Origin of the sequence: Pectobacterium aroidearum (genome assembly GCF_041228105.1) — a bacterium.
GTDB classification, from domain to species: Bacteria; Pseudomonadota; Gammaproteobacteria; order Enterobacterales; family Enterobacteriaceae; genus Pectobacterium; species Pectobacterium aroidearum.
The window spans coordinates 2,421,447-2,536,789 of record NZ_CP166097.1 but is presented as its reverse complement, the minus strand read 5'-3'; the positions used below and the strand labels follow the sequence as shown (position 1 = coordinate 2,536,789).

Annotated in this window: 87 protein-coding genes and 6 pseudogenes (1 of these 93 only partly in view); 31 read left to right on the top strand and 62 right to left on the bottom strand. The window is 54.1% G+C overall.

The features are described from left to right. Positions 1–9 carry the start of a flavin reductase gene (locus AB8809_RS11610; RefSeq protein ID WP_349856453.1) on the bottom strand. It extends 537 nt beyond the left edge of the window, so the window shows 9 of its 546 coding nt (coding positions 1–9); its start codon is at positions 7–9; its stop codon lies beyond the left edge, outside the window. 320 nt (positions 10–329) lie between these two features. On the opposite strand from AB8809_RS11610, the gene AB8809_RS11605 reads away from it, so the two are divergent. The 6 genes from AB8809_RS11605 (at position 330) to AB8809_RS11580 (ending at position 6,179) form a co-directional block, all read left to right on the top strand. Next, a complete protein-coding gene (locus tag AB8809_RS11605) occupies positions 330–1,658 on the top strand; it encodes an LLM class flavin-dependent oxidoreductase (protein ID WP_181844928.1) in 1,329 nt (442 codons plus the stop codon). Positions 1,659–1,680: 22 nt separating this feature from the next. Then, positions 1,681–2,616: an ABC transporter substrate-binding protein gene (locus AB8809_RS11600; protein ID WP_349856454.1), complete on the top strand. Its 936-nt coding sequence runs from the start codon at positions 1,681–1,683 to the stop codon at positions 2,614–2,616. A gap of 68 nt (positions 2,617–2,684) precedes the next feature. After that, positions 2,685–3,665, top strand: coding sequence for an ABC transporter substrate-binding protein (locus AB8809_RS11595; protein ID WP_225182533.1), 981 nt, complete (start codon positions 2,685–2,687; stop codon positions 3,663–3,665). An 85-nt stretch (positions 3,666–3,750) separates the two neighbouring features. Next, complete coding sequence (locus tag AB8809_RS11590; RefSeq protein ID WP_181844925.1) at positions 3,751–4,305, top strand: GNAT family N-acetyltransferase; 555 nt, start codon at positions 3,751–3,753, stop codon at positions 4,303–4,305. A gap of 80 nt (positions 4,306–4,385) precedes the next feature. Beyond that, a complete protein-coding gene (locus AB8809_RS11585) occupies positions 4,386–5,330 on the top strand; it encodes an amino acid ABC transporter permease (RefSeq protein ID WP_205946544.1) in 945 nt (314 codons plus the stop codon). 24 nt (positions 5,331–5,354) lie between these two features. Beyond that, positions 5,355–6,179 (top strand): amino acid ABC transporter ATP-binding protein, encoded by an 825-nt coding sequence (locus AB8809_RS11580; RefSeq protein WP_256553364.1) that lies wholly within the window; start codon positions 5,355–5,357, stop codon positions 6,177–6,179. 78 nt (positions 6,180–6,257) lie between these two features. On the opposite strand, the gene AB8809_RS11575 is transcribed toward AB8809_RS11580, so the two are convergent. Continuing rightward, complete coding sequence (locus tag AB8809_RS11575) at positions 6,258–6,470, bottom strand: hypothetical protein (protein WP_349856455.1); 213 nt, start codon at positions 6,468–6,470, stop codon at positions 6,258–6,260. 268 nt (positions 6,471–6,738) lie between these two features. On the opposite strand from AB8809_RS11575, the gene AB8809_RS11570 reads away from it, so the two are divergent. Further along, positions 6,739–7,134, top strand: a complete 396-nt coding sequence (locus AB8809_RS11570) for a hypothetical protein (RefSeq protein ID WP_180779009.1) — start codon at positions 6,739–6,741, stop codon at positions 7,132–7,134. A gap of 249 nt (positions 7,135–7,383) precedes the next feature. Here the strand turns inward: AB8809_RS11570 and urtE are convergent, their stop codons facing one another. From urtE to AB8809_RS11525, 9 genes are all read right to left on the bottom strand, one after another. After that, positions 7,384–8,082, bottom strand: coding sequence for an urea ABC transporter ATP-binding subunit UrtE (gene urtE / locus AB8809_RS11565; protein WP_015840386.1), 699 nt, complete (start codon positions 8,080–8,082; stop codon positions 7,384–7,386). 1 nt (position 8,083) lies between these two features. Further along, positions 8,084–8,920: an urea ABC transporter ATP-binding protein UrtD gene (gene urtD, locus AB8809_RS11560; protein WP_349856456.1), complete on the bottom strand. Its 837-nt coding sequence runs from the start codon at positions 8,918–8,920 to the stop codon at positions 8,084–8,086. Continuing rightward, positions 8,913–9,989 (bottom strand): urea ABC transporter permease subunit UrtC, encoded by a 1,077-nt coding sequence (gene urtC / locus AB8809_RS11555; RefSeq protein ID WP_181828596.1) that lies wholly within the window; start codon positions 9,987–9,989, stop codon positions 8,913–8,915. The genes urtD and urtC overlap by 8 nt, the downstream gene beginning before the upstream one ends. Continuing rightward, a complete protein-coding gene (gene urtB, locus AB8809_RS11550) occupies positions 9,989–11,578 on the bottom strand; it encodes an urea ABC transporter permease subunit UrtB (protein WP_349856473.1) in 1,590 nt (529 codons plus the stop codon). Before urtB ends, urtC begins: the two co-directional genes overlap by 1 nt. Positions 11,579–11,946: 368 nt before the next feature. Further along, the gene (urtA, locus tag AB8809_RS11545) at positions 11,947–13,215 is read right to left on the bottom strand and encodes an urea ABC transporter substrate-binding protein (RefSeq protein WP_039512108.1); all 1,269 of its coding nucleotides are present in this window, start codon (positions 13,213–13,215) and stop codon (positions 11,947–11,949) included. Further along, the gene (locus AB8809_RS11540) at positions 13,212–14,030 is read right to left on the bottom strand and encodes a GntR family transcriptional regulator (protein WP_349856457.1); all 819 of its coding nucleotides are present in this window, start codon (positions 14,028–14,030) and stop codon (positions 13,212–13,214) included. The genes urtA and AB8809_RS11540 overlap by 4 nt, the downstream gene beginning before the upstream one ends. An 89-nt stretch (positions 14,031–14,119) precedes the next feature. Continuing rightward, on the bottom strand, positions 14,120–17,734 hold the full coding sequence (gene uca / locus AB8809_RS11535; protein WP_349856458.1) for an urea carboxylase: 3,615 nt from the start codon (positions 17,732–17,734) through the stop codon (positions 14,120–14,122). Beyond that, positions 17,727–19,529, bottom strand: a complete 1,803-nt coding sequence (atzF, locus tag AB8809_RS11530; protein WP_349856459.1) for an allophanate hydrolase — start codon at positions 19,527–19,529, stop codon at positions 17,727–17,729. The genes uca and atzF overlap by 8 nt, the downstream gene beginning before the upstream one ends. Before the next feature lie 181 nt (positions 19,530–19,710). Continuing rightward, a complete protein-coding gene (locus tag AB8809_RS11525; protein WP_349856460.1) occupies positions 19,711–20,718 on the bottom strand; it encodes a Gfo/Idh/MocA family oxidoreductase in 1,008 nt (335 codons plus the stop codon). A gap of 148 nt (positions 20,719–20,866) precedes the next feature. Here AB8809_RS11525 and AB8809_RS11520 point away from each other — a divergent pair, with 148 nt between their 5' ends. Further along, positions 20,867–21,043 carry a hypothetical protein gene (locus AB8809_RS11520; RefSeq protein ID WP_015840395.1) on the top strand — a complete coding sequence of 59 codons (177 nt, stop codon included), beginning with the start codon at positions 20,867–20,869 and terminating at the stop codon, positions 21,041–21,043. 9 nt (positions 21,044–21,052) lie between these two features. On the opposite strand, the gene AB8809_RS11515 is transcribed toward AB8809_RS11520, so the two are convergent. After that, positions 21,053–22,813, bottom strand: coding sequence for a type III effector HrpK domain-containing protein (locus AB8809_RS11515; protein WP_349856461.1), 1,761 nt, complete (start codon positions 22,811–22,813; stop codon positions 21,053–21,055). Between the two features lie 760 nt (positions 22,814–23,573). Between AB8809_RS11515 and AB8809_RS11510 the strand changes: the two genes are divergently transcribed. From AB8809_RS11510 to AB8809_RS11500, 3 genes are all read left to right on the top strand, one after another. Continuing rightward, positions 23,574–24,392, top strand: coding sequence for an oligogalacturonate-specific porin KdgM family protein (locus AB8809_RS11510; RefSeq protein ID WP_181844915.1), 819 nt, complete (start codon positions 23,574–23,576; stop codon positions 24,390–24,392). 131 nt (positions 24,393–24,523) lie between these two features. Further along, entirely contained in the window at positions 24,524–25,276 is a 753-nt protein-coding gene (locus AB8809_RS11505) for an oligogalacturonate-specific porin KdgM family protein (protein WP_015840398.1), read from the top strand. Between the two features lie 107 nt (positions 25,277–25,383). Beyond that, complete coding sequence (locus tag AB8809_RS11500; RefSeq protein ID WP_349856462.1) at positions 25,384–27,090, top strand: pectate lyase; 1,707 nt, start codon at positions 25,384–25,386, stop codon at positions 27,088–27,090. A gap of 217 nt (positions 27,091–27,307) precedes the next feature. Here AB8809_RS11500 and AB8809_RS11495 read toward each other — a convergent pair whose 3' ends face one another. The 3 genes from AB8809_RS11495 to AB8809_RS11485 form a co-directional block, all read right to left on the bottom strand. Beyond that, positions 27,308–28,429, bottom strand: a complete 1,122-nt coding sequence (locus AB8809_RS11495; protein WP_015840400.1) for an ABC transporter substrate-binding protein — start codon at positions 28,427–28,429, stop codon at positions 27,308–27,310. A gap of 578 nt (positions 28,430–29,007) precedes the next feature. After that, entirely contained in the window at positions 29,008–29,613 is a 606-nt protein-coding gene (locus AB8809_RS11490; protein WP_349856463.1) for a LysE family translocator, read from the bottom strand. Positions 29,614–29,689: 76 nt separating this feature from the next. After that, positions 29,690–30,616 carry a LysR substrate-binding domain-containing protein gene (locus AB8809_RS11485; protein WP_349856464.1) on the bottom strand — a complete coding sequence of 309 codons (927 nt, stop codon included), beginning with the start codon at positions 30,614–30,616 and terminating at the stop codon, positions 29,690–29,692. A gap of 116 nt (positions 30,617–30,732) precedes the next feature. Here AB8809_RS11485 and AB8809_RS11480 point away from each other — a divergent pair, with 116 nt between their 5' ends. Further along, complete coding sequence (locus AB8809_RS11480; protein WP_349856465.1) at positions 30,733–31,596, top strand: alpha/beta hydrolase; 864 nt, start codon at positions 30,733–30,735, stop codon at positions 31,594–31,596. Between the two features lie 56 nt (positions 31,597–31,652). Here the strand turns inward: AB8809_RS11480 and AB8809_RS11475 are convergent, their stop codons facing one another. The 6 genes and pseudogenes from AB8809_RS11475 to AB8809_RS11450 all read right to left on the bottom strand — a co-directional run. Next, positions 31,653–31,910 (bottom strand): hypothetical protein, encoded by a 258-nt coding sequence (locus tag AB8809_RS11475; protein ID WP_349856466.1) that lies wholly within the window; start codon positions 31,908–31,910, stop codon positions 31,653–31,655. Positions 31,911–32,318: 408 nt separating this feature from the next. Next, the gene (locus AB8809_RS11470; RefSeq protein WP_349856467.1) at positions 32,319–32,639 is read right to left on the bottom strand and encodes a hypothetical protein; all 321 of its coding nucleotides are present in this window, start codon (positions 32,637–32,639) and stop codon (positions 32,319–32,321) included. A gap of 111 nt (positions 32,640–32,750) precedes the next feature. Further along, positions 32,751–32,861 (bottom strand): annotated as a pseudogene (locus AB8809_RS11465) (hemolysin); the annotation flags it as partial. Positions 32,862–33,161: 300 nt separating this feature from the next. After that, positions 33,162–34,007 (bottom strand): VENN motif pre-toxin domain-containing protein, encoded by an 846-nt coding sequence (locus tag AB8809_RS11460; RefSeq protein WP_349856474.1) that lies wholly within the window; start codon positions 34,005–34,007, stop codon positions 33,162–33,164. A 145-nt stretch (positions 34,008–34,152) separates the two neighbouring features. Next, on the bottom strand, positions 34,153–34,506 hold the full coding sequence (locus AB8809_RS11455) for a hypothetical protein (RefSeq protein WP_320702171.1): 354 nt from the start codon (positions 34,504–34,506) through the stop codon (positions 34,153–34,155). 46 nt (positions 34,507–34,552) lie between these two features. Beyond that, positions 34,553–34,684 (bottom strand): annotated as a pseudogene (locus tag AB8809_RS11450) (hemolysin); the annotation flags it as partial. Positions 34,685–34,781: 97 nt separating this feature from the next. On the opposite strand from AB8809_RS11450, the pseudogene AB8809_RS11445 reads away from it, so the two are divergent. Next, a pseudogene (locus AB8809_RS11445) lies at positions 34,782–34,889 on the top strand (SymE family type I addiction module toxin); the annotation flags it as partial. A 45-nt stretch (positions 34,890–34,934) separates the two neighbouring features. On the opposite strand, the gene AB8809_RS11440 reads toward AB8809_RS11445, so the two are convergent. From AB8809_RS11440 to AB8809_RS11420, 5 genes and pseudogenes are all read right to left on the bottom strand, one after another. Beyond that, positions 34,935–35,240, bottom strand: a complete 306-nt coding sequence (locus AB8809_RS11440) for a hypothetical protein (protein ID WP_320702170.1) — start codon at positions 35,238–35,240, stop codon at positions 34,935–34,937. 860 nt (positions 35,241–36,100) lie between these two features. Then, positions 36,101–36,295: pseudogene (locus AB8809_RS11435) on the bottom strand (VENN motif pre-toxin domain-containing protein); the annotation flags it as partial. 120 nt (positions 36,296–36,415) lie between these two features. Further along, a complete protein-coding gene (locus AB8809_RS11430; RefSeq protein WP_320702168.1) occupies positions 36,416–36,775 on the bottom strand; it encodes a hypothetical protein in 360 nt (119 codons plus the stop codon). A 4-nt stretch (positions 36,776–36,779) separates the two neighbouring features. After that, positions 36,780–54,305, bottom strand: coding sequence for a hemagglutinin repeat-containing protein (locus AB8809_RS11425; RefSeq protein ID WP_369987511.1), 17,526 nt, complete (start codon positions 54,303–54,305; stop codon positions 36,780–36,782). Positions 54,306–54,362: 57 nt separating this feature from the next. Next, positions 54,363–56,027: a ShlB/FhaC/HecB family hemolysin secretion/activation protein gene (locus tag AB8809_RS11420; protein ID WP_349855966.1), complete on the bottom strand. Its 1,665-nt coding sequence runs from the start codon at positions 56,025–56,027 to the stop codon at positions 54,363–54,365. A 335-nt stretch (positions 56,028–56,362) separates the two neighbouring features. On the opposite strand from AB8809_RS11420, the gene AB8809_RS11415 reads away from it, so the two are divergent. Beyond that, complete coding sequence (locus AB8809_RS11415; protein WP_349855967.1) at positions 56,363–57,028, top strand: GntR family transcriptional regulator; 666 nt, start codon at positions 56,363–56,365, stop codon at positions 57,026–57,028. Between the two features lie 9 nt (positions 57,029–57,037). Here AB8809_RS11415 and AB8809_RS11410 read toward each other — a convergent pair whose 3' ends face one another. Both AB8809_RS11410 and AB8809_RS11405 read right to left on the bottom strand, forming a co-directional pair. Continuing rightward, a complete protein-coding gene (locus tag AB8809_RS11410; protein ID WP_015840409.1) occupies positions 57,038–57,460 on the bottom strand; it encodes a type III secretion system chaperone in 423 nt (140 codons plus the stop codon). 35 nt (positions 57,461–57,495) lie between these two features. After that, a complete protein-coding gene (locus tag AB8809_RS11405) occupies positions 57,496–62,379 on the bottom strand; it encodes an AvrE-family type 3 secretion system effector (RefSeq protein WP_349855968.1) in 4,884 nt (1,627 codons plus the stop codon). A 175-nt stretch (positions 62,380–62,554) separates the two neighbouring features. On the opposite strand from AB8809_RS11405, the pseudogene AB8809_RS11400 reads away from it, so the two are divergent. Together AB8809_RS11400 and AB8809_RS11395 are read left to right on the top strand one after the other, a co-directional pair. Beyond that, positions 62,555–63,561 (top strand): annotated as a pseudogene (locus AB8809_RS11400) (pectate lyase). Position 63,562: 1 nt separating this feature from the next. Next, positions 63,563–63,886 carry a DNA-binding protein gene (locus AB8809_RS11395; protein ID WP_181828617.1) on the top strand — a complete coding sequence of 108 codons (324 nt, stop codon included), beginning with the start codon at positions 63,563–63,565 and terminating at the stop codon, positions 63,884–63,886. A 101-nt stretch (positions 63,887–63,987) separates the two neighbouring features. On the opposite strand, the gene AB8809_RS11390 is transcribed toward AB8809_RS11395, so the two are convergent. The 16 genes from AB8809_RS11390 to AB8809_RS11315 all read right to left on the bottom strand — a co-directional run bounded on the left by AB8809_RS11390 (position 63,988) and on the right by AB8809_RS11315 (position 77,544). Further along, the gene (locus tag AB8809_RS11390; protein WP_039280524.1) at positions 63,988–64,254 is read right to left on the bottom strand and encodes a type VI secretion system PAAR protein; all 267 of its coding nucleotides are present in this window, start codon (positions 64,252–64,254) and stop codon (positions 63,988–63,990) included. Positions 64,255–64,316: 62 nt separating this feature from the next. After that, positions 64,317–65,255, bottom strand: coding sequence for an IdsF (locus tag AB8809_RS11385; RefSeq protein WP_349855969.1), 939 nt, complete (start codon positions 65,253–65,255; stop codon positions 64,317–64,319). Then, entirely contained in the window at positions 65,206–66,813 is a 1,608-nt protein-coding gene (locus AB8809_RS11380; RefSeq protein WP_349855970.1) for a hypothetical protein, read from the bottom strand. The genes AB8809_RS11385 and AB8809_RS11380 overlap by 50 nt, the downstream gene beginning before the upstream one ends. Positions 66,814–66,822: 9 nt before the next feature. After that, on the bottom strand, positions 66,823–67,635 hold the full coding sequence (locus AB8809_RS11375) for a DUF4123 domain-containing protein (RefSeq protein ID WP_180779692.1): 813 nt from the start codon (positions 67,633–67,635) through the stop codon (positions 66,823–66,825). After that, positions 67,628–69,598 (bottom strand): type VI secretion system tip protein TssI/VgrG, encoded by a 1,971-nt coding sequence (tssI, locus tag AB8809_RS11370; protein ID WP_349855971.1) that lies wholly within the window; start codon positions 69,596–69,598, stop codon positions 67,628–67,630. Before tssI ends, AB8809_RS11375 begins: the two co-directional genes overlap by 8 nt. 504 nt (positions 69,599–70,102) lie before the next feature. After that, positions 70,103–71,185 (bottom strand): harpin HrpZ family protein, encoded by a 1,083-nt coding sequence (locus AB8809_RS11365; RefSeq protein ID WP_220273741.1) that lies wholly within the window; start codon positions 71,183–71,185, stop codon positions 70,103–70,105. Between the two features lie 145 nt (positions 71,186–71,330). Continuing rightward, entirely contained in the window at positions 71,331–71,678 is a 348-nt protein-coding gene (locus tag AB8809_RS11360; protein ID WP_015840419.1) for a hypothetical protein, read from the bottom strand. Continuing rightward, the gene (gene hrpT, locus AB8809_RS11355; RefSeq protein WP_015840420.1) at positions 71,671–71,862 is read right to left on the bottom strand and encodes an HrpT family type III secretion system protein; all 192 of its coding nucleotides are present in this window, start codon (positions 71,860–71,862) and stop codon (positions 71,671–71,673) included. Before hrpT ends, AB8809_RS11360 begins: the two co-directional genes overlap by 8 nt. A gap of 150 nt (positions 71,863–72,012) precedes the next feature. Further along, positions 72,013–74,082, bottom strand: coding sequence for a type III secretion system outer membrane ring subunit SctC (gene sctC / locus AB8809_RS11350; protein WP_349855972.1), 2,070 nt, complete (start codon positions 74,080–74,082; stop codon positions 72,013–72,015). Then, entirely contained in the window at positions 74,075–74,509 is a 435-nt protein-coding gene (locus tag AB8809_RS11345) for a type III secretion system chaperone (RefSeq protein WP_349855973.1), read from the bottom strand. Before AB8809_RS11345 ends, sctC begins: the two co-directional genes overlap by 8 nt. Then, positions 74,496–74,720 (bottom strand): type III secretion protein HrpF, encoded by a 225-nt coding sequence (locus AB8809_RS11340; protein ID WP_015840423.1) that lies wholly within the window; start codon positions 74,718–74,720, stop codon positions 74,496–74,498. Before AB8809_RS11340 ends, AB8809_RS11345 begins: the two co-directional genes overlap by 14 nt. 140 nt (positions 74,721–74,860) lie before the next feature. After that, positions 74,861–75,460 carry a type III secretion system stator protein SctL gene (gene sctL, locus AB8809_RS11335; RefSeq protein ID WP_180779644.1) on the bottom strand — a complete coding sequence of 200 codons (600 nt, stop codon included), beginning with the start codon at positions 75,458–75,460 and terminating at the stop codon, positions 74,861–74,863. Between the two features lie 36 nt (positions 75,461–75,496). Continuing rightward, entirely contained in the window at positions 75,497–76,129 is a 633-nt protein-coding gene (locus AB8809_RS11330; protein WP_349855974.1) for a type III secretion protein, read from the bottom strand. Next, entirely contained in the window at positions 76,129–76,893 is a 765-nt protein-coding gene (sctJ, locus tag AB8809_RS11325; protein ID WP_181844898.1) for a type III secretion system inner membrane ring lipoprotein SctJ, read from the bottom strand. Before sctJ ends, AB8809_RS11330 begins: the two co-directional genes overlap by 1 nt. A gap of 6 nt (positions 76,894–76,899) precedes the next feature. After that, positions 76,900–77,271: an EscI/YscI/HrpB family type III secretion system inner rod protein gene (locus AB8809_RS11320; protein WP_015840427.1), complete on the bottom strand. Its 372-nt coding sequence runs from the start codon at positions 77,269–77,271 to the stop codon at positions 76,900–76,902. A gap of 66 nt (positions 77,272–77,337) precedes the next feature. Beyond that, positions 77,338–77,544 carry an Hrp pili protein HrpA gene (locus tag AB8809_RS11315; protein WP_009112561.1) on the bottom strand — a complete coding sequence of 69 codons (207 nt, stop codon included), beginning with the start codon at positions 77,542–77,544 and terminating at the stop codon, positions 77,338–77,340. A gap of 365 nt (positions 77,545–77,909) precedes the next feature. On the opposite strand from AB8809_RS11315, the gene AB8809_RS11310 reads away from it, so the two are divergent. After that, positions 77,910–79,490 (top strand): EAL domain-containing protein, encoded by a 1,581-nt coding sequence (locus AB8809_RS11310; RefSeq protein ID WP_349855975.1) that lies wholly within the window; start codon positions 77,910–77,912, stop codon positions 79,488–79,490. A gap of 82 nt (positions 79,491–79,572) precedes the next feature. Here AB8809_RS11310 and AB8809_RS11305 read toward each other — a convergent pair whose 3' ends face one another. The 4 genes from AB8809_RS11305 to AB8809_RS11290 all read right to left on the bottom strand — a co-directional run bounded on the left by AB8809_RS11305 (position 79,573) and on the right by AB8809_RS11290 (position 83,934). Continuing rightward, on the bottom strand, positions 79,573–80,631 hold the full coding sequence (locus tag AB8809_RS11305) for a sigma 54-interacting transcriptional regulator (protein WP_015840429.1): 1,059 nt from the start codon (positions 80,629–80,631) through the stop codon (positions 79,573–79,575). A gap of 367 nt (positions 80,632–80,998) precedes the next feature. After that, the gene (locus AB8809_RS11300; RefSeq protein ID WP_015840430.1) at positions 80,999–81,640 is read right to left on the bottom strand and encodes a response regulator transcription factor; all 642 of its coding nucleotides are present in this window, start codon (positions 81,638–81,640) and stop codon (positions 80,999–81,001) included. 36 nt (positions 81,641–81,676) lie between these two features. Further along, positions 81,677–83,146 carry a PAS domain S-box protein gene (locus AB8809_RS11295; protein ID WP_181846855.1) on the bottom strand — a complete coding sequence of 490 codons (1,470 nt, stop codon included), beginning with the start codon at positions 83,144–83,146 and terminating at the stop codon, positions 81,677–81,679. 242 nt (positions 83,147–83,388) lie between these two features. Next, positions 83,389–83,934, bottom strand: coding sequence for an RNA polymerase sigma factor (locus AB8809_RS11290; RefSeq protein WP_015840432.1), 546 nt, complete (start codon positions 83,932–83,934; stop codon positions 83,389–83,391). A gap of 327 nt (positions 83,935–84,261) precedes the next feature. On the opposite strand from AB8809_RS11290, the gene sctW reads away from it, so the two are divergent. From sctW to sctU, 11 genes are read left to right on the top strand one after another with little or no spacing between them, the layout of a single operon-like run. Then, a complete protein-coding gene (sctW, locus tag AB8809_RS11285; RefSeq protein ID WP_349855976.1) occupies positions 84,262–85,470 on the top strand; it encodes a type III secretion system gatekeeper subunit SctW in 1,209 nt (402 codons plus the stop codon). Then, on the top strand, positions 85,467–87,569 hold the full coding sequence (gene sctV, locus AB8809_RS11280) for a type III secretion system export apparatus subunit SctV (protein ID WP_181828631.1): 2,103 nt from the start codon (positions 85,467–85,469) through the stop codon (positions 87,567–87,569). The genes sctW and sctV overlap by 4 nt, the downstream gene beginning before the upstream one ends. Before the next feature lie 9 nt (positions 87,570–87,578). After that, positions 87,579–88,508: an FHA domain-containing protein gene (locus AB8809_RS11275; RefSeq protein ID WP_300991760.1), complete on the top strand. Its 930-nt coding sequence runs from the start codon at positions 87,579–87,581 to the stop codon at positions 88,506–88,508. After that, a complete protein-coding gene (gene sctN / locus AB8809_RS11270) occupies positions 88,508–89,875 on the top strand; it encodes a type III secretion system ATPase SctN (protein WP_349855977.1) in 1,368 nt (455 codons plus the stop codon). Before AB8809_RS11275 ends, sctN begins: the two co-directional genes overlap by 1 nt. Beyond that, entirely contained in the window at positions 89,865–90,302 is a 438-nt protein-coding gene (locus AB8809_RS11265) for a type III secretion protein (RefSeq protein ID WP_349855978.1), read from the top strand. Before sctN ends, AB8809_RS11265 begins: the two co-directional genes overlap by 11 nt. Continuing rightward, positions 90,299–90,844: a type III secretion system HrpP C-terminal domain-containing protein gene (locus AB8809_RS11260; protein ID WP_349855979.1), complete on the top strand. Its 546-nt coding sequence runs from the start codon at positions 90,299–90,301 to the stop codon at positions 90,842–90,844. Before AB8809_RS11265 ends, AB8809_RS11260 begins: the two co-directional genes overlap by 4 nt. Next, positions 90,841–92,001: a type III secretion system cytoplasmic ring protein SctQ gene (gene sctQ / locus AB8809_RS11255; RefSeq protein WP_349855980.1), complete on the top strand. Its 1,161-nt coding sequence runs from the start codon at positions 90,841–90,843 to the stop codon at positions 91,999–92,001. Before AB8809_RS11260 ends, sctQ begins: the two co-directional genes overlap by 4 nt. Continuing rightward, positions 91,998–92,651 (top strand): type III secretion system export apparatus subunit SctR, encoded by a 654-nt coding sequence (gene sctR / locus AB8809_RS11250; protein ID WP_010681683.1) that lies wholly within the window; start codon positions 91,998–92,000, stop codon positions 92,649–92,651. Before sctQ ends, sctR begins: the two co-directional genes overlap by 4 nt. A gap of 7 nt (positions 92,652–92,658) precedes the next feature. Beyond that, positions 92,659–92,919: a type III secretion system export apparatus subunit SctS gene (sctS, locus tag AB8809_RS11245; RefSeq protein ID WP_015840440.1), complete on the top strand. Its 261-nt coding sequence runs from the start codon at positions 92,659–92,661 to the stop codon at positions 92,917–92,919. A 6-nt stretch (positions 92,920–92,925) separates the two neighbouring features. Next, the gene (gene sctT / locus AB8809_RS11240) at positions 92,926–93,729 is read left to right on the top strand and encodes a type III secretion system export apparatus subunit SctT (protein ID WP_181846861.1); all 804 of its coding nucleotides are present in this window, start codon (positions 92,926–92,928) and stop codon (positions 93,727–93,729) included. A gap of 12 nt (positions 93,730–93,741) precedes the next feature. Further along, the gene (sctU, locus tag AB8809_RS11235; protein WP_015840442.1) at positions 93,742–94,821 is read left to right on the top strand and encodes a type III secretion system export apparatus subunit SctU; all 1,080 of its coding nucleotides are present in this window, start codon (positions 93,742–93,744) and stop codon (positions 94,819–94,821) included. Positions 94,822–94,831: 10 nt separating this feature from the next. Here sctU and AB8809_RS11230 read toward each other — a convergent pair whose 3' ends face one another. Then, positions 94,832–95,758 carry a LysR family transcriptional regulator gene (locus tag AB8809_RS11230; protein WP_256553389.1) on the bottom strand — a complete coding sequence of 309 codons (927 nt, stop codon included), beginning with the start codon at positions 95,756–95,758 and terminating at the stop codon, positions 94,832–94,834. Positions 95,759–95,901: 143 nt separating this feature from the next. Between AB8809_RS11230 and AB8809_RS11225 the strand changes: the two are divergent. Then, positions 95,902–97,319 (top strand): annotated as a pseudogene (locus AB8809_RS11225) (M20 family metallopeptidase). 144 nt (positions 97,320–97,463) lie between these two features. Here AB8809_RS11225 and AB8809_RS11220 read toward each other — a convergent pair. From AB8809_RS11220 to AB8809_RS11200, 5 genes are all read right to left on the bottom strand, one after another. Next, positions 97,464–98,273, bottom strand: a complete 810-nt coding sequence (locus AB8809_RS11220; RefSeq protein WP_015840445.1) for a MetQ/NlpA family ABC transporter substrate-binding protein — start codon at positions 98,271–98,273, stop codon at positions 97,464–97,466. A gap of 305 nt (positions 98,274–98,578) precedes the next feature. After that, positions 98,579–99,691, bottom strand: a complete 1,113-nt coding sequence (gene menC, locus AB8809_RS11215; protein ID WP_015840446.1) for an o-succinylbenzoate synthase — start codon at positions 99,689–99,691, stop codon at positions 98,579–98,581. Positions 99,692–99,732: 41 nt separating this feature from the next. Beyond that, complete coding sequence (locus AB8809_RS11210) at positions 99,733–100,392, bottom strand: methionine ABC transporter permease (protein WP_015840447.1); 660 nt, start codon at positions 100,390–100,392, stop codon at positions 99,733–99,735. Then, positions 100,385–101,407 carry a methionine ABC transporter ATP-binding protein gene (locus tag AB8809_RS11205; protein WP_180779657.1) on the bottom strand — a complete coding sequence of 341 codons (1,023 nt, stop codon included), beginning with the start codon at positions 101,405–101,407 and terminating at the stop codon, positions 100,385–100,387. Before AB8809_RS11205 ends, AB8809_RS11210 begins: the two co-directional genes overlap by 8 nt. A 237-nt stretch (positions 101,408–101,644) precedes the next feature. Next, positions 101,645–101,842 (bottom strand): hypothetical protein, encoded by a 198-nt coding sequence (locus tag AB8809_RS11200; RefSeq protein ID WP_196385506.1) that lies wholly within the window; start codon positions 101,840–101,842, stop codon positions 101,645–101,647. Positions 101,843–101,964: 122 nt separating this feature from the next. Between AB8809_RS11200 and AB8809_RS11195 the strand changes: the two genes are divergently transcribed. Together AB8809_RS11195 and AB8809_RS11190 are read left to right on the top strand one after the other, a co-directional pair. Beyond that, a complete protein-coding gene (locus AB8809_RS11195) occupies positions 101,965–103,308 on the top strand; it encodes a phosphatase PAP2 family protein (protein ID WP_349855981.1) in 1,344 nt (447 codons plus the stop codon). Positions 103,309–103,745: 437 nt separating this feature from the next. Beyond that, the gene (locus AB8809_RS11190) at positions 103,746–105,272 is read left to right on the top strand and encodes a methyl-accepting chemotaxis protein (RefSeq protein ID WP_369987498.1); all 1,527 of its coding nucleotides are present in this window, start codon (positions 103,746–103,748) and stop codon (positions 105,270–105,272) included. A gap of 33 nt (positions 105,273–105,305) precedes the next feature. On the opposite strand, the gene AB8809_RS11185 is transcribed toward AB8809_RS11190, so the two are convergent. The 8 genes from AB8809_RS11185 to AB8809_RS11150 form a co-directional block, all read right to left on the bottom strand. Further along, complete coding sequence (locus AB8809_RS11185; RefSeq protein ID WP_349855982.1) at positions 105,306–106,610, bottom strand: aminotransferase class III-fold pyridoxal phosphate-dependent enzyme; 1,305 nt, start codon at positions 106,608–106,610, stop codon at positions 105,306–105,308. Beyond that, on the bottom strand, positions 106,607–107,731 hold the full coding sequence (locus AB8809_RS11180; protein WP_349855983.1) for a phosphotransferase: 1,125 nt from the start codon (positions 107,729–107,731) through the stop codon (positions 106,607–106,609). The genes AB8809_RS11185 and AB8809_RS11180 overlap by 4 nt, the downstream gene beginning before the upstream one ends. Next, complete coding sequence (locus AB8809_RS11175; RefSeq protein WP_015840453.1) at positions 107,724–108,458, bottom strand: SDR family NAD(P)-dependent oxidoreductase; 735 nt, start codon at positions 108,456–108,458, stop codon at positions 107,724–107,726. Before AB8809_RS11175 ends, AB8809_RS11180 begins: the two co-directional genes overlap by 8 nt. 397 nt (positions 108,459–108,855) lie before the next feature. Beyond that, the gene (locus AB8809_RS11170) at positions 108,856–109,674 is read right to left on the bottom strand and encodes an ABC transporter permease (protein WP_015840455.1); all 819 of its coding nucleotides are present in this window, start codon (positions 109,672–109,674) and stop codon (positions 108,856–108,858) included. A gap of 36 nt (positions 109,675–109,710) precedes the next feature. Beyond that, a complete protein-coding gene (locus AB8809_RS11165) occupies positions 109,711–110,979 on the bottom strand; it encodes an ABC transporter permease (protein ID WP_349855984.1) in 1,269 nt (422 codons plus the stop codon). 42 nt (positions 110,980–111,021) lie between these two features. Beyond that, positions 111,022–112,110, bottom strand: coding sequence for an ABC transporter substrate-binding protein (locus AB8809_RS11160; protein ID WP_015840457.1), 1,089 nt, complete (start codon positions 112,108–112,110; stop codon positions 111,022–111,024). A 364-nt stretch (positions 112,111–112,474) separates the two neighbouring features. Beyond that, a complete protein-coding gene (locus AB8809_RS11155; protein ID WP_349855985.1) occupies positions 112,475–113,947 on the bottom strand; it encodes an NAD-dependent succinate-semialdehyde dehydrogenase in 1,473 nt (490 codons plus the stop codon). A 10-nt stretch (positions 113,948–113,957) separates the two neighbouring features. Beyond that, entirely contained in the window at positions 113,958–115,223 is a 1,266-nt protein-coding gene (locus AB8809_RS11150) for a 4-aminobutyrate--2-oxoglutarate transaminase (RefSeq protein ID WP_349855986.1), read from the bottom strand. Between the last annotated feature and the right edge of the window lie 120 nt (positions 115,224–115,343).

The following is a 115,343-nucleotide window of genomic DNA, read 5'->3' as shown; positions in this document are numbered from 1 at the left end:
ATCAGACATGGATATTTTCCTTTAAATACGGCGAGAGACATGATCGTTAACATTATACTAACAAAATAAGCCGCGTCATCATCTGAAATTTTTGAATTTTATTATCCATTTTTGTTGTTTTACATCATGCCCCGTCTCATCAATAGTGAAAACACGCTATTAACGTCTAATTAACCTTTCATTGAATACGTGAATCCCTAGTGATGGCTTGTTTATTGATAGCCGACTTAGTGATGGATTATTTTCACTTTCATGAAGGTTAATTCAACTAAAAATATGTTCGCTCAATTAATAACAAACACATTCAATTAATAAAAAGGTTCCTGATAATGAGTGAAAAGCAACTCTCCACCAAGCGACAATTAAGACTGGGTTTAATATTACAGGGCGCTGCGGGAAATATGTCCGCATGGCGACATAAAAACGTCGTACCCGATGCCAGTATTAATTTTGGTTTTGTTCTGGATGCGGTAAAAAAAGCCGAACAAGGAAAATTTGATTTCGTCTTCGTGGCTGACGGTCTGTATATCAACGAAAAATCCATCCCACATTTTCTCAATCGCTTTGAACCGTTAACGCTACTGTCCGCACTGGCCACCGTCACCACCCATATTGGTCTGGTTGGCACGCTCTCGACATCCTATTCGGAACCCTTTACTACCGCTCGGCAGTTTGCCAGCCTCGATCATCTGAGCAACGGCCGTGCAGGCTGGAACGTGGTGACCTCACCGCTGGAAGGGTCGGCGAAAAACTTTTCCCGCGCGCAACACCCAGAACATGCACTGCGTTACCGCATTGCCGATGAATTCCTTCAGGTGGCGAAAGGCTTGTGGGACTCCTGGGAAGACGACGCCTTTATCCGTGACAAAACCAGCGGACAGTTCTTCGATCCAGAGAAGCTGCACACGCTGAACCATAAAGGGGAATTCTTCTCGGTACAGGGGCCGCTGAATATTGGCCGATCCGCGCAGGGTCGCCCTATTGTATTCCAGGCTGGCGCGTCTGAAGACGGCCAAAAACTGGCCGCCAAACACGCCGATGCCATCTTCACCCACCAACACACATTGGAAGAGTCGCAGCGTTATTACCGCGAGGTAAAACAGAAACTGGAAGAAAACGGTCGCCGAGCCGATCAGCTACACGTCTTTCAGGGCGTCAGCGTGATTGTCGGCAACGATGCGGAAGACGTGGAACGTCAGTATCAGGAAACCGCACAACTGGTGACAATTGAGGACGCCCTCAATTATCTAGGACGCTACTTTGAGCACTACGACTTCTCACAACATCCGCTGGATGCGCCCTTCCCTGATATCGGCGATCTGGGGAAAAACAGCTTTCGCAGCACCACCGACGAAATCAAGCGCAACGCGCAGGAAAAAGGCTTAACGCTGCGACAGGTCGCGCTGGAAGCGGCCTCACCACGCCCGATCTTCAGCGGCACGCCCGAACAGGTAGCAGATGGCTTGCAGCTCTGGTTTGAAAACGGTGCCGCCGACGGCTTCATCATTCAGGGCGGTACGCCAGATACGCTCAATCATTTTGTCGATCGTGTCGTGCCTCTGCTGCAACAGCGCGGCCTGTTCCGTCAGGAGTATCCCGGCTATACGCTGCGGGAAAATCTGGCGCTGGATTATCCGGTGAATCAATTCACACGCTAATTCGCGCAACAGGAGATTCACCGTGAAGCGTTCCTCTTTTATCACCGCGACGGGCATGGCGACATTATTAAGCACCGCGCTGGTCACTCACGTGCAGGCGCAAGATGCGGGATTCGTCAGCCGTATTGATCTGAAGGCCAACCAGATTCCCATTCGTATCGTGAAAAATGACGAGGCCATCGCGCAGATCCCGGCTCATTTCAAATTCGTGACGCCGGGTAAGCTAACGATTGCCGTCTCGGCGCTCAGCTCACCGCCGCTGTCGCTGCTGGCTGACGACAACAAAACGATTGTTGGCAGTGATGCGGATATCGCACGACTGGTGGCTGACGGACTCGGGCTGGAACTGAAACTGGTTCCCGCCTCCTGGGAAGACTGGCCATTGGGGATCACGACGGGAAAATACGACGCTGCCATTTTTAATATCGCCGTGACGAAACTCCGTAAGGAGAAGTTCGATTTCGCCACGTACCGCATTGATACGCTGGGTTTCTACGTGAAATCAACCAGCAAGATTACGTCGATTAACAAACCGGAGGACGTTGCGGGTCTGAAGGTGATTGTCGGTTCCGGCACCAATCAAGAAAACATTCTGCTGGGTTGGGATCGGCAAAACCGCGCCAACGGCCTTCCGCCCGTGCAGCCAGTCTACGTCACCGACGATGCCGCCGCCAACCTGAGCATTCAGTCGGGGCGCGTTGATGCCTTTTTCGGTCCCCATTCTATCGGAGCCTATAAAGCGGCGCTGACGGGCAAGACACGCATGGTTGGCAAAGGTCCGACGGTCGCTTACGTCGCGGTCACCACGCAGAAAGGTAACGGTCTGGCGCAGGCAATCAGTACTGCCATCAATGGCGCGATCCACAACGGCAGCTATGCACAGGTGCTGGATCGCTGGGGTGAAGACGATGAAAAGATCGCGCAGTCCGTCGTGAATCCGCCGGGTATCGGCGATTAAGTCACAGTAACTCACCTTAAAAGTGACAATGTCACCATTATAACTAATAACCTGCAAGGGAAAGACAGATGCAAAAAGAGATTGTCCACACCATCGCACAAACGGTCGCAACCCCGCGCGTACGCGCATCGCTTTTGACAAGGCTACTGACGGGATCGCTGCTGCTCGGCACATTTTCTGTCACAACAGCACAGGCGGCCATCGACCTGAAAGCCAATCAGCAGCCGATCCATGCCCCGAAGAACGCGGAGGCTATCGCACAGATTCCGGCTGATTTTAAATTCGTCACACCGGGTAAATTCACCGTGGCGATTGCCGCACTGGGTTCGTCACCACCGCTGGCGTTTCTGGCCGACGACAACAAAACCGTGGTGGGCAGTGAGCCGGATATCGCCCGGCTGGTGGCCGACAGTCTCGGGCTGGAATTGAACATCGTCCCTACTTCGTGGGAAGACTGGCCGCTCGGTGTGTCCTCCGGCAAGTACGACGCTGCCATCATCAACATTACCGTCACTAAAGAACGCAAGGAAAAATTTGATTTCGCCACCTACCGCGTCGACTCACTCGGCTTCTATGTGAAATCCACCAGTAAGATTCAGTCCATTAAGGAAGCGAAAGACATCGCCGGGCTGAAGATTATTGTCGGCTCCGGCACTAATCAGGAAGCGGTGCTGCTGGCATGGGATAAGCAAAATCGCGCCAACGGCCTGCCCGCCTTTCAGCCGATTTATGTCACGGATGATGCGGCCGCCAACCTGAGCCTGCAATCCGGTCGCTCAGACGCTTATTTCGGCCCCAACGTGATCGGCGCGTACAAAGCAGAGCTAACCGGAAAAGTTAAGCATGTCGGTACGGTCAACGGCGGCTACCCCAACGTCGCGCATATTGCGGTCACCACGCGTAAAGGTAGCGGGCTGGTACAGCCGATTAATACGGCGCTGAACGGCGTGATTAAAAGTGGCGAATACGACCAGGTGCTAAACCGCTGGGGAGAAAGCATTGAGCGTATCGATCGTTCAGAAATCAATCCACCGGGACTGGGCGATTAATAGCGCCCGATGGCTATCGGGATACCACGATCGAAACGTCATGGTTACCGATAGCCCATATAGGTAAATGAATCAGGAGCACGCCATGTCCGACGACATCTTCATTGTTACTCAGCCCGAAGACCCTATCGTGGCCCCGATTATCGACGGCCTGTTCGCGGAATATGAACAGCGCTATGGCGACTTTTTTGGCGAGCGGGAAAGCGATCCGCCGGGAATTTACCAGCAGCCACACGGCATTTTTATTGCACTGCTACGTCAAGGTGTACCAATTGCTACCGGCGCGTTTAAACGCTACGACAGTACCACCGCCGAAATTAAGCGGGTATGGACGGATAACACACTACGCCGTCAGGGGCTGGCAGGGAAAGTCATGCAAGAGTTGGAACAACACGCTCGCCGGTTAGGCTATCAGCACTTTTTCCTGACGACCGGTTTCCGACAGCCCGAAGCTGTGAGGCTCTATCTGAGCCACGGTTACTCGCCTCAGTTCGATATCAGCGTCGATCCGGTGACCTACAGTATTCCGCCTTACGATGGGCGACTGCCGTTTAAGAAAGCGTTGTTTGACGCGACGACGACGCGGGCAGCCCGGCAAACGGAAGTCGATCTTATCGCTCGCCATTTGAAAGTGTGTTAATCCAGCGCACCGCGACTCACCCTGTGCGGTGATGAAGAGCAAAGGACATTTTTCAGAATCACCTGCAAAGAGTATCGATTATGACGCAATCTCTACATACGTCTTCTCAGCAAGCACCGCTAAGCCAGGCGCAGGACGCGCCGTTGCGCATCGTTCCTGCGCGTTATCCTTTTCGTTTTGCCGGCGCGCTGTTTTCGCTGTTTATTTTTGCCGCGATTATTCAGTCAATTGCGCTGAATCCGCGCTGGGAATGGTCGGTGTTTGCCGAGTGGTTTTTTAATCCGGTTATTCTCACCGGTCTGGGGCAAACGCTGCTGCTGACCGCACTTGGCACATTATTCAGCATTGTTTTCGGCACCGCACTAGCGCTGGCTCGACTTTCGCCGTCTTATCTGCTCTCCACTCTGTCGTGGCTGTATATCTGGCTATTCCGGTCACTGCCACTGATTCTGGTGCTGATTATTCTCTACAATTTCTCGTATCTCTATGACGAGCTGGCGTTCGGGATTCCCTTCACTTCCGTTGTCTTTCTGCGCTACCCGACGATTGATTTGCTGGATCAATTTTCCGTCGCCGTGCTTGGCCTGACTCTGGTGCAGTCCGCCTATACGGCGGAAATTATTCGCGGCGGGATTCTCGGTGTGGATGCTGGCCAGTTTGAAGCCTCGGCCGCACTCGGCCTACCCGGCGGTCGCCGGACAGTACGTATCATTCTGCCGCAGGCGCTGCGCTCCATTCTGCCCACCGGTTTCAACGAGATCATCAGTTTGGCGAAAGGTACGTCGATCGTTTATGTGCTGGCACTGCCGGAGCTGTTCTATACCGTTCAGGTCATCTACAACCGTACGCAGCAAGTTATCCCGCTGCTGATGGTCGCTACCATCTGGTATCTGCTGATCACCACGGTGCTATCCGTTATCCAATACTACGTGGAACGCTATGTGTCTCGCGGTGCCGTGCGTGAAATGCCGCCGACGCCGCGCCAGAGACTCGTTCGTATTCTGACGCGCAAGCGCGCACGTTAACTCACCCGATTCTGGAGATTCACCATGTCTGAAGCTATCGACTACTTTGCTCACACACGCACCACCGCTCAGCCACAGGCAGAAAGCGCGCGTGGGCTGATTGAGATTCGCAACGTGGCGAAGCATTTTGGTCAACACAAAGCGCTGGAGGATATCAATCTGACGCTGGCGCCCGGTTCCGTCACGGTAATCCTCGGCCCATCCGGTTCGGGGAAATCCACGCTGCTACGCACGATTAACCATCTTGAACGCGTAGATGAAGGGTTTATCCGCATCGACGGCGACTACATCGGCTATCGCCGCAAAGGGAATACGCTCTATGAATTGAAAGAAAAGGACGTGCTGCGTCAGCGTATCAACGTCGGTTATGTGTTTCAGAACTTCAATCTGTTCCCCCACCTTTCCGTGTTGGAAAACATCATTGAAGCACCGCTGGCACATAAGCTGTATTCACGTCAGGAGGCGGAAGATATCGCCTTTACCCTGTTGGAAAGCGTCGGTCTGCGTCACAAGGCGCAATCTTATCCCCGCCACCTTTCCGGTGGTCAGCAGCAGCGCGTCGCCATCGCCCGCGCGCTGGCGCTTAAGCCGAAAGTGATGCTGTTTGATGAACCGACGTCCGCGCTCGATCCCGAACTGGTCGGCGAGGTGCTGGACGTAATCAAATCACTTGCCCGCTCCGGCGTGACGCTGGTTGTCGTCACACATGAAATCGGCTTTGCGCGCGAAGTGGCCGATCGCGTGGTGTTTATGGTCGATGGCAAAATCGTCGAAAGCGGCGATTCCTGGCAGGTGCTGAACCATCCCCGTCACCCGCGGACAATCAACTTTTTGAATAAGGTGCTGTAAAGAAATAAAAGTGTCAGTTATCGATAACAATCCGAAAGGCTCACTGCGAGTGAGCCTGACGAGAGCATGCATAAATCATTATTTTGCAGATAATGGCTCAATATACGGGCTGCTATAAACCTGAACCATCACGCTTTTATCCGTATCAAACGTCGCCACCGTCACAACCTCATTAGTGCCAACCACTCGCCAACATTCAGCCTCAACATCGCAACGCTCCTGCTTCTCGTACCCCGCCGATATCAGATAACCGTGAACCTTACCGATATCGTCAGTGCCATAAAAATTCACCGTCCATACTTTAGCTTCTGGGCCTGCTAATATAGCATCAATTTATTGCGTAATACGTTCCTAAAAACATGTTTTAGGAAATTACAAAAAACTAATATTTGCCAAATTATATTTTTTGGAATTAATTGATAGGTTAAAACATTGAAGTCCTTTCAAACTTTATGGTTTAAGATGGCAGTCGTTTTTCATGGATTGGTTTACTGATTATTATATACACCGCAAAGCGGTATTTATTTATCAATAAATGATTTTTTCAGGAGATTTACTCATGCGCAATACATCCATCAGCATGTTCATGCTGGCTCTTTTTTCCTTCGCCGCAGACGCGGCAACGAGCATAACGATCGATCCTCAGAAGAATTGTGTGAGTGCAGCGATAACGGATACCCTAACCGGCACGCCAGTAAAATTCACGTTAGAACAAGGGCGGTATGTTTTTTCTCTCGTTTCTAATAGCATGAATTGTGATGCCACACCGAATAAATGCATTATCGATAGTGTTCTGTTACAAGGCGGATTTAAAACCACTCGATGGGGAGGCGTCGTCACCAGCACGCCAACGGTTGTGGATACCACAGGATTGCCTTTTATCGCCTATGTCAGTGACGATAATTGTTATGATAATATTGGCAAGGCAACATTATTAATACAAAAAGCAGAATAACTCGCTTCCAGTTAACTTAATTTTCGGATTTGGATTTAATTTTAAATATCAAGAAAAATTGATAATTTTATATCCTGAATAATTCGAAATGATGAACAATACGTTAACGTTTTGAATAACGAAAACGGTTAGCATACTAGCAATCCCCATACTAAATAAAATTAGGCTGCCTCTCTTCATTACGTAATTTTGAGAATATGTAGACGCAGCCTATCCACCATTCCAGACAAAAATAATAAGTCACGCGTATTAAATCGCGACCAGTCCCCGTACGCCGTCCTGTTCCATCGTTTCACCTCGCCCACGCTGTATAATTTCCCCGCGTGACATCACCAGATAGCTATCGGCAAGTTCGGCGGCGAAGTCGTAAAACTGCTCAACCAGCAGAATCGCCATATCGCCACGCTGCGCCAGTTGGCGAATCACCGCGCCAATCTCTTTGATCACCGACGGCTGTATGCCTTCTGTCGGTTCATCCAGAATCAGCAACTGTGGTTTACAGGCCAGCGCCCGCCCGATCGCCAACTGTTGCTGTTGCCCTCCAGACAAATCGCCGCCGCGTCGCTGCTTCATTTCGTCCAGCACCGGGAAAAGCTGGTAGATCTCATCCGGCACTTGCCGCGCCTGTTTGCCCGGAAAGCGCGACAGTCCCATCAGTAGATTTTCTTCTACCGTCAGGCGAGGAAAAATCTCTCGCCCCTGCGGCACATAGGCAATGCCAGACTGCACACGCTGATAGGGCTTGCGCGTATTGATCGCTTCGCCCTGCCAGCGAATCGTGCCAGACTTCGCCGGAATCAGCCCCATCAAACATTTCAGCAGCGTGGTTTTCCCCACGCCATTGCGCCCTAACAGGCAGGTAATTTCGCCGGGATTTACCTCAAAAGATAAGCCGCGCAGAATGTGACTACCGCCATAATATTGATTCAGTTCTGAAATCTCTAACATCTTAGCGCCCCAGATAAACGTCAATGACCTGCTCATTCGCCTGCACCTCGCGCAGCGAGCCTTCCGCCAGCACCTGTCCCTGATGCAACACCGTAACGTGGTCAGCAATACTCTCGACAAAGCCCATATCGTGTTCCACTACCATCAGCGAGTGTTTGCCTGCCAGGCTGCGGAACAGCTCGGCGGTATAGGCGGTTTCTGCGTCAGTCATCCCGGCTGCGGGTTCATCGAGCAACAGCAGATGCGGTTCCTGAACCAACAGCATGCCGATCTCCAGAAACTGTTTTTGCCCGTGCGACAACAGCCCCGCAGGCCGCTGCCGTTCGTGGCCGAGCCGCAACAGCGTCAGCGTCTCGTCAATCCGGTCACGTTGTTCGCCGTTCAGCCTGGCACGCAGGCTTGCCCACACCGATTTATCCGTTTTCAATGCGATTTCGAGATTTTCGAACACCGTCAGCGCTTCAAACACCGTCGGTTTTTGGAATTTCCGCCCTATTCCCGCACGGGCAATGTCCACTGGCGATAGTGTCGTCAGGTCAGTGAACTGATCGTAAAACACCTTACCGCGATCCGGCCGCGTTTTACCGGTAATGACATCCATCAGCGTGGTTTTCCCCGCGCCGTTAGGGCCGATGATGCAACGTAATTCCCCCACGCCAATCTGCAACGAGAGATCGGTCAACGCCCGAAAACCGTCAAAACTCACATTAATCTTGTCGAGTTGCAGCACCGGATCGGTCTGGTGCCGATGGCGATCTGACGGGTGTCGCTGAGCAAATTGGGTCTGTGAAGCAACCGGCGGTGCCGCCACTGAGGATACAGATACAGGCTCAGTCATGTTTCTTCCTCCTCAACAATCCAATCACCCCACGCGGTAAAAATAGCGTGACGAGAATAAACATCAGTCCTAGAAAGAACAGCCAGTACTCAGGAAAGGCCACGGTAAACCAGCTTTTCGCCCCGTTGACGATACCCGCACCGAGCAGCGGTCCGATCAGCGTCCCACGTCCACCCAGCGCCACCCAAATGGCGGCCTCGATAGAATTGGTTGGCGACATTTCGCTGGGATTGATGATACCGACCTGTGGTACATACAGCGCCCCTGCCAGCCCGCACAGCACGGCGGAGAGCGTCCAGACAAACAGCTTGAAGCCTTTCGGATCGTAACCGCAGAACATCAGCCGGTTTTCCGCATCGCGCACCGCCGTCAGCACCCGGCCAAATTTACTGCGCGCCAGCGCAAATCCCACCAGCAGGCTGGCAATCAACAACAATACGGTGGCGACAAACAGCCCAATGCGCGTACCCGTGGCCGTAATGGGGAAGCCCAGCAGCGTAGTAAAACCGGTAAATCCGTTATTGCCGCCAAAGCCAGTTTCGTTACGGAAGAACAGCAGCATGCCAGCGTAGGTCAACGCCTGCGTCATGATTGAGAAATACACGCCCTTGATTTTGGAGCGGAATGCGAACCAGCCGAACACAAACGCCAGCACGCCCGGCACCAGCACGATCAGGCACAACGCCCAGGCGAAATACTGGGTTCCCGCCCAGAACCACGGCAGTTCCGTCCACGACAGAAAGGACATAAACGCAGGCATGCCCTCACCAGCAGCCTGCCGCATCAGGTACATGCCCATCGCGTAGCCGCCCAGCGCGAAAAACAGACCATGACCGAGCGATAACAGCCCGGCATAGCCCCACACCAGATCCAGCGCTACGGCAACGATCGCGTAGCACAGAATTTTACCGATCAGCGTCAGCGTATAGGTGGAGATCGCCAGCGGGTTCTCTGCGGGCAGCAGCGCGAGAAATGGCAGGATTAGCAAGGCCAGCAACATCGTTGAACCGAGGCCAAGCACGATCCGCGGCGCGCGCTGCGTCAGGGTTAGTGTTATGGGTTGCGTCATCAGTCAATCACCCGTCCTTTGAATGCAAACAACCCCTGTGGCCGTTTCTGAATAAACAGCACGATCAGGACCAGAATGACGATTTTTCCCAGCACTGCACCAATCTGCGGTTCCAGTACCTTATTGAGAATACCGAGGCTGAACGCGGCCACCACCGTTCCCGCAAGCTGCCCGACACCACCCAACACGACGACGAGGAAGGAATCAATGATGTAGCCTTGTCCCAATTCCGGCCCGACGTTGCCCAATTGCGACAGCGCCACACCGCCAAGACCTGCGATGCCCGAACCAAGACCAAAAGCCAGCATATCAACGCGTCCAGTCGGCACACCGCAGCAGTCCGCCATCGCCCGGTTTTGCGTCACCGCCCGCACATTCATGCCAAGGCGGGTTTTATTGAGTAGGATCCAGGTGAGCAGCAGCACGCCGAGGACAAATAGGATGACTGCGATGCGGTTATACGGCAGCACCAAATTCGGCAATACACGCAACCCGCCAGACAGCCACGCGGGGTTCGCCACTTCCAGGTTCTGCGTCCCGAACAGCATCCGCACCAGTTGGATCAGCATCAGGCTAATCCCCCAGGTCGCCAGCAGCGTTTCCAGTGGTCGGCCATAAAGATGACGAATCACCGTGCGCTCCAGCGCCATCCCGACGCCAGCGGTAATGAAAAAAGCGACAGGCAGCGCCAGCAGCGGGTAATACGCCAGCCAGCCGGGCGCAAACTGTTGACACAGCGACTGCACCAGCCAGGTTGCGTATGCTCCCAGCATCAGCATTTCACCGTGCGCCATGTTGATGACGCCCAGCAACCCGTAGGTGATTGCCAGCCCCAATGCCGCCAGCAGCAAAATAGAGCCGAGCGACAAGCCGGTAAACGCCTGTCCCAGCAGATCGCCGACGATCAAACTTTGTTTAATCTGATCCAGGCTTGCCTGCGCCGCCGCACGTACGCCGGTATCTGATTCATTTTGTGCCTGCGTTAACGGCTGTAACAGCGCCTGCATTTGCGGATCGCCGGTTTGTCCTAAGCGTTTGACCGCGTCAAGTCGCACCAGCGGATTGGCATCACTTAACTGCCGGGTCGCAATGGCGATATTCAGCGCATCGTGAACCTGTGCGTCTTTTTCTACCTCAAGGCGCTGCATCAACAGCGGCAGCTGTTCTGCACTGCTCTCGCTCTGCAACTGCCGAACGGCATTCAGGCGAGTGGCGACATCGTCGCTGACAAGCTGATGTGAGGCCAGCGCGGTGGCAACCAGCACGCGCAGGCGGTTGTTCATAAAGAGTTTCTTCGTCGCGCCAACCGGTTCCGCGTTCCCTTCCAGCGGCGTTAACGTACCCTGCACATCCCTAAACGGCTGCTGATTCTGATCGAGTACCACCGATTCATTACGCAGCGCCTGTAACAGCGGCAAACGCGCCGGTTCCGGCGCTGCGGCCCATTGCTGCAACAGTTCGGCCTGCTGCGTGCGGCTGGCGGCGGCGAAATCGGCCGCAGACCCAGCTTGGGCCAGCCAGGGAAGCATCAGACACAGCGACAGCACAAGCGTAGATAATTGACGATTAATCATCGCAATGTCCGCCATATAAGAGAGAAAATATCTATTCGGCACCATTTATTTTGCCTTATATATCCAGCAGTCTCACAGCCACACCTTTATGCTGGCACAGTGAGTATTTCGTGCGCTATAACACCGCCATTCATATGCAATACCGCATACGCGCCCGACGCAGGGCGCTCAATCGCCGCCGCCCTGCGAACCCAGGCTTCCGGCTAAATTATGCCGCTACGCGGTTCCATAGATGTTTATGACCGCTAATCGAGCCGCCAGTGACGCGTTCCCGACGCGACACTGACTTTCGCGGCATCCATGCCGCTCACTCGGCGGTCATGCCCATCGATGCATAATTTTTTACGCCGGATAACAAAACTATTAAGGCCTAAAACTCAAATTTACTGTGCGGCTTTGATTGGATGATCGGGTTTCTTATCATTGCCAGCGATGTACGGGCTCCACGGCTGCGCGCGAACCGGTTTATCCGTTTGCCAGACCACGTTGAACTGGCCGTTTTCCTCAATCTCGCCAATCATCACTGGCTTGTGCAGATGGTGGTTGGTCTTGTCCATCGTCAGCGTAAAGCCATCTGGCGCGGCAAAGGTTTGGCCAGCCATCGCGGCGCGGACTTTATCCACGTCCGTGGTGCCTGCTTTCTCTACCGCCTGCGCCCACATATGAATGCCCACATAGGTCGCTTCCATCGGATCGTTAGTCACCACCGTGCCGGCGTTCGGCAGGTTTTTCGCTTTGGCATAGGCTTTGTAGGCTTCTACGAAGTCGGCGTTGGTTGGGTTATCTACCGATTCAAAGTAGTTCCATGCCGCTAAATGACCGACCAGCGGTTTAGTGTCGATGCCACGCAGTTCCTCTTCACCGACCGAGAACGCAACAACGGGGACATCGGTCGCTTTGATTCCCTGATTCGCCAGCTCTTTATAGAACGGCACGTTGGAATCACCGTTGATGGTGGATACGACGGCGGTCTTTCCTCCCGTCGAGAACTTCTTAATGTTGGACACGATGGTCTGGTAATCGCTATGACCAAACGGTGTATAGACTTCCTCAATATCTTTGTCCTGAACGCCTTTGGAATGCAGGAAGGCGCGCAAAATCTTATTGGTGGTACGCGGATACACATAGTCAGTACCCAGCAGGAAGAAGCGCTTCGCTGCCCCACCATCTTCGCTCATCAGGTATTCCACCGCAGGGATCGCCTGCTGATTCGGTGCCGCGCCGGTGTAGAACACATTTGGCGACATTTCTTCGCCTTCATACTGCACCGGATAGAACAGCAACCCGTTCAGTTCCTCAAATACTGGCAGGACCGATTTACGCGATACCGATGTCCAGCAGCCGAACACCACCGCTGCTTTATCCTGCGTCAGCAATTGGCGTGCTTTCTCGGCAAACAGCGGCCAGTTCGAAGCGGGGTCGACCACCACCGGTTCCAGTTTTTTACCCAACACGCCGCCTTTGGCATTGATTTCATCAATGGTCATCAGCGCCACATCCTTCAGCGGCGTTTCTGAAATCGCCATCGTGCCGGACAGCGAATGCATAATGCCGACTTTGATGGTGTCTGCCGCCTGCACGCTCCAGGTCAACCCCATGCCAACCACTGTCGCAGAAAGCGCAAAAACTTTTAGCAATGAACGTCTTTTCATTTATTAGCCCTTAAGTCGTGTTGAGTAAGAATGGAATCGTGTGATGCGTCAGGTGGAGCCACTTCCGTTGAAACGGATTGCGTTGGAGCCGATTGCGTTGAAACAGGTTGCGTTGAAACAGATTGAGGCCGCGCCTGCTGTAACATGTGTAAGGTAATTTTCCTGACCTCGGCCTTACTGACGGAAATGTGGTCGGTCAGAATGCGCTGCGCCTCCTCAGTGTGCTGTTGCAATATCGCCAGCAGGATGCGGGCGTGTTCTTTATAGGTCGCGTCGATACGATCCTCACGGGTGAAATCAAGACGACGAATAATGCGGATTTTCTCCGTCAGCTCACCGTGAACTCGCGCTATTTCGCTGTTGCCCGCCGCCGTCACCAGTCCCCGGTGAAATCCTTCGTCGTAGCGGGAGACGGTCTTGCCGTCATCCAGACGCGGTTCCTCAATCCAGAAGCGTTTCAGGTCAGCCAATAGCTCGGTGCAGCGCCCCGGCGGCATCCCACACAGTCGCCGAATGGCTTCCCGCTCCAGTACGATGCGGAAGTCATACAGTTCTTCAAAATAGGCGAAATCAAACGGACGAACCTGCCAGCCGCTGCGGAAATAGACTTCGACATAGCCTTCCCGCTCCAGCCAGAACAGCGCCTGACGCACCGGCGTGCGACTGACCGACATCCGCTCGGCAATTTCATTTTCACTAAAGCGATCGCCCGGCATCAGGTGAAAGTCGAAAATGTCGTTTTTCAGCGTTTGATAGACCCGCTCCGCCAGCGCTTCCGGGCGATCTTTGCTGCTCTTTTGTGTGCCTGCTCGCATCGTTTTCTCTGCCTCGTCGTTATTTCCGTTCGTCCGTTGGTTCAGACGCGTCCCTTTATTGCTGCCTGTCTTTTACTCCAGCCTGTCTTTTACTCCAGCCATAGCAACGCATCGCCGGGGCTGACCGGTCGACCCGGCTGGCAGCCGATGCGTTTCACCCGACCAGACTGCGGTGCGCTAATCGTCAGTTCCATCTTCATGGCTTCGACGATAATCAGTGGCTGTCCGGCTTCGATGGCATCCCCCACGTTCACCAGCACTTTCCAGATGTTGCCGTTCATGTCCGCACTCACCTGAAACGCGCTCTCGTCGTTCTCCACAGGCGCGGTAGAAACGATTTCCTGCGGCGCACTCTCATCCTCCTGCTGCCACAGCGCGACTTCTGTTTCAAACGCCGTGGCCTGACGCTGACGGAAAGCGGCAATGTCGTCGGCCTGATCCGTCAGGAAACGTGAGTGCTCAGCAAAATCAAACTCGGTTTCTTCGATGCGAATCGCGGCGCGTCCTTCACGGAAGTCATCACGCAGCGCCGTCAGTTCGGCTTCGCTGACCGGATAAAACCGCACCTGATCGAAGAAACGCAGCAGCCAGGGTTCACCCGTAATGAACTGATCGTTTTTGAGGAATTTGTTCCAGATAGGCAGCGTGCGCCCCACCAGTTGATAGCCGCCCGGCGAATCCATGCCATAGATGCACATGTACATGCCGCCGATGCCGACCGTGCCTTCGGCGGTAAAGGTGCGTGCCGGATTGTATTTGGAACTCAATAAGCGGTGACGCGGATCGACTGGCACCGCACAGGGCGCGCCGAGATAAACGTCACCCAGCCCCAGAATCAGGTAGCTGGCATCAAAAATGATGTCGCGCACGTCGTCACGGCTCGCCAAGCCATTAATGCGTTGAATAAAATCGACATTATTCGGCAGCCAGGGCGCGCTGGCGCGTACGGTTTCACGGTAACGTTCCACCGCGCCGAGCGTGGCGCTGTCTTCAAACGCCATCGGCAAATGGACGATACGCGACGGCACTGTCATCTGGCTGACGTCGCCCAGCTGGCTTTCCAGATGCAGTAATACGTCCAGCAGCGCACGTTGACGGAGAACCCGACTGTCGTAACGCACCTGTAGCGAACGCACGCCGGGCGACAGTTCTTCGATCCCTGCGGTCTCTGAAGCGCGGATCGCCGCCATTAACAGATGAACGCGCAACCGCAGTGCCAGATCCAGCACGTTCTCGCCGTATTCAATCAGGATGTAGTTATCCCCTGCCTGACGATACACGGCGGCTGGCGTAGTCGCGGTGGCCGGTACCGCAGCCAGCACGGTTGCAGAACCGTGTTCTGTCGTCGCCAGCGAGGGGACGTCAAACGCAGGCGCGTGAGCGGCTCCCAGCGAGGAAACGCAGTCAGACTGCGCCTGTTCCAATGCCAGTGCTTCATCCGCGCTGATGGGATGGAAACGAATACGATCGCCGGGTTTAACTTGACCGACTTTCCACAGTTCCGCTTTGGCAATCGTCACCGGACAGACAAATCCGCCCAGACTCGGCCCGTCACGCGTGAGGATCACCGGGAAATCACCCGTAAAATTCACTGCGCCGATGGCGTATTCACAGTCGTGAACGTTGGAAGGATGCAGACCCGCCTCGCCGCCGTTTGCCCGCGTCCAGGTAGGTTTTGGCCCGACCAGACGCACGCCCAGTCGGTTTGAGTTGTAGTGCACCTGCCATTCTGCAGCGAAAAACTCATCAATTGCCGCGTGGGTAAAGAAATCTGGCGCGCCGTGCGGACCATAGAGCACGCCAATACGCCACGCATCGCCGTATTGCGGAATCAGTGCCGCGTCCACGGCCTGCGGCGCGCTTACGGGCGCGGGTGTGGTGCAAGCGGGTAAATGGGGTTGAGAAATCGCCAGCATATCCGCTACGCGCAGCGTTCTTCCGGCATGGCCGCCAAATTCCCCGAGCGCGAACGTCGAACGGCTACCGAGATACTGCGGCACATCGATGCCGTTACGCACCGCCAGATAGGTGCGACAGCCAGACTGTGCACGCCCCAGAGTCAGCGTTTGCCCCGCGGTTACCGTCACAGGCTGCCAATATGGCACCTTTTCACCATCCAATATCGCCGGGCAGTCAGCGCCCGTCAGTGCAATCACTGCCTCGCAGTGGAAGCGCAGCGTCGGCCCTTGTAACGTAAATTCCAGCCCTGCGGCGGCCTCATCGTTACCGACGATGCGATTCGCCAACCGGAACGCGAAATCGTCCATCGGGCCGGACGGCGGCACGCCGATATCCCAATAGCCAAGGCGTCCGGGATAGTCTTGCACGCTGCTCCAGGTACCGGGTTGAATCACTTCAATCACCGAGGCAGATGGTGTAAAGCTGTCGAGCATCCGCGTCCACACGGTTCCATTACGGAATGCGTCGGTAGCGACAATCTGGCGCAGGTAATCGAGGTTGGTGGCAATACCGTGCAAACGCGTAGCATTCAGCGCCTGCTGCATCTTCTCCAGCGCCAGTTCGCGATTTTCCGCATGAACGATCAGCTTAGCGATCATCGGATCGTAATATGACGATACTTCGGTGCCGGTGCTTACCCAGCCGTCGACCCGCACGCCGTCGGGAAACGCCACTTCGGTCAGCACGCCGGGGCTGGGCTGGAAGTTTTTCAGCGGATCTTCCGCATAAAGACGGACTTCAATCGCGGCACCACGCGGTGCCTGCGTCAATGGCGTCCAGTCCAGCGCTTCATCCGCCGCAACACGCAGCATACATTCGACCAGATCCAGCCCGGTGACACACTCCGTCACCGGATGCTCCACTTGTAAACGAGTATTCACTTCGAGGAAAAAGAACGCATCGCGTTCAGCATCGTAGATATACTCCACCGTTCCCGCACTGCGATAGTTAACCAGCTCACCCAGCTTCACCGCCGAGGCCAGCAGCGCCGCGCGTGTAGCGTCCGGCAAGTGCGGTGCGGGCGTTTCTTCCACCACTTTCTGGTTGCGCCGCTGCAATGAGCAATCACGTTCGCCCAGCGCCACCACGCGGCCTTTACCATCGCCAAAAATCTGTACTTCGACGTGACGCGCCCGATCGATACAGCGTTCGAGAAAGACGCCTGCATCGCTAAAAAATTGCTCGCCCAAACGGCGCACGCTCTCCCACGCGGCCTGTAGTGCCACGGCATCCGCACAGCGCGTCAGACCAATGCCGCCGCCCCCGGCGGTACTTTTCAGCATGACCGGATAGCCGATGTCTTCGGCAGCGGACAGCGCATCCTCCAGCGAAGCCAGTAGCGGCGTTCCCGGCGTCATCGGTACCCCCGCCGCGGCCGCCAATTCACGGGCGCGGTGCTTCAGACCGAATTCGCCAATTTGCTGGGCGGTTGGCCCGACAAACGCAATGCCGGCCTTTTCACACGCGGCGGCAAACGGCAGGCTCTCTGACAGAAAACCGTACCCCGGCCAGACAGCCTCTGCCCCCGCCTGCTGTGCGGCGGCCAGTACCTTATCGATACACAAATAGCTGTCGCTGGCCTTCTCGCCGCCAATGGGTACGGCAATGTCTGCCTCTTTCACATGCTGTGCGTTTTTATCCGCATCGGAATAAATCGCTACGCTGGTTATCCCCAAACGCTTCAGCGTGCGTATGGCGCGGCAGGCAATTTCACCGCGGTTAGCGATCAGTACGGTCTTAAACATGAGACGCCTCCTGACGGGCAAGCCAGTTGCGCCAGCCGCCGAATTCCGTGATATCCACGGCGTCGCTCAGCGCAGTCGGTTCGCAAATAAAGCCTTTAACCTGCCGTCCGTCAGCTAACGTCAGCGTGCCAATACCCAGCGGCGCCGGAATCTCTGCGACAAACTCACCAAAACGCGCCAGCGGGATGTCCCACAGCTCGACGATAATCGCCGCACCATCGGTGCTTTTCGCTAAACCGGGTTTCGCCGGTTGCGTATTCGCTAGCGCATAAAGACGATAGTTTTCCGCCGTGCGCGTCTCTTCCACCCGTACGGCATCACGGCGGGTCAGTTGATGGTTCAACGGCATACCCGTCAGGTGCGCACCGACGACGGCAAGACGAACGTGTAATGTGGAAGGCGGCAAGGTAGCCTGTCCTACAGGCAGCGTTTTTCCTGTTGCCCCCAGCGTGAGCGCCAGCTGTGCCTGCCAGCGCAAGCCAAAGCTCGCTAATGCACGGTCGTGCCAGGCGGGCGCAATCAACGTGATTCCCGCAGGCAAACCATCCGTGCGGAAAGGGGCTGGCAGCGCCAGTGCCGAGAGATCGGCCAGATTGGTAAAGTTGGTGTAGGCGCCCAACTGGGAGTTGTAGCGCACCGGTTCCTGTTTCATCGCTTCACGCGTGTGGATGGTCGGCGACGTCGGCACGACTAACGCATCAAACGACGCCAGAGTCTGCTGAATCTGACGCGCCAGTTCAGCACGCAGGTACTCGGCTTTAAACGCCTCTACCGCACTGAAGCGTTCGCCGCTCGCCACAATACCGTGCACCACGGGATCCATGTTCTCGGGCTGCCGCAGCATGTCGCCCACCGCGACGGTGCGTTCTGCCACCCAGGGGCCTTGATAAAGTTGCTCAGCTAGCTGCGTGAAAATACTGAAGTCGATCGGGTGTAGCGTCGCACCCGTCGCTTCCAATTCGACCAGCGCGTGTTGCCAGGCCGCCTGAGCGACAGCGTCAGCAAAGAAAGTGGGATCGCTGGGGATAGCAAAGCGCGGCGTCGCTGACAGCGCCGCAGGCGCACTGGCGGGATGGCTGCGCGAGTAGGCATCTGCGGCATCGTATCCGCCAGCCAGTTCAGCGACGGTAAAGGCGTCTTCAACGGTCAGCGCAAATACCGAGATAGTGTCATTCAGGCGACAGGCCGGTACAACACCGCTTGCCGATAACCACCCTTTTGTCGGCTTCAGGCCGACAATATTGTTAAACCCGGCGGGAACGCGCCCCGATCCAGCGGTATCGGTTCCCAGCGAAAACGCAACCAGCCCGCGCGCCAGCACCGAGGCCGAACCTGAACTGGATCCGCCGCTAACATAGTCCGCGTTAAAGGTGTTTGGCACCTCACCAAACGGTGAACGCGTACCGACCAGACCGGTCGCAAACTGATCGAGGTTGGTTTTGCCAATGACAATCGCCCCTGCCGCTTTCAGTTTGGCAACGGCAGTCGCATCGTTGTCGGCCAGATAGGTAAACGCCGGACACGCCGCGCTCGTCGGCCAGCCTGCAACATCAATATTGTCTTTGACGGCAAAAGGAACGCCGAACAGCGGCAGCGCGTCTGGATTTTCACGATACCGAGGCAAGAGCGCCGCGATCTGTGCCTGAAGCAATTCAGGGGTTGCCAGCGCGATCCACACCGGATCGTCCGTCGACAAACTGGCGAGCAGCGCGCCTAGCGTTTCACCAACGCGATCGGCCTGCTGGTGATAATGCTGTTTCCATTCCTGAAGCGTGAGTCCTGTCATTCTTGGCATGATGTGAATCCCATCTGGTATACAAGATTGAATTCACTAAAGCGAAAACCATGCCATATTTTATTTCATTGATTTTTATGAGATTAAATGAGAGGGATTTGTTGCCATGCACAGAAAAGGAACAACCATGCGCCATTGCGGAGCACGGTTGTCAGGAGGAATACGCAGAACAAGCGTTCTTTTAAACGATCTTCTTCGCGGCCTGCTGCGCCAGAATCGACAGTTCCGTTGCTTTGAAGATATGCGCTTGCGGCATTGCCAGCTCGGTGCGCTCACGGCAGTCATGCAAAAAATTCGGGAAAAAGGTGCGCTCGACGCAGCCTGCGGGGGTAAAGCGCTGTTCACCTTTACCATTCACCAGATAAACGACGTTGCTTTCGCCGCGCGTCAAATCGACATACTTTCTGATTTCGATATAACCTTCTGTCCCCAGTATCGTCAGACGGCCGTCACCCCAGACGCTCAATCCATCCGGCGTAAACCAGTCACAGCGAAAATAGCCCGTTGCCCCATTGTCACCCAGCAGCATCGCATCGCCAAAATCCTCAAATTCTGGCTGGTGCGGGTGGTGATAATTCGCCGTCTGGCTGGTCACCACTTGCGCATCGGTGTTGCCGGTAAAATAGAGAAACTGTTCGATCTGATGAATACCGATATCGCAGAGGATCCCGCCGTACTGACGCTTTTGATAAAACCAGTCAGGCCGCACGCCGCGTTCACGATGGGGGCCAACGCCGATCGTCTGAATCACTCGACCGATCTCACCCTGTTGCACTAGTTCACCGGCAAACAGCGCGCTATCCACATTGATTCGCTCATTAAAGTACACGGCAAACTTGCGGCCGGTTTCTGCTACCCGACGCTGGACGGCATCCAACTGCTCCAGCGTGGTCAGCGGCGGTTTGGCGGTGAAGAAATCTTTGCCTGCCTCCAGCGTGCGCAGCGCCAGTTCGGCTCGGTCGCTGGGAATAACGGCACAGGCGATGAGATCGATAGAGGCGTCGCCAATCAGCTGTTCCGCAGAATCAGCAAAAGGTACGGAGGGGAAAAGCGAGATGAATTTTTCCCGATTATTTGGATCGGACTCGAACACGCCAACCAATTCCGCTCCTGCATCAACCAGTTGTCGACACATGTCATAAATGTGGTTGTGCACTAACCCAATCGCCGCAAATCGAATCTTTTTCATCTTCCGCCCTGCCGATACCATCACGCCAAACGACTACAATAAGGTGGAAATCGAGCAGGCTAAAGACAAAAGCCGCGTAACGCGTTAGAATTTTTCCTGTTTTTTTAACATACACACATTTTTTGCAACGCAACCAAGAAAGATAGCCATGAAAAGAAAACGCATTCTTATCCCTCTCATCATTCTGATCCTGTTTGTGCTCTATCTGAATCGCGATGCATTGAACCCTTTTGCGCCTGACTGCAAAAACCTTCCGGCGAACCAACCCAAGCCCGAAGTGTGTAAAAAACCAGTAAAAGAAGTCGCCCCTGGCTTTGAAATTTAAGCTGGCGTATCAGCGCGGTTTGGGAATATTGAACTGTTCCAGAGCGGGGTTAACCGTTTTGGCAAAATCTTCCCGCCGGTTCTTGAGTTTACTTTTGGCATTGAAAAAGTTCACCAGTTCCGCAATCCCCATACCAATGCTGAGCGCCCCGCTCACTGCCCATCCCACCGGCCCTGCGGCCGCACCAACGGCAGAGGCGGCTGCCGCACCAGCGGCCTCACCCGCGATAGCCCCCACGACTTTTCCGGCAATCGCTGCGCCCGCTTTACCAGCCAGCCCAATGGCCGTTTTACTCCCCGCCGCCTTGGTTAAATCCTCTGCGTGCAACGACGATTTAGCAAAACTCATCACGCTGCGCCCGGCCTCTTTCACCGCCTGCGCATCGCTTTTTACTCCCGTCCCCTCATGTGATGCAGCCGAGGGGGAAGCATCAAGTCCAACCGTTCGCGGCGCAGTCGGTGATATCGTAGAGAAACGTTGGCTCATCGCCGCCTGCGCAAGCAGCGGATCGGACAGTAAAATGGCGTTTATTTCACGCGGCACCGCCTGCTCAAAATGCTGAATCACATCCCTGTCTTTCTGTAGCGCTTCAATGCGTTGATTTAACACCTTTTCCGTTTCTTCGGTATTCCGGTATTCACGCCCCGCCATGACCTGCTCCAGCGTCTGTTGCAGTTTGACCAATGTCGCCGACTTTTGCGCCCCGCTGTACTGCTGCGGTCGGGTAAAAACGGCTTCATTCAACGTACTGATATCGGTTTTTGCCGCCAGTCCTAGCGCCGCCGCATTGTGTAACGTATCTGCCGCTTCCTGATGGTTCACTGGTGCCTGTTCGCGGATCCAACTTTTCATGTCCTTCATCATCAGTTTGCCATCATGTGGGACTCGTGCCAGTTTTTCTCCTTTGACATCCGCATGTTCCAGAATCCCGAACAGCCCAGGATTAGACCACAGTCGGGCAGCCGCTTTTAGCTGAGGTGATAGCGTCGGGTTGTCGGTCATGATCGCGTTCAGATCGGTCAGGGTGCTGGTGCGATCGTTCTTTTGCGGCGGAGAATGCGTGTAGGATTTTTTGGCATCGGCAGCATTAAGCAGCGGCTCGTTGGCGAGCAAAAGCGCGGAAGATTGTACTAACCGCAGCGACTGCGCATCGGCTGTCGGATTTTTTTCCCGATATTCCTGCACAACATGGCTGGCATCGCTGGCACGTCGCTCCATGCTTTTAATAAAGGATTTGGTATCCCGATTCGAGATATGTCCGTCGGCTCTACCGCCATCCTTTGCCGTATCCATCGCAGTGTAGATCGCCGGATTTTCACGCAGATAGACAAGCGCTTTTTCCGCGTTCGTGCCGCCCTCTTGTAACATTTTCGCCGCCGCCAGCGGGCGATTCAGCTCCTTTGCCGCCTTTTCGCGTTCGTTTTCCGGCAGATCGCTCAACAATGCCGACCACTTTTCCAATGCCCTGGCGTTACTGTGCTCCGAGCTATCTATCGCCTGAAGATCGACGGAAGGCTTGGGTTCCGCAATCAGTGAACTGTCGGCAATTTGCATAGTTGGCAGCACGCGCGCGGGTGACATTGATCTCTGGCCAGAAGGCACTGGCGACAGGCTCGGCGACGCGTCGCCAAAATCGATTGAGCGCGAACCCGACCGTGCAGTAGGCAATGCCGTCGTTTGTCCACCCTGCCGACTCGCTTCTGTATTGTGTGGCGCAGGCAAAGACGCAGTATTTCCCCACCGATTTCCGTTCTCAATACGATTGATCATTACTGTCTCCATTCTGCTGTCGTCAGGCTTAACAAACGAGTCTCCCGCGTCATTCGAGCACAGAAAGGCCAGCAAGAGTGCCGCTCGCAGGATGACGGGTATAAGTGAGTGGAATGAAAACGCGATAGGTTCCCTGAAAATATTCAGGGGTATTTGATGGCTATTGGCTGTTTATTCATTTTTATGGAAATCGCTTTCCAAAGAATATTCACGGAATGATGTGGAGAATAAGACAGATAATCGGTTAACGGCTGTTCAATTACATATCACCATCATCATTAACGATCAAGAGATACATCTCCCAACCTGACAACAACGATCGTCGTTACCGCCCTTCTTTACTCTTACAATAATCAGACGAAATGATTACAAAAAATTTCAAAGAGTAACCAAATGTGTGATCCACATAAATGAAACAGTGTTTCCTTTTCACCATAATGCCACACGACCTAATTATCAAGCCTGCTGATAATTAGGACAACCAGTAAGTGGTATAAATTATCGACATTCACTCATCAGCCTAAGCCATTTCGCTGATTGAAATACCCACAAACAAAGTCATATATAAGGGAGCATCGATGAATTGATAGAAATCTGATTTACCAGGGATCTCGCCCTGTCTGACATTATTAATGGCGTCATCATCATTTCTGGTGATTCTATTTTTACGCCCAAAAAATGGCATCCACTGTCTGGTTTTAAAGATAGAGACTGCACTCGCCAATAATATTATTTATTCATCAAGAAAGAGAAAGACAGAATGAAAATATACACACGTAACCTACTCATCGTTTGTGCCGGATTCGCTCCTTTCCTCACTCAGGCAGAAACCGATGGCAAAACGACCTTTCAGTACGAACATAACTGGAAGACGGAAGACCGCCGCCACGCAGACTCCATCAAGCTCATTCACAAGAAAACCAACGGCTGGTCGTACGAAGTCAAATTCAGTACGTCAGCAGGCGGGAACAGCAACTACGACGTTGCCTATGATGACATGCAGGGCGGTTCTGGCGGCATGGTGATCGGTAAGGACTTCAAGCTAAGCAAGGCCGCTACCTTAACGCCGAGCTTTGAATTCTCCATCGGCAATGCCAGCATGATGTATCAACCGGGGCTGAAATATAACTATCGAATTAACAGCGATTGGTCCACTTATGGCCGCTACCGTTATGAATATAAGAAACCGACACGTAGCTCGCGTTATTCGACCATTTCCACGTCAGATAAATATGGTCACGCTGGGGAATCTTATTTGTCAAAATCCGACACCGGACGCCACCGTCTGGATGCTGGGGTAACGTATTCTGGCTTTGATAATATTAATCTGACTTACGTCTTTAACTACTATATCGGCGATAACACGACAAAATCGTATAAATATAGCAAGGGTGAATTCACAGAAAGAGAATACGCCGTCTATGACAATGGTAAAACGGACTATGAGCATCAGTTCAAAGTTCAATATAAGTTAAACAAACAGCTAACTCCTTACATTGAGTATGATGATATTAGCCAATCCAGCACATCATCAAGCCGTCAGGGGAAAATCAAAGTTGGTTTCAACTACGTTTTCTAAGAAATACCGAACTTTATAAAGGAAACACGCCGTATTTCGTGCCGCGTTGAGGGAAAAATAAATTCATGAATGAATTTTGTCTATCAGCGCACAGTTTTCACAATTAACGACCAATATTAATGGTGCCCATAATGAAAAAACGCTACCTTGTGGCCGGTATTCTCTTTGCCCAAATTTATGCTATTTCCGCCTCTGCCTCTGATACCAAACTCAGCTATGAACATAGCTGGGGAACGATGAATCGCTACCACGGTGATCAAATCGGCATGCGGCATTTTATGGATAATGGCCTGTACGTTGGCGTTGAGCTGAACTTTTATAATAAGAATAAAGATCTGACCATCGATGATGTCGTCTCGAATTCTTATGCTTTTTATACCGGCTATGCCTACAGCTTAACGCCTGAACTAACCTTAACGCCGAATCTGGAAGCGCGCTTCTACTCCGGCGGCACCAGCGGTGAAGGCACCGTAGGCGATATCGGCGCCAGCCAGAGTTCCGGCGCACGCTATACGCCAGGTTTGAAACTGACCTGGGCGGTGACTGACAAGACGGATCTTCATGCGCAATATCGCTATGACCTCAGAAAAATCACCCGCAGCAAGCGTACCAGCACGGATGATGACACCCACCGTCACCGCTATGAAGCGGGTGTGGCCTACAAGGGTTTCGGTAACTTCACGCTGGCGTACACCGCTTACTACTATCACGCGGATTACGTGCTGCAAAACAACAAAAAGCATGATTATCAGCAGGATTTTGATGTGTCTTACACCATCAACGACAACTGGACGGCACACGTTGGCGTTGAAGATGTCGCCAGCGGGCGTGATGTGAAATCGCGTGAAGGAAAAGGGAAAGTCGGCTTCACCTATACGTTCTAACAACGACTTAGCTTTCTAACAATGGCTGACGACTATGCCATGTTTCTCGGGGATCCTGTTTATCAAGCAGGATCCCTTTATTACAAAAGCTATACAGGTAGATAAAAATGAAAAAATTTGCGCTGTCGCTTCTTGCAGGTCTGGTTGCTTTACAGGCCAGCGCCGCTACACCAGACCGTCTCACTATCGTCAATCAGTATGTTGACAACGTGCTGACCAAAGCCGGTGACCAGTATCACGGTCAATCACCCACACCGCTGCTCGCCGATGGTATCGATCCGCGTACTGGCAAGCAGATGGAATGGATCTTCCCTGACGGCCGCCATGCCGTGTTGTCTAACTTCTCCGCGCAGCAAAACCTGATGCGCGTGCTGGTCGGGTTAAGTAACCTGAGCGGCAACCCCAGCTATAAGCAGCGCGCCGAAGCGATTGTGAAGTATCACTTCCAACACTATCAGGATGAGAGCGGCCTGCTGATTTGGGGCGGTCACCGTTTCGTTGATTTAAAAACGCTGCAGCCGGAAGGCCCGAGCGAAAAAGAGATGGTGCATGAGCTGAAAAATGCCTATCCCTACTACGATTTGATGTTCAGCGTTGATAAAGAGGCCACCGCACGCTTTATTCGCGGTTTCTGGAATGCGCACGTTTATGACTGGAAAATCATGGAAACCAGTCGCCACGGTAAATACGGGCAAAAAATGGGTGCGCTCTGGCAAAGTCCGTTTGAGCAACAGCCGCCCTTCTTCGCCACCAAAGGCCTCAGTTTCCTGAATGCGGGGAACGATCTGATCTATTCCGCCTCGCTCTTGTACAAATACAATAAAGAGGACGGCGCGCTGGTCTGGGCAAAACGTCTGGCACAGCAGTATGTGCTGCCACGGGATAAAGCAACCGGGCTTGGCGTGTATCAGTTTACTCAGGCGCTGAAGCGTGATGAAACCACCGACGATGCCGATACGCATTCCAAATACGGCGATCGCGCCCAGCGTCAGTTTGGCCCTGAGTTCGGCCCCACCGCGCTGGAAGGTAATATGATGCTGAAAGGACGCACCAGTACGATCTATTCCGAAAATGCGCTCATGCAACTCCAGTTGGGTAAAGATTTAGGGGCGGAAGGCAAGGAACTTCTGACGTGGACAACCGATGGCCTGAAAGCCTTTGCCAAGTATGCCTATAACGAGTCCGATAACACGTTCCGCCCGATGCTCGCTAACGGCAAAGATCTCTCCAATTACGTTCTGCCGCGTGATGGCTACTACGGCAAAAAAGGCACCGTGATCAAGCCTTATCCTGCGGATAACTCATTCCTGCTGTCGTATTCTCGTGCCTATACCGTTTTACCGGACGCCGAACTATGGCGTGTCGCACGCGGCATCGCTCGCGCACAGGGGTTGGGTGAGTTAGGTTCAGCGCCGGGTAAAGACGTCAAAGTGGATCTCACTACCAAGAACAACGATCCTTACGCCCTGTTCGCGCTGCTGGATCTGTATCAGGCGAGCAAAGTGAAAGACTATCTGTCGCTGGCGGAAAAAGTGGGCGATAACATTATCAGCACGCGTTATAAGAACGGCTTCTTTATGGCCGATCCCAACAGACAATATGCTGATGTCGACACCATCGAGCCTTATGCCCTGTTAGCGCTGGAAGCGGCGGTACGCAATCAGCCACAGTCCGTTGCCCCATTCCTGAATGGTGCGGGCTTCACCGAGGGCGGCTACCGTATGGAAGACGGTTCAACTCGCATATCTACTCGCGATAACGAAATCTTCCTGCTGAACGTTGGCGAAACCTTGAAACCCAACAATAAGAAGTAAGCGTTAATCCTCAACACGCCAATGGTGGTTCGCTGCCATTGGCAATCCCCCCTTGCTTACCCTGCTCAACCCTTCACCGAACAAGACCGCCATTATCGGGCGTGATTCTTAATCATGTAATTCTTAATCGTATGGTGCTTAACATGTGGAGCTTACAGAACGTAATGCCGGCCACGATGAACGCGACCAGCATGAAGTAACGCAATAATTTCAAACGTTAGTTAACCAGAGGCACCTCTGGGTGCACGCCAAGCCAGCCCGGCGTAGGTTCGCCTTTCGCTTCACCGACATACAGGCTCATCTGTGCGCGGAAACGTTCGACCGCACCACGATCGTACATGAAATCAGCAAACGCCTGCGGGCGGGTGTTACGGTATTCCCAGATAGGCTTGTACCCCTCTGGCGGCGCAACGTCAGTACGCACAGACCACATACGCGAAACCTGAGTTTGCGTTTGCGGATCCAGTACCCAGCTCAGGTACAGCTTGGCACTTTCTGGGTGCTTAGCCTGTTTGAAGATAGCGGCGCGTTGCGCCCAGGAAACAAAAGGATCGGACTTCGGCAACACAAAGCGGGTCACAGCATCCGCAGCCGGAACGAGCGCGCCGGAGCTGGTAAACGTTGCGCTATATTTTCCCGTCGCGATTTCAGCACCGGGGACGTTAGTGCCGCGCACGTAGACGGGGTCCTGCTCCTGTAGTTTTTTAACAAAATCCCAGCCGTATTTATCCACGACCAGCTTGTACCAGAACAGCACCGCATCGTCGTCATTAGGATAGGCCAGAATCAGGTTGCCCCTCAGATTGGGACGAAGGTAATCATTAGCTTCACGCGGCCAGGATTTTTCATCCAGAAGCTGGGTGTTGACCAAATTACTGAATGCGATGACATAAGCACCGGTCCAGGCACCATCTGCATCACGAAATTCCGGATAGATTTTATCCCAGCCACGCGCTTTGTAGTTCAGCAGCACCCCTTCCTTTTTCCAGCGAGGGAAATTCTGCACCGTTTGCAGTTGCACCACATCAGGAATCAGAGTGCCGGTCGCTAGTTGATTATCGATACGGGCATCATGGTATTTGCTGTAATCGACAATCACATTCAGTTTCATGCCAGGAAAACGTGTCTCAAATGCCCGCTTGAAACCAGCCTGCTGCGACTGCACGTCACCGCCAGCGTAAACGGTAACCGTTCCGCCTTCTCTCAACGCGCTCTTATAGATTTGATCCAGCGAGCGCGTCTCAATTTCGACGCCAGCCTGACTTTGCCCGACGCTGAGACCGGCCATCATAGCCAGCATCAGCACTGTTTTCTTCAGGTACTTCCCAGTGTATTGCATTGTGATTTCCTTCACTTAATGAATAAAACCCGTACCGACAAACGACAACTATCCGCCGTTAAAACGGCAACGGTGTGACCAGCGGATCGCAAGCCAGCGACGCGCAGGATTGGATCGACGTTAGAGGATCGTCAAAAATAAAATCAAAATAGAAGCACGTGAGCCATCGTCGTGATATCGACCATTCGAGGTCAATTTCCCTGCTTCTACTAGGGGAATTAAGTATTGAGTTTACAGGATTAAATAAAAACACATACGAAGAAAAAGGGAACAATATAGTTAAAAATATTGAATGGATAAAAAATGGAATTATTGTGTTTAGTGCAGGTTAAGCATGGCAGGTAAAAATAAGATAGAATTGTATTACTTACCTTGCGCAATAATTTCATTTTTAATGATATTATTTGACATCATAACAAAATGAAAATATTAGAGTTGCTATTCCTCTCATTTTGCATTAAAAAATAAACTCTGGGAGTTATTACTCTCCACTTAAAAATGGATATCTATTAACCACGACGTAGTGATACATAATTTTCCCATCATATCTATCATGGTTTGGGATGTATGTGATTACGCTAAGAACTGCTTGCCAGATAAACAGATAATAAAATAAAGAACACAGCATTGATCCTATTCAGTAGTGTATTATCTTCACGATTAAAAATAGACTTCGCCTTATAGGCAATCGTCGCATATGTTGCATGCGCACAGACAAACGCTAAACAGAAGATTCCCACCAGAGATAAAAATTGCAGTAAGTAATCTTGTCGCCTATCGATAAAGTGAGGAAAAATAGAAAAGAAAAACAAGAGAGCATTTGGGTTTGTAAACTGTAAGAGCACGCCTTCTGTGAAAATACGTCTTTTTCTAACGACTTTCGCATTCTCAATCGTCATAACTTTACTTTGAGTAAACCACAACTTCACACCAAGATAGAACAAATAAAGAGCGCCGCAATAAGAGATGGCTTTAAAGGCACGTGGTGATGAGACAAGGAGCAACCCCAGGCTGGTTGCAGAGAGCCCGGCAACCGCACAGACACCGATGGTTAATCCAGAAATGCCAACGATAGACCCTTTTAGTCCATAGTTTATTGAGTTGGCGATCGACTTTACTGTTCCTGGCCCTGGCATGAAAACAACGGTCAGTGCAATAGCGGCAAAACTCAGATAACTGTTCACAATCGTATTTCATCCTAAATGTCTGTGGCATACGACATTGTGGAGAGGTTGAGTAATAAAGTGAAATACCAATTACCTAATAGGTTAATACGGATTTCTTATTAGCCACGTATTGCGTTAGCCACTTAACCCCATATTCAACAAGAGGATGACCGTTACCAGGATTCCAAACTAAAGCAGCTGTTACTATTTTTATTGATTCTTTGAGAGGAATTAAACGGACATTACCAGGAATAAAGCGACTCATGCTCAAAGGGACAAGAGCAGCGCCCTGTCCGCAACTCACATAAGCAATTTGCGCCGTCACTGAACGAACTTCATACAGAATTCGTGGATTAAAACCATTTTCTCTGCAAGCCGAGGTCAATATATCAAAATATGTCGGGTTCACACGTCGTGATGACATAACGAATGCTTCATCTTTCAGATCGCCAAGCCGAATTTCATTATTACAAGACATAGGATGTTCTACAGGCAATGCGACTCCCAATAAATCTTCTGTCAGCGGTATAGATTTCAGCGTCTGTCCAATATCCCCCTCAACCCTGACAAAAGCCATATCCAATTTGCCAGATAATAATGATGAAATAGCTTCAGCACTGTCGATCTCATTAACAAAAACAGTCACGTCGGGATAGTGATGTTTAAAATAGTTTAGAAATTCAGGGACAACATCAAACATCGCCGATGTAATTGCACCTATATGAATCACACCGGCCTTTCCCTGAGCGACTTCTTTCACCATTTTTTCTAACGACGCCATGTGGTCAACAAATCTTTTGACCTGCGGCAAAATAGCTTTTCCGGCTGGGCTAAGGGTCGTCCCACGCCGTGAACGTTCGAATAATGTTAACTTCAACGATTGCTCGAGTATTTTTATCTGTTCAGTCAGCGGAGGCTGAGACATCCCAAGTCGCGCTGCCGCCCTACCAAAATGCTCTTCTTCAGCAACAGCAAGGAATAAATACAATTGCTTGATTAATCTATAATCGATTTTACTCAATGTATTGCCTCCGCCTGATAGACCAATCAACACTATGCGAGTGGAATGTAAAGTTCTATTCTTATTTTAGTATCATACAGATACATAAAAACGAATTTACATATCAATACAGACAGATGAAAGTAGCCAATTTCCACCTATTTAAGGTCACCATGGCTCCTTTTGAGAAACAGCAATTCTCTAAATCAATCGATGGAATTCATGTCACTATCTCTGCCATAACACGTCATGGAGAAAAAGCGCCGATTGTTTTTTTACATGGATTCGGCTCGACTAAGGAGGACTACGCAGATATCGTTCTACACCCTGAGTTCGATGGTCATCCTTTTCTGGCTTATGACGCACCGGGATGTGGTGAAACACAATGTAACGATGTTACGTCAGTTTCCATCCCCTTTCTTGTAAAAACGGCAATTTCCATGCTGGATGCGATGGGATTTCGAGAATGTCATTTAGTCGGCCATTCGATGGGCGGATTAACCGCATTACTTTTGGCAGATCAGAACCCTGAACGTGTATTATCTTTTACCAATATAGAGGGAAATATCGCACCTGAAGATTGTTTTTTGAGCCGTCAGATTATAAATTATCCTAGTGATAACGCTGGTGAATTTTTTGAACACTTCATTGAAAGAACACATTTTTCGCCTTATTTTTCCAGCGCTCTCTACGCAGCTAATTTACCAAATAAAGTACACGTCGACGCGGTAAAGGGCATTTTTAGCTCGATGGTTCATCTATCCGATCACGGCGCATTGATGGACAAATTTCTCAAACTGCCATGCCCTAAAATGTTCATGTTTGGTGAACAAAATCGCTCCCTGAGCTATCTTGAAAATATAGAGAAACATGGTGTTTTACTAGCAGAAGTCCCTCAATGCGGACACTTCCCGATGTATTCCAATCCATGTTACATGTGGGGAAAAATTGCAGAAAATATAGTTTTAGGCCAGCGTCAGCAGCATTATTCTTGCCATTGAAACTGAGGTGTGCTTCTGAGCGGCAGCTAAAAACCCCAGCCTTTTTAGGGCTAGGATTATTTGGCTGATTTTTTTCGGCCCTTACGTTCTTCTAGCGTGACCTTTATCCATATTCCGACACCTAAAATAAGGCCTCCTACGTATCCTGATTCAAAAAAGGATGAAAAAACGTCCTGCCAACTAAATGGGAAAAAATCTTTTTTAAAATAAATAATTAATGATGCAAGAAATACTGATGCTGCATCAGCAACTAAAAATAAAACCAAGCAACATAATATCAACTTAGATAATTTTATAATGTTATTTTTTAGCATTGACATCATCCTTTTTATCGAGAGTATCTTTTACAGCATTTCATGTTTTCTCACTGATGTAGCCCCCGATAATTGTACCTATTAAACCAGATATAACATTTTTTCTGTCCCCAGCCTTGAATATGATCTAGTCATATTCGAGAATAGCCTGAGTCAAGAGCAGGAAACCATTCATCAATGTGCTGACGCTTATTCCATTGAGATAAATGAGAAACTTCTTCCCTTCAAGTTTACTATTGGGTTTCAGCCATAAATTTTTTCATCACATCCTAAATCTAAGCATAAACCAAATTCCTAATGCAGCAATAGGTCCAGTTATGGCTCCCAATGTAAAACAATCTATTGCAGTCTCCCATGTAAAATTAAATTCACCTTCACTCAAGAAATCAACAACGCTAAACATTAAATTTAATAAAAAGAATAAAAAAACATTAAAAAAGCATAAAAAACAATCAGATAGACAAACATAATCAAGTTTATCTTATCATTTTTCATATCCTTTACCTTATTTTTCGTATATTTTCCACCAACTTCAGCACCAACTGAGCCTCCTAGACCACCGACAGTTCCAGGTATCGGACTTTTAGGTTTACCTGTTGTAATCCAAGGATATATAACAGGGATATTTCCGTATTCATTTCGCACATTATTAAATATCGGTTTTAAAGGTACTTCTATCAATTTCCCTGCCCCAAAACCGATTAGTGATCCACCAAGAGGCCCTAACATAGCATTTGTGGGATCTTCACCTTTTAATAAACTACCTATATATGTTGTATTAATACCGTGTAGGTCAGCGCTTTTTTATACTCCTCCCACATCGCGACCGAATCGCCCTCTTGCGGACGTTTGACTTTGGAGTCGCCCTTGGCCTCCGCCGATTTCACCTATCAGTTGTGCCTGTTTCAGGCGTTTCTGTTCTTTCTCTTTGTTAAAGATCGGGCTGAGCGCCGCATAGGTGGTGACTTGAAAAATTCAGTTTTAATTCCGGTCAGGCCGGGAGCTTTGAACACATTTCATTTCTCTTTATTCGCTTTGATCCAGGACATAATCCAGATTCCTATTCCCAAGGGGACTCCCCCAGATAGACCTTTTCTAGCTGAGTCAATAACTCCGTTCTGCCACAAAAAGTAAAAAAAACCATCCTTAAGAAAGAATACAAATGCTATACCCAATCTAATAAGAAGCATAGTTAAAGCAATGAGCACAGTGAATGACGTGATCAGAACCAAAAGAGTTTTAATCCCTACTTTATTTACCATTTTGATTATTCCTGATTGCCTTTACTTGGTTCTCCGCTTCAGAAGTCGCTGCTTCTGAACTCAAAGCACCGACTACCGCCCCTACAGATTCCGCAGCTCTATTTGAAACAATAGGATTTAGCTTATTACCATAGGTGATTACTTTACCGCCAGCAGCACCAACTACCGTACCAATTCCCGCAGCAATAGAAGCAGTTAACGGATCTTTATTCTGCAATTTTGCACCCGCATATGCACCAGCAACGCTTACCACTTCTGTAAACCAGAATCCTCTACCTTGCGTTACCGCACCAGCGCCTGTAGCAATCAGCGCATCTGTATAGCTAAATGGACCATTCCCCATTAACTGATTACTAATATTTGCTGTACCACTGATAACCCCACCACCAATTATTGTGCCTGCACTTAACATACTGGGTAGAAATACGGGCGCGACAACCACAGAAGCTCCAGCCCCCCATGCAATTAACAGACCTCGGACAGGATCTTGTCCTTCCGGTATCGTACCTGTGATCAACTTGTGCATCGCATACTGACGCTCTTCTTCCGTTATCGGATTCAATACATTACCGTTTTCATCCAGCAGGTTGGTATTGGTATACAACGATGTCATCGACATACCAACATCAGTCATCCCTTTTGGCATGCCATTTGGACCAAAGTAGTTATTCTCCACCGCATTGCGCCCGGACTGTGCGCCGCTGGCGGCAGAAGCCGTGCTGTTGCCAGCCAGACCCGATACCAGCCCAGCGGCCAGCGTCGAGAGCGCGCTGACCGACTGCTTTTCCGCTTCCGTCAGGTCGTTCGCCGTCTTGCCGGGATATTGTGCGGCCATAATCACGCGGGCGACTGGTGATTGAGACTGAACTGCGCTTCTGACTGGCTGATGTAAAAATCCCGGCCTTTTTAGGGGGCGAGATTTTTTAATTCAACATAACCAATCGAGAAACCTGCATACAGAACTATTTATAGCGTCCGAATTACTTATCCAACATGTTAGGATCGTACAAAGGCGAGGCCTGCATTTTGGGCTTGATTTCTTCATACCAAGCCTTAAAAATCCAGTCTTGTGGACGATTATTTATTACAGGATTAGCTTTGAAGTCTATTTCTATTGCTTTCTCTATATTTCTATAACATTGCATATAATTGGATTTCGATAGCTTAGAAAAATCTAAGGTTTGATCATAGAAATCATAAGTTTCATAGATTTCCTCCATAATCTCTTTGCTTACCTGACTGATGTAGGAGCGTAAATATTCAGCAACAACATCAATTGCTGAAGACCCCAATGACACACCGTTATTTTTTGAAAAATACAAAAATCCAGCCATTTTTACCTCAAGATAACAATCTTTGACTTATCTGCCTGAGACAAGGTTCGCCTTCCGTGCGCACGATATCCATCACCTGCGCACCGATTTCACCTATCAGCTGCGCCTGTTTCAGGCGTTTCTGCTCTTTCTCTTTGTTAAAGATCGGGCTGAGCGCGTTGTTCTCGTGATCAACGTCAGTCAGCCCCCGCACAACTGAAGTAAAAAAGCCCCGGCAGCATTACACCGTCGGTTACGCCCCCAACGGCGGTAAAAAACCGCCCAGCCCGCAACTCAAGCTCAGCGACAAGTGGCTGGAATACCTCGGTTTCAACACCGGGCAGTTGGTGATTGTCACCGTTGAGCACGGTAAGCTGGTCATTGAAACTGAGCTAAGGTTCTGACTGGCAAAAATGACGCTCCCGACTCGGAAACTAGGAGCGTCATATTTAAAACCCATTTAATACAACTTCACCATAATCAAAACACTTAGGCGCTTGCAATTTAGTCTCGAATTTACATTCGATATAATTACTTATCAATAAATTACATCCTTCATCGACTATTTTTAACTCACCAATAAAAGATAGAACAATGTCGCCTTCAAACTGGATAACCAGATAACTGTTAGCCGAGTCTATTTTTTTTACAACATATTGATTATCAAAAGGTCGCCCATAAGGACCGTCAGGTAAAAAGAAATAGAGTGACTCTTTTCCTGCAATCCACATTTTGATTAACTCATTAGTGCTCATTTTTTGATGTTCCACTCAGTCTTTGGATTAGGTAAAAATATTTGCGTACCGCCACCATGCAAGGTTGTGTAAGTTTCTTTTGTACCTGTTTGTACGGCGGCTGGCCCCTCATAGTATTTAGTACCTTTAGGTATTTTTATTATCGCTTTATTTTGGAATGTATTACCCCACTCAGGTAAAACAGCACTATCTAACTGAGACTGCAATGGCCCTTTAGATGGTTCTGGAGTCCAATAGCGACCATCAACTTTAGCGTCTCCGCCATAATCCCTATAAAGATATACATCTCTTTCTGCGACTTTCTCCGTGTAGCTTCCACTTCTGAAAGTCGAAGCAGGTGCCCGTAGATCATTTGGATTTCCTAACGGCCCTACTTCATGTGGCCCATAAGATTTTATAATTTGTGATGATTGTGACGCTTTAGGAGTATTAACAATCTCATTTATTTCAGATTGGCTTAATTTTGCATCTCTGGCTGAACCACCGGCTTTCCCCGGCAACACTGCACTAACACCAGCCCCTGCTAGCAAAGCTGCCCCCTCAGAAGCAACAGCCAGATCTTTACCAAACTCACTGGCATATCGGTCTATGACTGCATTATCTTTCGCCGTTTCCTGCTGTACAAATCGGGCAACATCCGAATCAATCCCCAGGAGGAATCCGTTCTCAAGATATGAACTATAAGCATCATTTGCTACATCGCGGCCAAATGCACACATATCAGGGTGGTCCTGACAGGATGCAGCCTGTTTTTCCCTGTCTTTTTCTGCCTGCTTGCGTACCTCTTCAAGAATGGGCGCAATATCTTCTCCTTTTTCTCTAGCAGCTTTCACTTTTCTGTTTAGTGCATACATATCACTGGACAGGAAGTTATTCTCCACCGCATTGCGCCCGGACTGTGCGCCACTGGCGGCAGAAGCCGTGCTGTTACCAGCCAGACCCGATACCAGCCCGGCGGCCAGCGTCGAGAGCGCGCTGACCGACTGTTTCTCCGCTTCCGTCAGGTCGTTCGCCGTTTGACCGGGATATTGTGCGGCCATAATCACGCGGGCGGCTGGTGATTGAGACTGAACTGCGCTTCTGACTGGCTGATGTAAAAATCCCAGCCGCTAGGGCTGGGATTTTAGTCAATTTAATTTAATAAAATACATCAGTCTGAGTGGCCGTTATTTTATTCATGCATTAACGTCATAACGCTCGTCCTGAATAATGTAAGGCTCTGCAACATCTTTCCACACAGTATTCGCCATGTTTTGCCATTCTGTCGGATTTTTCTGTTTCGCAATATAATCCCTGATTAGCTTAACTGCTTGATTAAAATCCACCTTATCTAACTCAACAAATGAATAAAATTTTAGATACTCACCTTCTTCAGATTTAATTATCTCATGCAGTTCGGGATGGTCTGGTAAAAATACAGCATCCAGCATTTCGCCAAAGGCATCCCAATAACTGCTATGAATAAATGCAGAAGTCAATCTATCTTCAGGTTTTTCGATAGTTTCATCTCTACGAAAAAAAATACTAGCTCCCATATCATTACCTCATAATGATAACTTTATCTTGCTGTGTTTTAGGCAATTTTTTTATATAATTCATGAAAATATTTTGGTTAGCAGGCGTTAACACTCTAAAGTCAACAGGAACAAAATCAGCTTTTTGCAAATGTTCTTGAATTACTTTTTGTCCATTCCCAGAAATCATGTTTTTCTCATAAAACTTATTTAATCCATCTATTTCTTTCTGTGTCAGTCTATCAGTCGTATACATGGCATCGACGGTTTTACCTTTATTGGGGCCTGACGTAATCACAAAATCAGGTGTTTTATCAGTAATCATCCCTGGTGGTGGCGTATAGCGCTCCATTGTACCAAGAGTAGGCTCTAATTGTGCGGCAGATGCAGCTTCCGCCGGTTTTAGCTTACCGTTCCCCCCCAGATCCGGGGTATTAAGTCGGTCATGTCCTTCCAGCGGTGTAACATTGACTTTTACTTCGTAAATACCATCTGCATTCTTGACCAGCTTTTCTGTTTTTCCCAGTACAGCACTGAACTCCGGCACTTTCTTACCAGGTAAAAATATGCTCGCCAATATTCCACCTGTCGCTTCCAGCGCAGCCTGATTGCCGCCAGACGCCTGTTTGATCGTGTCGGCTATTGCTGACCAGGTTTCACTCTTCATCAGCGCTTTCACCGAGTCGGCTGCTGCTTGGTTTTTACCTGCCAGATCGCTTAAAGCCTTATTACAATAACCATCTCCGACAGCACATGACGCCAGTGCCATCGCACCATCCGCAACATAATCTGTTCCACCTAATGCAGCATCACCAGTATCAGCGACAGCATTGATAATACTGTTCGCGATAGCCGATGTAGTGCCTTCACCCAGCTTGTCGCGGATCTGTTTCTTCCACCATTCCGCACTTTCTTTCAGTAACTCTCGACCCTTATCCCCGGTAAGCGAGTTATTCTCCACCGCATTACGCCCGGACTGTGCGCCGCTGGCGGCAGAAGCCGTGCTGTTGCCAGCCAGACCGGACACCAGCCCGGCGGCCAGCGTCGAGAGCGCGCTGACCGACTGCTTTTCCGCTTCCGTCAGGTCGTTCGCCGTCTTGCCGGGATATTGTGCAGCCATAATCGCACGGGCGGCCAGTTCACCGCTGGAGGCACCAATCGCCCCCGCTGCCGCATCCTGTCCCGACAGCTGCGCGACTACCGCCCCCACCACCGCGTGCGCCATCGCATTGGCCGCGATATCCGATGCCGTGATTTTGCTCTCATCCTTCGGTAGCGTGACGTCTTTCACCAGTTGCGCCAGGTACGGCGACGCACCGCTGGCTATCGCTTTCTGGATATCCCCGCCCGCCAGGGCCTGGATCGCCGCCGTCGCCGCCTGTGCCGCACGCTGGAAGTCGCTCCCCGTGCCGTATTTCTGCATCTCGGCCTTGTAGGTCGGCGATTCCGTCAGCGCCTTTTTATAGTCCTCCCACATCGCGACCGGATCACCGTCTTTCGGACGCTCGACGGTAGCATCGCCCTTGGCCTCCGCCGCTTTCTGCGCCTTCAGCTCGCCTTCCGTGCGCACGATATCCATCACCTGCGCGCCGATTTCACCTATCAGCTGCGCCTGTTTCAGGCGTTTCTGCTCTTTCTCTTTGTTAAAGATCGGGCTGAGCGCGTTGTTCGCGTGCTCAACGTCACGGCTCAGCGTGGCGATATCCTGCACCTGCTTCGCCGTATCCCGCAGCAGCAGCGTGCCGTCACTCACCGCCGCATAGGTGGTGCTGGACGCATTGCCGCTGCTCCCCAGCGCCATCAGCGCCGACGGCACGTTCATCGCCAGCGTCGACAGCATACTGCCGTTCAGGGACGGGCTGGCGCTGAACCCGGCGCCGCTGTGCTCCACCTTGAATTCGGCTTTATTATTGAGCCCGCTCCAGCCCAGCGTCCCCGTTTCCAGCCGGTTTTTCTCGGCGCTGGCGGTGGAGGCAATGACCGCAGCGTCAAGCTGGGTATGTTCTCCGGTCTTTATACCAAATCCGTCTTTACCGGCAAAGAGCCCCGTCTGCTGCTGCACACTGTCATAATTGCTGTGCATCCTGTCCTTGCTGAGGCTGATATAGCCGCTGCCGCCCCCGCCGCCCCAGGTAAAGCTGCCGCCCGCCGACCCGCTCACCTGGCTGGAATCATAGCGGTCACTGTCCTGCTGACTTTGCAGCAGCAGGTTACGCCCGGCGTCAACATCGATGCGCCCGCCGCTCACCTGCGCGCCGGTCAGCCGCGTGTCGCGCTCGCTTTTCAGCGTGACGTGGTTGCCCGCATCCACCGTGGTTTCTGACCAGGTGTTGCCCGTGCCGGTTTCCCGCCCTTTCGCCGCATTGACGTTGGCGAAAATGCTGAGCCCCGCGCTGCCGTTGCTCAACCCCAGGCTGACGCCGATATTGCCACCGCTGCTGCTGTTCTTGCCGCGGATGTCCTCGCTGTTGCGGGCGGAAAGCAGGTGGATATCCTGCGCTGCGTTCATCAGGACATCGCCACCCGCCTTAAGCTGGCTGCCCGCGACCGTGATATCCCCGGTGCGCGATTCGATACCAATATCCCCGGCCGCATTCAGCGTCGAGCCAAAGCTCTGTTTCTGCTCGCTGGTCTGGCTGGAGCGTGAGTTCTGCGCCCCGAGCGAAATGCTGACGCCGACAAAAGACGCCTCCCCCTTGTTGTTCAGCTCGGACTGGCTGCCCTGATAGGCCTGATACCCCGCCAGCCCGGCCTTCATGCCCTGCAGCAGCGCCAGCCGGCCATCGCTTTCACTTTTCGCCGCCTGAATGCTCTGCACCGCGCTGTTGAGCGCCGAGCCCACCACGCCGGACAGCGCCACGGTCAGCCCTGCGCTTTTCTGCTCAAACTCCTGCTGCTGTTTGCGCGTGTCGTAGCCCGGGTCGAGGGTGACATTGTTGCCCTGCAGGAGAATATCCTTCCCGGCCACCATGTCGGTGCCGCTGATGCTGACATCGTTCCCGGCCTTCACCGTCACCGAGTCGGTCGTGCTGCCGAGGGTGCTGATGCTCTGGCTTTGGGTCGCCGCCTGGTCGCGCAGTTTCTGGCTGGTTGACGTTGAGCCGATGGTAAAGCCAATACCGCCGCCGCTGAACAGCCCGCTCTTTTTCTTGCTGTGCTCTTCATAATTCTGGTAGTTCTCCACGCTGGCAGCGGTGTTGACGTCGTTGTTCGCCAGCAGCGTCACCTGTTTGTCACCGACCACCGAGGAGCCCTGCAGGTTGATATCCTGATTAGCCGCCAGTGTGACACTGTCACCCGACAGCAGGCTGCCTTTCTCATTCGTCTGCAACGTTTCCTGCAGGGTATGCGTTACCGTCTTCGAAAACCGCTTCTTCTTGACCTGAGTTTCTTCAAAGAAGGTGTGCTGCGTTTCGGTCGCCGACAGCAGATTGATGTTGTTGCCCGCCTGCGCCGTCACCGCGCCGCTCGCCACGCCCTGCGCCGCCTGCAGGTTGATGTCTCTGCCTGCCTGCAGGTTCAGGCCCTGGCCCGTCGTGAGTTCGGTGCTCTGCTGGGTGATATTTTGCTGCCAGTCGGCGTGGCGATTCCACCAGTTCCCGCGGTAGGTTTCTTCGGTTTCAGACAGCAGATTCAGGTCACGCCCGGCCGCCAGTGTCGCCGTGCCTTTGGCGTTCAGGCTGGCCGCCTCGGACAGCACATCCCGTCCGGCTACCAGACTCAACTCGCCACCGCTCAGCAACTGAGCATTAGCCACCTCCTGCGTACGATGCTGCGCCGTGCTACCGCCCTGATACAGCGTCTCTTTCAGCGTATCCTGTGCCGTCAGGCGGATATCGTTGCCCGCCGCCAGCGACAGCGCCGTGCCGCCGGAAAGCGCACTGGCAGCAATCTGAATATCCTGACCCGCCACCGCCTTCAGTGCACCGCCCGCCGTGACGGTGCTGCCCTGTACCGCCGTGTTCAGCGCGGTGTTGCTGCTGCCCCAGCCGATATCGACACGGTTATTGGTCAGCGTCAGCGCCTCCATCGCCACATTGCCTTTGGCGTTCAGCGCCATGTCCTGTCCGGCGTTGAGCGTGGCCGCCACGTTGCGGATATCCTTGCCCGCGCTGAGCGTCAGGCTGTTGCCCGCCACAATTTCAGCGGTTTTGCCCAGTTCGGTGAAGACCAGCGAGCCGGTGCCGCTGTGGGAAGCCGTCGGCTGCGCGGTCTGGAAGGTGCGGCTTTCGGTGCGGTTGATGATATCGCCGTTGATGCTGGCAAGCTGCAGCGTGTTGCCTTCCATCCGGCTGCCGCTGTTGGTGATGTTGTTGAGCGCCACCAGATTCAGGCCGCCGTCTGACTTAATCAGCCCGCCTTCGTGGTTATCAATCCTGTCGCCGCTGGCAATCGCCAGCACCTCAACCGCCCTGAGCGTCCCGCTGTTGGTGACGCTGCCGCCGGCGTTCAGCTCGACCCTGTTCGCGACAATCGCGCTGCCCTGCAGGTTATTTTTATCCGCCTGCGCCAGATACAGTTTCGGTGCCAGTACGGTCTGCCCGTTGACCTCGATATTTTCCCACCAGACCAGACTCTGGCTGAGGTTGGCGACCTGCTCCGGCGTCAGGCTGACACCCAGTTGCAGGTTCATGCCTTTCTGCGCCGCCGCCGCGTTATCCAGCAGCATTTGCATCTGTGCCAAATCGGAGCCCGTGCCGTTCAGGTGACGCTGGCCGCTCTGTTTCAATACCGCCTGGCTGATGTAGCGGGTATCAAACTCCGCATCCCCGAGGAAGCGGTAATCGTGGTCTGCATCCAGATTCAGCTTGTCCAGCAGGTAGGACGAGCCCAGCACCCGGTCGGTCTGCGTCCACTGCGAGCGTGTCTCAACCGGCACCACCGTTGACGGCTGCTGCCCCAGCAGCGTCTGCAAATCGCTGAACAGCGCATTGTCGACCTGCCCCAGCTGTTCCAGTTTCGGGTTGGTGTGTATCAGGTAGCGGCTGTCGGCATTCGGGTCGACAACCAGCAGCCCTTTATTGCCGGTCGGCAATGGGTACTCCGCAAGCGGGTTGGTGCTCAGATTTTGCAGGCCGTTGCCGATGGCGCTCAGCAAGTCTGCGGCAGAAAGCGGTGGCTTCACAGCAGGCGTAGCCCCGCCCGGCAGGCTGTCTGCACTGACCGTTGGTTTCAGCGTTTCCACCGCCACCGGGCCCGGTGTCGCCAGCGTGGCAGGGGTGCCCACCGTGCCCGCTACCGTGATGCCCGTTGCGGTGTTGTCCACGCTAACCGGCGTCAGGCTGCTGCCTGTATCGGGCCGCGGGCCTGTCGACGATAGCGCAACGGCATCAGGGTTGCTGACATGGCCGGAGGTTGAAGGGGTTAACACCACCGCATCACCGGTGTTCAGCGTCAGCGGCCCGGTGGTAGTCGGTGTCGCGATGACTGCGGTGATGTTGTCCGCCTGTACGCCGGCTTGCAGCGCGGTGCCAGACTGCGGCGTCAGCGTGACCGCATCGGGGTTGTTGATTTGACCGGAAGAAGAAGATGGTAACACCACTGTATCACTAGGGTTCAGCGTCAGCGGCTCAGCAGTATTCGGGGCCGCAATGACTGCGGTGATGTTCTCCGCCTGCGCGCCCACCTGCAGCGCGGTGCCAGATTGCGGCGTCAGCGTCACGGTTTTACCCGTCGCATTCACGCCTGCGGCATTGCCCGCCAGCGGCGCCTGCCCGCCGCCGGCTTTGGTGACGTCAACCGCCCCGGCATTAAACGACGAATCCTGACTGACCAGTTGGCGCGTAGTCTGCTTCTGCAACGGCGACAGCGTGGTGATGACATCCAGCACAGGCTTGGTGGACGCGGGCATAAACCCGCCGCTGCCCGGCTGCAGGGTGGTATTACTAATATCCTGTTTGAAGTCAGCAGTAATGGTACCGCCCGCCTGAATTAAGGCGTTATAGCTTTCGCCAACGGTTTTTTCGGTGGTTGGGGTATTTTTCAAGATATAAGTAAGATATGGGGAAAAATTGGCCAACATGTAATCAAAACTAGATGGTGTATATTTAACTTTTGAAAGCACACCATTTATATAATACTGTGCTGGTTTGTACTTAGTATTTTCATACTGATATGTTAAATATTTTTTTGTAACCCCAGTTTGATATGACTGATTACTTATACTATCTCCAATTAACTCTATTTTTTTTCCTGAAACAATCTGAGAGGCATCATTAATTAGGATAATTGAATTTATAGAAATATTATTCCCAGAATAAATTCGGCCATCATAACCTAGTACAGATATATTAATTTCCTTATTTGCTATTATGATATTTTTAATATAAGCATGTTCGTAGGGAACATATAACGAAGATGATGGCTTCATACCATATATTATTGATTCATCACTAGAATATCCATCACCTCTATAAACAGATATGAAACTTGCGACCCCATAATCCTCAGCTTTAAACCATTCAATAGGAATATTCGCCGTTGTTCTCCCAACCCAATCCGGCACCGAGTCCCCAGCCAATTCCGTTTCCGTCACAACCAGTCCTTCCCGCTGATTGGTCAGCGTGCCGGTGTTGATCGTGATATCGCCGGACTGGGTTTCAATCGTGCCGGAGCTGTTGAGCAGCGAGGTGCTGGCAGTGCCCTGTGCATCGCGCTGCACCCACAGGTTATTGCCCGCCAGAATGGTGCCGAACACGTTGGTCAGCGAATCCGACAGCAGACGCATATTGCCGCCCGCGTAAAGCATGCTGCTGTTGTGTAGCAAGCCGCCGGCCTGCACCAGCAGGTCGCCCGTGGTGCCAATCAGCCCCTTGTTATTCAGCGTATTGTCGCTTATCAGTGTCAGATTACCGCCCGCCTGAATGCTGCCCGCTTCCAGCTGTACGATATCTTTTGCACTGACGCGCGATTCCCCACCGCCCGCCAGAATATTGCCCTGATTGGTCAGCGTGCCGGTGCTGGTCAGCTGGACGGATTGACCCTGCAGGGTGCCGCGCTGGTCGAGGTCGCCCGCCACGTTCAGCGTCAGCTGTCGTCCGGCCGCCATGCTTTGGGTGAAGGTCAGCGGTCCGGTAATGTCGGCACTCAGGTTGCCCAGCGCCACCAGTTGCCCGTCCTGCTGCAGCTCTTGGGTTTTCAGGCGCAGGTCCTGCGCGCTGTAGAGCTTCGCCCCCTGACGGTTAATCAGCCGCTGCGTCTGCAGCGCCAGCTGTGTCAGGCCCAGCAGCGTGCCATGGTTGTCGAGTTCGTCGGCGATAATCTCCAGTTCACCGGCCTGCACCAGCCCGTTATTCACCCACCGCGGAATGGATAACGTCAGTTTATCCTGTGCCATCAGGCTGCCCTGCTGGGTTAGCTGCGCGGTGTTCACCGCCAGCCCGCGCCCCTGCAGCCAGCCGAGGTTGTCCACCGCCGCCGCGTTCAGCGTGGTAGTGCCATCGGACAACAATTGCCCGCCCTGCTGGTTGACGATGCGGTCTGTCGCGTCCAGTTGCAATGCCGTGGTGCCCTGCACCGTGCCGCCGTTGGTCACGGTATTCCCCGTCAGTGTGGTAGTCGCGGCTTTGATGTCACCCTGATTGGCCAGCGTCGCCGCCTGCACGTTCAGCGTGCCGTCGCTGCTCAGACGTGACTGCGAGGCATTGGTAAACTGACGGGAGACCGTCGCGTCAAGCGCGCTATTGCCACGCAAAGTACCGTGGTTAGTGAGTTCATCGGCACCCAGCGTCAGTGTGCTGCCCTGTATCTGCCCGCGGTTGGTGATGTCATGCGCCGTCAGGCTCAGGTCACCGCCGCTGACCAGCTGGCTACCCTGTGCGCCCTGATACGAGCCGCTCAGTTGCAGCGTCCCGCGCTGTACGCCCAGCAGATTGCCCTGCTGCTCAAGGTCACGGGCGGTCAGGCGTAACGCGTCCGACTGCCACAGTCCCTGATTGCGCAGCACACCGGTGGTCAGTTCGCCCGTGCCGCCGCTGAGTAACCGCCCCGTCGTCAGGTTATCGACACGGTCGGTGAGTTGGAGCGTAAAGCCGCCGACGCCCGTCAGCGTGCCGCCGTTTTCCAGCGTCTTACCGGTTACTGTTACTGTGCCCTGCGAGAACAGCTCCCCCTGATTGTTGAGTGCGTATCCGCTGAGCGACAGACCGTTCAGCCCCGCCACCGTGCCGCTATTGCTGAACGTGTCGCCGTTCAGCAATAGCGTACCCGCCTGCCATAAACCGGTATTGTCCGCCCGTGTGGCATGCAGTGTCGCGACACCGTTGCTGAGCAGTTGACTGCTCTTATTGCCGACATAGCGCAGCACGTCGAGCAGACGCAGCGCGTCAGTGCCCTGAATACGCCCCTGATTATCGATTTCATCAGCCCGCAGTTGCAGGTCATTCGCCTGCAGCGTACCCGCATTGCTCAGCGTGCCGCTGTCAACACGGCCTGCGCCGTTGGTCAGCAACTCGCCGCTGGCACGGTTAAGCAGCTCATCACGGTTAGTGACTGTCAGGCCATTGCTGCCCAGCACCCGCCCGCTGTTATCCAGCGTGGTGGTGGTCAGGCTCAGCGTGCCCGCGGCTATCTCACCGCTCTGGTTCAGGCGGTCAGCCGTGATAACAGCCTCGCCATCGCTCAGCAAACGTGACTGTTCATTTCCCTGATAGGTGCCCAGCAAATCAAGACGCAGCCCGTCCTGTCCGAGCAGCGACCCGCCGTTTGTCAGGTCGTTTGCAGACAGCGTCAGCGTGTTGCCCTGCCAGAGCCCGTCGTTCATCACCGTGCCCGCCTGCACCTGCAGGGTACCGTTGGTCAGCAGTTGACCGTCGCGGCCAACCGTCAGGCCGTCACGCAGCTCCAGCGTGATGCCGCGCTCACCGATAACCATGCCGGTGTTGCTGAACGTCCCCCCGTTCAGCGCCAGCGCCCGGCTTTCCCAGCGTCCGCTGTTGTTCAGTTCATTACCGTGCAGCGTCAGCGTGTCGGCAGTATGCAACAGACCCGCACCCTGATAGTCGCCATTGAGCAACAGTGCACCGTCGGCAATCACAGTGCCTGCATTGCGGATCTCGGCACTCTCGATATCAAGCTTGCCTACGCCGGACACGGTGCCCTGATTATCGAGCAGGCTGGCGCTCAGCCAGCCGTCACCGCCGGAGAGCAGCGTCCCCTGATTGGTTAACCGGCTAGCCGGATTAGCGCGATCCAGTGTGATGGCTAACCCCTGGTCCCCCTGAATGCGCCCGCGGTTGGTCAGTTGCTGCGCGTCAACCGTCAGGCGGTCTGCCTGCCAGTCACCGTCGTTTGTCACGTTCGCGGCGCGTAATACCGCGATGCCCTGCGACAGCAGTGTGCCGCCCTGCTGGTTGCCAAGGTCATTTGTGGTCGTCAGCGACAGCGCGTTGAGACCAAAAATCTGTCCACGGTTGGTCAGATCGCTGGCCTGCAGCGTGATGTCGCCTGCCTGCCACTGCCCCTGATTATCAACCCGATCAGCCGTCAGCGTGCTGCTGCCCTGACTCAGCCATTTCCCCTGATTGCGTACCGTCCCTGTAATCGCCAGCGTCAGCGCATCGACGCCCAGCATTTTTCCGTAGTTATCCAGCGCCTGCGCGTCCACCTTCAGCGCACGGGCTTCCAGCGTCCCCTGCTGGTCGATATGGTTTGCAACGATACCCAGCGTGGTGCTGCCGCTGATTAAACCGCGATTATCCAGTTTATTACGCAGATCCAGTTGCAGATCGTCCGCGCCCAGCATCTGCCCGTGGTTCAACACGTTCTGCGCGGAGATACCGATACGCGGGCTGGTGAGGTCACCGGTGTTGGTCAGGGTGCCGTCCAGCGTCAGTTGCAGACTGCGCGTGCCGTTAAGCCGTCCGCCATTGGTCACGTCGCGGGCAGCAATGGCGAGCGCCTGGCTGTTCAGCGTTCCCTGATTGTCGAGGTGATTGCCGAGCAGGAACGTTAACCCGTTCACGCCCGTCAGGGTACCTTGGTTGACGACATCATTGGCGTTGAGCGTCAGCGCATTACTGCTGATGTCACGGGTGTTATTCAGCGTTCCGTTCAGCCCCAGAGACAGGCTGTCAATACCGGTGAGCGTGCCGCGGTTGATCAGGTCGTTCGCGTTCAGCGTCACTGCCGCCCCGTACAGCGTGCCGGTATTGTTGAGGTTCTGGTTTACCGTGATCCCTAGTTGGTCAAGGCCGTTGATTTTCCCGCTATTGTCCAGCCTGTCGGCCTGCGCGGTCAGGTGATAGCTGCTCAGCGCCCCCTGATTGGTTAAGGCATCCTCCAGCGTCAGTTGAAGACCGTTCACGCCGGTGATCTCACCCGCGTTGGTCAGCGTGCGGGCAGCAATGTCGGCGCTCCTGCTCCACAGCGTCCCCTGATTGGTGACATCACCGTTTGCCAGCGTCACCTTCAGCGATGTATCGCCCTGAATGTGCCCGCGGTTGAGCAGGGTTTGCCCGTCCAGCGTCAGGCTGTCCGCCTGCCATTCGCCGTCATTGCTCGCCTCGGCCGCGTTCAACACTGCCAGTCCCCGTGTGAGCAACTTGCCATTTTGCGCATTGGTCAGACGTTTTTTCGCCGTCAGCGATAGCACCGACAGCCCCAGCAGTTGCCCGGCATTCTCGACCTCATCGGCCGTCAGCGTCAGCGTGTTACCCTGCCAGAGCCCATCGTTCATCACCGAGTCCGCCTGTGCCAGCAAGGCCCCGTTGGTCAGCAGTTGACCGTCGCGGCCGACCGTCAGGCCGTCACGCAGCTCCAGCGTGATACCGCGCTCACCGATGACCGTGCCGGTGTTGCTGAACGTCCCGCCGTTTAGCGCCAGCACCCGGCTTTCCCAGCGTCCGCGGTTGTTCAGTTGATTGCCGCGCAGCGTCAGGGTGTCGGCGGTATGCAACAGACCCGCCCCCTGATAGTCGCCATTGAGAGACAGTGCACCGTCGGCAATCACGCTGCCCGCATTGCGGATCTCGGCACTCTCGATATCAAGCTTGCCTACGCCGGACACGGTGCCCTGATTGTCGAGCTGGCTGGCGCTCAGCTGTGTGTCGCCGCCGGAGAGCAGTGTGCCCTGATTCGTGAGCAGGCTGGCCGGATTATTGCTATCCAGCGTGACCGTTAACCCGCTATCCCCCTGAATGCGCCCGCGGTTGGTCAGTTGCTGCGCGTCAAACGTCAGGCGGTCTGCCTGCCAGTCACCGTCGTTTGTCGCGTTCGCGGCGCGTAATACCGCGATGCCCTGCGACAGGAGTTTCCCGTCCTGCTGGTTGTTCAGTGTGTTGCGTGTCGTCAGCGACAACCCATTGAGACCAAAAATCTGCCCACGGTTAGTCAGATCGCTGGCCTGCAAGGTGATGTCACCCGCCTGCCACTGCCCCTGATTGTCAACCTGACCCGCCGTCAGCGTGCTGCTGCCCTGACTCAGCCATTTGCCCTGATTACGGGCCGTCCCCGCAATCGCCAGCGTCAGCGCATCGACACCCAGCATCTTGCCGTGGTTATCCAGCGTCTGCGCGTCCACAGTCAGCGCCCGCGCTTCCAGCGTCCCCTGTTGGTCGATATCGTTCGCAACAATACCCAGTGTATTGCTGCCGCTGACAAGCCCGTGATTCTCCAGCGTATTGCGCAAATCAACTTGCAGATCGTCAGAGCCCAGCATCTGCCCGTGGTTCAGCACGTTCTGCGCGGTGATACCGATGCGCGGGCTGGTGAGGTCACCGGTGTTGGTCAGGGTGCCGTCCAGCGTCAGTTGCAGACTGCGCGTGCCGTTGATCTGACCATCGTTAGTGAGATCGTTGGCGGTGATGGCAAGCGCCTGGCTGTTCAGCGCGCCCTGATTATCCAGATGATTGCCGAGCCGGAACGTTAACCCGTTCACGCCCGTCAGGGTGCCGTGGTTGACAACGTCATTGGCGTTGAGCGTCAGCGCCGTGCTGCTGATGTCACGGGTATTATTCAGCGTCCCGTTCAGGCTCAGGGACAGGCTGTCCACGCCCGTCATCGTGCCGCGGTTGGTCAGGTCGTTTGCGTTCAGCGCCAGCGCCGCGCCGTACAGCGTGCCCTGATTATCAAGGCTATTGCCAACGGTCAGTTCGAGCCGGTCAAGGCCGGTGATTGTGCCGCTATTGTCGAGGCTGCCTGCCTGTGCGGTCAGGTGATAGCTGCTCAGTGCGCCCTGATTGGTTAAGGCGTCATCCAGTGTCAGTTGAAGACCGTCAACGCCGGTGATCTCACCCGCGTTGGTCAGCGTGCGGGCAGCAATATCGGCACGCGTGCTCCACAGTGTGCCCTGATTGTCTACATCACCGTTTACCAGCGTCACCGTCAGCGATGTATCGCCCTGAATGTGCCCGCGGTTGTTCAGGGTTTGCGCCTCCAGCGTCAGGCTGTCCGCCTGCCATTCACCGTCATTGCTCGCCTCGGCCGCGTTCAGCACTGCCAGCCCCTGCGTGAGCAGCGTACCGGTTTTCTCATTGGTCAGCTTGTTTTTTGCCGTCAGCGTCAGCGCCGACAGCCCCAGCAACTGTCCGGCATTCCCGACCTCATCGGCCGTCAGCGTCAGCGTGTTGCCCTGCCACTGGCCTGTGTTCTCCAGCTGTCTGGCGGTCAGCGTGCTGTCGCCCTGACTCAGCCACTTCCCGCTGTTGCGCGCCGTGGTGTTAATCGCCAGCGTCAGTGCATCCACGCCCAGCATCGTGCCCTGATTGTCCAGAGCGTTCGCCTGCACCTGCAGTTGGCGACTTTCCAGAGAACCCGACTGCTCGACCTGACGCGCCTCCAGCTGTACCCGCTGGCTGCCGCTAATGAGGCCGCTGTTGTGCGCCGTCTCCTGCAACGTCAGATGCAGGTCGTCACCGGAGAGTTCCCCCTGATTGAACAGGCCGGTCGCCGACAGCCCCAGCGTCGCCCCGTAGAGCTTGCCCTGATTGGTCAGGCGCTCAGCAAGGATTAGCTGCAGTGCGTTAACCCCGGCAATTTCGCCGCCGTTAAACAGGGTATCCGCCGTGATGTCTGTCCGCTGTCCCAGCAGCGTGCCCTGATTCTCCAGCGTGAGCCCCTGCAACTGAATGGCATTCGCCTGCCAGCGCCCGCGGTTGGTGAGCGTGGTGCCGGACCAGTCCAGCCGCCCGTCGGTCTGCAGCGTCCCGAGTCCCTGATAATCCCCGGTCAGCGACAGGGATGTCAGGGCGACCACGGCACCGTCATTCTGGATCGTGTTGCCCGTCAGGGTTGCCGTGCCGTTACCGGAAAGCGAGCCCTGATTGGTGATTTGCGTGGCCTGCAGTTGAAGATCACCGCCCGACACCAGCGTGCCGCGGTTGTCCAGTACACCGTCGCCCGCCCCGCGTCCCTGAGGTGAAGATGAGGCGTTGAGCTGCTGAATATCTGCCGCCAGCGACAGCGCCATCGGCAGGAATGAACGCTGACGTGCGGCACCCGCTGGCGTGACCGTGATATCAAGATCGCGATCGGCCTGAATCCGTCCCGTGTTAGCGAAACGGGCGGCCTGCAGCGTCAGGTTATCCGCCAGCCACTCGCCGTGGTTCTCCGCTTGGGCAGCCTGTAACACCGCCGCCCCCTGTGTGAGCAGTTTGCCGGTTTGTTGGTTGGTCAACCCGCCCTGTGCCGTTACCGACAGCGCCTGAATACCGAGCAGTTGCCCGGCATTGGTCACCTCATCCGCTTCCAGCGTGAGGTTTCCGGCCTGCATCAGCCCGCGGTTATCCATGCTCTGCGCGGTCACCGTTGCGTTGCCCTGCGTCAGCAGATTGCCGTCGTTGGAAAAATTACCGGCAATCGACAATGTCAGCGCGTCCACGCCCAGCATTTTGCCCTGATTGGTCAGCGAGGCGGCGTCCAGCGTGACGCTTTTCCCTTCCAGCGTGCCGCGTTGTTTAACGGCGTCTGCCTTCACTACCACCGATTGATTGCCGCTGATGACGCCCGTGTTATCCAGCAGCCCGGTGGTGTTCAGTTGCAGGGTATTGATGCCCTGCATATCGCCACGGTTGTTCACGTCCACCGCTGCAACCGACAGGTTGTCGCTGCGCAGTTCACCGCCGTTATCCAGACCGCCCGACAACACGATCCCCAACGAATCGGTGCCCACAACGCCGCCGAGATTCGTCAGGCGGTTCGCTGTTATCGTCACGTCATTACCCAGCACCGCGCCCTGATTGGTAAAGTGCTTCCCTTGCAGGGACAACGCCCGGCTTTCCCAGTGCCCGCCGTTAACCAGCGTGTCGCCCTCCAGCGTCAGGGTGCCCGCCGTATTCAGCAGGCCACGGCCCTGATAGTCGCCGTACAGCGACAGCCCTGTTGCCGCGACCAGACGGCCGTCGTTCCTCAGCGACATGCCCGTCAGTGTCGCGTGGCCCCGGCTGGACAGCGTGCCCGGATTCTCCATCAGGCGCGCGAACAGCGTGGCGTCACCGCCCGTGGTCAGCGTGCCGCGGTTGATTAGCGTCCCTGTGCCGCCGGTCGTTGGTAGCGTCAGGGACAAGGCGTCATCCCCCTGGAGCTGGCCGTCATTGGTGAGATTGTTTGCCGTCAGCGTCAGGGTTTTCGCCTGCCAGTCTCCGGCATTAACAGCCTCCGCCGCGGTGAGCACCGCCGCGCCCTGAGACAGCAGTTTCCCCGCCTGCCGGTTGGTCAGCCCGCTGGCCGCCGTCAGCGCCAGTGAGGACATCCCGAAAATCGTTCCCGCGTTATCCAGTTCCTCCACCTGCAGCGTGACGTTTTTCGCCTGCAACGTGCCCTGATTATCGAACCGTTTAGCCCTGGTAGTGCTGTCACCGTCACTCTGCAGTGTTCCCTGATTAGACAGGTTGCCGGCTATCGCCAGCGTCAGTGCATCCGTACCGTGAAGCGTGCCCTGATTGTCTAGCTGTGCGGCTTCCACATGAAGCTGGTTACCCTGCAGCGTGCCGGTGTTAGCCAGATTGCCGTTCAGGAAGAGCGACAGGTTAGTGATACCGCTGACCGTGCCACGGTTGTCGAGAGACGCCCCCTCCGCCGTCAGGGTTAGCGCCTGCAGCGTGCCCCGGTTTTCGGCCTTCGCCGCCTGAAGACGCAGTGCCTCTCCGCTGAGCCAGTCGCCACTATTGGTAAAGGCGTCGGCGACGGTCAGGTTCACCGCCCCCTGCGCCTGTGCCTGCCCGCTGCTTGTAAGAGTATTGGCCTGAAGGGTCAGGGCATTGCCCTGCAACGCCCCGGCCTGGCTGACGACATCGCTGTGAATGGTCCAGTTGCCCGCCGTCAACAGGCTGCCGCGGTTGTCCAGATGGGTGGCCGTAATCTGTCCGTCGCCGGTAAGACTGGTTTTCCCCGTATTCAGCCAGCGTGCTGCATTCAGCAGGAACTGCTGCGCCTGAATGGCACCGTCGGTCTCGACCAGTCCGGCATTCACCGTCAGGTCCGTGCCAGCCAGCAGCGAGCCGCTCGCGGATTGCGTCAGGGCACGCGTGGCCTCAAGCTGCAGCGCGTTGTCGGCCTGTAGTGTCCCCTGATTGGCAAGTGTGCCGGTGCGCAGCTGTAAATCAGGCGCGGTGAGCGTGCCGTCATTGCTGAGGCGGTCAGCGGTGACCTGCAGGGTGTTGCCGGCCTGCATCAGGCCGCGGTTATCCAGCGTGTCACCCAGCGTCAGCGCCAGTTTTTCACCCGCGCTGAGCGTGCCGCGGTTCACCAGACTACCGCCGTGCAGCGCCAGCATCTGCCGCGCATTGATAGTGCCGTGGTTTTCTGTTGTCTGGCTGGTCAGATCGAGAGTGTTCGCGGTCACCTCGCCCTGACTGGTCAACTGGTTAGCCTGCGCACTCAGCGTCGCGGCCTGCAGTGTGCCGCCGTTGGTGATGGTGTCAGCCAGCAAAAACAGCTGATTATCCGTCAGGATGTTGCCCTGATTGTTCAGCACCGTTTGCAGCTCAAGCGTCACGTCATGGCGGGCGCTGAGCAACCCGCGGTTGTCCAGACGCAATGCGTTAACCGTCAGGCGCTCGGCCGCCGCCAGCGTACCGCGGTTCGTCATGTCACCGCCGCTGAACGTCAGCCCCTGCAACGCAGCGATATCGCCCTGATTGTCCAGCGCATCCAGCGTCAGCGTCAGGGTTTTCCCTGCCAGCGTGCCACGCTGTACCAGACGTCCGCCCTCCACACTCAGTGTATTGCCCGCCGTCAAGTTTCCCTGCCAGTCGCCCTGCTGCGTAACGCGCACCGTGGCATTATTCTTTGCCTGAAGCTGCGCGCTGCCGGCACCGTTAAGGGTCTTCGCCGCCAGTCGCACGTCTTCGGCGCCCGCGCTGCCCGCCAGCGATACGGTGTCGCCACGCATATCAAGCACCGACTCCGCCTTGATGCCACTTGCCGCATCCTGCTGCAGCGACTGGCCTGCGTTGACCGTCACCTTGCCGGCGGCAAGCTGGGCAGCCTCAAGCGTGACAGCGTCACCGATAAGGGATAATTGATTGGCGGACTTGACGGTACCCTGCGCATCGACGCCCGCGCTGATGACACTGTTTTGTGCCTTCAGCCCACCACCCGATGACAGCGCGATGTCTTGTCCGGCACGCAGCGTCGCATCCTGCAGCGTAATGTCCTGCTTCGCGTTCAGCGTCAGCGCGTCGCCCGCCTGCTGCTTGCCCCGCAGCGCCAGCGCATCCGCGTCAGCCTGAATATTCCCCTGCGCCACCGTATCGCCGAGGCTGAGTTTACCGTTGGCCGACAGCGTGATATCCCCGCTACGCGCACTGAGGTTGCCGACGTTGACGCCCACGCCCTTATCGCTGGAAACCAGCCTGATGCGGTTGGTGTACATGCCACCCAGCGCGCCCGTATCCAGTGCGACCTTCACACCGCTGTCTGCGGCCTGCGCCGTCACCTTGCCCGTTGCATCGACCTGACTGGCACCGAGCACAATCTGCGTGTCATTGGCATTCAGCCCGGCGTTAATCTGCGCGGTGCGGGCTATCAGGCTGAGGTAATCGCTCTTGCTCGCATCCAGCCCCTGCCCGGTCAGCGTGATATCGCCGCGGGTCACGTCGATATGCTGCAGGTTCCCCTGCGCATCCAACTGGGGTTTGCCGGTAGTCAGCGTCACCTGCGGGGTATTGATAAAGCCGCAGCCGTCGCAGGTAATGCCGTTCGGGTTGGCCACGATGACGCTGGCCTGTTTGCCGCCCACTTCCAGATACCCCGCCAGCGTACTGCGGTTGCTGGACACCACTTCGTTGATAATGGCCTCGGCGGCCTTGCCTTTCAGGTTCGGGTTGTTCTGGATCAGCCCGCCAAGCTGGGTCGGATTGAGCTGCGCCGTGCCGTTATTCAGGATCAGACCGGGTTTATCGACGTTAAAATCCTGATACTGGTTATGGGAAATTCCCGCACCGTTTGGCGTGGCGATATTGATGACCGGGACGCCGTTACCGGCCTGATCCAGCGCGGTGTTGCCCGTCGCGACCTGCACGCCCGCCGCCATGGCCGGCAGCAGCGGCTGAAACGCAATCAGGTGGATCAGCGTGTACGCCAGCAGGCGCTGTGTGGTTTTTACTGGTTTCATCCCTGATCCCCGGTCTTAACGATGCATAATTAACAAAGAAAAATTAACAACGAATAATTAAAACGACAGCCCAACGCGGTAATACACCACGGCGCTATCCGGTTTTAGCCAGTCGGGGTGTGCCAACGGCCAGCCAACCGTGATTTGTTGTGAGAGATATTGATTCGCGACGCCAGCTCCTACCGCCGCGCCCCACAGCGTACCCGCCGATTCGCTTTCAGCTTTCTGTGAGAAAAGATGCCCGCCGTCCACCGCCGCCGTCAGGGTAACGCTGCCCAACAGCGGCAACTGTGCCGCCCGCCAGTTGAGCTCGTTGCGCCAGTAACCACCACGATTGCCTGAGAGATACTGCTCTTTGAAACCCCGTACGGAAGTTTCCCCGCCCAGCGTGACCTGTTCACTGCCATACAGGCGCTGCGGTGAATACTGACCATAGAGGTTGGTGAGGTAATGGAGGTTGTCAGCAATCGGGTAGTAATAACTGGCCGCCAGCGTCACTTTGTTGAATTCGGCACGCAGCGCATCATCAGATTTCCCTTCATCGCTTTCTGCGCCGAACCAACGCGTTCCTCTGCTATAAGCGGGGTTGAGCGTCGCCAGCCCGCCCCACAGTTTCTGGCTGTGATTGATGCCGATAATCGCGCTGCTGAGTTTACGACTGCTGGATTGCAGCAGAACATCGTTCAGGTAGTTCTGCCCGATACGGTGCGACATGCCCGCCGAGAGGCTGGTTTTCATGTCACCGTTGCGGAATATCACGCGTGACAGCGTGGCGCGGTGCGTCTGACTATCCCCCGTTGAATGCCAGAGAAAGTCCCGGTTGATGAAATCGTTGCGATAGCGGCTCTCAGAATAGTCGTAACTGAGCGTCCAGTAGCCGTAAGGCAGCGAGACACCCGCCTGCAGGCTTTCGGCATTGCGACTATCGCGAAATTCGCTACTGTGTCCACCGTTGATAAACCACTGGTCGGCCAGCCCCAGCACATTGTCCGCCCATAGGCCGCCGCTTAGCTGCCGTACCCCGGTGCTTTTCTGCCCGCTATTATCGAAACTGATATTTGCCGTCAGCGGAATTTGCTTTTTACTGGTCAGGTTGACGATGGAATAACCGGGCTGGCTGCCGGGCTGAATTTCGATGCTCACCTGCTGCGTCGGCATGCGGTTGAGCTGTTCCATGCCCTGTTCGATATCCCGGAGATTGAGAATTTCGCCTTCCAGGCCTGGGAAAACCTGTTTTAATGCCCACGTTGATTGGTTATTAAGATTAATAGATTCGAGGCGCCCTTCCAGAATATCGATCTGCAATACGCCGCCAGAAAGATCCTGCTCAGCAATAAAAGCGCGACTGGTAATATAACCCCGTTCGATATACCAATTACTGACGTCATGAATCAGCTGATTTATATCATTAACATTAAGGCAACGATTAATATAATCTTTATTTAACCTGTTTTTATCTCTTTCACGCAGCAGCGAGCTATTGTGATAATAAATATCTTTAATGAAAAAACAGTGTCCGGCATTACTTCCACCTGTGGGATTCACCGTCGTTTGTGGCTGATTTAATTGCAATAAGGAATCGCGCTGCTGCCGGGATTGATCGATCACCTCGGCCTGGCGCTGCTGAATGTCATTTCGGTCTGCCGGATTAAGCGGCGCGGAAAATACGGTATAAGAAAATAGCGCAGGCATGATAGCAATCAGCCTGAAAAAACCACGCATGGTTTCATCCCTGATGATAATAATTTTTTTGGCATAGTAGAGCCGTTAATTACCAAGCTCAATATGTCAGGTAATATATAATTTTATGATAATGGATTTGCGTTAAGTCGCGATAAAATATTTCCTTAACCAATAATTTCAGGCCTGTTACACCTAGTCACACAATGCTGCGCATTTCATGACCTTTTCTTGTCGATTCGCCAACCGACAGACACCTCGCCCATAGCTTCGTTGATGCATCATATTGTATATTAGCGCCTCATCGCCGTAGGTTATTGCGGCACTCACTTATATTTATCTCACCACGTTGCGCAGCGCTTCTCTCTGGGGGAACAGTGAATTATCCAATCGGGCAGATCAATCACAGCTATCTGGGCTCCAGCGTTTATACCATGCTGCGTGAAGCGTTAATTACCGGCCAACTCAAACCGGACGACCGCCTGAGAATACGGGAGCTTGCCGCACAGGTGGGTACCAGCGTCACGCCAGTGCGAGATGCGATCCTGCAATTGGCGAAAGAACAGGCGCTGGTGCTCAAAACGCCGCGTGATATCCGTGTTCCTCAGTTGACCGAAGCGCAATTTATCGAGATCCGCACATTGCGGCTGGCACTGGAAGGCACGGGGGCCGAGCAGGCTGCCGCACACATTACGCCGAAAATGCTGGGGCAGATTGAGGAAAATATTCGCCAGAATCGTCTGGCGATTGACGAGAAAAATCTACGCGAAGCGCTGCGGTTAAATAGTGAATTTCATCTGTTTCTGGCGCAGGCGGCTCGTATGCCGCTGTTGACGCAGTTTATCGGCAGCTTGTGGATGCGCACCGGCCCGCTGATTGCACAGGCCTATGCGCATTTTTCCGTGCAGATGGCGATCGAACATCATGAAGATGTCCTCGCCGCGCTACAGCAGCGCGATGCCAGCACCGCCCGACAGGCCATTCAATCCGACATTCTGGATGGCAGCGAAACAATGCTGGCTTTTATTGCGATAGAACAATAGGTTATCGCGTTATGCCGCCATGAGTCGTGGCAACAAGCCGCGAATTAGCAGTCGGGTTTCTTTTGCCTGACTGATAAACGCGGGCAGCAACGCGGTAAAGCCAGGTTCATCGAGCGATTCTGCGGTGTGCTGAGTGCACAAACGCAGCGTGGAATTCTCATCCAGCGCCAGCCAGCAGCCTTTCATCGCCGCCATTTCAAAGTTGAGCATCAGCATGAGCTGGTAAACCGCCGTGCTGACGTCTCCCTGAAATCGCATCACATCGCTGTGTAATAGCAGCACGCTGCTGCTGGTGGGGACCTCTAATACCACCGCTTCCTGTCCGTCAGATTCGCGTAGCGCACAGATTCCGTCCTGCAAACTCAGTTGAGTACGGCTGAGCGAACCGTAATGGCGCAATAGGCGAGTAATATGCTGTTGTGTGGGTGTCATCCTGTTCTCCTTTAATCACCGTGTGTTATTTACGATCAGCCGTTAAGTTGCAGGCCTTCCTGCTGTAACTTCTGCAGGGCGTTGGCGGTAGCCGGACTGGCTTTTGCAATTTCGCCGCCCAGTTTGTAGCTTTGCGGTACGTTTTGATCCTGCCCGTAACTGAAGTTGACGCTACCGAGCAGTTTATTCATGCTGACGCCCGCGCTGCTTGAGGCGTTAATGATGACCGCTGGGGTATTGAACCCTTCGCTCTTCTTCACCGTCTGCGAGACATCAATACTGGCGAGACGTAAATTATTGCCGTCTTTAAACAGCGCAATGACGTCATCTTTGCCGTGCGTTTTGTCCTGAATGCCCTTCTCTATCTTCTCCCGCACATCGTCTTTCAGTTCCAGCGCAACCGTCACCGACGCTCTGTCGTTATCCTGCAAGCGACTCACGATATCCTTCAGTGCGGGGTTGTCCGCAATCAGTTGATTAATGCGATCGGCATTACTCGGCGGCAGCGAAGAAAACAAATGGTTGCCGATGACCTGGAACAGCCCGTTTTCCGTCAATTTACTGAGATTGGTGTAGGACGTCGTGTGTTTGACGCTATCCAGCGTGGCTCCGTCGCGCTGCGCAACATCCTGCCGCACGTTCAGCTTTTTCAGGCTCATCAATCCCTGATGCTGATCGTCAGTTTTTGCCGTTTTATCCGCAAAGTGCTCATTCAGGATGGCTAATTGATCGTCCGGCTCCGCCATTTTTTTCACCCCATCAATCAAAAGCTGACTGGCTGGGTCGTTAAACGCGGAGTTCAGCGTTTTGGTCAGCGAATCGATGTCCTTTTTCTCCAGCGGTTCGGCTTTCTTCAGGCCCAGACTGATCGACTGGTTAGTGCGTGAGTCTGCCGCCACATTCACCCCGATGCTGGCCGAGGTGAAGAACGGGACGGTGCCATCCGATGTCGTTCTGGCCGCACCGGCACTCAGGGTCGCGTTTGCTCCCATCGCGGCCTGATTCATGAAACGCAGGCGGTTGTCGGATTCCGTGTAGGTTGTGGATTTTTCACCTTGTGCGACGCTGGACGAACTGGTAGCAGACAGCACATTGGCGCTTGCCGTCAGGCCGACGGATCCGCGCAGCGTAGCGCTGGTTGGTGCCGCACCTTTTTCCGTCAGGTTTATGCCGCCGCGCAGCTCCAGCGCCGCGTTGCTATCCAGATTGAAGCTAACCGTTTTACCGGCCTTCACGCTGTGCTGCTCCCCTTTATCCAGCAGGGCAAGCGGGTTGATCGTGCCGCTCGACAGGCCGTCAATAAATCCAGGCAGTTCTTCTTCGCTGAGGGTGAAATTCAGGGCGTTTTGCTGCGCCATTTGCAGGCTGGCGGATACGCCGAATGAGGCGCGGACATCCGGTGCAAAGCTGTGTTTGCTGTTAATACTTTGCGTCATCTGCTCCGTGGTTTTCCCTGTCAGATACTGGCTGACGTCATACCCGCCGGAGTAGCTCACTTTACCGGTGATGCCACCTGAACGCTCAAAGGCGACATTGATGCCGTTTTCACCGCGAGAAAAACTCAGATTGTAATTCCGTTCCCCGCTGACACCGCCGCCCGGCACCGGAGGAAAAGGCAATGGCGTGCCGCTGACCACAAACGACATGGATGCTCCGCCGCCATAGGTTCGGTTAAAGGCGATGCTTTCGTTGCTATCCAACGATAAGACGGTCGCCTTCATTTTATCGATCATGTCCGTCTGGTTGGCCGCCTGCATCACGGTTTTCGACGTTACGCTGACGGCATTCTCTTCTTTCCTGAACGCCTTCATAAAGGTTTTCACCGAGTCATAATCCGCTTCCAGCGCCTTATGGTTGGTGAACCCCATGTCGGTCATCTTCTTCACTGGATTGTCGCCGTAGTCCCCCTGACGCAGCGCGTTAAGCTCTTTCATCATCGAGGCCAGTTCCGCTTCACCCGGCGATGTGCCAGATAACGTATCAATGCGATCGGTCAGCTTATGCAAATCCCCCATCACCAGGGTATCCAGCACCAGCCGCGTTTTCGCCAACGACAGGGCGTCACTGGTATCCCGCTGCTGCCCAAACGCGTCACTATTCGGCTTTTGAGCAATCGGCGTTTTGCTGTCTACAAAGGCTTTGATCAGCGTACCCGCCGTACTCGTTTTCGATGAAGGGTTACTTTCCATCGCCGCCAGCAGCACCGGAGCCAGATCTTTTTCTCTGCCGTGCACGCTGGCAGGCTTGCCTTCCGTGTTTATGGCACCGTTATCGTTCACCACGCCCTGTTGCCTGCCAATAAGCAAGGCTGCTTTGGCCGAGCTGCTTTCCAGTTCGGTATGGAACTGTTTGAGCAAGTTCACCAACGGTTTCCCTTTCTCCCCCAGATCCAGCTTATCTAGCTTACTTTCCAGATCCATCGCCGCGCTCTGCGGCTGGCCCGTCGTGGCATCCAGTTTTTTCAGTAACTCCGTCTGCATGTCGTAAACGGGCTTCAACCCTTCACGCCCGCTGATCTGGTGCTGAACATGGTCAGCAAAGGTTTTTAACGGCCGGGGAACTTCCATGGAGAACGAGACAACATGCGCTCTGAGCAAATCTGACAGCTTGCTTTTCACCTGCTGTGACTCTTCGCCGGTTTTACCCAGAACCTGCACATCGGCTTTAACCGTGACCCCGGTCAACGGTATCTTCGTCCCTTTTGTCGCGACATCAAGCCGGCCAAACACCGTTTCTGCGGCACGCGCTTCCGAGGGTAATGGCGTTTCCCCTTTCGGCACCGTCGTTTTCCACGCCTTGCCTTGCTGGGTATGGAGCTCATGATCGTCATGCGCCACCTGCAAATGATGCTGCGCATCCGTGCTCAGCGAATTGACTTTCCCCTCAATCGGCGTCTTCACCGGCTGCCATTGGGCAGAGTCATGATTAGCCGCATTTTGCCAGTCGGCCTTCGGCAGTTGGAAAAGCTGCCCGTCTTTGTTCAAGGCGAAGAGCGTCTGCTGGTGATCCAGCGTGATGTCTTGAATCTCACCGGACAACCCATTTTTAGGCAACGCCAGCGGTGGCGCGGCGAGTTTATCCGTTCCCGGTTTGATCTGATGGAAATGCAGATCGCCCTGCTTATCGACGGCAATAAATTTATTGCGGTTGAGCACCGCCATCGCCGATACGCCGTCGTCCTTGGCGATCCCAGGAAGCGCCGTGCCCGCAGACGGCGTCATTCGCACCTGCGGCAGCGCAAACACAGTGTTGTCACCGTGTGTAAAAGAGCCGGATTTCTGGTTGATGGACAGCGGCGTGATTTCACCGTCTTTCAGCGTGTAAGCCTGATTGTCTAGTCCGCGCTTCAGTTGGCTGGCTTCAACGCTGGATGCCTCCCAGTTTTGGGTATTGCCGTTGTGAAAATGGACTTTGCCGTCCTGTAACCCAATTTGCCCTAGTCGCCCCAGATCTAAGGTGTCTTTCGCGGCGGGGGCTGTCGTCGTCAGCCCCAGTTTGTTATCGACGACCAGACTGTCGCTCAGGTTCCACCCCGGCGTTGGCGACAGCCCATTTTGTCCCAGAGAAGCGACGTGTTTTTGTCCCTGACGATCGGTGGCGAGCGCCTGCGGCTGGCCGTGTTCATCATGGGCAAATCCAGTAATACGATGGTCGTTGCCCAGCACCGCATTCAATTCCGGCGTACTGACCGGGGTTAATGTAACCTGTTGTTCACCCGTTTCTGGCCGTGGTGCGTGGTAAAGTTTGCCGTCATTATCGGCAATCAGCAGATGTTCTGCGGTTAACCCCACCGCTTTTGCATACACCGGTTCACCACTTTCCAGTTTGAGATCCACCGGCTGCGGCGCAGCATCCAACGCGCTCATCAGATGCAGTTGCGTAAGGTGATCCTGCTCGGTCAGCACAGCCGATTGCCCATTCTGATTGGCGGAGAACGCCGTAATCTTATCGCTGAACGTGGCTGATTCCGTTCCCGCCGAGAGATTACTCAGCGTGTGATTATCTTTAACCGCATACAGTTGCCCATCCCCCTGCCGGGATAACTGGCTGTGGGCGACATCGCTGCTTTGTTGCCAGACGCCAAACTCGGTGTTTAACGCAAAAAGTTTGCCGTCATGCAGGCGCAATTGCTCGCCCGCGCCTGAAGCTGAATCAGGCTGTCGGTGAATACCGGTCAACAGCTCATGGTTCATGCGCCCAGATAGCGGAACGTTGGTGGATTCCCCCGCTTTTGTTTGTAGGGAGAGATGCTCTGGCGTGGATTCCAGCTTTACGCTACCTGCGCTCGATTTGCCCGTCGGCATCGCGCTGCGGCCGCTACTGTGAAGCGCAATATGCTGATCGTCATTGCTTTGAATCACGAACAATCGCCCTGATTTATCGACTAACGCATGCTGCTGCGTATCCTGATTTTCATGATGGGCAACGAACGGCTGGCTATTTTTCCCGATGGTCTGTTGTAACAGCGTGGTCAGCGCCTCCGGCAAGCCTTTGCCGAACTGAAGCTTACCGCGGCTGTCCAGCGTGATATCGGATTTAGCCGCAGGTGGCGCGGCACTGCTACTGCTGATTTTGCTCTCAGCCGCCGCGATGGAGGCAAAACGCGGCAGGCTCTGGATAGGTCCGCCTGACGCCAGCGAATCGCGCGATGGACGCGCTAAGGCCTTCCCCATGTCTTCCGATGAAAATAGTTCGCGTAAGGTCGTTGATCGCGCCCCCTGACTCTTCACCTGGCTGCTGCTTCCCTGCTCCAGCTCGGGCGGTCTATTTTTATCATGCAAACCTTGCTGAATCAGGGATTGCGCGCCTTTCTGGCTCGCACTGGTGCTACTGCCCTGCGATAACGATGTTTTAGCTAACGTAGCTGGTGCAATCTCCGAAATGGACAGACCAGGCTGAACATGCTGGATTTTCTGCATAACAAGTTCCAAAGGTGATGAGGTGAACGTATCGGTTAAGTGGTCGTTTTCCCCTTCTGGTTCCCATCATCTTTCTCTTCCCTGACGGGGAACCACATCACGCCTCTCCTCACTTAATACGCAACAGACGTAAGCCTGTTAATAACCCATCACGATTCACTTTCAAGGAGATGTTATGGCTGATATGACGATTACGCTCAGCATACAACCCGGCGCAGGCCTGTCCTCAACAGGTCTGAATTCCCCGCTTTCAGGCAGCAACAGCGGGGCATCGCAACGCTCTGCACAGCAAGATAGCCAGCTCATGGAGGCACTGGGCACCCTGCTCAGCGCGCTCTTGCCTAATGCACAGGGCAATACGCCGTCCTCGACCGATGGCAGCCCGTTGGGCCAGACGGGCGCGGGCAACGGAGGGAGCTCGGCGTTAGGACAAAACGGCAGCCCCGCCGATATGCTGATGAAACTGTTGGAAGCGCTAATTCCGGGGAAAAACGGGCAGGAAGCGGGGAATCCGCTCTCTTCCGGTTCGTCGGGTGCGGCAGGTGGCAATAGTGGTGCCTCACCGCTGACGGGATCATCTGGCCCTGGTGGCGCAGGCAGCGCACAAAACCCAGAAGATCTGAGCCGCTCTCTGCTGCAAGATTCGGCTGGCAGCGCATTAGATAATGCTATTAGCCCAACGGCGGACGGCGGCGGCCAACTGAGCGGTAACGATCTGTTAAAAGCGCTGCTGGAATTGATCGGCAATCTGATGGATTCACAGAAAGGTGAGTTTGGTCAGCCGCAAGGTAGCGGCCAATCCCAAGGTGGCGGATCGCCGTCAGTGGGCGCACCGCAGAAGATGCGCTGACGGTGAAATCCAATACAGGCAAACCTGCTAACGTGGAAATCACCAACAGTAGCGCTCAGGGCGCTGCCGACAAGATTTTCCAGTTGAACGCAGACGCCAATCTGACCATCGATAATTTCAAAGCGAAAGATTTCGGTACATTTGTTCGCACCAACGGCGGACAACAGGGTAACTGGAATTTGAACCTGAGCAACATTGATGCAGAAAACGGCAAGTTCTCATTCGTGAAAAGCGACAGTGAAGGGTTGAACGTTAAAGGCAGCAATATCAACCTGACGAATGTCAATAATCACTACAAAGTGCCTGATTCCGCCAACTTGCAGGTGAATTAAGATGCCAAACACGATGACCACTCCCACACCGACACGCTGGGCAGATCTCGCCAGACAAGGCGGATACATCACGCCTGCTCAGCGTGAATCATTCACTCAGGCCATCCACCTGGTGAGAGCACAGTTGAACACCGTACTTGGCCAGTCAGGATCGCTGCGGCGGGGTGAGTTCGAGTTCGACGCCTTTGTGGATTCGCTGGAGCAGGATTTCCTGCATCAGGCCGATATCCATACGAAGAACGGGCTACACAGCGACGTGGCGCAGACCTCGTTCTGGGTCGCCCGCCTCATCGCCGATCGCTTTATTGCGGTGCGTCAAATGTAATACCTGCGCCATACCGCACCGGGGAAAAGCCAGCCAGGGAAACCTGTGCTGGCTTTTTTAGCTCAGTTCGATAGATGTCAGGCGTGAATGTGAATAAGCCATCACCCAATGGTGACCGTTCCCCCACCAATCACCACGCCACCACAACTCACACCATCCCCCGTTCGTGCCGCGGGTTTACCATCAATAAATACACTCGATGAACCACCGCTAATGCTCCGAGCATGACCGTGGGGAACCAAAGGATCGCCTTGTCGAGCCAACGGCATACCATCAACCTTAACCGTCGATGAACCCACTGCGACAGGCGTCGGCGGATGACTACCATGACCGGTATCGCTATCGCCTAATTTAACTGCGTTACCCATTTTTTAATTAGTCCGTTAGAAAATAAATAAACGATCATTTATTCCAGAACCATTACCATAAATTACCTTACCAGCGTTACCTTACCATCTATTATTGAGAAATAAGGATTGTAAGAGAAAATTATTTCCCCACTGCTATTTATAAAGCGAAGTGGTGAGTTTTGATAATAGCCAACACCTAGACGAAATAATCGACCATCACGATATTTTATGATTTTATACTTATTCCATTCAATCGGAAGAGGAGTAAGCTGTTTATCAACTACATGCTGTGGGAAATCGGTTGAAATAAACATCATCCCCGTTGTAGCGCCTTCTGCAAAAGCCATCTCTTCATTTGAGAGTTGTGTGATTTTTTTCAAACCTTCAATATCGCGATCCTTCATCATCATCCAGATATCCGTATAGGCCAGCTTGATTTTAGGCATATCATTTTCTGTCACTGGGGTGGCATTGACCCACGACCAGCGAGGTAAACCATCGATTTTTAACGCGCCTCTGACTTTATAGAATCCATAGTCTTTCTCATTCTTGGTATAGCCTTCAAACACGGTTGAGCTATTTTTCGTCGTGACAGAATCTCTTGCTGTAATTTCACCTTTTTCATTTACGCTTAATCTAAAATTGGCGATTTCTGTACTGGTTGTCTCCGTATCCTTTGTGACTATCACCTGACAAGATGAGTCAGGATATAAAGTCTTGGGATCTTTATGATCCTGCGATCCCATAAGTAGTTCGATCTCATTCTTTCCATTTTCTAAAAATGCTGTCAGATTAAATCCTGCCGACATTGTACCTTGTTCAGCATGCCCTGTATCTACAGCAGGAAATGAGTTAACTCTTAAAATACAAGAGCTTTTGTACGATTTAAAAGAAAATAGGTATTTCTCATTACTCATTTCGTCAGCCCTAACTGGATACAGTCCTAATAGAAAAAAACAAAAAATTATATTAAATAAGATTAAACCGACATTCTGAATCACTCTTTTCCAATTTGTCATGGATAACCCACTCCTTTTTAGCATTATTATTTTTCTCCACTGTTGAATCACTGGAAGAATTTCCAAAAACCCCCCCATCTTCATTTGAACTAGTTCCTGTTCCTTGAGATATATTTACCGTATAATTCACATAAACCTTTGCCGTTATTCCTTCGTGGTAAAATACCAAGTCCAGCGTATCTTTTGTAGGCGCATGTAGCCCCAGGCAACCTTTTGCTACGGCCTTTCCTCCAATCTCCAATGCCCCTTCAGCGATATAAAAGCGGACGCCCGCTCTGACATTAGCCTCTGTGGTCAACGTTAGCACGGCCTCTGCTGATTCGTCTTTCTGCCATTCCCACTCATTTTTGGCATCTGATTTAAATACCAGCGTAAAGTTAAGCTTTCCCTCTGCAATAAGCCAAAATTTCGTCCCGAAAAATGCCGCATTACTCCCTTCCTTGTAAGCCTGTTCCTGAGACATCAACTTTTCACGAACCGCTGCCAACAACACATCGGCCCGATACCAGGCAGCAAATGCCTGAAGCAGATCCAGCGTCATTTTTATACCAATCAGCGGGGCCAACCCGAGCGATAATACTCTTTCAATGTAAACCTCACCGGAGGTGCTATCTTCTTTTAATTCCCCCTTGGCGTTAATCTCTAATGCCGGATAGATGATTTCCGTTTCCAGCAGCGTGATTTTGTCATTCTCGCCTTTAGTTGTAGACAGCGTCTTACTAATAAAATCGATGGCTTTTACCGATTTATTCAGCCAGGAAAGCGTATTGGCTTTTCGCTTAAAATCTTTTTTCATCGAAGCCGAATAACTATGTTCAGGGTTATTACCAAGGGTGTAGGTAAATTCTCCCCCGATCTCCAGAGAGCGGCTTATTTCATAGTCAGGCCGTTTCGTCCATCCGCGAGTACCACGCTGTGGGGTCCCCTTAGCTTGGTTTTCCTCTTTAGCCTGCTTCTTTTTCTGCCGTTCAGTAAATTCGATAACGGTTTCATCGGTGCCAATCGCCACACTGACATCCCATTTGAATGACGGATAGATTATAATTTGCGTGCGAAGCGCATCTCTGGAAGGCAGGCTAAATACCTGTGATATGCCATTAAGAAAGGCCAGCGATTCATGGATAAAAGGTTCATCGTTACACTGCCCAACACGCAGGGTATACACTTCCTTAGGTAACAAGGCCTTGATACCTTTTGAAAAGACATACTCTCTCAGAAAATCGATGGCATCGTGTGTTGAAAAAATATTGTCCTTTTCGCCATAATCACACACATAATTTGTCAGACCGCTACTAAATGTCTTAGGAGCACGACGTCGCTCAGAATCATAAATGATGCCATGAGGACACAATGGATTATGTGAAACGCAACCTTTCCCTGTCAGGCCGAGCGAAATAGGAACACCTTCCGCTTTTTCATCAATGGTTTCTACCGTTGTGACAAAATCATCTTGGCTGTAATCAAATGTCCAGTATTTCACTTTTAGTGAAAACGCATGTATGCAGGTATCTGGATTTTCGCAGTTACACGATGGTGACCCCGCCGTCAAACTTACCATAGCCTTTCCTTATAAGGGCACGCAGCCCAATTCCCTGAGTAACAGCACTTCTGCTTTAAAGACACCCTTTTTACCTTCGACACAGAGGACATTTTTAAAATCAGCAGGAATGTCTTCCAGTGTCAGATAATCGCGGGAATGAAACAGCGAGAATAAACCGCGAATACTCCTGTCATCGGTTATTCCCTGTAGTCTCAACCAACGAAATATTTCACCAATTTTTGGTAAATCAATCGACCTGCTTTCTCCGTCCCAACTTTCAATTTTGCTAACCAGATCGTCGATATAGCGTTGCTCAAAAATTAGCGTTAATTCATCCATCTGATCTGGAGAGATCCGCATTATTTTTCGCCGAGAAGCACTTCCTGCATGAAACATTGCGCGCAGAGTAGCAAAGCTTTCACACTGCGATATTCCCTGCCAGTTCGTCGTTATTACCTCAATGGGGCCGAGAAAGGTATGTTTTTCCCAGTCAGAAAGTACGGATAGCAACGGCCAGATATTGCGCGGGTCATAAAAACGGAAGAAGACCGGCTTTTCTTCATTGGGGATCTGAACATGCAGATATTTACGCAAATGCTGACGCAGAGTTTTCATATCAGCCCTGCTTTCAAGCAGTATTCCCCAAGGGGTTTCCCGTTGTTCAAGCCACTGAATAACAGCGTCGTCAACTCGCACCAGGTACGGTGCCAATTGCCCAATATCTTTCGGTACTGGCTCCGCATATAAACTGGCATGAGGGGGATCGAATTGTTCCAGCATCGAAAATAATTCAGGCTCTGCTGCTGCATCCACTATTGCCCAACGAGTTATCTCACTCACTGTTTTCTTTCTCCTTTGCCGGACAGTGCGCCACAAACATCGTCCCTGCGGCCGCCGCTGCTTTCAATATCGCCGGGTCAGCAGGGAGGGCAACATCGCCCGGACTGCCGCCTGAATTCAGGTTGATGGCTGGCCCTTTGATGTCCACTCCACCAGCGTGGATTACCACAAAGCTGCTTCCGACGCGGAGCGTCAGTTTGCTGCCGCTTTGCAGCGTCAGATCGCCGTTGCTGTCTACGCTGAATACACCGTTGATTTTCTGCGTCAGATCGCCCTTAACCTGTATGCCGCTATCGCCTTCGGTCAGCGATAAATGGTTGCCGGTGGTTTTGTGATCCTGATTGCCTTCCACCGTGATTTTACGATCGCTGGCGACCACCAGTTCTTCATCATGTCCGATGCTCGTCGTGCGGTTATAGTCCACGCGCTCATCTTTGGAATTCAGTACCCGCACAGCCATATTCTTCTGGGCATGAAGGAAGATCTCTTCGTTGTCGGTCGCATCCTCGAAGCTGAGTTCGTTAAAGCCTTTGCCTTTATGGGTTTTGGAACGAAGCGTGGTCCGTGTTTTGTTGGCAGGCAGCGGATACGGCGAGGGATTGGTGGCGTGGAAAGTACGCCCGGTGATAATCGGCTGATCCGGGTCACCTTCAAGGAAACTGACGATCACTTCATGGCCGATACGGGGGATAGCAATCATGCCGTACTGACCGCCTGCCCAGCCCTGGCTGACGCGTACCCAGCAGGAGCTCTGGTCATTGCTCGCGCCGTATCTGTCCCACGGGAATTGCAGTTTCACCCGACCATACGGGTCACAGTAGATTTCTTCCCCGGTCGGACCGACGACGGTGGCGATTTGCGGGCCGTCCACCATCGGTTTATACGGCATCGCGGCGCGCCACGTTGTTGTGCCTTTCACCACCGCAAAACTATTACTCATCGTGGTTGGTTCGCCACCGCTTTCCTCTTCCAGCGCCTGCGGTTGCTGCCCGACGTGCGTCACGCTCACCGTCTGCCAGACCGCATTCAGCGTCGTATTCGGGTGCTCCGTCAGGGTAAACGTACTGCCCGGCATCAGCCCCGCACAGTTGGATTCCCCTTCGCTCGTCACGGCTCCAGACCGCAACGCATCCAGCCGGTAGCCGCTGAACGCCTTGCCGCTCGGGTCTTGTTTATAGCGTCCCGGATAGTCGTAATGTTGGTAACTTTCACGCTGGTGTTCTAGCTCACCGCTCATCTTCTTGTGCGACAGCCCGTAAGCCGGCGTCTTGAAGCTGTAGTCTTTCAACTCGACTTCGGCAGTTCTCACCCGCTCTGCGTAGTGGAAGCGCCGAATGTATTCACCCTCACTCAGCCCTTGTGTCGCCAGATTGAAGAACAGCTCCGGGCCTTTGGTCAGTGCGCCCGCATCGTCGGCAAACACCACCCGGTGTTTGCCCTCTTCATATTCGTGGAAGAAGTACATGCCTTCCTCCGCGGCCAGACGGGTGATAAACGCCAAATCGCTTTCCCGGTACTGCACGCAATATTCCCGCACCGCGTGCTCATTGCGCAGCGCAAAGGCGTAGTCGGTGATGCCAGCCTCTTCCAGCAGCATGCTGATAATGACTTCCGGCTTTTGTGCCTGAAAAATACGGGCGTTAGTGCGCAACCCCAGTCGCCACAGCGCCGGACGAACTTCTATCTGATAGCGCGTACGCCGAAAACCGGTGTCTCCCTGCGTGAAGCCACTGACAATCCCGCTGACCCGGCGTTTCAGCTCGCCTTCATACCAAATCATCAGCTCGCACGGCTGGTCCAGCACCGCGCCGAAATCCACATCCGGCTGCGCGTTCGCCAGACTCAGCGACAGGCTGAAAGGCCGGTTCAGCCCTTCATCCAGCCTGAAATCCACTACTGCAAAAGTGCCTGCCGCCAGGGCACCGACCTTAACGGTGAACTGTAATCCTGTACTGTTTGCCATCGGCTTTCTCCTTATTTTTATTCTTACTCTGCTGTCACGGCTACCACATGCGCCGATGCGTTCCGTAGCTCCCCTGATAAAATGCAAAATGCTTAAACTGTGGTTTGAGTCTGCTCACACCACAGTTCATGTTGATAAAACATCACATTGATAAAACAAGACGTTATAAAGACGCCATATTGGCTAAAAACGCTGCGTGGATGAAAAGCGCAAAACATTTAAGCCGAGCAGAGATTCGGTGTGTTCACGTCGTGGAAAACAAGAGAGTCGCAGGGTTGAAGCGGTGTGAAGAGTGATGAAAGTGTTCCATGTGGCATCCTTGACGCTATTCCTTTTAAGAAAATACGCATAAAGGATAACAAGATGTTCATAGTGCTAATAGCGCAAAAAAAGGACTAAAACCGAGTAAACCAATTGATTTGAATTGAAATAATCACATTGAAACTAATAGCAAGGGAGCAGTGCTTCCGCCCTGCTCCCTGTCGTTTTTTCGCTTTTTTCGTTTTAGCTGGCGAGCTTTTGCAGCCCCATATTGACGATGCGGTCACCAATCATGGCCGCATCAATACCCAGAGACGAGCCACCGTTGCCGCGAGCGTTCAGGTTGGTATTGCCGGTATCACCAGCGACCGCGCTCTTGATCATACCCACAGCCTTCATGAATTTATCCATGCTGCCTTTGGTCATGCCGTCGTCATCCGGTTTGCTCAGCGCTTTCGCCCAGGATTTGTCATCCTGCTTCGCCGTCTGCCAGTTATCTTTCTGATATTCCGGCTTGCCGAAGACTTCAGGATATTGATCCATAAACTGACCAATTTCTTTCGCCATCGCCCGATCTTCTTTATCCACGAAGTAACGGGTCGGACTGTCATTGTGTGTGCTGATATTGTTCAGCTCCTGCAAACCGGCTTTTTGCCCAACGCTCATCCCCAGCGTGCTGCCCAGTTGATTGAAAGCGCCAGCGCCACTCAAGCCTTGCAAACCGTTGTTACCCAGTTGCAGCGGTGAAGTTTGCCCTTTCGCCTGGCTCAGGCCGTTGCCCAAAATGGCGGACAGCGCATCGTTAACGCCCTGGGTATAGGCAGAAATTTCTGGCGACGCTGGCTGCTTGTTGCCGAAAAGTCCACCCTGTTGCTGCGACATGCCGCCGCCCAGCAGATCTTCCAGTGCGCTAAACAACAGGCTGCCCATCATGGCCGATGGATTCATGGCATTCATACCGGCACCCAGCGCCCCGCCCAAGCCACCGCCGAGTGCACTGCCCAGTCCGCTACCGAGGCTGCTGCCAAGACCGCCACCCAGTCCTCCGCCCAACAAACCGCCACCTAATCCACCCAGGCTGCTGCCCAAGCCACCGAGCCCACCGCCTAAACCGCCACCCAGGCCGCCGCCCATCAGGCTGCCCATGAACATCATGGTCGTCATGATATCGGACAGCTGCTCTGCGATGTTGCTGCGCTGGCCACCAAACGCCGACTGCGACGGCGAGCCGCCCTGTTGTGAAGACTGAGATTGAAATAAACCGCCGTTACCACCCGCCTTGATCGTGATTTGCAGAGAGGTTCCGCCACCAAGAGAATTAAGCATAATGTTTCCTCAATGAGTAAATGGGTTATGAAAGCGCCAATGGATGTGCGGTCAGCCCGCGTAATTGTGACACTCCCCCATTAAGTGATTTTCTTGCCTGCGCGGTTCCCGTCTGATGCATAAAAACGCCTGACTTTTTCACCGTTCAGCGCGGCGGCAGCCCCGCCAGACGCCACAGTTCATCGATCGCCGTGAGCGACTCACTTAATGTGGATAATGTGCGGCGTAAGCGCAGATGTTGCTGTTCATCCAGACTCAGGCTACAGGCTGGCAGCGCGTCAGCCTCCAGAAAGCGGCGTTGTAATATTTGCCGCAACATACCGGGATAATGGTGAGCCGGCGCCAACACTAAGACGAGCGCCGCCTGACGCGCCGAGATCGCCGTAAACCACAGCGTGACGCCCGGCTGTACGACCCAGCAGGCCGTCGGTGTGGTTTCCAGCGCCATGAGAAAATCATGCTGATTGTCGAATACGGCCGCTACCTCACTCATCCACGCTAACCCTGCTGTAATCTGCCGGGCCGCTCCGCAGATCGGGTTGCCACCAGATGATGAGCTGCCGCGTTTCCGGCTGCGGACGACAAGTGACCGAGGCACAGTTGGCTACCTGCCGCGGTGCATTACAGGCGCTCAGCAGGAGTGCTATCAGCGCGATAGACAGTGCTTTGTAGTTCATGAAAATATCCTTTATTAGCTTGGGCAATTAACGAGATGAGCGGGCTGACATTGAGGTGACCTATCGACCTTGCCCCTCCCAACGCCCCACTTTCACAGGAGGCGTTCGGGAGGGGAAAAATGTCCTGAGGGCATCAGCCCACGCGACCGTTTATCGGGATGTCAGCACATGACGCCGGGCGGTCTGAGACGCGAGCGCGGGCTGTAACGCCAGGAATACCTCGCTGGATTCCCCCGGTGCCAGCGTCGTTTTTGGCCATACGGCTACCGCCAGCGTGCGGCTACTGGCACAGGCGGCTTCATCAAAACGCTGCGGCTGTGTTCCGCCGTTGCGCACAACGCCGACGCTCAGGCGCACCTGACCGTTGTCGTACCACTGATAGCGGGAGCTGTCGTAGATCAGGCCTGACTGCGAGCGACACACCTCACCCAATCGCGCGCCGTTGCTGACAGTCTTAAATCCGGCGGGAAGCTGACGGCTGGCGAGATCGCGAAAGGCGCCTTCAATCAGGCTATAGAGATCCGTTTTACCGTTGCGCTGCGCGACGCGATTCATCGCACCGTTCAACTGCTGGCGATTGGCGGAGGAAACGTAGCGCGTGGGATCGGTTTGATCGCCGACAAGGTGCGGCGTCAGGATAAACAGGCGTTCACGGCGGGAGACTTCGTGGCGCGTCGAGGTAAACAGTTTCCCCAACAGCGGGATATCCCCAAGGATCGGAATGCGACGATCGCGATCGCCGCTCTCCTCGACGTGGAAACCACCCAACACCAGCGCACGGTTCTCACCGATCAGCGCCTGCGTGCTGACGGTGCCCCGCTTCACGCCCGACGCTTCACCTTCGCGCCCCGTCTCTACCTGACCATCTTCGATATCGATAACCAGCTGGATGCTGCGCTGCTCGCCTTCGCCGACCACACGCGGCGTTACCTGCAGGCTAGTGCCAGCAGTCACTGGTTGAATGTCTGCAACACGTTCGCCCGTCGCTGTGATAAATGCCGTCCGGCTGAAATCGACAATCGCGGGCTGATTCTCCAGCGTCAGTACGGAAGGATTAGCGACAATGGAGGCCGTTCCTTCCCCTTCCAACGCCTGAATATCGGCGAAGAAGCGTTTGAAATCGCTGACAAACAGGGTGCTTCGCCCCATCATCATGGTACTGCCCGCGCTCACATTGCCGAGCTGCGCCTGCCAGTTTGCTTCCAGCCGCGACAGAGCGGTACGGTCCACATCCAGAATAATGGCATCAATGTTGACCAGATTTTGCGGTACGTCGATATGATCGACGAGCTGCTGATACTCCGCCCGGCGTTTTTCATCATCCCGAATCAACAACGCGTTATTGCGTACATCGGCAGAAATCTTGCCGCTTAGCGTCACGCGGCTCGATGCATCCCCACTGCGACCGGGATTATTACGAGTTGCCAGCCGGGTCATCAGCGAACGCGTACTGTCCCGCATCGCTTCCATCCCCGTATCCGGCTGCACAGGCATCGGACCCGATGCGCCCGCCGGTGCCGCACGTTGACCATCCATCAACTCATTGAGAATGGTCGCAACGCCGGGAATGGTGACCTTCTGATCGCGATATTGCAGCGTCCGGTCAGATACCGAGGCATAGCGCAAAGGAAAAATCATGACCTTACGCCGTTCGTCCTGTTTTTCCCGCTGCCGGCTAAAATTACGGATCAGATCGATATACGCTTGCGGGCCGGTGACCAGCACCACGCCTTCTTCCGGTAACTCCCCCCAGCCGAAGCGCGCATCGAGCAACCCGATACCACTGAGCGCCTGTTTAATATCAGGCGCGGCATCCGGGGAAATCTCCAGACGCACCGATGCCTGTTCATCCTGCGGGCTGACATACAGTGCGTTGTTATACACAAACCACTGAAAACGGTGCTCCAACGCCAGCCTGTCGAGAAACAGCGCGGGGGTCTCCGCCCGAATTTTCGCCGTGACGTCATTGTCCGCAATGTTTCCCAGCACCAAATCTACGCCGTGGCTGTTGGCAAAATCCGTCAGAATCGCAGACAGCGGTGTTTGTTCGGCAGAATAGGCGTATGCCCCCTTGTTCCAGTCGGCTGGCGTGGCGGCGTGCGCCAGAGAAATCACCCCATTTATAGGGATAATCCCCATTAACACCACCGCCCAGCAAAACCAGCGATAGACCGCCAGCAAAATGCTATACGACCGATGACGCATCAATCCCTTACGCATGTCGTTCTCCTTGCAAAAAAGCCAGCGTGTTCAGATTCAATGGAGCGGAAACGGGCACCTTTGCGCGCGGCGTGAGCATGCTCAGCCAAACATCCCGTTGATTGAGTAGGGTTTCCAGGCTGCGGCAGAGTTGCATGACGTCATCAGCATCGGGCCGCATCCATAGCCAGAGTTGTTCATTCTGCGCTGAGAGCGACAGGATGGCGGTATCATCCTGAAACTGGGCGTGGGCGGCATCGGCCAGTTGCAATGCTCGTGTCAGCATCGGCTCATCCGGCAACGTGCGCAGCGGAATGACCGCGCGGCACGCCACGCCCGATGACTGCCGCACCATCGCCACCGCGCCGCCGTCAATCTCCAGCTTCAACGTTGACGTTCCGCCGTTTAGCCACCGCTCCAGCATCGCGGCCAACTCAGTTGAAGTCATTGATGATGGCCTTCGCCAGACCGTGTTTAACGCTCAACAACTGCCCGACAGCCCAGCTGGCATTAGAATAATCCATGCTGGCCTCAAAAAAGGCGTAGCTATCCGCCTGACTGGCGCCGCCTTCGGCAACATTCAGCGCAATATCATCCAGTTGTTTCTGCGAATCGACCAGGTGCGCGTCAAGACGACGCTGGATTGGGTTAAGGGACATCGCACGCTCTCCTCATAAGGTAGTTTCCTCACAACACAGGTTTTGGTCGTTGACCTAAAAATGGGTCATTGACCTGATAGTGAGTGGTTAACCCCGGCGTGCAGTTCCCATTGTCAGTCGCAATTTTGTCAGCCGCAATGTCACATCGCGGCAGGATACTCCGGCGGCATGAGCTGTTTTACCGCCTGCCGCCAGCTCAACGACATCACGCCGTGCGCCGTAATCAGCTTCATGGCATCGTTATCCAGCGCTTCATCGCTGGCAAGACGCCATTCCAGATGCGCATGGGCATCCAGCCAATGCTGCACATCGGCAAGCTGGGCGGGATGGCAATACAGCGTTCCCCGGCTTTCCCCCTGCTGTTGCTTCAACAACTGCCGCAGTAAAGCGTGATGGCGCGACGGCGCAGGTGTTTTATCCAGCACATGTGCCAGCGCATCGCGCAGTAGCTGTCCGGCTTGCGTAATCATGACCTGCTCCATCTGCATTCGGTCTTGCCGAACCCCCTGCAACAGCACATTTGCCTGCTGCCAGAATTCCGCTTCTGCCTGTTCTACTGCCTGCTCACACAGCGTTCGGGCACGTTCGTGCGCCTGCGCCACGATCGTATCGGCCTGCGCATTGGCCTCTTCCCAAAGTGTCCGACTGCGCCGATGTGCCGCGACCCGCTCCGCCGGAATAATCACCGTTTCATCCCGACTGGCATCGGGTAATGTCACAAACGTTTTCGTCGTCAGCATGCTTCGTCCTTAGCAAAATGAATGAAAATGAGGGGATTATGCGGGCGCCGATGCTTTCCAGATCAGGGCATCGCACAGCGCATTGAGTCTGGCGGCAGGCAATGACACCGCCGAGATAAGGTGATGATCGGGCCAATCGCGTGGAAAGAGCAGCCGTAGACGTGACCAGTACACTTCACCATAACGAATACGCAGCAGCAGCAATGCATCCTGATAGCCGGTTGCGGAGGACTCCGACAGCGATGGCGCGGCAGATGAAGCAGAAAAGGTCATCTCCGCCGGTAGCCATAAGCCAGGCCGTAATGCTTTTGCCAGCCGCTCACACCATATGCCCTCGGCATCAGCGCGATCCGGATTACGTATGGACTGACAAACCCGCGCCATCAGGCGTAATACCGTTTCCCGCTGCGCGGTATCCAGCTCGCCGATGTGCATGAGTGAAGCAAGCGGATCCGGTGGCAACCGCTGTGGCAGAGAGAAATAGCGATGAAGCTGTTCGGCGTTCACATGCAGCCAGTCGCGGCGCTGCGGCGATTCGGGTAACGCTACCTTCCCGCTCCACCAACTGGGATCGGCCTGTAACAAACAATCTTTTACCCACCAGGTCAGCCATGCCAGCGCGGTTGCGTCACCCGACGTCAACGCCCTGCGGTGCTCTTGTGTTGTCATTATGACGACGGCTCCCCCGCTTTTTTCTGCTGCCATTGGCGCAGGTAAGGCATGCCAACGCGCCAGCCTAATAGTCCAGCCAATAGCAGGCCAAACAGCCCCGCGCTCCACTGCCAGCGTCGCATCTCATCCGGCGTGAGCGTGAACGGCCCCAGCGTGACAACCGGGATCGTGTCCTGATACGGTTCGGCCGGAACAAAGACGATCGCCAGTTCTTTATCATCCTTGCCGGACAGGCCGGGGATACTGCTGGCCACCATACGGCGGATGCGCGGCTCCATCCCATCAGGCTCCAGTTCAGCACGGTATTTGATAAACACCGCTGCTGAAGCAGGCTGAACCGGCTCGCCGGGGGCGATACGCTCCGGCAGCACCACATGCACCCGCGCCACCAGTACGCCATCGATCTGCGCCAGCGTTGCTTCCACTTCCTGCGATAAGGCATAGATATAGCGGGCGCGCTCTTCCAACGGCGTCGAAATCACGCCACTTTTCTGAAAGACCTCGCCCAGATTAGTACGTGATTGCTTCGGTAAGCCCGCCGCATTGAGAATATTGACGGCACGTTCCATGTTTTTTGCGTCGATCACCAGCGTAACGCCGGTTTTGTCCACCCGTTTCTCCGCGCCGATCTGATAACGGCCAAGCATCGAAATCGCTTCGTTGGCATCGTTCTCCGACAGCCCGCGATTCAGCTCAATCGGCTCGCCACAGCCAGCCAATAGCCCGATCAGCAGAAGAAACACTCGCTTATCGATTTTCATAGGCCGCTACTGTAAGTTGGTGAGTTTTTCCAGACTCTGTACACTTTTCGCCACCAGTTTGGCGCTCAGCAGACTTTCCAGATAGAACGAGGACAGCGTTCGGGTCGCATCCAGTACATCCTTTGGATTATTGGAACGCATCGACTGGCTGACGTCGCGTTCGGCGGATTTAAAGACGCCGTTCAGTCCCTGAGATTTTTCCGCCAGCGCACCCAGCCACTGACTATTACCGCTTTCTGCCGTCATTGGTGCCGACGACAGCGCCGCGCTGAACCAGGACACATCCTGATTCGTGGCGGAAAAGGAAAAAGACGTGCCGTTGTCCGCCAGCGGCGCATCCCCCGGCTGAGACAGCGTAGTGGCATGATTAATTTTCATGGTGTGGATTCCATCACGGACGGATAAAATAAAGCCGGAGCAAGGCTCCGGCTCGTTGACTCACAATCAGAACTGGATAGCTTTTGCCGCTTTCTGCCCGGAGTTCAGTGATTTGGACGCAGAATCCATCTGACCATCCAGAATGGAGTTTTCCGTATCCAGCGCAATTTTCTGTGCCTGAGCGCCTGCTGCACGCGTCAGAGAACCAGCCATCGCGGTATCCAGAGTCTGAGAAGCCGCCTGAGATGCAACCTGAGAAAGTCCTAAAGCCATGATATATCTCCAAATATGATGAATGTTTACGGTGGTGAACTGTCATGCTGTACATACAGTCATCTTGTTCATTCATTAAGTGGGAGAGCGGGTCAGTGAGTTCCCGCAGAAAGGAAATTCTTTCGGTAATAACAAGATTCTTTCGACAAGAACAGTGTGAGGGGCAGAACTAGCCTAGTTTTCGCTGTGTTTCCGGCCGTTAGTTATCGTAGATTTTCTTTTAAAATAATAAAAAGCGTTATTGCCTTACCGAAAGATCGTAAGTTATTTCCAATTTGCAGGAACGTTTTACCCTGTGTAACTGGCAAGGATGCGATATCTGAACCCATGCCGTACTATTCTCGTCACGCTGCCAGATGGTCGCTATGCTCACCTTAACTACCAACACCGGATTGTGGTTCAGACTTGTTTTGATTTCGTTTGCCAGCGCTTTGCTGGCGCTGTTTATTGGGCAAGGCATTTTAGCCCGGCTGGAACAGACGCAGTTGCAGCACTATAGTCAGGACGTCCTCGATCAGGGAATCGCCGTCGCGAATGAAGGTCGGGAAACCATCAACCGGGTGCTGACGCTGAATAACGCGCCTTGTTCCAGCGCCGACTTGAAAGAGTTACGTCTGATCTCCTTTTACTCCGTTTATCTACGCGATATCGGGCGTATCAAGGACAACTATCTCATCTGCTCCGCAGGCTGGGGGATTCTCAACCCACCGATTTATCTGCTGCCGCCGAACCTGACGACGCCAGAGGGCGTGCAGCTATGGACCGCGATGAAAGACGTGGTTGATCCACGTATTACCGCCGATATGGCAAGCCTGAATGGTGTCGTCACGATTACCGCCGCCGCCGCATTTCGCCGTTTCATTCATCCGCCTGCCGAATACAACGCCATGCTGATAACGCGCAATCTGGGTCATATCTATCAGACCTTTGGAGATATCGATCTCTCGGCGTTCAAGCAGACACAGCAGCAGAAGAACGCGTGGCTGACCATGGGAAAACGTCAGACGTTTTTCTGTGCGGCAAACCGGGATATCTGCGTACTGGCTCAGTTAGATTCTGCGGGTATCCTGTATCGTCCGTGGTATATCATCACCGCCCTGTTTTTTGTCGGAGCGCTCATCGGCGCCAGTTTTACCCTGTCCTATCAACTCTACGACGATCGGCATCAGGCTTTGCCATCACAGCTAAAACGCGCAATCAAACACCAGCGACTGCATGTACATTACCAGCCGCTGATCAGTCTGCCACAGCGTGCGATTATTGGTGTAGAAGCGCTGGCACGTTGGAAGAATGAACGTGGTGATAATGTCTCGCCAGAGCTTTTTATCGGCATTGCGGAAAAAATGGGCTACTCCGCCGAGCTAACCCGCATCATCACGCGTCAGGCGCTGCGAGACATGCAGCCGTATCTCACGCAGGAATCACCCTTTCTTCTTAGCATTAATCTGTCTGTGTCTGACATTGTGTCGCCTGATTATCATCACTTCCTACAGCAGTTGTGCGACGAACTGAGGATAGACAGAACTCGTGTCATGTTAGAACTGACTGAGCGGTCGAGCACATCCCATAAAACACTGGCAGACGGCCTTGAGGCCTTACGCCGTTCGGGCTATAAGGTCGCGCTTGATGATTTCGGTACGGGATATTCCAACCTCGATTATCTGAGCCATTTACCGTTCGATATGATCAAGATCGACAAGATTTTTGTCGGCGCCATCGGTACCGACTCGGTGAATGCCGCTATGGCAGATCTGTTATTCACCCTGGTCAAAAAACTGGACGTCCCTGTGATCATCGAAGGGGTAGAAACCCGCGAGCAAGCCGCTTACATCCTGCAACATTGCCCATCGGCGATTATTCAAGGATGGTATTTCAGTCGGGCGGTCGCGTTGCACGATCTCCCGGATATCCATCACTATCCGTGCCCGCCGATAGAAACGGTGTAGCCAGAAACAGTGCAAATAGAAACAGCGCAACCTGAACGTTGACCTGCCATATCCCGACAGGTCAACGTTCGATATTCAGCCTTCATGCCTGACAGGCTTCCCCGCCCCCGGCGCACATCTCTCGCACCGTCACATTCAGTACTTTCAGGCGATGATAGAGTGTCCGCTTGGGGATCCCCAGTTCCACAATCACATCGTCAATGCAGTGGCCGTGGCGACGCAGCGCATCCTGAATCAGAAATTTTTCAATCCGCTTTAACCGATCTTTGAGCTGCAAAGGACGCGGGTGCAGCAGCGGCTGAATTTCAGCCAAGGGCGACAGCCCCATTGCCCAGCGATCCGCCGCCGCCTTCAGTTCACGGATATTGCCTGGCCAGCTGTGAGTCAGCAGCTGCTCGTAAATCTCTGCCGTCATCGGTGGTTGCGTCATTCTCAGGCGTACCGCCGCTTCCTGACTAAAGCGTTGAAACAGCGGCAGAATGAGATCGCTACGGGAGCGCAGCGTCGGCAGTTGAATCTTGACCGTATCAAGACGGAAATAGAGATCGCGTCGAAACAGCCCTTTTTCCACCAGTTGCAGCAAAGGCGTTTGCGTCGCCACAATCACACGCATATCCACGGGCGTAAACTGGGTACTTCCCAACCGCTTTACGCCACGGCTTTCCAGCACGCGTAGCATCTTGGCTTGTAGCGTCATCGGCATACTGTCGATCTCATCCAGAAACAGAATCCCCTTATCCGCACTTTCCAGATAGCCTGCGCGGGAGCGGTTCGCGCCGGTATAAGCGCCCGACACTACGCCGAACAGTTCGCTTTCGGCCAGATTTTCCGGTACGGCGGCACAGTTCACCGCCACCAGTGGGCCGCTGCATCGGGACAACCGATGAATGCGATTCGCCAGTGTGTCTTTTCCCGTACCGGTTTCACCTTCCAGCACGATGTCGACATTAAGGGGAGCAATAACATTGATGATTGGCGACAGCGATGAGTGAATATCATCAGCCGTAGACGACGGCGGCAGGGAATAGTCGAATGATGACCGAAAGTCTGCTGATGACGCCTTCTCTACGGGTGAATGATCGAATGATGAATACTCGAGTGATGAATCGTGTTGTCTGTCCTGACGGTAATGATTATTCATTGACTACTCCTGGAGCCCAAACGGGCTAACTGACTGCCTTCCATAACGTGGGGTCCACCGAAAATCCGTGGCGTTTCTCCGCATAACGCACACCGATTTCATCACCGGCGGAACGATGACAAGCATTACCGCCATTGAATAATGAAACCATCAGGCATCGCTGAACATCAGGTAGGAATTCCAGAGCAATTTGTAGGGAAATACCTACAAAAAAACGACCAAAGCAAGAAAAAACAGCCCATTACCTTTTCAAGTAATACACAAGAAAGCGAAAGAATATCGTTAGGAAATCGTAAGGGTCAGTAAAGGGATTCAGCGACGGTTGAATCCCTTTTATCTGTTCTCCTTTTCACAGCGGTTCCCACTGCTAGGGAATCAGCTTCTTACTCACAACATATTTCACGATCTCCACATTGGTACTGAACTGCATTTTTTCCATCAGACGCGCCTTATGAGTGCTGACCGTTTTATTGCTGATGGCCAATTCATTGGCGATGGCATTGATGCCCATACCCTGCGCAAACATAATCATGATCTGGTGCTCTCTGGCCGTCAGCACATCGTGCTCGGCTCTGCCCCCCTCCGTGTAGTTGGAAAACACCAGTTGCTCGGCAATTGTGTGGTCGATATAGCGAGCTCCCTGCGCCACACGTCGGATCGCCGACAGCAGGGCTTCCGGGTCTTTATCTTTGGTGATGTAACCTCTGGCACCGCTCTTCAGCGCATGCTGTGCAATCTGCGCTTCGCTGTACATGCTGAGCACCAGAATCGGCAGACGCGGATATTGCGCCACCACGCGTGAAATCAATGCTTCACCGCTGATACCGGGCATCGACATATCCAGCAGCAGCAAATCGGGCGTCACGCTGCGCAGTTGTGCCAGTACCTGTGCGCCATTTCCGGCTTCGGCGACGACGCTCAGCGATTCATCCAGCGCGAAGATCTGCTTGAGCCCTTCACGCATGATGACGTGATCGTCTGCGATCATTAAACGTATTGGTTTACCCATCGCTCATTTCTTCCTTTTGTTGTTATTATCCCGCGATTAACGGGTATCGCCATTTTTAGGAAACGTTAACTGCACCAGCGTGCCTTTACCGGGCTCACTTTCAATCACGACTTCGCCTCCCAGCATCCGCCCTCGCTCTTTCATACTCATGAGCCCGAAAGCGTTTTTATTTTTAGCTTGGGAATCAAAACCTTTGCCGTTGTCTTTGATGCACAGCACCACACAGTCAGGCTGATTATCCAGCGTAATGCGTACCTGGGTAGCGGCGGCGTAGCGCGCGACGTTAGTCAACGATTCCTGCACGACGCGGAATGCCGCCGTGGTGCTTTCGTCATTGAGCGCCAGCGGTTCCCCCAACGTTCGTAGCAGACAGGTGGCGCTGTAGTGCCGGTTAAATTCGTCGCACAGCCATTCCAGCGCAGGTGTAAGCCCCATATTCAACACATTCGGCCTAAGCCGGGTCGACACGTTACGCACCACCTGAATCGTTTGGTCAGCCAACTGCATCAGCTTTTGCAAATGCGCCTGCATGTCAGGGTTTTCCTTGGCAAAACACATGCGCATCAGCGACAGGCTCATGCGGATCGTGGTCAAATGCTGCCCCAGCTCATCGTGAATTTCCTGCGCGATATGCTTACGTTCTTCCTCACGCGAAATCTCGCGCTGGCGTGCCAGCAAACGCAGTTGCATATGCGAATCAGCCAGTTTTTTCTCCGCATAGCGAATCGCGGTAATGTCCCGTCCTACGGTTAGAATCGACACCAGCGCGCCATGCTGATCAAACTCCGGCACACAGCGAATATGGTGAATACTTTGATGGCGCTGATCGCCTTTCCCCCGCGACTCCATCACTTCACCTTCCGCACTGCTGCGGGTATCAACCACCTGCTGCACCAGCTGTTCCATACGGATTGCACACCCAACACCGGGCATTAACTCCGTAATCATACGGCCCCGAAGTTGCTCTACGGTGAAATCCAGATGTTTCAAACTGGCCGCGTTGGCGTACAGGCAATTCAGGTTGGGATCGAAGCGAATAATCAAATCCGGCGTGTTCTCAACCAGCGCGCGAAATTCCTGCTCTCGCGCATAGGCTAACTGTTCAATATGTTTACGTTCCCTGATATCTCTGACGACACACATGCTGTAGCTACGTCCTCTGTGTTGGAAATGTGTGAGATTAACTTCTACCGGAATAGTCATGCCGTAGCGGGTGAGGTGCCGGGTTTCAAACGTGGTCCCCACGCCTGATTCGTACTCCTGCAGCCAGTCCGGTGACCGATGATCGGCACTCCATAGCGGGTCGATGTCGACAACGCTCAGATGCATGAATTCCGTAATGCTGTAGCCCAGTGTCTGGCTGGCGGCCTCATTGACATAACAAAAACGCTGATCTTCATTGACGATATAAATCGCGTCCTTGATGCGACCAAATGCAAAATCCACCAATTCCAGCTCGGGAGCCTTGGTTTTTTCATCGGAACGAAACGGTTGGGTGAACATCATTGCCATCTCCTTATTTTGAATTAAGACACTTGTGCAGCCACCCGCCGTGCAGGTAGCGCGATACGGCGTCTCAACATTCCAGAAGATGGACAGGAAACCCTGCAACGGCATAAATGCGACCTGATATCACGGCGTGCGACCCACTCACTGAGCGGCAACCGCCACCTTGAGCAAGGCGGTTACCACAGCAGTCAGTGAAAAACGGTAGGTACAGGCTCGCCCTTTCGTCCCGTGAAATGCCGTCAGGACTCAACGGCCTGACGGATCACCCCTCGGGCACGAGACAGCCGTGACCGCACCGTACCGATGGGGATCTCCAACTGCAACGCAAGATCCTGATAACTGGCATCGGTATCCAGCAACTGCATCAGCATCTGACGGGTATCCTCAGGCAGTGAGACGATGGCATCCATTGCGCGTTTCAATGCCCGCTGGCTTTCAGCGATCGCGCCGGGATCGAGATCTATCGCAATATGCTCCAGCATCTCATCACCCATTTCCTGAGCGCGCTGCCGTGCCTGCTTGAAATAGTTGCGAACCAGATTGAGGGCAATACCAAATACCCACGTCTCCGGCCGCGATGCTCCCGCAAATTTATCCTGATGTTTGAGCACTTCCAGGTAGGTCATTTGCTGTAAATCCTCAACGTCGTCATGGTTGCTGACGCGCTTGCGGATGAAGTTATGCAATTTCTTTCCGTGTTGACGAAACACCTGTTCCCAATCGACAGCGAGCGCCGGGTAAAGCGAAGGGGTCGGTTCGATGTGTTTCAGGGTAGACATATCCATTTGCTGACTCTCCGTTGTTGTGCCCCATTGGCAAAAACGGAAGAGCAAGCCCTGTGCCAGCCCGGAATTGTTTTTATAACACTGATTTTTAATCAGTTATTTTTCACCTTGCCTATTATCGTGCCATTTTTTGCCAGCGCCCACAGCACGAAATTGCAAGTTATTGCAATCAGTAAAACGGCATTTCACCCAATCCGCCATCAAATTCAGCCTGCTCCGATGACTTCACGCGGGGGAACCCATTCTTTTCAGATTCCACACAGCAATACATGCATATCGCTGCACGTTCACACCACGACACGTAGCCGACTTATTCAGGATGACACCATGATCAAAATGCCGACCGTCCTTCCCTCTAGCAACGCCCTGCCGCGCCCTGTCGTCGTGGATGACGACCCCGTGCCGCAGGCCGCGGTGCAGCAGACCACTTCTCACCACGCGGCTCCCGGATCGCCGTTATCTACCTCAATGGAAGAGGTAGCGATGGCATTTGGCGAGCAGGCTGAGCGGAGAAGTAAATCGCTGAATCGACGACAAATCGCCCAGCAGCCAGAGGCTCGCGCCACTGCGAATGTCGAACGGATTGAGAAGCTGACGGAACTGTTCAGGATGCTGGAAAACCCGTCGCAAAGTACGCTCGACCAGCAGTTGAGCCGCATGCGCGATCTGCTGATGCAGAAAGGTTCGCCGTCGCTTGACGCCATTCTGGAAGCCGCAGGCAACGATCCGGCGCGCGGCGATATCCTGCTGCGCCACATCCAGCAGCAATCTGCCCAGCAGCCAGAACTGGCGACGACGGCAGAGACTGCACTACAGCAGTTGCATCAAGAGAAAGGGCCGGAAGTCCGAGCGGGTCTGAATACCGCGACGGCCATTGCGTTGTTCAGCACCCAGCCGGAACAGAAACAGGCGATGCGCGATCTGTACTACCAGAAAATCGTGCATCAGCAATCGGCCAGCGCACTGCTGGACTCTCTTTTGGAACGCTTTGATGCCGCCACATTCTCCATTGGGCTGCGCACGTTGCAGCGGGCGCTGGCGGCGGATATCGCCTCGCTGACGCCCTCTATTTCGAAAGCCGTTCTTAGCAAAATGCTGAGCAACCTCAATGATTCCCGCCACCTGAGCCATACGCTGTCATCCAGCCAGACGCTGCTCACGCGGCTGGCGAACAAAGTGCCAGCCTTTACGCTCGGTGCCGTGGAGCTGACCCGTCGCCTGATTGGCCTGAGTGCCAACGGTGCCTATGCTCGCGACCTGCATAATCTCGGTCGGGAAGTCGCCGGGACGCAGGTACAGCATCAGGCGATGTTTTTCAGCGCCCTGCTGCCACTCGTCAGCGACCTGCCGCATCCGCTGTGGCGGGACAGTAAAAACCGGCAAACGGCGCTTCAACTGATACGCGGCATGATTGGCGATATCGCCCAATACGAAAAGCAACAGGCCAGTAATTCTCAGCATAACGAACGGGCGCCGCGTGACGCCGCATCGCCGCAAAAACAGGACGCGCGCGACTCGGATAAGGAGCAGCCATGAATCTGCTGATTACCTGGCTGAACCGTATTGCGCTGAGCGCGATGCAGCGCTCCGAGGTCGTTGGTGCGGTCATCGTGATGTCTATCGTTTTCATGATGATCATCCCGCTGCCCACCGGGCTGATCGATGTGCTCATCGCGCTCAACATCTGCGCCTCTTCTCTGCTGATCGTGCTGGCGATGTATCTGCCCAAGCCGCTGGCCTTCTCGACGTTTCCCGCGGTGCTGTTGTTGACCACCATGTTCCGACTGGCGATCTCCATTTCCACCACACGCCAAATCCTGCTCCAGCAGGACGGTGGCCATATCGTTGAGGCTTTCGGTAACTACGTGGTAGGCGGGAATCTGGCGGTCGGTCTGGTTATCTTTCTGATTCTGACGGTGGTGAACTTTCTGGTGATCACCAAAGGCTCCGAGCGCGTAGCTGAGGTAGCGGCACGTTTCACGCTGGATGCGATGCCCGGCAAACAGATGTCCATCGACAGCGATCTGCGTGCCGGGCTGATCGAAGCCCATCAGGCGCGGCAACGGCGCGAAAATCTGGCGAAAGAGAGCCAGTTGTTCGGGGCGATGGACGGCGCGATGAAGTTTGTCAAAGGCGATGCCATTGCGTCGCTGGTTATCGTGTTCATCAACATGATCGGCGGTTTCGCCATCGGCGTGTTGCAGCACAATATGGCCGCGTCCGATGCCATGCACGTCTACTCGGTTCTGACTATCGGTGACGGACTGATCGCCCAGATCCCGGCGCTACTGATATCGCTGACGGCGGGGATGATCATCACCCGCGTCTCGGCCGATGGGCAAAAAGTGGATGCCAATATTGGTCGGGAAATCGCGGAACAGCTCACCAGCCAGCCCAAAGCATGGATCATCTCCTCCATCGGCATGTTTGGCTTTGCGCTGCTGCCGGGGATGCCGACGCTGGTGTTTGTCGCTATCAGTCTGGCGTCGCTCGGCAGTGGTCTGTTTCAGCTTTGGCGCATCAAGCAGCAAGGTCAGTTGGATGCCAGCCAGTCGGAGGCGGACAACATGCCAGCCGAACAGAACGGCTATCAGGATCTGCGGCGTTTCAACCCCACGCGTGCCTATCTGCTGCTGTTTCATCCCATCTGGCAAGGGCAGCCGACGGCGACGGCGCTGGTGCAGAATATCCGCCGCCTGCGTAACAAACTGGTCTATCGCTTCGGTTTTACGCTGCCGTCTTTTGATATCGAATTCAGCGATCGGCTGGCGGAGGATGAGTTTCAGTTTTGCGTCTATGAAATTCCCTACGTGAAAGCCACCTTTGTCACCGATCGGTTGGCTGTTGCCAGTGCTGCCGTTGAACAGGTTGATACCGAGCTTGCCACGCCGGGTCCCACGCTACGGGATGAAAGCCAATGGCTCTGGCTGCCGTTGGCTCATGTTGCGCAGCAGTCCGACGACGTACCGCGCTGGACAGCGGATGAGCTGATTCTGGCGCGTATGGAGCAGGCTATTCATCGTACCGGTTCACAATTCATCGGCTTGCAGGAAACCAAATCCATTCTGGCCTGGCTGGAGAGCGAACAGCCGGAATTGGCGCAGGAGCTACAGCGCATCATGCCGCTCTCGCGTTTCGCCAGCGTGCTGCAACGGCTGGCTTCCGAACGCGTGCCGCTTCGATCGGTGCGCCCCATCGCCGAGGCGCTGATTGAAGTCGGCCAGCATGAGCGGGATACGCTGGCGCTGACCGACTACGTGCGTCTGGCGCTCAAATCGCAAATCTGCCACCAGTACAGCGATGAAAACAGCCTTGCCGTCTGGCTACTGACGCCGGAAAGCGAGGAGCTGCTGCGTGATGCGCTGCGCCAGACGCAGAACGAAACCTTCTTCGCCCTGACACAGGACTACGCCTCAACGCTGCTCAGCCAGCTGCGGCAGGCGTTTCCGCCGCTCTCGTCGCAGCGCAGTCTGGTGCTGGTGGCGCAGGATTTACGCAGTCCGCTGCGTACCCTGTTACAAGACGAATTTCACCACGTTCCGGTGCTGTCCTTCACCGAACTGGAATCCACCCTGTCGATCAACGTCATTGGGCGTCTCGATCTTTACGACTCCCCCGATCCCTTTAGCGCATAGGAACACACCATGTTTGAATTACGCGTGCTGACTGGTTTACATCGCGGTGCGGCGTTGCCGCTCTGTGGAAACGCCTGGCGCATCGGTGCAGCCGATGATGCCGATCTCGTGCTCTACGATCCCGGTATAGCGCCTTGCCACGGCCAGTTGGAGAAGACCGCAGACGGCTGGGCGCTCAGCGCACAGGATGGTGCGTTATGCAATGCGGAAGGCCATACCGTCGAACAGATTGACGCTCTGCCGCCCGGCACGCCCTTTGCGCTGGGACAGATTTGGCTCTGCATTGTCGCGGCGGATACCCCCTGGCCTGACGACAGCGAAACGCCTCCAACCGCAGAAGAAGATGTTCCCCCTGTGGAACCATCCGCCGACGAACCGCCAGTTCATATCGCGTCGCCTATTCCTACGCCCGCGCCACGCCTGCCGCTGTGGGCCAAAGCCAGCTATCTGCTGCTTGGCGCATTGCTGCTGGTGATGGTAGGCAGTTGGCAACTACAGGAGAGCGTCGCGATGCCTGCCGCCCCGCCGCCGCAGGATACCCGCAAACCGCTCAGCACGCTGCCACAACTAGAAAGCACGCTGCGCATCATGTTACAGGAGCGGGAACTGAGCGCGGCCGTGAAAGTGGCGGCGTATCAGGATCGCGTCACGCTCACCGGACAATTAACGCCGGACGATCAAAAAAAGCTGGAACGGATGCTCGCCCAACTCCACCAACGTTATAGAACCGCGCTGTCCGTGGATAACCGGACGCAATTGAAAACGGAGCAACTGCCGTTTCAGATCGTTCAGGTAACGAGCGGGTCGCGGGCGAATGTCGTCACGGCGGATGGTCAGCGCTTTTTCATCGGCGATGAGATCGACAACCTGCGTCTGGTGAAAATTGATGAGCACCAGATTGAATTCAGCGGCAGACAACAGATAACGGTGAACTGGTAATGCAGACACAACCTTCTTCTTTCCCCCTGCTCGATCAGTGGGTCGCACGGCAGCGCCAGCATTTGGCAGGCTTTGCGCCCGTGGAGAAAAAAGGCCGCGTCATGGCCGTCAGCGGCATCTTGCTGGAGTGCAGTCTGCCGCAGGCGCGCATTGGCGACCTGTGCTGGGTGGCACGCCAGGACGACAGCCAGATGATGGCCGAAGTCGTAGGGTTTAGCCCAGACAATACCTTTCTCTCGGCGCTCGGGGCGCTGGACGGCATCGCTCAGGGTGCCACCGTGACGCCGCTGTATCAGCCGCACTGCATTCAGGTGTCGGAACGTTTGCTGGGCAGCGTGCTGGACGGGTTTGGGCGGGCGCTGGAGGAAGATGGTGAGAGCGCGTTTGTCGAACCCGGTCATGCTACAGGTCGCACGCAGCCGGTGCTGGGCGATGCCCCGCCGCCGACCTCCCGACCGCGCATCAGCCAGCCGCTCCCCACCGGATTGCGCGCCGTCGATGGCTTGCTAACCATCGGTCAGGGGCAACGCGTCGGCATCTTCGCCGGCGCGGGCTGCGGCAAAACCACGCTACTGGCCGAACTGGCACGTAATACGCCGTGCGACGCCATTGTTTTCGGGCTGATTGGCGAACGTGGCCGCGAACTGCGCGAGTTTCTCGATCATGAACTGGACGATGAACTGCGCAGTCGCACCGTACTGGTGTGTTCCACCTCCGACCGCAGCAGCATGGAACGTGCGCGCGCGGCGTTCACTGCTACGGCTATCGCCGAGGCTTACCGCGCCGAAGGCCGTCAGGTGCTGCTGATTATTGATTCCCTGACGCGTTTCGCTCGTGCCCAGCGCGAAATCGGTCTGGCGCTCGGAGAGCCGCAGGGGCGCGGCGGACTGCCGCCGTCGGTCTATACGCTGCTGCCGCGGTTGGTCGAACGCGCTGGACAAACGGAAGACGGCGCCATCACCGCGCTCTATTCCGTGCTGATTGAACAGGACTCCATGAACGATCCGGTCGCCGACGAAGTCCGTTCATTGATTGACGGACACATCGTGCTCGCCCGACGCCTGGCGGAACAGGGGCACTATCCGGCTATCGACGTGCTGGCCAGCCTGAGTCGCACCATGAGTAACGTCGTAGATACCGATCACACCCGCAACGCGGGCGGCGTACGGCGTCTGATGGCGGCGTACAAACAGGTTGAGATGCTAATTCGCCTCGGCGAATACCAGCCCGGCCATGACGTGCTGACCGATTCCGCCGTCAACGCCCATGCAGAAATCACGCAGTTCCTGCGTCAGTCAATGCGTGAACCGATGCCTTATGGCGTGATTCAGCAACAGCTCGCCGGAGTCAGCCGCTATGCCCCATAACACCGAACGCGATGCCGAATTACAGACCGTGTTGAATCTGCTGATGCCGATACGCCGTCAACGCTTAAGCCGCAGCGAGCGCCAACAGCGGCAGGAAGAACAGCAGTTGCTACGGATTGCGGAGCAGCAGCAGCGTCATCAGCAACAGGTTGACGCGCTGCAACAAGCCAGCCAGACGCAGCGCGACCAGTTTGCCCGAGACACTCAGGGGCAACGCCAAACGCTGGAAAATCTGAAAAAGCGCCTTGCCGCCGAACAGCGCTTACTCAGCGAGATAGCGGAAGAAACGCAACAGGTACAAGCCACACAGCAGCAACATCACGATCAGCAGCGCCAGGTTGATCACGCCCGAGAGGCCACTCGCCAATGCCAGAAGGCAGTGGAGAAACTGGAATATCTGCTGACGTTACCTCAGGAGCACGTATGAATAACCGACAGATTGCGTCATCCGAATCTACGGCGACGCAGAACGCGCAGGCCGTACTGCACGGTAAATCCTCTCGCGCAGACGGCTCACAGCATGATCCACAGCCCGATCCACAATCTAGCGATTTCTGGGAAGCCTTCACATTTTCAGATGGCTTTGAAGATGCGTTCTATCAGGATACGCCTGTCGCTTTATCACCGGGCGGTGCTCTCAATGCCCCGTTGCCGTTGCAGACTGACGCGTCGGACAACCCACAATATGTGACACCGTCACCGTGGCAGCCACTGCAATGTGAACTGATTGAAGCGATGGACAACATCTGCGCCCCGCCGTTTGCCTTTAGCCTGCAACTGCCGCAGTTGGGCGATATCGATGCACGCTTAGCCACTCTGGTACCGCGCGGCTGGGATATTTCTCTGCGTTTTAGCCGGGAAAGCTACCACCAGTTAAAAGATCGGCGCGAAGCCTGCCGCCATTCGCTCGCCAGCGCGTTGGATTGCCCGATAAACCTGCGTTTTGACGCCAGAGAGTATGAGCGATGAGTTCAAATTCCCCACACATTCGACCGCTGACACTGCCGACGCTGCGTGCGCAACACGCCCGCATCCGCTCGATGCTGGCCACCGGGCTAGTGCTGCCGTTTATCCGCGAGGGGTGCGAGGGCCGACTGCATCTTCAACTGACGAACGAATGCGTGCTGGCAGAGGAATCGTTCTCTGCACAACCACACGGTTGGCGTAGCGATATTGGCGATATCTCACTGACCGATCCGTTCCCGGTGCTCAGCCTGCTGTCGGACTGCCCGCTGCTGCCGCTATCTGAAGACGATGATGCGGCACAGGAGTGGTACTGGACGCTCTACAACCAGTCACTCAATCCCGTCTTGCGCGCGCTCGTCGGGGAGATTTATCCGCTGGGTATGGATCATGAAACGCCGCACGACAAGGGTGCCGCCCTCTGTGCCTGGCTTTGTGTTAGCTGGAATGGCATTACCGCACGCAGCCGGATGCAGGCCACTGACGCCGTCTGGCTGGCATTGTTTTCTCGCGCAGGCTGGCACCGTCAGCGCCGTGCACTCCCCGGAGGAATGACGATCGCTCTGCCACTCACACTGGCTGATGCCGTAGTGCCGCTGCCCGCGTTACACCATTTGCGTACGGGTGACCTCATTCTGCCCAACCGTCCGTGGTTTACCCCCTCTGGAGAAGGAACATTGTCATCCGGCACGCTGCGCCTGCACGGCACATTACAGCTCACCGCGCATGCACCCTATACCTTTACCATTACCGACATGGAGACTGTCTCAATGCCCTCGTCTGCTACCGATACAATGTTCACCGATCCCCACTCAGAGGCATCGGCATTTGAATTCACGCAAAAAAGTGACAATGTCACAGAAAACTTGCCACCGCTGCCGGTTACCTTACACCTTCGCTGCGGCAGCCTGACGATGACGCTAACGGAATTGCAGCATCTTGCCAACGGTAGCGTGTTAACACTGCGCGACGTGGTGCCGGGACAAGCCTGGCTGTATTACGGCGATATCGCTCTGGCGAGCGGTGATCTGGTCGATGTGGAAGGCCGGCTGGGGCTACAGATTACCCAGCGCTTTGCTGCACCGACACATTTTTCCGCACCAACACAAAGTCTGCCGGCAGTGGATGAGGATCACGCCGTCGAACCGGAGCTGGCACCATGACCTCCGGCGCATTCGACCCGTTGATGTTTGCGCTCTTTCTGGGCGCACTCTCCCTGATTCCGCTGATGATGATTGTCTGCACCTGCTTTCTGAAGATTGCCATTGTGCTGTTGATCACCCGCAACGCCATCGGGGTACAGCAAGTACCGCCCAATATGGCGCTGTACGGCATCGCGCTCGCGGCAACGCTGTTTGTGATGGCACCGGTCTTTCAGGACATCAGCAAGCGCGTGCAGGAAAAGCCGCTGGATATGACCGATATCACGTCGCTTCAGGCCAGCGTGACCTACGGTCTGGAACCGCTGCAAACCTTTATGTCGCGCAACGTTGACCCGGATATTCTCACCCATTTGCATGAGAACAGCCTGCAAATGTGGCCCGCGTCGCTATCCGAAAAGGTGAATACGCAAAATCTGCTGCTGGTGATCCCGGCTTTCGTGCTGTCGGAGCTACAGGCCGGGTTCAAAATCGGCTTCCTGATTTATATCCCGTTTATCGTCATCGACCTCATCGTCTCCAACGTGCTGCTGGCGCTGGGGATGCAGATGGTCGCGCCAATGACGCTGTCGCTGCCGTTAAAGCTGCTGCTGTTCGTGCTGGTGAACGGCTGGACGCGGCTGCTTGATGGCCTGTTTTACAGCTATCTGTGAGGCCACGATGGAAATAATCACACTTTTCCGTCAGGCCATGGTGATGGTCGTGCTGCTCTCGGCGCCGCCGCTGCTGGTTGCGGTGATCGTCGGCGTGCTGATCTCGCTGCTACAGGCGGTGATGCAGTTACAGGATCAAACGCTGCCCTTCGCCGTCAAGCTGATTTCCGTCGGGTTGGCGTTGGCGCTCTGCGGACGCTGGATTGGCGTAGAGCTGATGCAGTTGGCTATTACCGCGTTCAACATGATTGCGCAGACCGGGGTATAAATCCGCATGATCGCCACCATTCAGCACGTTTACGACTTTATCATCGCCATAACGCTCGGTATCGCCCGGCTGTATCCCTGCTTTATTCTGGTGCCGGTTCTTTCACTCAACGTGCTGAAAGGCATGATGCGCAACGCGGTGGTGATTTCCCTGACGCTGCTGCCTGCTCCCATCGTGCAACAGCAACTCCTGCTGACGCCGCTGTCCTGGCCGATGCTGCCCGGTCTGCTGTTGAAAGAGATTATTGTCGGGCTGCTCATCGCATTGATTCTGGCGATGCCGTTCTGGCTGTTTGAATCCGTCGGCGCCCTGTTCGATAACCAGCGCGGCGCGTTAATGGGCGGTCAGCTCAACCCTGCGCTGGGCTCGGACGCCACGCCGCTCGGCCATCTACTGAAACAGACCCTGATTCTGCTGCTGATTATTGGTATCGGCCTGAAGGGGCTAACGCAGCTGATATGGGATAGCTACCAGATCTGGCCGGTACTGTCTTGGCTGCCCGCGCCGGGCGAACAAGGGTTTGAGGTCTACCTCGACCTGCTGGCCGATACCTTCACCCATCTGGTGGTGTACGCCGGGCCACTGGTGGCGCTACTGCTGCTGTTGGAATTCAGTATTGCGCTACTCAGTCTGTATAGCCCACAGCTTCAGGTCTTCGTCCTCTCCATTCCGGCTAAGTGTCTGGTCGGGATGGCGTTTTTCATCGTCTACCTGCCGGTGTTGCAGTATCTGGGCGGCGACAGACTGAAGGGACTACCGGATCTTAAGCACCTGCTCCCACTACTTTTTACGGCATCGACAAATAGCTAATCAGGCGGAACCATGAGCGAGAAAACGGAACAGCCCACAGATAAAAAGCTGGAAGACGCGCGCCGTAAAGGAGAAGTCGGACAAAGTCAGGATGTGCCCAAGCTGCTGATCTGCGTCGGTCTACTGGAGTGCGTGTTGGCATTAGCGGACAGCACAATGGGGAAACTCCAAACGCTGGTGCAATTGCCGCTACAACGGCTGGATGCGCCGTTTGCGCAGGTGGCGAAAGAAGTCTTTCATGACGCCGCCGTGCTGGCAGGCACACTCTGCCTGTTAGCCGCCGCGATTGCCGTCTTGCTGCGCATTGTAGGCGGCTGGATCCAATATGGCCCACTGTTTGCGCCCGAAGCGCTGAAGCTCGATCTCAATCGACTGAACCCGATTAACCAGTTTAAGCAGATGTTTTCGATGCGTAAGCTGGTGGAAATGCTGACCAATATCCTGAAAGCCGTAGTGATCGGTACGGTCTTTTATAAAGTGGTGGTGCCAGAGTTGGAAGCGCTGGTCGAATTGGCCTACGGCGATCTCCACGGTTTCTGGCAAGGGGTTAAAGCGCTACTGACGCGCATTGCTCGCACCACGCTGACGGCGCTTTTAGTGCTATCTGCACTGGATTTCGGCCTGCAAAAGTATTTCTTTCTCAAGCAGCAGCGTATGAGCCATGAGGATTTACGCAACGAGCACAAGGATTCCGAAGGCGATCCCCACATGAAAGGCCATCGTAAGTCGCTGGCACACGAACTGATGAACGAACCCGCCGCGCCGCGCCCCAAAGCCAAAGTCGAAGACGCCGATATGCTGCTGGTGAACCCAACGCACTATGCGGTGGGACTTTACTATCGTCCCGGCAAAACGCCGTTACCGCGCATCTTGTTTAAGGGGGAAGATAGTGCGGCGCAGGAACTCATCGCTCAGGCGAAAAAAGCAGACATTCCGGTGATTCGCTTCATCTGGCTGACCCGTACGCTGTATCGCACCACGCCGGAAGGCCAGTACATTCCGCGCGAAACGCTTCAGGCCGTAGCGCAGGTGTATCGCGTCCTGCGCCAACTCGAAGACGAGCAAAAACGCGATATTATCGAGATGGAGTGAAAGCGGATCTTTAGTTTTCCGCCACCTGACTCAAGTAGTGCGCTTCCCCCTGACGCAGTTCCGCCATCATGAAATCCAGGAAAGCCTGCTGCTGGGGCGCATGGGCTTTCCCTGCCAGCGTTTGAATCTGAAGTGAACGCTGGTCAAGCTGCCTGATATTCAGCGGTTTCAGGCGCATCGGCTCCAGTAAGCACTTGTACATCACGGAATAGAAACTACAGGCGGTAACCGCACCCGGCGTGCTCATCGCATAGTAATAAAGCGTGGTGAAGTTGTTGCAGCACAGCGTCGGTTCCAGAAAGGTGCCATTCATGCGGCACGAGAGGTCAAACAGTTGGCGTAGCGTGGTCGAGGGTTCCGGCAGCGCCAGCGGGAAAGGATGCAGATCGGCCAGTTGAATAGACTGCTGCGCCAGCGGGTGATCGTCGGACATCAGCAGCATCAGCGGCGCAGGCAGCGCCAGTTCCACATTCACGCCCTGCTCGGGCGCCAGCGCAAACTGGAGCGCGATATCCACTTCACCATTGCGAATCATCTGCGACACCTGCATCGCCGAGTCCACCTTCAGCGCAAAAGTGGTATCCGGGTCATGCTGACGAAAACGCGCAAACAGCGTCGGCAGCAGATCAAACGCCATCCCTTCCGTACAGCCGATGCGCAGCAGCGCTCGACGGCTGGCTTTCAGCCCCTGAATTTCCGCTACAGCGGCATCCATGTCCATCATGCTCTTGCGCACATGATTTTCCAGAATGCGCCCGGCATCATTTAACACCATGCCGCGCGCATGACGCTCGAACAACGGCACGCCAATGCGTTCTTCCAGCCGCTGGATTTGACGGCTGATCGCAGACACGGCCACAAATAAGTGCTGACTAGCGGCGCTGAGCGAACCAGTGGTGGCAACCACCAGAAAATAACGAATCTCGGTGCTGTGCATGACGGCGTTCCTTCCAGACATCGCGGGGGGATTGGCAGGTTTATATTAAAAGCAAAGCTTAATTGCAATTTTTATTATTGTTGCAAAGCTCATTTTTTCTTTAAATATCGGTAACTTCGGCACATTATCCAGCAAGGAAAGGCATGACCAGCGCAGACCTTATTCGTATCGCCTGTGAACGTTTCGATCGCGGAGAATTTAAACAAACGCTGGCACGGCGCATTGCCCATGCCAGCGAGAGCCAGAAAGCGGGTAACCAGCTCGCGCTGAACCGCTATCTGACGGAGGAAATCCAACCCGTGTTACAGGCGATGGGGTTCAGCGTAAGGCAGATTGCTCCATTGAATGAAGGACATCCCCTTTTCTGCTGGCCGAACGCCTTGAGGATCCCAGCCTGCCGACAGTGCTGTCTTACGGCCACGGTGATGTGGTTTTCGGTGATGAAGAAAACTGGCGTGATGGGCTCACCCCCTGGGAATTGGTGGAAGAAGGCGACCATTGGTACGGACGCGGCAGTGCCGATAACAAAGGCCAGCACAGCATCAACCTGATGGCGCTGGAACAGGTGTTTCAGGCTCGCGGGCAGCGCTTGGGCTTCAACTGCAAACTGCTGTTCGAGATGGGCGAAGAAATTGGTTCGCCGGGGCTTGCCGAGCTGTGCCAACAGTACAAGCAGGAACTGGCGGCCGACATATTTATCGCCTCTGATGGACCGCGTCTTAACGCAGAGCGCCCGACGCTGTTCCTCGGCTCTCGCGGCTGCGTGAATTTCCGTTTGCACATCAAGGCTCGCGAGCAGGCCTACCATTCTGGCAACTGGGGCGGGCTGCTGAGCAATCCGGGTACTCAATTGGCGAACGCCGTGGCCAGCCTGGTGGATGGACAAGGACGAATGAAGATCGACGCCCTGCTGCCACCGCCGTTAACCTCCGCGCTGCGAGAGATTCTCAGCACGATCAATCCCGCAGGCAGCGAGGGCGATCCGACGCTTGATGAAAACTGGGGCGCAGAGGGACTTACGCCTGCCGAGCGGTTATTTGGCTGGAACACGCTGGAAGTGCTGTCGTTCATTACCGGCAACCCGCGTAAGCCGGTGAACGCGATTCCCGCCGACGCGACAGCGATTTGCCAACTGCGCTTTGTGATCGGCACCGACTGGCAGCATCTGGCACAACATGTGCGTCAACACCTTGACCAACATGGCTTTGCGCAGGTGGACGTCGAGGTGCTTAACACCTCTCCGGCGACGCGCTTTAACCCGGAAGATCCGCTGGTGAACTGGACGTTGGCATTGATGCAGCACATCAGCGGTAAACAACCCGCGTTGCTACCAAATCTGGGCGGATCGCTACCTAATGACGTCTTCGCCGACATCCTCGGCCTGCCGACACTGTGGATTCCCCACTCTTATCCGGCATGCGGCCAGCACGCGGTCAACGAACACCTGCTGAAATCCGTCGCCCGCGAAGGATTAGCGATCATGACTGGATTGTTCTGGGAACTGGGGGAGCAAGGACAGGCACTATTAGAAGAACACCGCGAATATGCGAATCAGAGGTGATGTTTAACGCTAACTTTTTGTGCCTTTTACTGGCATTAGAAACTAGGTTGAGGCGGAAATAACCGCCGAGTGAGCGGCATAAATGCCGCGAAAGCCAGTGCCGCTTTTCTTACCTTATGCGGCACTAGCAATTTGAAAGAGAGATTACTTTTTCATCCACTCAGGTTTCTGGAACGCGTGGAACATCGAGTTTTTATCTTCAAAGAATGCGGCGAATTCCGGAGATTGAACGGCAGCTTTCAGATCCTGAGCAAACGGTTTGTCGGCATCTTCTGCACGCACGACAATCATGTTTTTCAGATCTTCCGGCAGCACATCTAACTGAATTGCGTCAGACAGATTCAGGCCAGCAGAAATCGCGAAATTGGCGTTAATCAGCGAACCGGTTACGCCACCCAGCGCGCGCGGCAGCTGTGCGGCTTCCAGCGGTTTAAAGACCAGACCTTTCGGGTTTTCAGTGATATCACGCAGTGAGGCTTTAGTCGGTGTAATCTCTGGATTAATCTTGATCAGGCCGTATTTTTGCAGGAAATCCAGCGAACGTGCCAGATTGGATGGATCGTTTGGCAGCGTGACGATATCGCCCGCTTTCAGCTCATTCAGCGAGCGGACTTTATTGGAGTAAAAGCCCATGCTGGCCGTCGGTACGGTGATCACTTCCGCCAGTTTCAGCCCTTTATCCGCGCTGAAGCGATCAAGATAGCGGCGGTTTTGGAACAGGTTGGCGTCGATACTTTTGTTCGACAATGCCAGGTTAGGCTGGATGTAGTCGCTGAATTCGCGCACTTTTACGTCGTAGCCTTTTTTCACCATCTCCGGTTTAATCGCTTTCGTGACCATATCACCGTATGGCCCCGGCGATACGCCGATGGTGATTTCTTTGCCTGAATCTGCTGCGTAAGCCTGAGAAATGCCCAACGCCAGCATGAGTGGAATAAGTTTTTTCAATCGCATCGTCGCGTTCCTGTCTGTCCGGTTTAGTCAGTGTTTACCGTTTTGCTAACGGCATTCTCGTTATTGTTATATAGAGCGCCAGCACAGGGCTAAGATCGAGATACCGGGAGCGGCCACAGTGTGAGGTATCCCTACGGGCACCTCATCACCGTGTTTCTCCCTAAATCCATACTCTTATGCCCTGCGTGGCATCGCTCATTATTTTTTTCTATTTTTATAACGTTATTCCCTGGTGTTGGATAACGTTTTACTGCTCACATGTTTTACTAAAAAAGGCTTACTAAAAAATCGTTAATCAACATCCGTTAAAACAAAAAGGTTTCCTGTCCGTAGCAATATTTGTCATACAGTTCAGGGTTGATATCGAAGCCGATTCCCGGCTTATTTGGCACCGCAACGCAGCTGTCTTTGTCTAATTCGACAAATGGCAGCATGAAGTCTTCATGCCAGTAGCGGGAAGACGGTGGAATATCGTGCGCGTAGATAAAGTTCGGCAGCGTTGATACCGCAATGTTGTGCGCTTTACCGACTGCCGTATCCAGCATGCCGCCGCACCATACCGGAATATTGTGCGCCTGACAGTAATCATGAATCAGCTTGGTTTCGGTAATACCACCGACACGAGCGACTTTAATATTGATAATCTTGGCGCTACCTAGCTCTATTGCCTTACGCGCGTCTTCTACCGACGCAATACTTTCATCCAGACAGATAGGCGTATTCACTGCGGCCTGAAGTTTACGGTGGTCGATAATATCGTCGTGCGCCAGCGGCTGCTCAATCATCAGTAGATTGAATTTATCAATCCGCTTAAAGAAATCGATATCGTCCAGCGTGTAGGCGGAATTGGCATCCACCATCAGCGTAATATCACCAAACGTCTGGCGCAGCGCCGCAATATAGTCGTAGTCTTTTCCCGGTTTGATTTTTATTTTGATGCGCTTGTAGCCTTCCTTCAGGAAATTATCGACCACGCTGACTAATTTATCCGGCGTTTCCTGAATACCGATGCTGACACCCGCTTCAACTTTATCCCGTACGCCACCCAGCAGTTGATGTAGCGGTACGCCTTTTATTTTCGCGTAAGCATCCCAAATACCGCCTTCGATTGCCGCTTTGGCGCAGTTATTACGCTTTACCGGCGCGAAAATATCGCGCACCTGCGAAGGGTGCTCAATATCCCCAGCCTGCTTAACCATCGGGATCAGGAAGTCACGCATAATATGCCACGCGGTGACGTTGGTTTCTTCGTTATAAAACGGCAGAGAAATTGCCGAGCAATCGCCGTAACCAATATGTCCACCCGCGTGAACTTCCGCGATGGAGAAGTGTTTCTCCGTCTGCGTCGCAAAGCTGGTAGTAAATGGCGTTTTCAGCGCCATTTTCATTTTTCTTAATACAATTTTGTCTATTTTCATGACATCTCTCTGCTGCCCTGAATACCCTATTCTGTCGTGGTTTAGCGGCGTTCGCGCTTATTCGCCCGTCGTGATAGCAAATCACCCAGCGTTTGTACAATCTGCACCAGCACCACCAACGCAATCACGGTCACGACCATCACTTCGGTTTCATAACGGTAATAGCCGAAGCGGATCGCCAGATCGCCCACACCGCCGCCGCCGACAATTCCGGCCATCGCCGAGTAGCCAATCAGGCTGACCAGCGTGATCGTCAGACCGCGTAATAACCCCGCCAGCGCCTCCGGCAACAGCACAGTGCCGATGATACGCGTTGGACTGGCACCAAAGGCCTCTGCCGCTTCCACAATACCCGGATCGACTTCACGCAGCGCGGAATCCACCAGTCGAGCATAAAAGGCAATCGCCGCCACGGACATCGGCACTGCCGCTGCCACTGGCCCTATCGTGTTCCCCAGCAGAAACTGGGTTAATGGCAACAACAGCACCAGCAAGATCACAAACGGGATCGAACGGATAATATTCACCAGAACGGTCGAAACCAGATAGATAAAACGGTTCTGCCAGAATAAATGACGATCGGTCACATAAATCGCGATACCTAACGGCAGGCCGAATATCACCGCACAAAGCGTTGAAATACACACCATCGTGAAGGTTTCACCGAAGGCGAAAACTAATTCACCAAATAACTCAGCCATTGATGACCTCCACCCCAAAGGTATTCTGTCGAATATAAGCAATAGCGGCGGCGAGGTTATCCGCCGTCGGATCGTCACGGTATGAAATCTGGGCGATAATATGCCCCAGCGCGCGATCGTTAATGTATTCAATATTGCCGTGCAGAATATTTACCGATACCTGAAACTGCTGCGCCACGTCAGATAATATCGGTTGTTCTACCGAATCATCGGCGAAGAGTATTTTCAGCAAGACGCCTTTATTATTCTGCTTAAAGCGTTCAGGTAATTCGACCGGACTGGTATGGCTAACCAGCTGTTTGGTGTAGGCATGCTGAGGCGAAGAGAAGATCGTAAAGACATCGCCCTCTTCCACAATATTGCCGCCCGTCATCACCGCCATACGCTGACAAATGCTTTTAATCACGCTCATTTCATGGGAAATCAGCACGATCGTGATGCCTAATCGAATATTGATACTTTTCAATAACGCCAGAATAGAGGCTGACGTTTCCAGATCCAGTGCCGAGGTGGGTTCATCGCACAGCAGCACTTCGGGATGGTTAGCAATCGCGCGGGCGATGCCAACACGCTGCTTCTGCCCACCGCTCAGCTGCGCCGGATAAGATGTCCCTTTGTCCTGCAACCCAACCAGCGCCAGAATTTCCGGCACGCGTGAGGCAATCTCTTCTTTGCTCTTCCCCGCGGCACGCAGGCTGAACGCCACGTTGTCATACACGTTACGGGTGTGCATCAGATTAAAATGCTGGAATATCATCCCGATACGCTGCCGATGCTGACGCAGTTCGCGGCCAGACGCATCGCTAATCAGCGTATCGCCCAGAAACACGCGTCCTTCAGTTGGACGCTGCAATAAATTGATTGTCCGCAGCAGCGTACTTTTCCCCGCGCCGCTGGTGCCAACAATCCCAAAAACTTCACCCTGTTGAATGGTCAGGTTGACGTTGTTTACCGCTCTGGACTGTGCTGCTTTGCCGGCGGGAAAATCAACGCTCACGTTTTCTAACCGAATCATTACCTGACTCACTCCTGCTGACTGACTATTTTAAGAGATATAACGGTGGCATACGCAAGGTAAGCCTGTTTGATGTAGGGAAGCCTGTGTTTGTGGGTAAAGTCATTTCTCATTAGCGGGCGTTAAGCCTATCCCACGGAACTGTTTCACTTGTTATGTTGAACAGAGATAGGCTCTTCATCGCCTTTTTGCATTGAGGAATAACCGGGCTATTTATGGCTGCCATTTTTGTTATAATTAGATTAATTCTTTATAAATCAATAAAATATTAAAAAATATTCGTCTGTTTAAGTTAGAGAGAAATGAGCTTTGCGTCAATGATAAAAAAAGCAAATCACCTTTCTGTTTTTTAGAAACTTTTTTATGTCTTTTTCTTCTATATAGGTTACCGCCGCCTTCGGTGATCGCCATACCCATCACGACATCACCAAACATAACAAATCATGATAATTCGTTGATAAGCATCTCAAAATATATCCTGAAACATTACTATCACAATCAGCGCCTAGCCTGATCTCGCACTGAAAACGTTTATCTTCCCGATTAAGGATGCCACCATGCGTTATCGCTCTATGCTGCTACCGGCGACCAAAACATTACCCGCGCTCAATATCTTATCGGCGTTCAAACGGCTGCCTGTTGCTGGCCTTTTTCTGTTCCCCCTCTATGGCGTGGCGGCTCCGGCTCAGCCAGATAACGCGAGTATCAGCGCCATTGTCGATACCACCACGCAGGCCAGTAACCGCCCTCACGTGATTGAACTGGAACAATCCATTCAGGCTGCGTTGCGCAAAGCGATCCAGGGAGAGGCGCCGCAGCTTACCCGAGCGCAGTTAGAGCAGGCGAGAGAAACGCCACAAATGGCGGATATCGATTGGCTCAACAACAGCGGTTATGACTTCGCCGTGAAAGCCAACCAGCAGGCGGGCATTGCGTTACTGGAATCCTTCTCACACCTTTCCACCGATGTGTTACAACAAAACACCGCTATTGTGACGCGCATTAATCGCGAAGCCACCACCGGGCAGCGCGAACAGGCACTGGTGGATGCAGAGGGTCAGGGGTATCTCTATTATCTGGCTGATGCGCTGGGTCCACGCTTGGGCAAGGTCTTCATTAACGAGTATAACCACGGTGAAATACGCAAGGCAGCCGTTTTACTCAAGCTATCCGCCGTCAGTACGTCCGCGGCTAAACAGCATTTTAACTATCCGCGCCCTTTCCTCCAGCCGAACAACACCATTCATCTGGTGCCGGATACCGCCGTGATTGGCGATAATAAGCCCTACACGGCTTCCGGCGGCGCATTTCCGAGCGGGCATACCAACACCGGCTACACCGATGCGTTGCTCTTAGCGGAAATGATCCCTGAGCGTTTCGTCCCGTTAATCGATCGCGGCGCGCGCTACGGCTATTCACGCATCGTGCTGGGCGTGCATTATCCGCTGGATGTAATCGGGTCACGGATGCTGGCCGAACGTAACGTGGCGCATTACCTCAACGATCCACTGTATCGCCGACTGTTTGAACAGGCGAAGACGGAGTTGCGCAGCGCGCTAGAGAAGGCCTGTGGTACGACGTTGAGCGCCTGCGCCAAGAGCGCTCCACAGGACGACCCCTACGCCGCGCCGGAAATGAAGACATTTTATCGCTACACGATGACCTACGGCCTACCGGCGCAACCCGGTAAAGCGTCTCCAATTAGCGTTCCCGAAGGTGCAGAAGTCCTGCTCGATCCCGTGCTTCCACATCTCTCCGCCGCCGAGCGAAAAAACCTGATGGTGAAAACCGCGCTAGATGACGGTTACCCGCTTTCCGGTGCGCCGGGCGACAAAGGCACGCAAAATTTCTGGCAGCGCCTCAACCTGCATGACGCCGTGCAGTCAGCACAGCGCCGCTAACGGATCCCTCTTCTTCGCGTTTTCTAACGCGGGGAAGAGGAACGTCACAGGAGTGATAATATTTAATTACGGAAATTCATTATCATTATTATCTTCACTTGGTGTCGTTTCACTTTTTTTAAAAATTAATGATTCTTTTTTTTAAAATCGCCCCTCTATGAAGAAACGATAACGCTACAGTCGTGCCTTCATAGCGTATCGTCACGATTATTCCACGCTTTTAGCTGTAACGGTAACTTTCCAGGCAGGATAATATTTTAATGGTTATTTACCTATCAGCATAGAATAGCGATCGCTTTGTAAACCAATGTAAATCGATGCTGTTACAAGTCCCCTAATGCCATTTTTTAATTTTAGTTAATCTCAATATAAACCTTATCTTTTCTCCGTCGATATAGAAATACCGCTCCTTATTCTGGAGTCATTTAGAGGTACTTATGAGTATTAAAATTAAATTAATTTCGGTTATGTTGTTAATGGCATTATTGCTTTTGGTTGTCTCTTTGATTGGGTTATTTGGCATGAATAATACCAACCAGTCGATGAAAACCCTGTACCAGGACAGGCTGATCGCGCTGGGCTATCTGGATAATATCACCAGACAGGTAAACAACGTGATGTTTGAAATCGCCAGCATTGACCTCGCTCAACCGAACAATGTGAAGACCGGGCTAGCGCACATCGAAGACGCACAGAAAATTTATAATGAGCAATGGGACTTATACAGTAAGACGTATTTAACGGGCGAAGAAAAAATATTAGAAGAACAGTTTGCAGTATTATATAAGCAATACAATGATAAAGTCGTTGTTTCCGCCATCAATGCAATACATAAAAATGACAAAGATGCATTAGAATATATTATCAATCACACATTAAAAAGCGAATACGCGCCGCTACAAAAAACAGCAGACCAGTTGATTAAATTACAATCTGATGTGGGTCAGACACTCTATTCCGAATCACAAAGTAGTTTCAGTAATCTATTATTTTTCGTAGTCATTACGCTTCTTGTCGGCGTCGTTATCGTTGCCTTATCCGGCTGGCGGTTGATTATGTCGATTGCCGTACCGATAAAAAATGCGGTGGATTTAGCAAGAAAAGTTGCAAGCGGCGATCTGACGCATCGCATCGCAATTACCTCGCGCGATGAAATGGGACAATTGCAAACCGCACTGCGGGAAATGGTGCTGAACCTGACGGATATCGTTGAACGTGTACACAGCAACGCAGACATTATTGCAACCGCATCAAGCCAGATCAGCAGTGGCAACATCGACCTCTCCTCCCGAACCGAGCAGCAAGCCAGTTCGCTGGAGGAAACGGCGGCGTCAATGGAGCAGATGACCTCCTCTGTTAAACAGAACGCCACGCATGCCGCCCACGCCAGCCAACTGGCAACGACCGCCTCGCAGCGCGCTGTTGATGGCGGCAAGATGATGGGCGATGTGACCAATGCCATGCAACAGATGGTGTCATCCGCAGAGAAAATCACCAATATCATCAGCGTGATCGACGGTATTGCGTTCCAGACCAACATTCTTGCACTGAACGCCGCCGTGGAAGCCGCTCGGGCGGGCGAACAAGGACGAGGCTTTGCCGTCGTCGCAGGCGAAGTCCGCACGCTGGCACAGCGCAGTGCCAGCGCGGCGAAAGAGATCAAAGAACTGATCGGAACGTCCGTCGAGCAGGCAAACCTCGGCCACACCGTCGTCATCGACGCAGGCGGCACGATTCAGAGCGTCGTAGAGGACATCAAACGGGTTGCATCGCTGGTGACCGAAATTTCCACCGCCAGCCATGAACAAAGTCTGGGCATAGGACAGATTAATACCGCGATTTCGCAGATGGAAACGGTCACGCAGCAGAACGCCGCACTGGTTAACGAGGCCGCCGCTGCCGCCGGTTCATTGTCCGAACGTGCAGGTGAACTCAGCCACGCCGTTGCGGCGTTCCGCATCTAACCTTCCCGCATTTTACTGCACCCGCGTAATCGGTTATCTCGGCGCGCGGGTGCAGTCAGTTAGCGTTAAGACATCGCTTAACGTGGTTAAAAACACATCGGCGTGTTCTTCCTGAAACACCAGCGGCGGGCGAATTTTCAGCACGTTCGCCGCGGGCCCTGTCGCGCTGATCAACACGCCGCGCTGGCGCATCGCATTCACCACCTGCAATGCAGATTCACTTGCTGGCGTTTTGCTTTCACGATCGTTGACTAGCTCTACACCGATAAACAGGCCGTAAGCCCGAATATCGCCGATCAGTAGAAAATCCTGTGCCAATTGCTGTAACCCTTGCCGCAGATAATGCCCCACGCGCTGGGCGTTCTGTTGCAACTGTTCTTCCCGAATCACTCTCAGTACCGCGTGCGCCGCCTGACAGGAAACCGGATTGCCGCCGAACGTATTGAAATAACGCACTTCTCGCCCGAATGCCTCGAACAATGCGGAACGTCCAACCAGCCCGGCGATAGGATGCCCGTTGCCCATCGGCTTCCCTAAACTCACCAAATCCGGAACGACACCGTGACGCGCAAAGCCCCACATTGACTCCCCGGTGCGACCAAAGCCCGGCTGCACTTCATCCGCGATAAACAATCCGCCAGCCTGGCGAATCAGCGCCGCCGCCTGTGCCATTTCGCCTTCCGGCGCACAGAACACACCGTCGCTGGAAAAAATGGTATCCACCAGCAGCGCGGCAGGACGAATGCCTTCCTGCTGCATCTGTGCCAGCGCCTCACGAATACTGGTAAGAAATGCGCCGGGCTGACGATAGGAATCTGGTGCGTCAATCAGCTTCACATGATTACCGCGCGCCACGCCATCCCCCAACGACGGCGACAGCTCCGCCAGCGCACTGGTCACGCCGTGGTACGCCCAGCGCGTCACCAGGACGCCCGTTCCCCCCGTGGTGTGGCGGGCAATGCGCAACGCCAGATCGTTGGCCTCACTGCCGGTACAGGTCAACATCACGTTATTTAGTTCGGCGGGAAATTCGCTGAGTAAATCTTCCGCAAAATCGACAATGGCTGAGTGCAAATACCGCGTGTGGGTGTTGAGCAGAGCGCTTTGCCGCGCCATCGCCTCTACCACCGCCGGATGACAATGCCCGACCGAGGCCACATTGTTATAGACATCCAGATAACGTTTCCCCTGATGATCGAACAGCCACACCCCCTCGCCGCGCACAACATGCAGCGGTTCTTCATAAAACAGGCGGTAACCGCTGCCCAATACCCGCTGACGACGCGCCAGCAACGCTTCTGTCGTTGTCATTTCAGGCGTGATATCTCTCTGACTCATAGCATGTCCTCCGGGCAAACCTGCTGTAGGCGAGTCACAAACTGCGCATGGGAATAGGTCGCGATACGCTGCAAACTGTGCCAACAGCGCGGAACATTACGCAGCAGATATTCCCGATTGTCGGGATAGCGTGATGCTCGCCACTGTGCAATCGTCAAGGTCAACGCCATGCGGGTCGCAATCAAATCCGGCAACAGTGCGATCTCCTCTGGTGCTAACGGCCTGTGCTGGTGATACGCGGCAATAAACGGCACAACATGTTCCAGCAGATCGGCGCCATCGCCAACCTGATACGCCAGCGCTGTCGCGACTTCGCAGATTAACGGGGCGAATACGGCGTCGCCAAAATCGATAATGCCGGTCACCCGCGTCGGTGACGCCCCATCGACCAGCACATTATGCGGATTCAGATCGTTATGAATGACCTGACGGCGCAACGTCATCAATTCGGGCGCGACGCGGCTGTCATAGCGATCAAAAATGCGCCGAAGATGCTGATGCTGCTGTCGTTCAGAAATAAAATCGAGGTAAGGACGCACCTGCTCTGCGCGGCTGATATCCCACAGCAGCGAACGGCTCGCCGCCGGATGCGTAAAGCCGTGAAGCGCATTATCCAACTGCGCCAGTGTGCTTCCCAACTGCGGCATCAATGCCGTGGAAGGCTCAGTCAGGTACTGCGGCGTGCCTGCCAGATAGCTCACCAGCCGCACGCGCAGCAGTACGCCACCCATTTCAACACACGTTTCCGCCTGACCCGCGAGAGTCAGCCTGATTCGCGGCACGGGCAGCTCAGGTGCCTGCTGAGCAAGATGCAGCAGCAGCGCAGTCTGGAAATCGCTGACGTCGGCAGGTTCCGCCGCGTTGATCACTTTCAGCATATAGCGTTCATCTGGTGTGACCGTCAGGCAGAAATTCATATCGCGCTCGCCTTGAAGCAGCGCCATCTGCCCGGACAAACCATATTCTTGCTGGGCAATGGCCAGCGCCTGCTGGCAGGAAACCTGCGGCACGGCCTGCGTCATCAGGTCGTCGCTATGCGATACCGCCTCGGCAAACACCGGCTGATTGGACGCAGAAGATTGGAACATGGGAGAAAATGTCGTAAGCCGTCCTTCAGACATGCTGCCCTCCGTTAACGTGGATTTCCGCGCCGTTGACATAAGACGCACCGGAGGTGCAGAGAAAATAGATCAGGCTTGCCACCTCTTCGGGTTTACCTAAGCGTTGCATTGGCACCTGCCGTTCAATGATGTCATCCGTGCCGGGTGACAGAATCGAGGTTTCTATTTCCCCCGGCGCAATCGCATTCACGCGAACGCCATGCTGACCAAAATCAAACGCCATTTCCCGCGTCAGCGCAGACAGCGCCGCTTTTGAGGTGGCATAGGCAACACCAGCAAAAGGATGAACGCGCGATCCGGCAATCGAGGTCACATTAATCACGCAGCCCTGTGATGCTTTTAGCTCGTCAAACAGGCCGTTTGCCAACAGTGCGCAGGAAAACAGATTGACGTTGAAGACCCGCAGCCAGGTCGCATAGTCTGTATCGCGCACGCCCAAACGCTGCCCGCCTTCCCCCTTTGGCGAAATCCCTGCGTTATCGACCAACGCATCCAACCGTCCGCCCAGTTTTTCCTTAATCAGCGGCAGCGTCTGTTGCAGGCTGTCGATATCTTCCAAATCGAGATGAATGTGGTTAAGCAACTTTTCCGCCCACGGGCACTCTTCCGCCCAGTTCTGACGCGACGCGGTAAAGATCCGCCACCCCGCCGCGTGGAAATGCTTAACGGTGGCATGCCCGATTCCCCGGCTGGCACCGGTCAGCAAGAGTGTTTTTTGTGCTGTCATACCGAACCTCCTGAGCCTTTGTAGACGATTCATCAAAACGGTGTTTGATGCATCATAAATTGGGTTTTAAAAAAAGCTGAAAAAAATTTCAGCGAAAAAAAACGATTTTTCCCCTTGGCGTAGAATGATGCTGAAGAGAAAACGTTTTTCAGGATGAGCAGCATGGATGCTGCGAAAGCCAGTGCCGCGTCGGGAACGCGTCACTGGCGGTCCGTCAGGAAAACGTTATCTCTGAAGGCACCGCATAGCGGCATCATGAACCGCCAAAAAGCCAGGGTTCCAAGGGCGACGGCAACTGAGTCGCCCTTGGTCGTGCGCTCTCCGATGCAAAGGGAGAAATGCGATCTCAACGCGCACGAAACATCCTCACATGACATGTAGTACTTGATTACCCACCTTAGCCCCCACTCCGTAAACGCTCCGAGCGGCGGCGCAGGATTTCCATCACGATCAGCAGGATAAGCGCAGCGCCCACCATCATGGTCGCGGCGGCGGCGATCGTCGGGTCGAGGTTCTCGCGGATGCCGGCAAACATCTGTAGCGGTAGCGTACGCTGGCGCGGGCTGGCGAGAAACAGTGTGACGATCACCTCATCAAACGACGTCGCAAAGGCAAAAAGCGCCCCGGAAAACACGCCGGGTGCAATTAGCGGAAACGTCACCTTGCGAAAAGCCAGCAGCGGCGAAGCACCTAGACTCGCGGCGGCGCGCGTCAGGTTGTGATCGTAGTTCTTCAATACCGCCGTGACCGTAATCACCACGAACGGCACGCCCAGCATCGCATGTGCCAATACCAAACCCAGATAGCTGTTCAACAGAGACAGTTTGGCAAAGAAGAAAAACATCCCTACCGCGACAATCACCACCGGCGCAATCATCGGTGAAATCAGTACCGCCATCACCAACGATTTGCCACGAAACTCACCGCGCACCAACCCGACTGATGCCAACACGCCGAGTACCGTCGCCAATAGCGTCGCTAGCGGAGCAATCAGCAGACTGTTGCCCAGTGCACCCAGCCACTCGCTGGAGTTAAAAAACTCGCGATACCAGCGCAGGGAAAACCCCGTCAGCGGATAGCTCAGAAACGAACCGGCATTAAACGAAAGCGGAACAATCACCAACACAGGGACAATCAAAAACAACAGCATCGCCGCCCCGTAGAAATTAAAGAAGGTATTCCACAGACGGATAACCACTTCACCCTGCTGTCTCATTTGCTATCTCCCAATATAAAGTTACGGATATCGAGCTTAGTGCGCCGCGGCTTCCGCATTAGTGCGCGTTACCCGGATGTACACCACGTACAGTAGCGTCACGATAATCAGCAGTTGTGTCCCTAACGCAGCCGCCATTCCCCAGTTCATGGTGGTGTTAGTAAAGAACGCAACAAAATAGCTCAACATCTGGTCGCTCGGCCCGCCTAACAGCGCTGGCGTAATGTAGTAGCCAATCGCCATCATAAAGACCAGCAGCGCTCCTGCCGTCACACCGGCGTAGGTTTGCGGCACATAAACCCGCCAGAAGGCGATAAACGGATGTGCACCCAGCGAGACCGCCGCACGCACATAGTTCGGGGAAATGCCTTTCATCACCGCGTACAGCGGCAGAATGAAGAACGGTAATAGGATGTGGGTCATCGAGATGTAGACACCGATACGGTTAAATACCAGCACCAGCGGTTCATCGATAATGCCGATATTCATCAGCGAACGGTTGATCAATCCACCGGACTGCAACAGCACAATCCAGCTCGCGGTGCGCACGATCAGTGATGTCCAGAACGGTAGCAGCACCAAAATTAGCAACAGATTGGCGCGGTTAGAGGGCTGCTTCGCCAGCCAGTACGCCAGCGGGTATCCTAGCCCCACGCACAGCAGTGTTACCACGCCCGCCATCAGCAGCGTGCGCAGCAGCACGTCCACATACAGCGCCTGATCGGCTGGCTGTGGGACGATGTGCTGCGTGGTGGCATCAACTTTATGGTCAAACACCGCCAACAGGTAATAGCTGGTAAAAGGCCGCGCCGCACGATCGAACGTTTTCCAGGTTGCTAATTCTCCCCACATCGGCTGTTCACGGATCAGTTGATCGCGCACGTCGCTGCTGCCCTCGGCGGGCAGCTTGCGCAATGTGCGGGTAATCAGCGTGCGGTATTCCGAGCCTTCATACCCTAGTCGTTTGGTAATCGTGCTTAACTTACCGCTGCTGCGGGCATCACGCAGATCGCCGACCAGCGCCCGAAAGACGGTTTCATCCGGCACATCGTTGCCCGACCATTGCCGCATCTCGGCAATGGTCTGTGGCATATTGTCGCGCAATTCCGGATTGGAGACGCTTTTCCCCAAAATCGAGGTGATCGGGAAGAGAAAACTCACCACGATAAACAGAAACAGCGGTGCAATCAGCAGCAGAGAGCGTTTTTTATAGGCTTTCTGCGCCAGCCACAGTTGTTGTTTCAAGGTCGAGTTTTCCTCACTTCCGCCAGACGGCACAGCGGCGGCGATATCGCTCTGGGACATAGGCTCTTTCTCCATCATCACGTACAGTCAATCACTACGGCCTTACTGCGCGGCCCAGGCGTTAAAACGTTGCTCCAGCTCTTCACCGTGGTCGATCCAAAACTCTGTATCTACCTGCAAGGCCTGTGCCAAATTATCAGGCGCAGTCGGCAGATTGGCGGCGACCGCTGGAGTTAGCAGGCTGGTGGTTTTGACGTGCGTCGGGCCATAGGGAATGTTCTCAGCGAACACTTTCTGATTTTCCGGTTGGTTGGCAAACGCAATGAACTGCTCCGCCAGCGCCTTATGCTTGGAGCCTTTGACGATTGCCCAACTATCCAGATCGTAAATGCTGTCGGCCCAGACAATCTTGAAATCATGCCCTTCTTTCTGCGCCGCTGAGACGCGACCGTTATACGCGGATGTCATTACCACATCGCCCGACACCAGCCATTGCAGCGGCTGGGCACCGGATTCCCACCACTGAATATTGGATTTGATCTGATCCAGTTTCTTAAAGGCACGATCGACGCCCTCTGGCGTCGCCAGCACCTTATAAAGATCGTCACGTTTCACGCCATCAGCCAACAGCGCGATTTCCAGCGTAAATTTGGCGCTTTTACGCAGCGCACGCTTGCCGGGGTATTCCTTCACATTCCAGAAATCAGCCCAGCTTTTCGGTGCCTGCTTCAGCTTCTGCGCGTTATAGGTCAAGACGGTTGACCACAGGAAAATTCCCGCGCCGCACTCGGTTACTGCCCCTTTGACAAACTGGGATTGATCGCCCAGCTTTGACCAGTCCAGCGGCTCAAATAGCCCTTCGTTACAACCACGCATCAGCTCAGGACCTTCGACTTCCACGACGTCCCAACCTACCTGCCCGGTTTCCACCATCGCCCGGATACGCGCCATTTCACCGTTGTACTCACCGGCTTCGACCGTGCCTTTACCCGCAGCGGCGAACGGTTTGTAAAATGCCTTATCCTGCGCGTCCTTGTTCAAACCACCGAATGAGATTACCGTGACGGATTCCGCCTGAGCCTGACAGGCCATCGTCACCAGAAAAGCCGTGGCCGCAATTTTCTTCAGCGCCTGACGTCCCTTTGCTTTGGGCGTGTTATTGAATGTGAACCTGTTATTAAATGTGAACATCATTTCGCTCCTGGAGTGGTAGTCAACGTAAAGGTCAAATGCGTATCACCATTTGCGCACGCTATTTCTTGCACATTATTTTTGATGCATCATGTATCAAAATAATCATGCCAAAAAATATGAGCATAAATTGTGCCAATTCAAAAATTTTATTGATGTTTTGCTACAGCGGCGGCGGGAACGGGGATGAGAAGCATCAGGGAGAGACGGCCATCCTTTACACCTGATGAGACTTCGCCATTTTTGCCATATTGTGGTGCAATCTGATATTGCCTTGCACCACCTAAACGCATTGCGCGCTTGCTATCCGCGTGCCGATATCGACTATCGACACGCATTTCTTACCGATGATCTAAGCGATGTGTTACCGGGAAAGATCGACACAGAGGTATTTCATTTCCAGATAGTCTTCGATACCGAATCGTGACCCTTCACGCCCCAGCCCAGACTGTTTCACGCCACCAAACGGCGCGACTTCGTTCGAAATCAGGCCGGTATTGATGCCGACCATGCCGTAGTCCAGAGCTTCCGGCACCGTCCACTGGCGCACGGCATCACGCGTGTAGACATAGGCCGCCAGCCCAAACTCGGTGTCGTTCGCCATCGCAATCACCTCCGCTTCATCGCTGAAACGGAACAGCGGTGCCACAGGTCCGAATGTCTCTTCACGGGCAAAACGCATGTCGCGCGTCACCCCGCCGACGATGGTTGGTGTGAAGAACGTGCCACCCAGCTCATGGCGTTTGCCCCCCAGCAGCAGCGTTGCTCCGTGCGATAGCGCATCGGCAATATGTTGCTCAACCTTGCTAATCGCATCGGCATCTATCAGTGGTCCCTGCGTCACCCCCGGCTGCGTACCCTCACCGACCTTCAACTTGCGCACTTCTTCTACCAGTCGTTCGACCAGCTCTGGATAAATACCCTCTTGCACGTAGATGCGATTGGCGCAGACGCAGGTCTGCCCGCTGTTGCGGAACTTGGAGGCCAGAATGCCTTTCACCGCCAGATCCACATCGGCATCATCGAACACGATAAACGGCGCGTTGCCTCCCAGTTCCAGCGACAGCTTTTTCACGGTTGGCGCGCTTTGCGCCATCAAGATGCGACCGACTTCCGTGGAGCCGGTGAAGCTCAATTTACGCACCACCGGACTATCGCAGAGCACCTTGCCGACCGACTGCGCGTCACCGACGATGACCTGCAACACGCCGCGCGGAATACCGGCCTGCTGCGCCAGTTCAGCCAGCGCCAGCGCGGTAAACGGCGTCTGTTCAGCAGGTTTGACGATCATCGTGCAGCCCGCCGCCAGCGCGGGCCCGACCTTACGGGTAATCATCGCCGCCGGGAAATTCCACGGCGTAATCGCCGCACACACGCCGATGGGCTGCTTGATGACCAGCAGGCGCTGTTGCCCTTGTGGCGATTGCAGCACGCTGCCTTCAATACGTTTGGCCTCTTCCGCAAACCAGTCGATAAAGCTGGTGGCGTAGGCGATTTCCCCCCGTGCTTCCGCCAGCGGTTTGCCCTGTTCTGCCGTCAGCAGCGTAGCCAGGTCATCCTGATTATCCATAATCAGACGCGCCCACGCCTGCAACAACGCGGCGCGTTCTTTCCCCGTCTTTTTACGCCACTCAACCAGCGCCTGTTCAGCCGCAGCAATCGCCTGCTCAGTTTGTGACACCGTCACTAACGGTACGCTACCCAGCACCTCGCCCGTCGCCGGATTAGTGACATACAGACGTTCACCGTTGTGGCTGTCTTGCCACTCGCCGTCAATCAGGCAGTGTTGGCGGAATAACGCTTGCTGTTTTAGCGGTATAGTTGCTTTCTGTTGCATAGTTTCTCTTCTATCGTGTAAATACGCGCGTCAGGATGCTCATGGCCTTACTGAACTGATCGTCAGGCACCGTTAACGGATACAGGAAACGAATCACGTTGCCATGTACACCGCAGGTCAGCAGCAGCAGACCAGCTTCCAACGCGCTTTTCTGAAATTGACGGGTAATCTCTGCCGAGGGTTTTCCGGTGTGCGGATCGTTAAATTCCGCCGCCACCATCGACCCCTGCGCACGAATCGCCACCAGCGCCGGACACTGCGCTTTGATTTTCTCCAGCGTTTCCACCAGCGCAGCACCCAGACGCTGTGCCCGCTGGCACAATTTCTCTTCTTCAATCACGTCCAATACCGCCAGCGCGGAGGCCACCGACAGCGGGTTCCCCGCATAGGTGCCGCCCAGCCCACCCGGCGCAGGTGCGTCCATGACATCAGCACGACCGACGACGCCGGAGATCGGGAAACCGCCGCCCAGACTTTTTGCCATCGTGATCAGATCCGCTTTCTCCGCGTAATATTCCATCGCGAACAGCTTGCCGGTACGGGCAAAGCCCGTCTGCACTTCATCAGCAATCAGCAGGATGCCATGCTCATCGCACAGTCTACGTAGCCCGCTAATAAAGGCCGGTGGTGCGACGTTGAAACCACCTTCGCCCTGCACCGGCTCCAGCAGAATGGCGGCAACCTGATCGGCGGCGATATCGGTATGCATCAGACGTTCAACGCTTTCCAACGCCTGCTCAACGGTAATGCCGTGCTGTTCACTGGGGTAAAGCGCGTGAAAAATGGAGCCGGGGAACGGCCCGAATCCTGTGGAGTACGGTGCCACTTTGCCCGTTAGCGTCATGGTCAGCAGCGTGCGGCCGTGAAACGCGGCGTTGAAGGCAATCACACCGGGGCGTTTGGTGTAGGCGCGAGCAATTTTCACCGCGTTTTCCACCGCTTCGGCTCCGGTGGTAAAGAACGTAGTCTTTGCCGCGCCGTCAATCGGCGCCAGCGCATTGATGCGTTCGGCAAGGGTAACGTAGCTGCCGTAAGGCACAATCTGGTAGGCCGTATGGGTAAAGCGATCCAGTTGCTCGCGCACCGCAGCAACAATTTTCGGATGACGGTGGCCGGTGTTCAGTACCGCAATCCCGGCGGCGAAATCGATAAATTCTCGACCTTCAACATCCCACAGGGTGCTATTTTCCGCACGCTCAGCATAGAAGTCACACATGACGCCCACACCACGCGGCGTGGCGGCCAGACGGCGTTGATTCAGTTCGCTATTCTTCATGGTCTGCTCCGGTATCCCAAACACATCGGTTAGTCGTTGAACGATGGTGAGTCGAACGATGATTGTTAGTGTAGTTGCAAGATGATGATGTCATTTAGACGCGAGATGGTTCTATAATCC

Coding starts and splice junctions, on each gene's coding strand:
- sctQ (WP_349855980.1), top strand. CDS start 90,841: ATGAGTTCAAATTCCCCACACATTCGACCGCTGACACTGCCGACGCTG.
- tssI (WP_349855971.1), bottom strand. CDS start 69,598: ATGGCAAACAGTACAGGATTACAGTTCACCGTTAAGGTCGGTGCCCTG.
- AB8809_RS11380 (WP_349855970.1), bottom strand. CDS start 66,813: ATGGTAAGTTTGACGGCGGGGTCACCATCGTGTAACTGCGAAAATCCA.
- AB8809_RS11310 (WP_349855975.1), top strand. CDS start 77,910: ATGCTCACCTTAACTACCAACACCGGATTGTGGTTCAGACTTGTTTTG.
- AB8809_RS11150 (WP_349855986.1), bottom strand. CDS start 115,223: ATGAAGAATAGCGAACTGAATCAACGCCGTCTGGCCGCCACGCCGCGT.
- hrpT (WP_015840420.1), bottom strand. CDS start 71,862: ATGAACTACAAAGCACTGTCTATCGCGCTGATAGCACTCCTGCTGAGC.
- AB8809_RS11155 (WP_349855985.1), bottom strand. CDS start 113,947: ATGCAACAGAAAGCAACTATACCGCTAAAACAGCAAGCGTTATTCCGC.
- AB8809_RS11220 (WP_015840445.1), bottom strand. CDS start 98,273: ATGCGATTGAAAAAACTTATTCCACTCATGCTGGCGTTGGGCATTTCT.
- urtA (WP_039512108.1), bottom strand. CDS start 13,215: ATGAAAAGACGTTCATTGCTAAAAGTTTTTGCGCTTTCTGCGACAGTG.
- AB8809_RS11205 (WP_180779657.1), bottom strand. CDS start 101,407: ATGATTCGGTTAGAAAACGTGAGCGTTGATTTTCCCGCCGGCAAAGCA.
- AB8809_RS11330 (WP_349855974.1), bottom strand. CDS start 76,129: ATGACAACACAAGAGCACCGCAGGGCGTTGACGTCGGGTGACGCAACC.
- AB8809_RS11605 (WP_181844928.1), top strand. CDS start 330: ATGAGTGAAAAGCAACTCTCCACCAAGCGACAATTAAGACTGGGTTTA.
- sctV (WP_181828631.1), top strand. CDS start 85,467: ATGAATCTGCTGATTACCTGGCTGAACCGTATTGCGCTGAGCGCGATG.
- AB8809_RS11405 (WP_349855968.1), bottom strand. CDS start 62,379: ATGCAGAAAATCCAGCATGTTCAGCCTGGTCTGTCCATTTCGGAGATT.
- AB8809_RS11195 (WP_349855981.1), top strand. CDS start 101,965: ATGCGTTATCGCTCTATGCTGCTACCGGCGACCAAAACATTACCCGCG.
- AB8809_RS11275 (WP_300991760.1), top strand. CDS start 87,579: ATGTTTGAATTACGCGTGCTGACTGGTTTACATCGCGGTGCGGCGTTG.
- AB8809_RS11345 (WP_349855973.1), bottom strand. CDS start 74,509: ATGACTTCAACTGAGTTGGCCGCGATGCTGGAGCGGTGGCTAAACGGC.
- sctT (WP_181846861.1), top strand. CDS start 92,926: ATGATCGCCACCATTCAGCACGTTTACGACTTTATCATCGCCATAACG.
- AB8809_RS11185 (WP_349855982.1), bottom strand. CDS start 106,610: ATGAGTCAGAGAGATATCACGCCTGAAATGACAACGACAGAAGCGTTG.
- urtC (WP_181828596.1), bottom strand. CDS start 9,989: ATGACGCAACCCATAACACTAACCCTGACGCAGCGCGCGCCGCGGATC.
- sctU (WP_015840442.1), top strand. CDS start 93,742: ATGAGCGAGAAAACGGAACAGCCCACAGATAAAAAGCTGGAAGACGCG.
- atzF (WP_349856459.1), bottom strand. CDS start 19,529: ATGCCAAGAATGACAGGACTCACGCTTCAGGAATGGAAACAGCATTAT.
- AB8809_RS11395 (WP_181828617.1), top strand. CDS start 63,563: ATGCCAAACACGATGACCACTCCCACACCGACACGCTGGGCAGATCTC.
- AB8809_RS11440 (WP_320702170.1), bottom strand. CDS start 35,240: ATGAGCACTAATGAGTTAATCAAAATGTGGATTGCAGGAAAAGAGTCA.
- AB8809_RS11540 (WP_349856457.1), bottom strand. CDS start 14,030: ATGCGAGCAGGCACACAAAAGAGCAGCAAAGATCGCCCGGAAGCGCTG.
- sctC (WP_349855972.1), bottom strand. CDS start 74,082: ATGCGTAAGGGATTGATGCGTCATCGGTCGTATAGCATTTTGCTGGCG.
- AB8809_RS11425 (WP_369987511.1), bottom strand. CDS start 54,305: ATGAAACCAGTAAAAACCACACAGCGCCTGCTGGCGTACACGCTGATC.
- AB8809_RS11590 (WP_181844925.1), top strand. CDS start 3,751: ATGTCCGACGACATCTTCATTGTTACTCAGCCCGAAGACCCTATCGTG.
- sctN (WP_349855977.1), top strand. CDS start 88,508: ATGCAGACACAACCTTCTTCTTTCCCCCTGCTCGATCAGTGGGTCGCA.
- AB8809_RS11460 (WP_349856474.1), bottom strand. CDS start 34,007: ATGGCCGCACAATATCCCGGCAAGACGGCGAACGACCTGACGGAAGCG.
- sctR (WP_010681683.1), top strand. CDS start 91,998: ATGACCTCCGGCGCATTCGACCCGTTGATGTTTGCGCTCTTTCTGGGC.
- AB8809_RS11500 (WP_349856462.1), top strand. CDS start 25,384: ATGAAAAAATTTGCGCTGTCGCTTCTTGCAGGTCTGGTTGCTTTACAG.
- AB8809_RS11505 (WP_015840398.1), top strand. CDS start 24,524: ATGAAAAAACGCTACCTTGTGGCCGGTATTCTCTTTGCCCAAATTTAT.
- AB8809_RS11595 (WP_225182533.1), top strand. CDS start 2,685: ATGCAAAAAGAGATTGTCCACACCATCGCACAAACGGTCGCAACCCCG.
- AB8809_RS11580 (WP_256553364.1), top strand. CDS start 5,355: ATGTCTGAAGCTATCGACTACTTTGCTCACACACGCACCACCGCTCAG.
- AB8809_RS11295 (WP_181846855.1), bottom strand. CDS start 83,146: ATGATGTTCACCCAACCGTTTCGTTCCGATGAAAAAACCAAGGCTCCC.
- urtD (WP_349856456.1), bottom strand. CDS start 8,920: ATGACTGAGCCTGTATCTGTATCCTCAGTGGCGGCACCGCCGGTTGCT.
- AB8809_RS11190 (WP_369987498.1), top strand. CDS start 103,746: ATGAGTATTAAAATTAAATTAATTTCGGTTATGTTGTTAATGGCATTA.
- uca (WP_349856458.1), bottom strand. CDS start 17,734: ATGTTTAAGACCGTACTGATCGCTAACCGCGGTGAAATTGCCTGCCGC.
- AB8809_RS11180 (WP_349855983.1), bottom strand. CDS start 107,731: ATGTCTGAAGGACGGCTTACGACATTTTCTCCCATGTTCCAATCTTCT.
- AB8809_RS11175 (WP_015840453.1), bottom strand. CDS start 108,458: ATGACAGCACAAAAAACACTCTTGCTGACCGGTGCCAGCCGGGGAATC.
- AB8809_RS11365 (WP_220273741.1), bottom strand. CDS start 71,185: ATGCTTAATTCTCTTGGTGGCGGAACCTCTCTGCAAATCACGATCAAG.
- AB8809_RS11230 (WP_256553389.1), bottom strand. CDS start 95,758: ATGCACAGCACCGAGATTCGTTATTTTCTGGTGGTTGCCACCACTGGT.
- AB8809_RS11265 (WP_349855978.1), top strand. CDS start 89,865: ATGCCCCATAACACCGAACGCGATGCCGAATTACAGACCGTGTTGAAT.
- AB8809_RS11475 (WP_349856466.1), bottom strand. CDS start 31,910: ATGCTAAAAAATAACATTATAAAATTATCTAAGTTGATATTATGTTGC.
- urtB (WP_349856473.1), bottom strand. CDS start 11,578: ATGGCGGACATTGCGATGATTAATCGTCAATTATCTACGCTTGTGCTG.
- AB8809_RS11510 (WP_181844915.1), top strand. CDS start 23,574: ATGAAAATATACACACGTAACCTACTCATCGTTTGTGCCGGATTCGCT.
- AB8809_RS11200 (WP_196385506.1), bottom strand. CDS start 101,842: ATGTTTGGTGATGTCGTGATGGGTATGGCGATCACCGAAGGCGGCGGT.
- AB8809_RS11210 (WP_015840447.1), bottom strand. CDS start 100,392: ATGGCTGAGTTATTTGGTGAATTAGTTTTCGCCTTCGGTGAAACCTTC.
- AB8809_RS11170 (WP_015840455.1), bottom strand. CDS start 109,674: ATGAGACAGCAGGGTGAAGTGGTTATCCGTCTGTGGAATACCTTCTTT.
- AB8809_RS11515 (WP_349856461.1), bottom strand. CDS start 22,813: ATGATCAATCGTATTGAGAACGGAAATCGGTGGGGAAATACTGCGTCT.
- AB8809_RS11410 (WP_015840409.1), bottom strand. CDS start 57,460: ATGACACCCACACAACAGCATATTACTCGCCTATTGCGCCATTACGGT.
- AB8809_RS11360 (WP_015840419.1), bottom strand. CDS start 71,678: ATGAGTGAGGTAGCGGCCGTATTCGACAATCAGCATGATTTTCTCATG.
- sctJ (WP_181844898.1), bottom strand. CDS start 76,893: ATGAAAATCGATAAGCGAGTGTTTCTTCTGCTGATCGGGCTATTGGCT.
- menC (WP_015840446.1), bottom strand. CDS start 99,691: ATGAAAATAGACAAAATTGTATTAAGAAAAATGAAAATGGCGCTGAAA.
- sctL (WP_180779644.1), bottom strand. CDS start 75,460: ATGCTGACGACGAAAACGTTTGTGACATTACCCGATGCCAGTCGGGAT.
- sctS (WP_015840440.1), top strand. CDS start 92,659: ATGGAAATAATCACACTTTTCCGTCAGGCCATGGTGATGGTCGTGCTG.
- AB8809_RS11320 (WP_015840427.1), bottom strand. CDS start 77,271: ATGAAAATTAATCATGCCACTACGCTGTCTCAGCCGGGGGATGCGCCG.
- AB8809_RS11420 (WP_349855966.1), bottom strand. CDS start 56,027: ATGCGTGGTTTTTTCAGGCTGATTGCTATCATGCCTGCGCTATTTTCT.
- AB8809_RS11390 (WP_039280524.1), bottom strand. CDS start 64,254: ATGGGTAACGCAGTTAAATTAGGCGATAGCGATACCGGTCATGGTAGT.
- AB8809_RS11340 (WP_015840423.1), bottom strand. CDS start 74,720: ATGTCCCTTAACCCAATCCAGCGTCGTCTTGACGCGCACCTGGTCGAT.
- AB8809_RS11520 (WP_015840395.1), top strand. CDS start 20,867: ATGAAAAGAAAACGCATTCTTATCCCTCTCATCATTCTGATCCTGTTT.
- AB8809_RS11455 (WP_320702171.1), bottom strand. CDS start 34,506: ATGGCTGGATTTTTGTATTTTTCAAAAAATAACGGTGTGTCATTGGGG.
- AB8809_RS11525 (WP_349856460.1), bottom strand. CDS start 20,718: ATGAAAAAGATTCGATTTGCGGCGATTGGGTTAGTGCACAACCACATT.
- urtE (WP_015840386.1), bottom strand. CDS start 8,082: ATGTTAGAGATTTCAGAACTGAATCAATATTATGGCGGTAGTCACATT.
- AB8809_RS11315 (WP_009112561.1), bottom strand. CDS start 77,544: ATGGCTTTAGGACTTTCTCAGGTTGCATCTCAGGCGGCTTCTCAGACT.
- AB8809_RS11160 (WP_015840457.1), bottom strand. CDS start 112,110: ATGTTCACATTTAATAACAGGTTCACATTCAATAACACGCCCAAAGCA.
- AB8809_RS11260 (WP_349855979.1), top strand. CDS start 90,299: ATGAATAACCGACAGATTGCGTCATCCGAATCTACGGCGACGCAGAAC.
- AB8809_RS11480 (WP_349856465.1), top strand. CDS start 30,733: ATGAAAGTAGCCAATTTCCACCTATTTAAGGTCACCATGGCTCCTTTT.
- AB8809_RS11430 (WP_320702168.1), bottom strand. CDS start 36,775: ATGGGAGCTAGTATTTTTTTTCGTAGAGATGAAACTATCGAAAAACCT.
- AB8809_RS11570 (WP_180779009.1), top strand. CDS start 6,739: ATGCGCAATACATCCATCAGCATGTTCATGCTGGCTCTTTTTTCCTTC.
- AB8809_RS11165 (WP_349855984.1), bottom strand. CDS start 110,979: ATGTCCCAGAGCGATATCGCCGCCGCTGTGCCGTCTGGCGGAAGTGAG.
- sctW (WP_349855976.1), top strand. CDS start 84,262: ATGATCAAAATGCCGACCGTCCTTCCCTCTAGCAACGCCCTGCCGCGC.
- AB8809_RS11585 (WP_205946544.1), top strand. CDS start 4,386: ATGACGCAATCTCTACATACGTCTTCTCAGCAAGCACCGCTAAGCCAG.
- AB8809_RS11290 (WP_015840432.1), bottom strand. CDS start 83,934: ATGGATATGTCTACCCTGAAACACATCGAACCGACCCCTTCGCTTTAC.
- AB8809_RS11385 (WP_349855969.1), bottom strand. CDS start 65,255: ATGACAAATTGGAAAAGAGTGATTCAGAATGTCGGTTTAATCTTATTT.
- AB8809_RS11495 (WP_015840400.1), bottom strand. CDS start 28,429: ATGCAATACACTGGGAAGTACCTGAAGAAAACAGTGCTGATGCTGGCT.
- AB8809_RS11470 (WP_349856467.1), bottom strand. CDS start 32,639: ATGTTAGGGCCTCTTGGTGGATCACTAATCGGTTTTGGGGCAGGGAAA.
- AB8809_RS11305 (WP_015840429.1), bottom strand. CDS start 80,631: ATGAATAATCATTACCGTCAGGACAGACAACACGATTCATCACTCGAG.
- AB8809_RS11300 (WP_015840430.1), bottom strand. CDS start 81,640: ATGGGTAAACCAATACGTTTAATGATCGCAGACGATCACGTCATCATG.